The sequence below is a fragment of the Thioalkalivibrio sp. ALMg9 genome (assembly GCF_000380625.1).
GTDB lineage: Bacteria > Pseudomonadota > Gammaproteobacteria > Ectothiorhodospirales > Ectothiorhodospiraceae > Thioalkalivibrio > Thioalkalivibrio versutus.
In genome coordinates this window covers 393,931-495,000 of sequence record NZ_AQYC01000008.1, presented here as the reverse complement: position 1 = coordinate 495,000, position 101,070 = coordinate 393,931, and the positions used below count along the sequence as shown (strand labels likewise).

93 protein-coding genes, 1 tRNA gene and 2 pseudogenes (2 of these 96 cut by a window edge) are annotated in these 101,070 nt (G+C 66.4%); 41 read left to right on the top strand and 55 right to left on the bottom strand.

Going from position 1 to position 101,070, the window contains the following annotated elements:
* A protein-coding gene (gene tyrS / locus F792_RS0107630; protein ID WP_018169066.1) for a tyrosine--tRNA ligase crosses the window boundary here: on the bottom strand, positions 1-594 show its beginning. 612 nt of this gene lie to the left of the window's left edge; only the first 594 of its 1,206 coding nucleotides appear in the window; the start codon lies at positions 592-594; its stop codon lies beyond the left edge, outside the window.
* Positions 595-735: 141 nt separating this feature from the next.
* Between tyrS and F792_RS0107625 the strand changes: the two genes are divergently transcribed.
* Positions 736-1,872, top strand: a complete 1,137-nt coding sequence (locus F792_RS0107625) for an anhydro-N-acetylmuramic acid kinase (protein ID WP_018169065.1) — start codon at positions 736-738, stop codon at positions 1,870-1,872.
* 77 nt (positions 1,873-1,949) lie between these two features.
* On the opposite strand, the gene erpA is transcribed toward F792_RS0107625, so the two are convergent.
* From erpA to argC, 4 genes are all read right to left on the bottom strand, one after another.
* Positions 1,950-2,324, bottom strand: a complete 375-nt coding sequence (gene erpA / locus F792_RS0107620; protein ID WP_018145294.1) for an iron-sulfur cluster insertion protein ErpA — start codon at positions 2,322-2,324, stop codon at positions 1,950-1,952.
* A gap of 57 nt (positions 2,325-2,381) precedes the next feature.
* Positions 2,382-2,816 carry a polymer-forming cytoskeletal protein gene (locus tag F792_RS0107615; protein ID WP_018145293.1) on the bottom strand — a complete coding sequence of 145 codons (435 nt, stop codon included), beginning with the start codon at positions 2,814-2,816 and terminating at the stop codon, positions 2,382-2,384.
* A complete protein-coding gene (locus tag F792_RS0107610; protein ID WP_018169064.1) occupies positions 2,813-3,475 on the bottom strand; it encodes a DUF6776 family protein in 663 nt (220 codons plus the stop codon). Before F792_RS0107610 ends, F792_RS0107615 begins: the two co-directional genes overlap by 4 nt.
* Positions 3,476-3,599: 124 nt before the next feature.
* Entirely contained in the window at positions 3,600-4,655 is a 1,056-nt protein-coding gene (gene argC / locus F792_RS0107605) for an N-acetyl-gamma-glutamyl-phosphate reductase (protein WP_018169063.1), read from the bottom strand.
* Positions 4,656-4,751: 96 nt separating this feature from the next.
* Here argC and F792_RS0107600 point away from each other — a divergent pair, with 96 nt between their 5' ends.
* The gene (locus F792_RS0107600) at positions 4,752-5,267 is read left to right on the top strand and encodes a peroxiredoxin (protein WP_018169062.1); all 516 of its coding nucleotides are present in this window, start codon (positions 4,752-4,754) and stop codon (positions 5,265-5,267) included.
* A gap of 46 nt (positions 5,268-5,313) precedes the next feature.
* Positions 5,314-5,826, top strand: a complete 513-nt coding sequence (locus F792_RS0107595) for a CopD family protein (protein ID WP_018169061.1) — start codon at positions 5,314-5,316, stop codon at positions 5,824-5,826.
* A 37-nt stretch (positions 5,827-5,863) separates the two neighbouring features.
* Here F792_RS0107595 and ptsP read toward each other — a convergent pair whose 3' ends face one another.
* Together ptsP and F792_RS0107585 are read right to left on the bottom strand one after the other, a co-directional pair.
* Entirely contained in the window at positions 5,864-8,131 is a 2,268-nt protein-coding gene (gene ptsP, locus F792_RS0107590) for a phosphoenolpyruvate--protein phosphotransferase (RefSeq protein ID WP_018145288.1), read from the bottom strand.
* 20 nt (positions 8,132-8,151) lie between these two features.
* A complete protein-coding gene (locus F792_RS0107585) occupies positions 8,152-8,712 on the bottom strand; it encodes an RNA pyrophosphohydrolase (RefSeq protein ID WP_018169060.1) in 561 nt (186 codons plus the stop codon).
* Positions 8,713-8,876: 164 nt separating this feature from the next.
* Here F792_RS0107585 and F792_RS0107580 point away from each other — a divergent pair, with 164 nt between their 5' ends.
* On the top strand, positions 8,877-9,542 hold the full coding sequence (locus tag F792_RS0107580) for an HAD family phosphatase (protein ID WP_018169059.1): 666 nt from the start codon (positions 8,877-8,879) through the stop codon (positions 9,540-9,542).
* Between the two features lie 295 nt (positions 9,543-9,837).
* Here F792_RS0107580 and F792_RS0107575 read toward each other — a convergent pair whose 3' ends face one another.
* Positions 9,838-10,284 carry a hypothetical protein gene (locus tag F792_RS0107575; RefSeq protein ID WP_018169058.1) on the bottom strand — a complete coding sequence of 149 codons (447 nt, stop codon included), beginning with the start codon at positions 10,282-10,284 and terminating at the stop codon, positions 9,838-9,840.
* Positions 10,285-10,367: 83 nt separating this feature from the next.
* Between F792_RS0107575 and thiD the strand changes: the two genes are divergently transcribed.
* The 5 genes and pseudogenes from thiD to F792_RS14995 all read left to right on the top strand — a co-directional run bounded on the left by thiD (position 10,368) and on the right by F792_RS14995 (position 14,660).
* Positions 10,368-11,156 carry a bifunctional hydroxymethylpyrimidine kinase/phosphomethylpyrimidine kinase gene (gene thiD, locus F792_RS0107570; RefSeq protein ID WP_018169057.1) on the top strand — a complete coding sequence of 263 codons (789 nt, stop codon included), beginning with the start codon at positions 10,368-10,370 and terminating at the stop codon, positions 11,154-11,156.
* Complete coding sequence (thiE, locus tag F792_RS0107565) at positions 11,146-11,790, top strand: thiamine phosphate synthase (protein WP_018169056.1); 645 nt, start codon at positions 11,146-11,148, stop codon at positions 11,788-11,790. The genes thiD and thiE overlap by 11 nt, the downstream gene beginning before the upstream one ends.
* Before the next feature lie 87 nt (positions 11,791-11,877).
* Positions 11,878-13,155 carry a glutamate-1-semialdehyde 2,1-aminomutase gene (gene hemL / locus F792_RS0107560; protein WP_018169055.1) on the top strand — a complete coding sequence of 426 codons (1,278 nt, stop codon included), beginning with the start codon at positions 11,878-11,880 and terminating at the stop codon, positions 13,153-13,155.
* A gap of 85 nt (positions 13,156-13,240) precedes the next feature.
* On the top strand, positions 13,241-14,059 hold the full coding sequence (locus F792_RS0107555; protein WP_018169054.1) for a sulfite exporter TauE/SafE family protein: 819 nt from the start codon (positions 13,241-13,243) through the stop codon (positions 14,057-14,059).
* 395 nt (positions 14,060-14,454) lie between these two features.
* Positions 14,455-14,660 (top strand): annotated as a pseudogene (locus F792_RS14995) (hypothetical protein).
* 240 nt (positions 14,661-14,900) lie between these two features.
* On the opposite strand, the gene F792_RS0107550 reads toward F792_RS14995, so the two are convergent.
* The 13 genes from F792_RS0107550 to aceE all read right to left on the bottom strand — a co-directional run bounded on the left by F792_RS0107550 (position 14,901) and on the right by aceE (position 30,567).
* Complete coding sequence (locus tag F792_RS0107550) at positions 14,901-15,842, bottom strand: AEC family transporter (RefSeq protein ID WP_018169053.1); 942 nt, start codon at positions 15,840-15,842, stop codon at positions 14,901-14,903.
* Positions 15,843-16,026: 184 nt separating this feature from the next.
* Positions 16,027-16,413, bottom strand: a complete 387-nt coding sequence (trxA, locus tag F792_RS0107545; RefSeq protein WP_018169052.1) for a thioredoxin — start codon at positions 16,411-16,413, stop codon at positions 16,027-16,029.
* Positions 16,414-16,469: 56 nt separating this feature from the next.
* Entirely contained in the window at positions 16,470-17,072 is a 603-nt protein-coding gene (locus F792_RS0107540; RefSeq protein ID WP_018169051.1) for an LON peptidase substrate-binding domain-containing protein, read from the bottom strand.
* Positions 17,069-17,704, bottom strand: a complete 636-nt coding sequence (locus F792_RS0107535) for a flavin prenyltransferase UbiX (protein WP_018169050.1) — start codon at positions 17,702-17,704, stop codon at positions 17,069-17,071. The genes F792_RS0107540 and F792_RS0107535 overlap by 4 nt, the downstream gene beginning before the upstream one ends.
* Positions 17,701-19,098 carry a UDP-N-acetylmuramate:L-alanyl-gamma-D-glutamyl-meso-diaminopimelate ligase gene (gene mpl, locus F792_RS0107530; protein WP_018169049.1) on the bottom strand — a complete coding sequence of 466 codons (1,398 nt, stop codon included), beginning with the start codon at positions 19,096-19,098 and terminating at the stop codon, positions 17,701-17,703. Before mpl ends, F792_RS0107535 begins: the two co-directional genes overlap by 4 nt.
* A complete protein-coding gene (locus F792_RS0107525) occupies positions 19,095-19,619 on the bottom strand; it encodes a hypothetical protein (RefSeq protein WP_018169048.1) in 525 nt (174 codons plus the stop codon). Before F792_RS0107525 ends, mpl begins: the two co-directional genes overlap by 4 nt.
* Positions 19,616-20,404, bottom strand: a complete 789-nt coding sequence (locus F792_RS0107520; RefSeq protein WP_038084487.1) for a VacJ family lipoprotein — start codon at positions 20,402-20,404, stop codon at positions 19,616-19,618. The genes F792_RS0107525 and F792_RS0107520 overlap by 4 nt, the downstream gene beginning before the upstream one ends.
* Positions 20,405-20,446: 42 nt before the next feature.
* Complete coding sequence (locus F792_RS0107515) at positions 20,447-22,402, bottom strand: diguanylate cyclase domain-containing protein (RefSeq protein ID WP_018169046.1); 1,956 nt, start codon at positions 22,400-22,402, stop codon at positions 20,447-20,449.
* 70 nt (positions 22,403-22,472) lie between these two features.
* Complete coding sequence (locus tag F792_RS0107510) at positions 22,473-23,696, bottom strand: argininosuccinate synthase (protein WP_018169045.1); 1,224 nt, start codon at positions 23,694-23,696, stop codon at positions 22,473-22,475.
* A 57-nt stretch (positions 23,697-23,753) separates the two neighbouring features.
* Positions 23,754-24,734 carry an OmpA family protein gene (locus F792_RS0107505; RefSeq protein WP_018169044.1) on the bottom strand — a complete coding sequence of 327 codons (981 nt, stop codon included), beginning with the start codon at positions 24,732-24,734 and terminating at the stop codon, positions 23,754-23,756.
* A 6-nt stretch (positions 24,735-24,740) separates the two neighbouring features.
* The gene (lpdA, locus tag F792_RS0107500; RefSeq protein ID WP_018169043.1) at positions 24,741-26,528 is read right to left on the bottom strand and encodes a dihydrolipoyl dehydrogenase; all 1,788 of its coding nucleotides are present in this window, start codon (positions 26,526-26,528) and stop codon (positions 24,741-24,743) included.
* A gap of 24 nt (positions 26,529-26,552) precedes the next feature.
* Positions 26,553-27,992: a dihydrolipoyllysine-residue acetyltransferase gene (gene aceF, locus F792_RS0107495; RefSeq protein WP_081620125.1), complete on the bottom strand. Its 1,440-nt coding sequence runs from the start codon at positions 27,990-27,992 to the stop codon at positions 26,553-26,555.
* Positions 27,904-30,567: a pyruvate dehydrogenase (acetyl-transferring), homodimeric type gene (aceE, locus tag F792_RS0107490; RefSeq protein ID WP_018169041.1), complete on the bottom strand. Its 2,664-nt coding sequence runs from the start codon at positions 30,565-30,567 to the stop codon at positions 27,904-27,906. Before aceE ends, aceF begins: the two co-directional genes overlap by 89 nt.
* Before the next feature lie 297 nt (positions 30,568-30,864).
* Between aceE and rnt the strand changes: the two genes are divergently transcribed.
* Entirely contained in the window at positions 30,865-31,551 is a 687-nt protein-coding gene (gene rnt / locus F792_RS0107485; protein WP_018145268.1) for a ribonuclease T, read from the top strand.
* A gap of 91 nt (positions 31,552-31,642) precedes the next feature.
* On the opposite strand, the gene grxD is transcribed toward rnt, so the two are convergent.
* The 9 genes from grxD to F792_RS0107440 all read right to left on the bottom strand — a co-directional run bounded on the left by grxD (position 31,643) and on the right by F792_RS0107440 (position 39,215).
* Complete coding sequence (gene grxD / locus F792_RS0107480) at positions 31,643-31,972, bottom strand: Grx4 family monothiol glutaredoxin (protein WP_018145267.1); 330 nt, start codon at positions 31,970-31,972, stop codon at positions 31,643-31,645.
* 83 nt (positions 31,973-32,055) lie between these two features.
* Positions 32,056-33,150, bottom strand: coding sequence for a redox-regulated ATPase YchF (gene ychF / locus F792_RS0107475; protein ID WP_018169040.1), 1,095 nt, complete (start codon positions 33,148-33,150; stop codon positions 32,056-32,058).
* On the bottom strand, positions 33,147-33,776 hold the full coding sequence (pth, locus tag F792_RS0107470; RefSeq protein ID WP_018169039.1) for an aminoacyl-tRNA hydrolase: 630 nt from the start codon (positions 33,774-33,776) through the stop codon (positions 33,147-33,149). Before pth ends, ychF begins: the two co-directional genes overlap by 4 nt.
* 24 nt (positions 33,777-33,800) lie before the next feature.
* A complete protein-coding gene (locus F792_RS0107465) occupies positions 33,801-34,502 on the bottom strand; it encodes a 50S ribosomal protein L25/general stress protein Ctc (RefSeq protein ID WP_018169038.1) in 702 nt (233 codons plus the stop codon).
* 144 nt (positions 34,503-34,646) lie between these two features.
* A complete protein-coding gene (locus F792_RS0107460) occupies positions 34,647-35,585 on the bottom strand; it encodes a ribose-phosphate diphosphokinase (protein WP_196799408.1) in 939 nt (312 codons plus the stop codon).
* Between the two features lie 145 nt (positions 35,586-35,730).
* Positions 35,731-35,805: transfer RNA gene (locus tag F792_RS0107455), tRNA-Gln, on the bottom strand.
* Positions 35,806-35,926: 121 nt separating this feature from the next.
* Positions 35,927-36,781 carry a 4-(cytidine 5'-diphospho)-2-C-methyl-D-erythritol kinase gene (ispE, locus tag F792_RS0107450; RefSeq protein WP_051080703.1) on the bottom strand — a complete coding sequence of 285 codons (855 nt, stop codon included), beginning with the start codon at positions 36,779-36,781 and terminating at the stop codon, positions 35,927-35,929.
* Positions 36,782-36,807: 26 nt separating this feature from the next.
* Positions 36,808-37,473, bottom strand: a complete 666-nt coding sequence (lolB, locus tag F792_RS0107445; protein WP_018169036.1) for a lipoprotein insertase outer membrane protein LolB — start codon at positions 37,471-37,473, stop codon at positions 36,808-36,810.
* The gene (locus F792_RS0107440; RefSeq protein ID WP_018169035.1) at positions 37,470-39,215 is read right to left on the bottom strand and encodes a tetratricopeptide repeat protein; all 1,746 of its coding nucleotides are present in this window, start codon (positions 39,213-39,215) and stop codon (positions 37,470-37,472) included. The genes lolB and F792_RS0107440 overlap by 4 nt, the downstream gene beginning before the upstream one ends.
* Before the next feature lie 170 nt (positions 39,216-39,385).
* Here F792_RS0107440 and hemA point away from each other — a divergent pair, with 170 nt between their 5' ends.
* From hemA to prmC, 3 genes are read left to right on the top strand one after another with little or no spacing between them, the layout of a single operon-like run.
* The gene (hemA, locus tag F792_RS0107435) at positions 39,386-40,684 is read left to right on the top strand and encodes a glutamyl-tRNA reductase (RefSeq protein ID WP_018169034.1); all 1,299 of its coding nucleotides are present in this window, start codon (positions 39,386-39,388) and stop codon (positions 40,682-40,684) included.
* Positions 40,681-41,766 carry a peptide chain release factor 1 gene (gene prfA / locus F792_RS0107430; RefSeq protein WP_018169033.1) on the top strand — a complete coding sequence of 362 codons (1,086 nt, stop codon included), beginning with the start codon at positions 40,681-40,683 and terminating at the stop codon, positions 41,764-41,766. The genes hemA and prfA overlap by 4 nt, the downstream gene beginning before the upstream one ends.
* Positions 41,766-42,620, top strand: a complete 855-nt coding sequence (prmC, locus tag F792_RS0107425) for a peptide chain release factor N(5)-glutamine methyltransferase (RefSeq protein WP_018169032.1) — start codon at positions 41,766-41,768, stop codon at positions 42,618-42,620. The genes prfA and prmC overlap by 1 nt, the downstream gene beginning before the upstream one ends.
* An 87-nt stretch (positions 42,621-42,707) precedes the next feature.
* On the opposite strand, the gene F792_RS0107420 is transcribed toward prmC, so the two are convergent.
* A complete protein-coding gene (locus tag F792_RS0107420; RefSeq protein ID WP_018169031.1) occupies positions 42,708-43,058 on the bottom strand; it encodes a hypothetical protein in 351 nt (116 codons plus the stop codon).
* 169 nt (positions 43,059-43,227) lie between these two features.
* Here F792_RS0107420 and F792_RS0107415 point away from each other — a divergent pair, with 169 nt between their 5' ends.
* Positions 43,228-43,983 carry a molybdopterin-synthase adenylyltransferase MoeB gene (locus F792_RS0107415; protein ID WP_018169030.1) on the top strand — a complete coding sequence of 252 codons (756 nt, stop codon included), beginning with the start codon at positions 43,228-43,230 and terminating at the stop codon, positions 43,981-43,983.
* 20 nt (positions 43,984-44,003) lie between these two features.
* On the opposite strand, the gene F792_RS0107410 is transcribed toward F792_RS0107415, so the two are convergent.
* The 5 genes from F792_RS0107410 to gatC form a co-directional block, all read right to left on the bottom strand.
* Positions 44,004-44,420 carry a hypothetical protein gene (locus tag F792_RS0107410; RefSeq protein WP_018145252.1) on the bottom strand — a complete coding sequence of 139 codons (417 nt, stop codon included), beginning with the start codon at positions 44,418-44,420 and terminating at the stop codon, positions 44,004-44,006.
* Positions 44,421-44,585: 165 nt separating this feature from the next.
* Positions 44,586-45,482, bottom strand: coding sequence for an Hsp33 family molecular chaperone HslO (gene hslO / locus F792_RS0107405; RefSeq protein WP_018145251.1), 897 nt, complete (start codon positions 45,480-45,482; stop codon positions 44,586-44,588).
* A gap of 30 nt (positions 45,483-45,512) precedes the next feature.
* Positions 45,513-46,946, bottom strand: coding sequence for an Asp-tRNA(Asn)/Glu-tRNA(Gln) amidotransferase subunit GatB (gene gatB / locus F792_RS0107400; RefSeq protein ID WP_018169029.1), 1,434 nt, complete (start codon positions 46,944-46,946; stop codon positions 45,513-45,515).
* A gap of 11 nt (positions 46,947-46,957) precedes the next feature.
* Positions 46,958-48,412, bottom strand: coding sequence for an Asp-tRNA(Asn)/Glu-tRNA(Gln) amidotransferase subunit GatA (gatA, locus tag F792_RS0107395; protein ID WP_018169028.1), 1,455 nt, complete (start codon positions 48,410-48,412; stop codon positions 46,958-46,960).
* Between the two features lie 62 nt (positions 48,413-48,474).
* A complete protein-coding gene (gatC, locus tag F792_RS0107390; protein ID WP_018169027.1) occupies positions 48,475-48,762 on the bottom strand; it encodes an Asp-tRNA(Asn)/Glu-tRNA(Gln) amidotransferase subunit GatC in 288 nt (95 codons plus the stop codon).
* A gap of 141 nt (positions 48,763-48,903) precedes the next feature.
* On the opposite strand from gatC, the gene F792_RS0107385 reads away from it, so the two are divergent.
* From F792_RS0107385 to rnd, 5 genes are all read left to right on the top strand, one after another.
* Positions 48,904-49,950: a rod shape-determining protein gene (locus tag F792_RS0107385; RefSeq protein WP_018142132.1), complete on the top strand. Its 1,047-nt coding sequence runs from the start codon at positions 48,904-48,906 to the stop codon at positions 49,948-49,950.
* A 111-nt stretch (positions 49,951-50,061) separates the two neighbouring features.
* A complete protein-coding gene (gene mreC / locus F792_RS0107380; protein WP_018169026.1) occupies positions 50,062-51,009 on the top strand; it encodes a rod shape-determining protein MreC in 948 nt (315 codons plus the stop codon).
* Complete coding sequence (gene mreD, locus F792_RS0107375; RefSeq protein WP_018169025.1) at positions 51,006-51,497, top strand: rod shape-determining protein MreD; 492 nt, start codon at positions 51,006-51,008, stop codon at positions 51,495-51,497. The genes mreC and mreD overlap by 4 nt, the downstream gene beginning before the upstream one ends.
* Positions 51,498-51,578: 81 nt before the next feature.
* Positions 51,579-51,881, top strand: coding sequence for a DUF1244 domain-containing protein (locus F792_RS0107370; protein ID WP_018169024.1), 303 nt, complete (start codon positions 51,579-51,581; stop codon positions 51,879-51,881).
* Positions 51,874-53,022: a ribonuclease D gene (gene rnd / locus F792_RS0107365; protein ID WP_018169023.1), complete on the top strand. Its 1,149-nt coding sequence runs from the start codon at positions 51,874-51,876 to the stop codon at positions 53,020-53,022. Before F792_RS0107370 ends, rnd begins: the two co-directional genes overlap by 8 nt.
* Before the next feature lie 31 nt (positions 53,023-53,053).
* Here rnd and F792_RS0107360 read toward each other — a convergent pair whose 3' ends face one another.
* On the bottom strand, positions 53,054-53,494 hold the full coding sequence (locus tag F792_RS0107360) for a hypothetical protein (protein WP_018145243.1): 441 nt from the start codon (positions 53,492-53,494) through the stop codon (positions 53,054-53,056).
* A 35-nt stretch (positions 53,495-53,529) separates the two neighbouring features.
* Between F792_RS0107360 and F792_RS14570 the strand changes: the two genes are divergently transcribed.
* The gene (locus F792_RS14570) at positions 53,530-54,132 is read left to right on the top strand and encodes a SprT-like domain-containing protein (protein WP_081620124.1); all 603 of its coding nucleotides are present in this window, start codon (positions 53,530-53,532) and stop codon (positions 54,130-54,132) included.
* A gap of 220 nt (positions 54,133-54,352) precedes the next feature.
* On the opposite strand, the gene F792_RS0107350 is transcribed toward F792_RS14570, so the two are convergent.
* Genes F792_RS0107350 through F792_RS0107340 form a run of 3 tightly spaced genes read right to left on the bottom strand, consistent with a single transcriptional unit; the run spans position 54,353 to position 56,810 of the window.
* Complete coding sequence (locus tag F792_RS0107350; RefSeq protein ID WP_018169021.1) at positions 54,353-55,621, bottom strand: 3-deoxy-D-manno-octulosonic acid transferase; 1,269 nt, start codon at positions 55,619-55,621, stop codon at positions 54,353-54,355.
* 47 nt (positions 55,622-55,668) lie between these two features.
* Positions 55,669-56,214 carry a D-glycero-beta-D-manno-heptose 1,7-bisphosphate 7-phosphatase gene (locus F792_RS0107345; protein WP_018169020.1) on the bottom strand — a complete coding sequence of 182 codons (546 nt, stop codon included), beginning with the start codon at positions 56,212-56,214 and terminating at the stop codon, positions 55,669-55,671.
* Positions 56,211-56,810, bottom strand: coding sequence for an SIS domain-containing protein (locus F792_RS0107340; protein ID WP_018169019.1), 600 nt, complete (start codon positions 56,808-56,810; stop codon positions 56,211-56,213). The genes F792_RS0107345 and F792_RS0107340 overlap by 4 nt, the downstream gene beginning before the upstream one ends.
* Positions 56,811-57,073: 263 nt before the next feature.
* Here F792_RS0107340 and waaF point away from each other — a divergent pair, with 263 nt between their 5' ends.
* From waaF to F792_RS14895, 7 genes and pseudogenes are all read left to right on the top strand, one after another.
* Complete coding sequence (gene waaF, locus F792_RS0107335; RefSeq protein WP_018169018.1) at positions 57,074-58,114, top strand: lipopolysaccharide heptosyltransferase II; 1,041 nt, start codon at positions 57,074-57,076, stop codon at positions 58,112-58,114.
* Complete coding sequence (locus tag F792_RS0107330; protein WP_018169017.1) at positions 58,114-59,253, top strand: glycosyltransferase family 4 protein; 1,140 nt, start codon at positions 58,114-58,116, stop codon at positions 59,251-59,253. Before waaF ends, F792_RS0107330 begins: the two co-directional genes overlap by 1 nt.
* Entirely contained in the window at positions 59,250-60,113 is an 864-nt protein-coding gene (gene rfaP, locus F792_RS0107325; RefSeq protein ID WP_026305924.1) for a lipopolysaccharide core heptose(I) kinase RfaP, read from the top strand. The genes F792_RS0107330 and rfaP overlap by 4 nt, the downstream gene beginning before the upstream one ends.
* Entirely contained in the window at positions 60,110-60,955 is an 846-nt protein-coding gene (locus tag F792_RS14145) for a lipopolysaccharide kinase InaA family protein (RefSeq protein ID WP_026305923.1), read from the top strand. Before rfaP ends, F792_RS14145 begins: the two co-directional genes overlap by 4 nt.
* The gene (locus F792_RS15090; RefSeq protein WP_081620123.1) at positions 60,952-61,758 is read left to right on the top strand and encodes a lipopolysaccharide kinase InaA family protein; all 807 of its coding nucleotides are present in this window, start codon (positions 60,952-60,954) and stop codon (positions 61,756-61,758) included. The genes F792_RS14145 and F792_RS15090 overlap by 4 nt, the downstream gene beginning before the upstream one ends.
* A gap of 86 nt (positions 61,759-61,844) precedes the next feature.
* A pseudogene (locus F792_RS14140) lies at positions 61,845-62,953 on the top strand (IS3 family transposase).
* 733 nt (positions 62,954-63,686) lie between these two features.
* Positions 63,687-64,232, top strand: coding sequence for a glycosyltransferase family 9 protein (locus F792_RS14895; protein ID WP_018169011.1), 546 nt, complete (start codon positions 63,687-63,689; stop codon positions 64,230-64,232).
* A 7-nt stretch (positions 64,233-64,239) separates the two neighbouring features.
* Here the strand turns inward: F792_RS14895 and F792_RS0107300 are convergent, their stop codons facing one another.
* Complete coding sequence (locus tag F792_RS0107300) at positions 64,240-64,638, bottom strand: DUF6165 family protein (RefSeq protein ID WP_018169010.1); 399 nt, start codon at positions 64,636-64,638, stop codon at positions 64,240-64,242.
* Between the two features lie 754 nt (positions 64,639-65,392).
* Between F792_RS0107300 and F792_RS0107295 the strand changes: the two genes are divergently transcribed.
* On the top strand, positions 65,393-66,559 hold the full coding sequence (locus F792_RS0107295; RefSeq protein ID WP_018169009.1) for a glycosyltransferase: 1,167 nt from the start codon (positions 65,393-65,395) through the stop codon (positions 66,557-66,559).
* Here the strand turns inward: F792_RS0107295 and F792_RS0107290 are convergent.
* Positions 66,556-67,542, bottom strand: a complete 987-nt coding sequence (locus tag F792_RS0107290; RefSeq protein WP_196799403.1) for an O-antigen ligase — start codon at positions 67,540-67,542, stop codon at positions 66,556-66,558. The genes F792_RS0107295 and F792_RS0107290 overlap by 4 nt on opposite strands.
* 524 nt (positions 67,543-68,066) lie before the next feature.
* Positions 68,067-69,032 (bottom strand): IS5 family transposase, encoded by a 966-nt coding sequence (locus tag F792_RS0107285; protein WP_018169007.1) that lies wholly within the window; start codon positions 69,030-69,032, stop codon positions 68,067-68,069.
* A gap of 491 nt (positions 69,033-69,523) precedes the next feature.
* Here F792_RS0107285 and msbA point away from each other — a divergent pair, with 491 nt between their 5' ends.
* From msbA to F792_RS0107270, 3 genes are all read left to right on the top strand, one after another.
* Positions 69,524-71,302, top strand: coding sequence for a lipid A export permease/ATP-binding protein MsbA (gene msbA / locus F792_RS0107280; RefSeq protein ID WP_018169006.1), 1,779 nt, complete (start codon positions 69,524-69,526; stop codon positions 71,300-71,302).
* Positions 71,303-71,501: 199 nt separating this feature from the next.
* Positions 71,502-72,476 carry a lysophospholipid acyltransferase family protein gene (locus tag F792_RS0107275; RefSeq protein ID WP_018169005.1) on the top strand — a complete coding sequence of 325 codons (975 nt, stop codon included), beginning with the start codon at positions 71,502-71,504 and terminating at the stop codon, positions 72,474-72,476.
* 7 nt (positions 72,477-72,483) lie between these two features.
* On the top strand, positions 72,484-73,602 hold the full coding sequence (locus F792_RS0107270) for a glycosyltransferase family 9 protein (RefSeq protein WP_018169004.1): 1,119 nt from the start codon (positions 72,484-72,486) through the stop codon (positions 73,600-73,602).
* On the opposite strand, the gene F792_RS0107265 is transcribed toward F792_RS0107270, so the two are convergent.
* The 7 genes from F792_RS0107265 to glnE form a co-directional block, all read right to left on the bottom strand.
* Entirely contained in the window at positions 73,572-74,315 is a 744-nt protein-coding gene (locus F792_RS0107265) for a 3-deoxy-D-manno-octulosonic acid kinase (RefSeq protein ID WP_018169003.1), read from the bottom strand. The genes F792_RS0107270 and F792_RS0107265 overlap by 31 nt on opposite strands.
* A gap of 2 nt (positions 74,316-74,317) precedes the next feature.
* Entirely contained in the window at positions 74,318-75,238 is a 921-nt protein-coding gene (locus tag F792_RS0107260; protein WP_018169002.1) for a Kdo hydroxylase family protein, read from the bottom strand.
* A 15-nt stretch (positions 75,239-75,253) separates the two neighbouring features.
* Positions 75,254-76,207 carry an ADP-glyceromanno-heptose 6-epimerase gene (gene rfaD / locus F792_RS0107255; RefSeq protein ID WP_018169001.1) on the bottom strand — a complete coding sequence of 318 codons (954 nt, stop codon included), beginning with the start codon at positions 76,205-76,207 and terminating at the stop codon, positions 75,254-75,256.
* A gap of 88 nt (positions 76,208-76,295) precedes the next feature.
* Entirely contained in the window at positions 76,296-77,729 is a 1,434-nt protein-coding gene (hldE, locus tag F792_RS0107250) for a bifunctional D-glycero-beta-D-manno-heptose-7-phosphate kinase/D-glycero-beta-D-manno-heptose 1-phosphate adenylyltransferase HldE (RefSeq protein WP_026182083.1), read from the bottom strand.
* Between the two features lie 72 nt (positions 77,730-77,801).
* On the bottom strand, positions 77,802-78,026 hold the full coding sequence (locus tag F792_RS0107245) for a zinc-finger domain-containing protein (protein WP_018169000.1): 225 nt from the start codon (positions 78,024-78,026) through the stop codon (positions 77,802-77,804).
* 39 nt (positions 78,027-78,065) lie between these two features.
* Positions 78,066-78,986, bottom strand: coding sequence for a branched-chain amino acid transaminase (locus F792_RS0107240; protein ID WP_018168999.1), 921 nt, complete (start codon positions 78,984-78,986; stop codon positions 78,066-78,068).
* Between the two features lie 12 nt (positions 78,987-78,998).
* Entirely contained in the window at positions 78,999-81,926 is a 2,928-nt protein-coding gene (glnE, locus tag F792_RS0107235) for a bifunctional [glutamate--ammonia ligase]-adenylyl-L-tyrosine phosphorylase/[glutamate--ammonia-ligase] adenylyltransferase (protein WP_018168998.1), read from the bottom strand.
* 148 nt (positions 81,927-82,074) lie between these two features.
* Here glnE and F792_RS0107230 point away from each other — a divergent pair, with 148 nt between their 5' ends.
* The 5 genes from F792_RS0107230 (at position 82,075) to F792_RS0107210 (ending at position 92,244) form a co-directional block, all read left to right on the top strand.
* Complete coding sequence (locus F792_RS0107230; protein WP_018168997.1) at positions 82,075-83,112, top strand: Fe(3+) ABC transporter substrate-binding protein; 1,038 nt, start codon at positions 82,075-82,077, stop codon at positions 83,110-83,112.
* A gap of 203 nt (positions 83,113-83,315) precedes the next feature.
* Positions 83,316-85,091: an iron ABC transporter permease gene (locus tag F792_RS0107225; protein WP_018168996.1), complete on the top strand. Its 1,776-nt coding sequence runs from the start codon at positions 83,316-83,318 to the stop codon at positions 85,089-85,091.
* Positions 85,088-86,197, top strand: a complete 1,110-nt coding sequence (locus tag F792_RS0107220; RefSeq protein ID WP_018145216.1) for an ABC transporter ATP-binding protein — start codon at positions 85,088-85,090, stop codon at positions 86,195-86,197. Before F792_RS0107225 ends, F792_RS0107220 begins: the two co-directional genes overlap by 4 nt.
* Before the next feature lie 75 nt (positions 86,198-86,272).
* Entirely contained in the window at positions 86,273-88,096 is a 1,824-nt protein-coding gene (locus tag F792_RS0107215) for an autotransporter assembly complex family protein (RefSeq protein ID WP_018168995.1), read from the top strand.
* An 8-nt stretch (positions 88,097-88,104) separates the two neighbouring features.
* Positions 88,105-92,244: a translocation/assembly module TamB domain-containing protein gene (locus F792_RS0107210; protein WP_018168994.1), complete on the top strand. Its 4,140-nt coding sequence runs from the start codon at positions 88,105-88,107 to the stop codon at positions 92,242-92,244.
* 343 nt (positions 92,245-92,587) lie between these two features.
* Here the strand turns inward: F792_RS0107210 and F792_RS0107205 are convergent, their stop codons facing one another.
* The 5 genes from F792_RS0107205 to F792_RS0107185 all read right to left on the bottom strand — a co-directional run bounded on the left by F792_RS0107205 (position 92,588) and on the right by F792_RS0107185 (position 97,031).
* On the bottom strand, positions 92,588-93,097 hold the full coding sequence (locus F792_RS0107205) for a thioredoxin fold domain-containing protein (RefSeq protein ID WP_018168993.1): 510 nt from the start codon (positions 93,095-93,097) through the stop codon (positions 92,588-92,590).
* Between the two features lie 201 nt (positions 93,098-93,298).
* Positions 93,299-93,940, bottom strand: coding sequence for an OmpA family protein (locus F792_RS0107200; protein WP_018168992.1), 642 nt, complete (start codon positions 93,938-93,940; stop codon positions 93,299-93,301).
* A 449-nt stretch (positions 93,941-94,389) separates the two neighbouring features.
* Positions 94,390-96,054: a chaperonin GroEL gene (groL, locus tag F792_RS0107195; RefSeq protein WP_018175630.1), complete on the bottom strand. Its 1,665-nt coding sequence runs from the start codon at positions 96,052-96,054 to the stop codon at positions 94,390-94,392.
* 51 nt (positions 96,055-96,105) lie between these two features.
* Positions 96,106-96,396 (bottom strand): co-chaperone GroES, encoded by a 291-nt coding sequence (gene groES, locus F792_RS0107190; protein ID WP_018145210.1) that lies wholly within the window; start codon positions 96,394-96,396, stop codon positions 96,106-96,108.
* 152 nt (positions 96,397-96,548) lie between these two features.
* Positions 96,549-97,031 (bottom strand): FxsA family protein, encoded by a 483-nt coding sequence (locus tag F792_RS0107185; RefSeq protein WP_018168990.1) that lies wholly within the window; start codon positions 97,029-97,031, stop codon positions 96,549-96,551.
* A 207-nt stretch (positions 97,032-97,238) separates the two neighbouring features.
* Here F792_RS0107185 and F792_RS0107180 point away from each other — a divergent pair, with 207 nt between their 5' ends.
* The 5 genes in view from F792_RS0107180 to dsbD are tightly spaced (at most 38 nt apart) and all read left to right on the top strand, a layout consistent with a single transcriptional unit that may run on beyond the window.
* On the top strand, positions 97,239-97,778 hold the full coding sequence (locus F792_RS0107180) for a thioredoxin family protein (protein WP_018145208.1): 540 nt from the start codon (positions 97,239-97,241) through the stop codon (positions 97,776-97,778).
* A gap of 36 nt (positions 97,779-97,814) precedes the next feature.
* Positions 97,815-99,191 (top strand): TolC family protein, encoded by a 1,377-nt coding sequence (locus tag F792_RS0107175; protein ID WP_018168989.1) that lies wholly within the window; start codon positions 97,815-97,817, stop codon positions 99,189-99,191.
* Between the two features lie 38 nt (positions 99,192-99,229).
* Positions 99,230-100,027 carry an efflux RND transporter periplasmic adaptor subunit gene (locus F792_RS0107170; protein WP_018168988.1) on the top strand — a complete coding sequence of 266 codons (798 nt, stop codon included), beginning with the start codon at positions 99,230-99,232 and terminating at the stop codon, positions 100,025-100,027.
* Between the two features lie 3 nt (positions 100,028-100,030).
* A complete protein-coding gene (gene cutA / locus F792_RS0107165) occupies positions 100,031-100,372 on the top strand; it encodes a divalent-cation tolerance protein CutA (protein WP_018168987.1) in 342 nt (113 codons plus the stop codon).
* Positions 100,360-101,070 carry the beginning of a protein-disulfide reductase DsbD gene (dsbD, locus tag F792_RS0107160; protein ID WP_018168986.1) on the top strand. The gene runs 1,608 nt beyond the window's last position, so only the first 711 of its 2,319 coding nucleotides appear in the window; it begins with the start codon at positions 100,360-100,362; the stop codon falls past the right edge of the window. Before cutA ends, dsbD begins: the two co-directional genes overlap by 13 nt.

Sequence of the window (101,070 nt, the reverse complement as noted above, 5' to 3'; positions counted from 1 at the left end):
GCGGCCCACCAGGAGGTTGAACTTCTGGTCGGTGCCGCCCAGTTCGATATCGGCCTTCAGCGCCACCGAGTCGTAGCCCTGGATGAGTGGATAGAGGAATTCGTGGATCGCGATCGGCTGATGCTGGGTGTAACGCTTGTGAAAGTCGTCGCGCTCGAGCATGCGCGCCACGGTCTGGCGCGAGGCGAGCTGGACCATGCCTGCGGCCCCTAGCGGCTCCATCCAGGTGGAATTGAAGACGACCTCGGTCCGCTCAGGGTCAAGAATGCGGAATACCTGCTCGCGGTAGGTTGCGGCGTTGCGCTCGATATCCTCGGCGGACAGCGGCGGACGCGTGGCGTTCTTGCCCGAGGGATCCCCAATACGGCCGGTGAAATCGCCAATCAGGAACAGGATGTGGTGCCCCAGGTCCTGGAGCTGGCGCAGCTTGTTGATCAGCACCGTGTGCCCCAGATGCAGGTCCGGGGCGGTGGGATCGAATCCCGCCTTCACCCGGAGGGGGCGGCCACTCTTGAGGCGCTCGACAAGATCGTCCTCGAGCAGGATTTCATCGGTGCCGCGACGAATAACGGCCAGCTGGTCTTCGAGTTCCATGACGCCCCTTGGTCGAGATCAGAGACCGGCCGGGCTGGCCGGTCGCGCGCAAGGATACCGCGACCCCCGAACGGACGCGAAATGCCGCGGTGGTCCAGAATGGACGCCGACCCATGTAATGCGCGCGCGAGGATCACCACTATGACGGAACGCTTTATCGGGCTGATGTCCGGCACCAGCCGGGACGGCGTGGACGCCGTGCTGACAGAGATCCGCGAGACCGGGCCGGTACGCGTGGTGGATCACTGCCAGCTGGGGTACCCCGACGACCTCGCCCAGGAGCTGGCGACGGCGGCCACCACTGAAACCCTGCGCTACCGGCACCTGGGCGCGCTGGATGCGCGGCTCGGCATGCTGTTCGCCCGTACCGTGCAAGCCCTGCTGGACCAGACCGGTCTGGCGCCGACCGCGATCCGGGCGATCGGCAGTCACGGCCAGACCGTACACCACGCCCCCGACGCCGATCCGCCCTTCACCTGGCAGATCGGCGATCCCTTCCGCATCGCAGAGGCCACCGGCATCGACACCGTGGCGCAGTTCCGGCCGCGCGATATTGCTGCCGGCGGCGAGGGGGCACCACTGGCCTGCGGATTTCACGCTACGCAGTTCGGATCCACGGACGAGACCCGCGCGGTCCTCAATCTAGGCGGCATCGCCAACATCACCTGGCTGCAGCCGGGTCAGCCCGTGATCGGCTTCGACTGTGGCCCGGCGAATACGCTGATGGACGACTGGAATCGGCGTCACCATCAGACGCCGTTCGATCATGACGGCGCATGGGCCCGCAGCGGCACGCCCGACCCCGAACTGCTGACCCGGCTGCTCCAGGATTCGTTCTTCCAGCGCCCTCCGCCAAAAAGCACCGGGCCCGAATACTTTTCGCCGGCCTGGCTGCGTGCCGGGGCTGGCGACCGCCTGGACCGAGCCCGGCCCGAGGACATTCAGGCCACCCTGGCAGAACTGACCGTGGAGGGCGTGCGGCACGCGCTGGAGCATCTGCACATGCAGCCGCCCGCCCGCTTGCTGGTGTGCGGCGGCGGCGCGAACAACCGCCACCTGATGAAGCGCCTCGCCAAGGCCCTGCCCGCGACCCTGGTGGAGACCACCGAACGCCATGGGGTCCCCCCACAGCAGGTGGAGGGTGCCGCCTTTGCCTGGCTGGCCGCGCGAACCCTGGCCGGCGAACCCGGCAACCTGCCGGAAGTAACCGGCGCGCGCGGCCCACGCGTACTCGGCTGCATCATCCCCGGCGGTCCCCGGACACCCGGGGGCCATTAACCCCGACCCTGAACAAAAAAGGGCCCGATCCGGAATCCCCGGATCGGGCCCTTTCTTAACCGCTTGTCAGCTTCTCTCTAGACCGAGAAGCTGGAACCGCAGCCGCAGGTCGTGGTGGCATTCGGATTGCGGATCACGAACTGCGCGCCCTCAAGACCTTCGCTGTAGTCGATCTCGGCACCCGCCAGATACTGGAAGCTCATCGGGTCGATCAGCAGGGTCACCCCACCATTCTCCACGAGGGTATCGCCATCGCCGACGGTCTCGTCGAAGGTGAAGCCGTACTGAAAGCCGGAACAACCGCCCCCGCTGACGAATACGCGCAGCTTGAGGTTGTCGTTGTTCTCTTCCTCGATCAGCCCCTTCACCTTGGTGGCCGCGGCATCGGTAAAGATCAACGGGCTGGGCATTTCGATGTCCAGTTCCGCTTCGGACGTCATGGGCTCGGACATTCGGGGCCTCCTGTAATAATCATTTTCATTCACGCTACGGAAGACTGAGCCCCGGAGTCAAGAATGCTCATCTTCCGTGGGATTGGTCAGGGCCTGGGTCTCGCCCGTCCCCTCCAGCTCGCCCTCGAGGGGATGCTCCACCCGCTTGAGCAAGCCGTCGATCTGCGCGCCCTCTGCCATTTGCAGCACGGTGTAGTAGAGGTTACCGGCCAGACGGGCCGTCTCGCCAAGCTCCACGTGCTCTCCCACATGGACATCGCCACGCACCTCGCCGTTCATCAGCAGGTGCGGAACCGCGACATGGCCCTCGACCACGCCCCCACCCGCGACTACCAGAACGGCCGACGAATCGGTCGCGGCCCGGATATCCCCGATCACGCGGCCTTCGATATGCAGCCCGCCTCCAAACTCGATATCACCGTGGACCACTGTATGGCGCCCCACCAGGGTATCCACTTTCCGCGCGCGGCGGCCTCGTTTGCGTCCCATCATTGCGTACTCTCCAGCAGGCGATCCCAGTCGGCCCATTCCGAAACCGGTTCAAGATCCTCGTCGTTCGCGGCGCTCGCCCTCAGCGTCAACCCTACCGGCTCGAAGCCCTCCGGAAGATGGATCCGGGCGCGCTGATTGCGCAACAACCGAAACCCCTCGACCAGGCGATCGTTCTCCAGCCCCAGCGCATCGGTCTCCAGGGTGGACAGCGCCTCTTCCCCCGTCGCATAGCCTTCGACCTCCAGCGCCCAGCGCAAATCCACCGAACGACTCAACCCCGGGCGGTAGAGCTGGAACACGACATCAAACACGCCCGACTGCCCCGTGCGCTGCAACTGCAGCGACCGGATGCCCAGGGCATCTGCACCCGCGCCCTCCGCAAGCCGCCGATAAAACGCCAGCTCCTCGCGCAACTCCAGCAACTCGGCCTCCTGGCGCTCGATATCGCCGGAGAAGGCCGCAAGCTCCGCGGTCTTCATTTCCAGCTGCTGCTCGGCGTGGCGGCGCGCCTCCTCGGCAGCCTGGCGCGCGGCGAGCGCCTGCTCCAGGTCATCCCGCAGGCCCTCGATACCGCGTTGCGCATCGACCGTGTCCCGTATGTCCTCGCGCCAGTTCTCCACCAGCCAGGCTCCGCCCGCCACCAACAACAGGATCAGCATCAGCAGCCCCGCGCGCCACCACCCGCCGCGGCGTCCCGACCCGCTGCGCCGCCGCGCGGGAATGCGCGGAATCCGGGGCAGACGTGGACGCGGGACACCCGTAGTCATGTGGCAGGCCAGGACATCAGGGGAAAACCGACAGCCCGTCCAGACCGGCTGTCTCGGCCTGGCCGAACATCAGATTCATGTTCTGCACGGCCTGCCCGGCCGCGCCCTTCACCAGGTTGTCGATCACCGACAGCACCATCAGCCGTCCGGAGTGCGGCGGTTGCGCCAGCGCAATGCGACAAAGATTGGTACCGCGCACGCTGGCCGTTTGCGGATGAGCCCCCGGCGGCATCACATCCACGAACGGCTCGTCGCGATAGCGCTGCTCGAAACAGGCCTGCCAGTCCGCGTCCGCCACCTGCGGGCGCAGATAGAGCGTCGCGTGAATCCCGCGCGTCATCGGCACCAGATGCGGCTGGAAGATCAGTCCTACCGACCGCCCGGCCACGCCACTGAGCGTCTGGTGGATCTCCGGCCAATGCCGATGCCCGCCACTGGCATAGGCACGAAAGTCCTCCTGCACCTCGGCGAAAAGCCCACCGATTTGCGCCTTGCGCCCGGCCCCGCTGACACCGCTCTTGGCATCCGCGATCACGTCCGCGGGATCGACCAGACCGGCCTCCAGCAGAGGCAGCACCGCCAGCGACACCGCCGTGGGATAGCAACCCGGCACCGCGATCAGTCGCGCATCACGGATCTGCGCCCGGTTCAGTTCGGGCAGGCCGTACACGGCCTCGTCCAGATACTGCGGCGCACCATGCGCCTGTCCGTACCACCGCGCCCAGAGCTCGGGATCGCGGATGCGGAAATCCGCCGACAGGTCGATGATGCGCGTGCCCCGCTCAAGCAGCGGCGCGGCCAGGCCGTGGGCCACCCCGTGCGGGGTGGCGAAAAAGACCACGTCGCACTCGCCCAGGGTCGCCTCGTCCGGGGCCTGGAAGACGGCATCCACCGCGCCGCGCAGGCTGGGGAACAAATCCGCCACGGGCGTGCCCGCCTCGCCGCGCGAGGTCACCACCTGAAGATCGGCCGCGGGATGCCGCGCCAGCAGGCGCAGGAGTTCCACGCCGGTGTAGCCGGTGGCCCCGACAACCCCGATGCGGATGGGTTTGCTGTTGGTTGCATTCGTCATGCTGCGGCATGATACCGCCTTGGCCGGAACCACGGAACGCACGCGGTTTCGGCCAGTCCACAAATGCAGGCTATTCGATCAACGGATCACACCCCTATGAGCAAAGTCAGGATCGACCGCAAGGCCATCTTCGGAGGCATCTTCATCATCGCGCTGGTCGCCGTCGCCGCGACCATCTGGTTGACCGACGACGGCATGCGCCCGGCACCCGCCTTCGCGGCCACCACCCTGGATGGCGAGAAGGTGGCGCTGAAGGACTACGAAGGCCGCCCGGTGATGATCTCTTTCTGGGCCACCAGCTGCCCGGAGTGCGTCCGCGAGATCCCGAAACTGGCCCACCTGCACGAGACCTACGCGGACAAGGGCTTCGAGTTGCTGGCGGTTGCCCTGTCCTACGACCCGATCAACCGCGTGGAGGCCATGCGCGAGGATCGCGAGATGCCCTACAAGATCATCCACGACAGCGACGATGCCTTCTCCCAGGCCTATGGCGGGGTACGCCTGACGCCGACTACCTTCCTGATCTCGCCAAACGGCCGCATCGTCTACCAGAAGCTGGGCGACCCGGACTTCGAACAGATCGAACGCCACCTGGAACGCTGGCTCTCCTGAGCCGCCCCGCGCAGCGACACCGCACCCGCTTCCGAGAAGGACCTCCATGCAAGCCTATAACTGGTTCCTCAGCCTGCACGTGATCTTCATGGTCACCTGGTTCGCCGGGCTGTTCTATCTGCCGCGCCTGTTCGTCTATCACGCGATGACCGAGGACGCCCTCGGTCACGAGCGCTTCAAGGTGATGGAGCGCAAACTGTTCTACGGGATCATGACCCCCGGCGCGCTAATCACCATCCTTTTCGGCGTGATCATGCTGGTGGATCGCTCGTTCTATCTGGCCGAGCCGTGGATGCACTTCAAGCTGACGCTGATTGCCGTCCTGGTCGCCTATCACGTCTGGTGCGGCAAGATCGTGCACGACTTCCGCGATGACCTGAACCGGCGTGATCACACCTGGTATCGCTGGTTCAACGAGGTGCCGGTCCCGATCCTGGTGGGCGTGGTCGTGCTGGTGGTCAACCGCTCCATCGTGGATGCGCTCATCGCCATCGGCGTGGTGCTCGGGATCTTCCTCCTGAGTGCGCTGATCGCGCTGTGGCGGGCACGCCGCACCTGAGCTGCGCCCCCCTGCCGGCCACGGGTGAGCGCCGCGGTCAGGTCTTGCCGGCGCGCACCAGCCCGCCCAGGCCGGCCTGGACCAGGGCATTGTTCAGCAGCGACCGGATCTGATCGGCGTTCTCCAGCAGCCGGCACTGCGCCAGCAACGCCTCGGCGCGGTCGGTGGAGAAACTGCGGATCACCCACTTCACCCGCGGGATCGAGGACACGCTGACGCTCAGGCTGTCGATCCCCATCCCCAGCAACAGGATCACCGCGGCCGGGTCGGCTGCCATTTCCCCGCAGACACTGACCGGCTTGCCCGCCCGGTGCGAGCCGTCGGTAATCGTCTCCAGCGCGTGGATGCAGGCCGGGTGCAGGGTGTCGTAGAGATGCGCCACGCGGGCGTTGTTGCGGTCCACCGCCAGCAGGTACTGGACCAGGTCGTTGGTGCCCACGGACAGGAAGTCCACCCGCCGGGCAAGCATCTCCGACATGTACACCGCCGCCGGCACCTCGACCATCACCCCGATGCGCGGCATCGGGATGCGGAAACCCTCGTCCAGCAGTTCCTCGCGCGCCCGGTTGAGCAGGGTCATCGCCCCTTTCAGCTCGTCCAGCGCCGAGATCATCGGGAACAGGATCTGCAGGTTGTCGTGGGAGCGACTCGCCTTGAGCATCGCCCGCAACTGGGTCAGGAAGATCTCCGGGTGGTCCAGCGAGATACGGATCCCGCGCCAGCCGAGGAACGGGTTGTCCTCCTTCACCGGGAAATATGGCAGGGCCTTGTCGCCGCCGATATCCAGGGTGCGCAGGGTCACCGGCATCGGATCGAAAGATGCCAGCACCTGCTCGTAGAGCTGGACCTGCTCCTCCTCGCCGGGGAAGCGGTCGCGGATCATGAACGGCACCTCGGTGCGGTACAGCCCGACCCCCTCGGCCCCGGACTCCAGCGACGGCTTAATGTCCGCCAGCAACCCCGAGTTCGCGAGCACCGGCACCGCGACGCCATCGCGGGTCTCGGCCGGGTCCTTGGCCAGCGCACGCAGGTCCTCCGCCAGCTCGCGCTCCTCGCGCACCAGGCGCTCGAACTCCACGCGCAGCTCGGCGTTGGGGTTCACGAACAGCCGCCCGCGATAACCATCAACCAGGATCTCGCGCCCTTCCAGGCGCCCCACCGGGAGCTCGGACACGCCCATCACCGCAGGGATGTTGAGCGCCCGCGCCAGGATCGCGATGTGCGAAGAACCCGTCCCCTTGGCCGAGACCATGGCCCCCAACCGCTCGATCGGAACCTCCGCAAGATGCGAGGCGGTCAGGTCATCCCCGACCAGGATGCCGCCATCGGGAAACTCGTCCTGGCTGCGATCGGCCGGCAGCAGGTGCGACAGCACGCGGCGACCCAGATCGCGCACATCCGCCGCCCGCTCGCGCAGGTACGGGTCCTCCATGTCCTCGAATACCCGCACGCTCTCACGCACCGTGTCGCGCAAAGCCGCCGGGGCCCACTGCCCATTACGGATGCGCGTCTGGGTCTTGTGCACCAGAGAGTCGGAACCCAGCAGCATCAGGTAGGCATCGAACAGCACCTGCTCGTCCGGCCCCAGGGCCTCGCCCATGCGCTGCTTCAGGTCCTCGATCTCGGTGCGGGTCTCCGCCACCGCCTGCCCGAAATGCTCCAGTTCGTGATCCACCCCGGCGCCTTCGCGATCCGGGATGGAGTCCATGTCCGCCAGGCGGTAGGCCACCACGGCCCGGCCAATGGCCACGCCCGGCGAGCCGGCAATGCCGGTGGCCTCGACGTTCACATGCCCGATCAACGGGGTCTCGGAGGAGATCTCGTCGTTGAACTCGGCATAGGCGATCGCCCCGGCCAGCTGCGCCGCCAGGGTGATCAGGAAGGAGACATGCTCGTCATCGAACTTGCGCGCCTGGTGCTGCTGCACGACCAGTACGCCCAGCAGGCTGCGCTGGTGGATGATCGGGACCCCCAGAAACGCGAGGAAGTGTTCCTCGCCGGTCTCCGGGAAATAACGAAAACGCGGGTGGTCCTGAGCGCTGTCAAGGTTGACCGGCTCGGCCCGCGAGGCGACCAGACCCACCAGACCCTCCGACGGGTCCATCTCGACCTGCCCGATGGACTCCTCGCGCAGACCCTCCGAGGCCATCAGCACCAGGCGCCCCGACTGCGGCGACTTCAGGTAGATCGAACAGACATCGATCTCCAGCGCGGCCTTCACCCGCGTAACGATGATATGCAGCGCTTCGAAGAAATCCGCGGCACCGTTCACTTCCTGCACCACGCGGCGCAGGACCTCGAGCATCGAGGGCTGCTTCGGGACCGTCAACGCGAGGACACCGGCGAACGGGGCTGGGGCTGGGCCGGGCCACGGCGGCCGGAACGCCGCGCGCGCGCCTGCTCGAGTTCCGGGAACATCAGCGGCACCAGCTCGCACAGCGCACGGCGATAGACCTGGCGCTTGAAGTGCACGACCTCGCGTGCCGGACGCCAGTAGTCGATCCAGCGCCAATCATCGAATTCCGGGGTTTCCATCGCATCCAGCACCACGTCGCTCTCGTCTCCGACCATGCGCAGCAGGAACCAGCGCTGTTTCTGGCCGATGCAGACCGGGCGTTGATGGCGCCGGACCATGCGCTCCGGCAGGCGGTAACGCAGCCAATGGCGGGTACTGCCCAGCACCTCGACGTGCCGGGGGAACAGGCCCGTCTCCTCGTGCAGCTCGCGAAACATCGCCTCCTCGGGCGTTTCTTCCGCATGCACGCCCCCCTGGGGAAACTGCCAGGCCGCCTGCCCGACCCGCTTGCCCCAGAACAGCTGCTGTTCCGCGTTGCACAGGATGATGCCTACGTTTGCGCGATACCCGTCACAATCAATCACTTGCATCAGCCAGACGCTTCTCTATTACTGGCATTGTTCCACAGCCGGTGCCCCGGCGGCAAAGCCCCTACCATGCCTCCGGTGCCGGTCCCAAAAGGGGCCTGTGGCTGCAGCCGACGACGCCCGCCGGTACACTCGCGTCCGATCCAAGCCAACCCGAGAGCACCCTCATGGCCCTGGCCCTGTTCGACCTCGACAACACCCTGCTCGCCGGCGACAGCGATCACGCCTGGAACGAGTTCCTGGCAGAGGTGGGCGCCGTCCACCCGACCTGTCACGCCGAGACCAATGACCGCTTCTACCAGGAGTATGTGGCGGGCACCCTCGACATCCACGAATTCTGCCGCTTCGCCTTCAGCCCGCTGGCCGAACACCCGCGCGCGCTGCTCGAGGCCTGGAGGGAGCGCTTCATCGACACGCTGATCCGGCCAATGATCGCCCCCGGCGCCCCGCCCCTGCTGGCCCGACACCGCGAGGCCGGTGACGAGCTGGTCATCATCACCGCGACCAACCAGTTCGTCACCCAGCCGATTGCCGACCTGCTGGGCGTGGACCACCTGATCGCGACCCTGGCGGAGGAAGGCGAGGACCGAGAATTTACCGGCGACCTGACCGGTGTTCCCTGCTTCCAGGAAGGCAAGATCGAACGCCTGCGCCAGTACCTCGCGGATCATCCGGATCCCGAGGACAGCATCGCGCAGGCCAGTTTCTACAGCGACTCGCGCAACGACATCCCGCTACTGGAACGTGTGGGGCACCCCGTCGCAGTGGACCCGGACCCGACCCTTGCCGCGCACGCTCACAACCAAGGCTGGCCAGTCATCTCGTTGCGCTAGGGAGCCGCTGATCCATTTGCACGTCCGCGTTGGCGCCCCATTTTTCCCGAGACAAGGCGCGGTGCGCAGTGCCGTAGCCACTCTACGGTCAAGCGGCGCAACGCTGGATCGGGGAAAATGGGGCGCCAACCCCTTGAGGGCTCGGCCGCCTTTGCCTTCTGGATTCGGCCCCGCTGGCGGCGTTGCGGCTCGCTCATGTAGCTCGGCTACACTTCGCTCACCGCGCCTTGTCAGCGAGTAAACTCGACTCGAGCGCGGACGTGCGAATGGATTAGCGTCTCCCTGGGCGACGGCGTCAGCTGAAGACGCTGGCGATCTCGGCGAGGCGCTGCCCCGCAGGGGTATCCGCCTTGCCGGCCGCCGCGACCGCATCGCGATAGCCGGCAACCAATTCCGGCACCACGGCCACCACCTGCTTGCGCCGCAGGCGCGCGGCACCGGTCACCGGCCAGGTCGCCCGGAAGTCGCAGTTGTCCAGCGCATCGCAGACCCACAGGCTCCATTCGTGGCGGGTCACATCGATCTCGTGCTGACGGATGACCAGCCGATAGACATGCTCGGCCTGCATGTCCGCCATGCCGACGGCGGGCCCCACGTATTCCACCTGCAACTCGCCGGCGAGCCGGTTCAACTCCTGCTCCAGCGCGGCCAGGGCCTGATCGACCTCTGCGTTCAGCGTGCCACCCGCTTCGGCGGCGGCGACCAGGGGACGGAGGGACTCGACTTCGAACTCGCTGCTCATGCTGCGTACACTCCCGGGATGCGGAACAAGAACGCCCCGGGGGTGCCGGGGCGCGCGCAACCTTAGCACGGGAGCCCCCATTCATGAATCATCCCCCGATCGCGCTGACCATTGCCGGCTCCGACCCCGGTGGCGGCGCCGGCCTGCAGGCCGATCTGACCACCTTTACCCGCCTCGGCGTACACGGGGGTACGGCCGTGACCGCGATCACCGTGCAGGACACCCGCAACGTGTTGGACTTCAGCGTGCTGTCTGCGGAACAGCTGCGCGCCCAGATCGAGGTCACCCTGGCCGATCTTGCCGTCGCCGCAATCAAGATCGGCATGCTGGGCTCAGTGGAAAACGTAAAAATGGTCGCGGCGCTGCTGGCCGAGCACCCGCACATCCCGGTGGTGCTGGACCCGGTGATGGTCGCCGGCGGCGGCGGGGCGCTCGCGACCGAAGCCGTGGTGGACGCGACCCGCGAGGCCCTGCTGCCACGCGCCACCCTGATCACGCCCAACGGACCGGAGGCCGCGCGCCTGGCCCGAACCGACGATGCCACCCAGTGGGGCCAACGGCTGCGCGAACGGGGCGCGCGCAACGTGCTGGTCACCGGCGGCCACGAAGGCGGCGATCAGGACCCCATCATCAACCGCCTGTACCGCGAGGACGGGCACATGCGCGCCTTCGAACTGCCACGCCATCCGGCCGGCTTCCACGGCTCCGGCTGCACCCTGGCTGCGGCGATCGCCGCCTTCCTGGCGCGCGGCCGTGACCTGGAGCCGGCGGTGATCGAGGCCCAGGCCTTCATGAACGACGCCGTCGCACGGGGCTACGCCCCCGGCCACGGCCAGCACGTCCCCAACCGGCTGTGCCCACATGGCGACTGAGCATACCCCCCGCCTGCGCGGGCTCTATTTCATCACCCCGGCGGTCCCGGAGGACGCGAACCCACGCGCCACACACCTCGCCAATGCCAAGGCTGCGCTGCGTGGCGGTGCGCGCCTGATCCAGTTCCGCGACAAGACCCTCGCAGGCGCCGCACGCGAGGCAATCGCCCGCGAACTGGTCGCCCTTGCGCATGCGCACGGCGCGCTGTGCATCATCAACGACGACACCGAGCTGGCCGCGGGCGTCGAGGCCGATGGCGTGCACCTCGGGCGTGACGACCCGGACCCGGTCGCGGCCCGCGCGCGGCTCGGCCCCGGCGCGGTGGTCGGCGTCTCCTGCTACAACGAGCTCGAACGAGCCCGCTCGGCACAGGTGGCCGGCGCGAGCTACGTGGCCTTCGGCTCCGTGTTCCCCTCCCCGACCAAGCCCGACGCGGCACGCGCGGATCTCGAGCTGCTGCGCGAGGCGCGCACCACACTGGTGCTGCCGATCTGTGCGATCGGCGGGATCACGGCGGCGAACGCCCCCGAGGTCGTCGCGGCCGGGGCAGACCTGCTCGCCGTGATCCAGGGCATCAGCGCCGCGCCCGACCCCGAGGCCGCCGCGCGTCAGATAAGCGGACTGTTCGGCTGATCCCTTTGCACCCGCCCGCAGCCGTCGCTATGGTTGCCGGGCTTCCCGAATTCATCGACCCGAATCCAACAATCACAGGACACCGTCATGCAGGAAACCGAGCGTCTGTTCGAGGCCGCCAAGCAGCACATCCCCGGCGGCGTGAATTCCCCCGTGCGCGCCTTCAAGGGCGTCGGCGGGACCCCGATCTTCATGGACCGCGCCAACGGCGCCTACATGTGGGACGCCGACGGCCAGCGCTATATCGACTACATCGGTTCCTGGGGCCCGATGGTGGCCGGCCACGCCCACCCCGAGGTGATCGAGGCGGTGCGCGAGGCCTGCAACAACGGCCTGTCCTTCGGCTGCCCCACGCGGCTGGAGAACGACATGGCCGCCAAGGTCTGCGAGCTGGTGCCGTCGATGGATATGGTGCGCATGACCAACTCGGGCTCCGAGGCGACCATGAGTGCGATCCGCCTGGCGCGTGGCTATACCGGCCGCGACCGCATCGTGAAGTTCGAGGGCAACTACCATGGCCACGGCGACTCGCTGCTGGTGAAGGCCGGCTCCGGGGCCCTGACCCTCGGCCAGCCGAGTTCCCCGGGCGTGCCCAAGGAACTGGCCGCGCTGACCAGCACCCTGACCTACAACGACCCGGACGGCGTGCGCGCGTTCTTTGCCGAGAAGGGTGACGAGGTCGCCTGCATCATCGTCGAGCCCATCGCGGGCAACATGAACTGCATCCCGCCCGAGCCCGGGTTCCTGGAGACCCTGCGCGAGGTCTGCGACCAGCACGGCGCGGTACTGATCTTCGACGAGGTGATGACCGGCTTCCGCGTGTCGAAGAACTGCGCCCAGGGCTACCTGGGCGTGACCCCGGACCTGACCACGCTGGGCAAGATCATCGGCGGCGGCATGCCGGTGGGGGCCTTCGGCGGCAAGCACGCCATCATGGAACACCTCTCCCCGCTGGGCCCGGTCTACCAGGCCGGCACCCTGTCCGGGAATCCGATCGCGATGACCGCCGGGCTGAAGACCCTGGAGATCCTGTCGCGCCCGGGCTTCCACGACGAGCTGGAGCAGCGTACGAAGAAGGTCGTCGCGGGCTTCGAGGACGCCGCGCGCGAGGCCGGCGTGGCCGTGACCACCAACCAGGTGCCGGGCATGTTCGGGCTGTTTTTCTCGGAGCAGAAGGTCACCGACTTCGCCGGCGCCACGGCCTGCGATACCGCCGCCTTCGGCCGCTTCTTCCACGCGATGCTGGGCGAGGGGGTCTACCTGGCCCCCAGCGCCTTCGAGGCCGGCTTCATGTCCAACGCCCACTCGGACGCCGACATCGACGCGACCATCGAGGCCGCCCGCAAGTCCTTCAAGGCGCTCTGAGCGCGCCCTCGCCTCTCCTGCGCAGCGGACCGGCGACCCCAGCGGTCCGCCGGTCCGCTGGGCCCTGACTCGCCACTACGCACGAATGACCGAGACACTGATCCAGTCACCGCTGGCGCTGGGGCTGCTGTTTGTGGCGCTCGGCCTGGTCGCGGGCATCCCGGCTGGCATGTTCGGCATCGGCGGCGGGCTGATCCTAGTGCCAGTGTTCGTCGCCGTGTTCAGCCTGCTGGCCTTCGATTCGGCCAGCCTGGTGCAGCTCGCGGTCGGCTCCTCGCTGGGCGCGATCATCCCCACGGCGATCCTGTCGGCGCGCGCCCACCACCGCCGGGGCGGCGTGGACGGCGCGGCGGTACGCCGTCTCCTGCCGGGCATCATCGTCGGCGCACTGATCGGCGCCTGGCTGGCCACGCGCATCGACTCCGACCACCTGGGGCGTATCTTCGGCGCCTTCGAGGTGGCGATCGGCATCTGGATGCTCCTGAACATCCGCCCCCCGGAGGCCTCGGTACCCCGGCGCAGCGTCTGGCTGGGCGGCGGGGCATTGATCGGTGCGATCTCCTCGCTGATCGGCATCGGCGGCGGCACGCTGACCACGCCGTTCCTGGTCAGTCAGGGGCTGGAGCTGCGCCGCGCGATCGGCTCGGCGGCGGCGCTGGGCGTGCCGATCTCCATCGGTGCCAGCCTGGTGTTCGCCCTACCGCAATGGACCGATCCGGCCTATCAGGCGCCGGAATGGGCCCTCGGCTATCTCTACCTGCCGGCCATCCTCGGCGTCGTGATCGGCACGTCCATCAGCGTACGCGGGGGCGTCTGGTTGACCCATCACCTGCCGGTCACCCACCTCCGCCGCGGCTTCGCCGGCATCCTGATCCTCGCCGGCATCCTCATGCTCATCCGCTAGCGCGCTGCCCTAGCCGGAGCCATCATCTGGCTTTTGCGGTGGCTCCGGGCCGCCGCCTGCCTTGTTTTGGCTGGTCCCGGTTCGTCGTTGGGTGTTTACTGTGGCTTCGGTCCGCATACTGCCCGGCGCTGACTCGCCAGCGCGCCGCGAGGTACTTCTTTGCTCGTGCAAAGAAGTACCCAAGAAACACGCCCGACTGCCGCGACCCCGGCCCGCTACGCGGGCCGGGGTTTCCCTCGCTCCGAGGCTTTTCGCGGGCGGCGCTGAACTCGCTACGCCTTCGGCTCCGCTCAGACATCCAGCGCCTTGAATCCCGCGAAAAGCCTCTCCACTCGGCGCGACGACAACGGGGAGGCAGGTCCAAACAACGGCTATCCCAGCATTCCTGCCAGTGGATGATGGCTAGGTCTTCGAGCATCTTCGGCACGCTCGGCCTGCGGCCGTTGCGTGCCGCGCCCGCAAAGCGGGCGCCGGGGCCTTCGGACGGCATTGCCTATTTTTATGTCCGGGGGACGGAACACCTTCTGTCTTGACCTTCGCCTCCCGTATGGAGCCCCTTGCGGAAGGGTGCTCGGGCCGGGAGAAGGCGCTGGATGTCTGAGCGGAGCCGAAGGCGCAGCGAGTTCAGCGCCGCCGGCCCGAGGGCCCTGGAGCAAGGTTCCCGGGCGGAATCCGGGTGCCCTTCTTTGGGTACTTTCTTGGGCAAGCAAGAAAGTACCTCGCGGCGCGCTCGCGAGAGAGCGCCTGGCAGGCGGCCAGACGAAGGCACCGTAAACACCGAACGATGAACCAGGGCCAGCCTAGCGGACATGCGAAAGCCGACCGCACGGAGCCTCAATGGTCAGGCGATGAGTCGGGTGGCGAGAGCGAACCACAGGGGCAGGGTGACCAACGACAGCGCCGTGGTCAGCGTGACCGCGGCCGCGTAGAGGCCGGTGTCCAGGCGGAAGCGATCGCAGAACACCAGTCCCAGGACCATCGCCGGCATCGCCGCCTCCAGCACCGATCCGACACCGGGCACACCCTCGAGGCCGGTCCACAGCACCAGCCCCAACGCGAAGATGGGGGCCAGAATCAGCTGGACCACGGCCACCACCGCCAGAGGCCGGGCATCGCGTCCACGAAAGCGATTGAATACCAGCGCCAGCCCCAGCGAGAACAGCATCAGCGGGGCCACGCTGTCCGCCAGGAAGCCGAGAAAGACGTCCAGCCAGTCGAGCAATGGGACCCCGGCGAGATTCAGCGCCACACCCACCACCGCCGCCCAGATCGACGGCACCGCCGCCAGCCCGCGCAGCGGGCTCCCGCCCCCGTACAGGCGTACCGCCTCGGGATCGCCGTAGCGCCGCGCCAGCAGCACGCCCAGCGTCAGTAGCAGCGGGAGGCAGGCAAACAGGTCGTACTGGATCGCCACCGCGCGGCCAGGCTCGCCGAACAGGCTGTCGAGCACCGGGAGACCGAGATAGGTGGCATTGGGCCAGGCAGCCGCCAGCAGCATCGCGCCGATCGCCGCACGCTCCGCCATGCAGACGCGACAGGCCAGCAACGTGACCCCGACCATCGCCAGAACCGTGAGGCCCGCCACCAGGGCGATACGCAGGGAGTCGAGGCCCAGCGGGGCCACCCACAGCACCTGCAGGACCAGCGCCGGAAGCAACAGGTAGTAGACCAGGGTCGTAAGGACCCGGCGCGTCGTATCCGCATCCAGACCACCCGGCTGCAGGGCGCGCCAGACCACGCCCGCGACGATCAGCGCCCCCATCTGGGTCATCACGCTCAACATGGCAGGCGTCCGGCCTCGGGGTGCTGGGACATGGTGACGGCATCCTTTCGCGCATGGCGCAGGGGTTTGCGGTCATTCTACGATCCTGGCACGCGCCCCACACAAAAAAACCCGGCGGGGCGACGCCCCCGGCCGGGTTCGATCTCGCGGGTTTGGCCCGCGGGAAACCGTTGTCAGAGGCGGCTTACGCGCCCCCGGCCTGCTCCTGTTCCTGCTGCTGGCGCTCGACGTCGGCACGCACCTGCTCCATGTCCAGCTCGCGCACCTTGCCCAGCACCTCGTCCAGCTGACCGGCGGACAGCACGCCCGGCTGGGAGAACACGATGATCTGCTCGCGGAAGATCATCAGGGTCGGGATGGAACGGATCTGGAAGGCGCCGGCGATGGCCTGCTCTTCGTCGGTATTCACCTTGGCGAAGACCACGTCGGGGTGCTTGCCGGAGGCCTCCTCGAAGGTCGGGGCAAACTGCTGGCACGGGCCGCACCAGGGGGCCCAGAAGTCCATGATGACGATGTCATTCCCGGTAATGGTGGATTCGAAGGTGTCCTGCGTGAGTTCCTGAACGGCCATGATGGCGGGCTCCGGTTAAAAATGTCCCCGAACCTTACCAGCCTCCGCGGCCGCTTTCAGGATTTCGATGCTGCGAGCATGGCCGCTCGCAGGCGTTCCAGACGCTCGATCGGGTCGTCCGCCTCCAGCAATTGCTGCTTGATATCGAGGTCGATCGGGAGCAGTTCGGTCAGCCGCGCGGCAACCCAGGTCGAGTCGTCGAAGCGCCGTTCCAGGTGCGACCAGGGCGTGCCCAGCTGGTCCAGCAAGCGCTCCAGCAGATCGGCCAGCGAGGCATAATCCACCGGCAGACTCACCTCGGGATACTCCGGCAAGGGCTCCACATCACCCAGCCACAGACCGTCATCGGCGTGCCGGGCATTGTGGATGACCCGCCGGCCCTCGCCCTTGACCAGGATCCCCAGCAACCCGTCGGGACGCTGGTCCCAGTCCACAATGATCGCCTCGGTGCCGACACTGTAGAAGCCCGCGGAGGGATCCGTCTCGGACGGGAGTTCACCGGATTCGCGTTCCGGTTCGGTCGCCACGATGACGAAGCGACCATCGCTGCGCAGGCCGCGCCGCACCATGTCCAGATAGCGGGTCTCGAAGATCCGCAGCGGCAGCAACCCCTCGGGGAACAACACCGTGTTCAGCGGAAACAGCGGCAGCGTGGTCATGCATCCTCTCCCGGCTCCGGGGCCGCGCCCCAGCGCGGCACCAGGGCGTGCTCGACGTCGAGGTGATCCAGCACCCGCGCCACCATGAAGTCGATCAGGTCATCGATGGACTGCGGACGGTGATAGAAGGCCGGATTGGCCGGCATCACCACCGCACCCATGCGCGCCAGACGCAGCATGTTCTCCAGGTGGATCTCGGAGAACGGCGTCTCGCGCACCACCAGCAGGAGCTTGCGCCGCTCCTTGAGCACCACGTCGGCGGCGCGCTCGATCAGTCCGCGCGAGGCCCCGGTGGCGATGGCCGACACGGTGGCGGTGGTGCAGGGGCAGACCACCATGGCCTCCGGCACGGCCGAGCCACTGGCGACCGGGGCGGTCCATTGCTCGGGCCCGTAACAGTGGATCTGATCGGGGGCCGCCTGATAGCGGTCGGCAAAGTAGCGCGCAATCTCCACCGGGCGGCCGGGCAAATTCAGGTCCGTTTCCAGCCCGAGGACGACCTGGGCCGGCTTCGACAGCATCAGGTGCACCTGGACGCCGGACTCGACCAGGCACTGCAACAGGCGCAAACCATACGGCGCACCGGAGGCGCCGGTCAGGGCCAGAGAGATGCTGCGCGGGCGTTCGGTCATGCGGGCGTCCCCTGCAGGGCGTCAATCAGGCGCAGGTGCAACCCGTCGAAGCCTCCGTTGCTCATGATCACCAGCGTATCGCCGGATCGAACGGTGGCAAGAATCCCCTGCAGCAGGGATTCGATATCGCGCGCCACGGACAGGTGCTCGCCGAGTTGCTGTTGCAGGCCCTCGGTGGACCAGTCGATCTCCGGGGCATGGTACAGGTGCACTGCGTCGGCCTGTGCAAGCGCCGTACCCAGGGCCTCGGCGTGCACTCCCATGCGCATCGTGTTGGAACGCGGCTCGAGGATCGCCACCAGACGCCCACCCGGCGCCACCTGTCCGCGCAGCCCTTCGAGGGTCAAGCGGATCGCCGTGGGGTGGTGGGCGAAGTCGTCGATCACCCGGATGCCGTCGATCTCGGCGCGCAGCTCCTGGCGCCGACGAACGCCGCGAAACGCAGGCATGGCGGCCAAGCCCGTAGCCAGCGGAACGCCTGCATGCCGAGCGGCGGCCAGGGCCGCCAGGGCATTCGCCAGGTTGTGACGCCCGGTCAGCGACCATTCCACCCGCCCCTGTGCCACGCCATCGGCCAGCACTTCGAAGACCGAGGCCTGGGGGTTCAGGGCGCGCGCCGCCAGGGCGGGGGGCGCAGTTCCAGTGTCGCCTTCAGGGTCGGTCGCGAGGCGCTCCACCGGCGTCCAGCAACCCATCTCCAGCACCCTCTCCAGTGCGGCATCATCGGCCGGCATCAGGATGCGTCCCTGCCCCGGCACCGTACGCACCAGGTGATGGAACTGGCGCTCGATCGCGGACAGGTCGGGGTAGATGTCGGCGTGGTCGAATTCGAGGTTATTCAGGACCAGGGTGCGCGGGCGGTAATGGACGAACTTGGCGCGCTTGTCGAAGAACGCGCTGTCGTATTCGTCGGCCTCGATCACGAAAAACGGGGCATTCCCCAGGCGCGCACTGACCCCGAAATTGCCGGGGACCCCGCCGATCAGAAAGCCGGGGCTCATCCCCGCGTATTCAAGAATCCAGGCGAGCATGCTGGCGGTCGTGGTCTTGCCGTGGGTACCGGCCACCGCCAGCACCCAGCGATCACGAAGGATGTGTTCGGCCAGCCACTGCGGGCCCGAGGTGTAGTCCAGCCCGCGATCCAGCAGGGCCTCGACGACGGGCATGCCGCGGCGCATTACATTACCGACCACGACGGGCCCCGCGTCGGGCAGCGTGTCGGGGTCGTAGCCCTCGTGGTAGGCAATCCCGGCCTGTTCCAGCTGGTCGCTCATGGGCGGGTACAGCTTCTGGTCGGAACCCGTGACCGCATACCCCTGGGCGCGCGCCAACTGGGCCAGCCCGCCCATGAAGGTCCCGCCAATCCCGAGGACGTGGAGCTGCCCGCCGGTCACTGGAACAACCCGATCGCGGTCTGGGTGGCCACGCTGGAGACCACGATATAGCCAAGTGCGATCAGCATTCCCACCAGACGCGAACCCAACCCCAGCGCCTGCTGCAGGATGTGACCAAAAACGAGCAGCAACCAGGCCAGGAGCACCAGCATCCCGAACACGACCCCGGTGGCGACCTCCTCCGGCTCGCGCGCCGGATCGGGTCCGCCCGCCAGCACCATCAGAAACGCCATCAACAAGCCCAGGACCGCGCCGGTCCCCGCCATCGCGGTGAAGGTCTGGCGCCAGCGATCCGATACGCCCTGCATGCTCAGCAGGATGGCGACAAAGGCATACAGGACCACCAGGTCCATCACGTTCAGTGCCAGCGCCTGGCCGAAGCCGTACAACGGGATCCCGATCACCATGCCGGCGATCAGGGCGATGCCGACCCAGAAGATCAGCGTGCCGTTATCCGCCGGCAAGTCCTGCGGCCCGGCGCGCAGGCGCAGGATGTTCAGCATCGCGGCAAGGCCGTTCAACGTTCGCTCTCCTCGGCCTCCATGGCCTCCAGCGCCTCGAGCTCATCCAGTTCGTCCAGCATGGCATCGGCCTCGCCATCCGGCGTGCCGCCCCGCACCAGGAAGTCCCGGCGCTGCAGGTAACCCTGGCGCATCGCGATGTAGGGGTCGTCGGACAGTTGCGCCAGCATGCGTTCGGTCGGGATCAAGCCGGCGCGCATGTCGACCACGTCCAGTGCGATCAGGCCGATCCACCACCCGGTGTGATCGTCGCGCAGGTTGGTGTGATAGAGCGGGCTGGTGTAGCCATCCACCAGCCGCGCCGGGGCATCCCGTGCCGTGCTCGGTCCGAGGAAGGGCAGCTGGAGGTAGGGGCCTCGCGCCACGCCCCAGGCGCCCAGTGTCTGGCCGAAGTCCTCGTTGTTCTTGTCCAGCCCCATGGGCGAGGCGACGTCGATCAGCCCGAACAGTCCGAAGGTCGAATTGAACATGATTCGCCCGGTATCCGAGGCGGCGTTTTCCAGGTTGCCCTGCAACAGGTTGTTGAACAGGACCGTGAAGTCATTGAGGTTGGAAAAGAAGTTGCCCACCCCGGTCTGCACCGGTTGCGGCAGGCGCTGGTACTGCACTGCGGCCGGGCGCAGCAGCGACTCGTCGAAGTCCTGATTGATCTCGAACACCGCCCGGTTGTAGGACTCCCAGGGATCATCGGGGTGGCGGTCCTCGCTGGGCACCGTCGCGCAACCGGCCAGGCCAAGGAACATCAGGGCCAGCAGGCCCGGGCGCAAACAGGAGACAACAGACATGTGATTCCTTAACTTTTCGATCCGGCGCCGAGCCGGTTACGCTCAGGCCCCGGTGATCGGGTAGATGTCCGCCTTGCGGGCAACCCCGACCTGACCACGGCCCTGATCCTTGGCTTGATAACAGGCGCGATCCGCGGCGACAAAGGCCTCGTCCACCCCCGGCACGTCCGGTCCCAGCTCGACCACGCCCACCGAGGCGCCAATGGTGACTTCCCGGGCCTCCACCTGCAACGGCCGGTCGGCGAGGGCCGAGCAGATCCGCTGACCAAGGATACGCCCATACTCCGCGTTCGTATCGCGCGCGATCACGGCGAATTCGTCACCCCCAATCCGCGCCACGGCATCGTGACCACGGGTAAGCTGGCGCAGCACATGAGCGACCTGGCGCAGCAGTTCGTCGCCGACCCGATGGCCATGGTGGTCGTTCACGTCCTTGAAGTAGTCGAGGTCCACCAGCAGCAGGCTGGCCACCGCACGGTTGTCGCGGGCGGCATGCATGGCAATCTCCAGCTCGCGCTCGAAGGCGCGCCGGTTCAACAAGCCGGTGAGGCCATCGTGGCTCGCCTCGTGCACCAGCCGATCCACCAGCCTGCGTTCCTCGGAGACATCCGTCAGCACCAGCAGGGTCCGCACGGAACTGCCGGCTACCGGGTCAAGCGCGGTACGGGCGATACGCACGATCAGTTCGTGACCGTCACGCCGGACCAGACGGGCATCCGAACGCTCGCCGAGGGCCTGGTTCAGCGCTTCGCCCCGGGCATCCGCCGGCAGCAGGGGGTGGCCGGTACCCAGTTCGCGCAAGTCGAGCAATTGATCCAGGGAACAACCCAGAACCTGGTCCCGGGTCAGCCCCGCCAGCTCGCGGGCCGCGGGGTTGACATAGGAGATCCCGCCACGCGCATCCAGGGTGATCACCGCATCCGGGATCGCGTCCATGCTGCGCTCGAGGTTGCGCCCGGAGCGGCGCACCCGGGTGTGGACCCGCGAGACATACAGCAGCGCCAGCAGCGCGACCACTGCCAGCGCCGAGACCAGCCACAGGATGTTGCCACGCAGCCAGACCAGGATATCGAAGGGCTGCGGCGCATACAGGCCAACCCCCAGTTCGTACATCAGCCCGTGCACGTCCTCGTAGGACCGGGGTGCCGCCCAGCCGCCGATGCCGGCCGCCTGACTTGCCGGATGTTCCTCATCCAGCAACAGGGTCGCCAGCAGGATGGCATGCGCCAGCCCGGTATCCAGGTCACCACGCATCGCCAGCGGCCACTCGGGGTACAAACGGGTACTGGCGCGGTAAGTGAACGAAGGGAAGGCGCGCTCGCCGACCACCCGGACCTGCTCCACCCGTGGATCGCCACGTGCCTCCAGGTCCTCCAGGATGCCGGTCCGGAAGGTCGCGGCATCGACCTCCCCCTGCAGCACCCAGTCGAGGCCGCGGCCGACCGGGAAGCCGGTAAATACCACCGACGCCAGATCACTCTCGACGTCCAGCCCGGCCGCCTGCAATTCGCGCCAGGTCATCCACCAGCCCCCAAAGGCATCAGGATGCACCGCGGACAAGCGCTGCCCCCGCAGGTCGTCCAGCTCCACCAGGTCATCCCGATCGGCGCGGGCGATCACGACGGCCCCGAAACGGTCCTCGTCACGGCCCACCTGACGCGGCTGCATGGTCGCGATGCGCGATATCCCGTGCTGCTGCTCCAACATCACGTAGGAACCGCTGTTGGTCAGGATCAGATCGAAGCGCTTGTCTGCTACGGCCGCCTGCAACCCGTCGTTGTCCACCGGCTCCAGCACGAAACGGGCCCCGTCGATCTGCTCTGACAGGTACTCGACGAATGGCGTCCAGCGTTGGCGTGCCACATCGTCGCCGCGGTGGGCGAGCACCCCGAGGAACAGCCGCTGCTCGTCCACCGCCGCCGTTTCCTCCGCGAACAAGGGCGCCGAGGGATACAGCAACAGACAACAGAGCAGGAGCACCGCCAGGCCACCAGACATCCACGCGATTCCCGGGCGCCGGAGCGGGGCAACCCTCAATGAGGAGCGCTGGCGGCCCGCCCCGCTCATGTCATGTCGGCTTGCGGTTGCGGCTGGCGGCGATACGCAGGCGCAGCGCGTTCAGGCGGATGAAGCCCTCGGCGTCCTTCTGGTCGTAGGCGCCGGCGTCATCCTCGAAAGTGGCGATGGCATCATCAAACAGGGTGTCCTCGGAGCGACGACCCGCGACGATCACGTTGCCCTTGTACAGGCGCAGGCGCACCTCGCCGTTGACCACGCCCTGGGTGTCGTCGATCGCGGCCTGCAGCATGCGCCGCTCCGGGCTCCACCAGTAGCCGTTGTAGATGATGCTGGCGTAGCGCGGCATCAGCTCGTCCTTCAGATGCGCGGCCTCGCGGTCCAGGGTGATGGATTCCAGCGCCCGGCGGGCACGCAAGAGGATCGTGCCACCCGGGGTCTCGTAGCAGCCGCGGGACTTCATGCCGACATAGCGGTTTTCGACAATATCCAGCCGGCCAACACCGTGGGCCCCGCCACGCTCATTGAGCTTCGCGAGCAGTTCGGCCGCGCTCAGGCGCTCGCCGTTGATCGAGACCGGATCACCCTTCTCGAAGCCGATGGTCAGGGTCTCGGATTCGTCCGGCGCGGCCTCCGGGGAGACCGACCAGCGCCACATGTCCTCCTCGGCCTCGGTCCACGGGTCCTCCAGCGGGCCACCTTCGTAGGAGATGTGCAGCAGGTTGGCGTCCATCGAATACGGCGACTTGGTGCCCTGCTTCTTGTAGTCCACCGGGATGTTGTGCTGCTCGGCGTAGGCCATCAGGCGCTCGCGCGAGTTCAGGTCCCACTCGCGCCAGGGGGCGATCACCTTGATGCCCGGCTTCAGCGCATAGGCGCCCAGCTCGAAACGCACCTGGTCGTTGCCCTTGCCGGTGGCGCCGTGGGCGATGGCATCGGCCCCGGTCTCCTCGGCGATCTCGACCAGGCGCCGTGCAATCAAGGGACGCGCGATGGAGGTACCCAGCAGGTACTCGCCCTCGTAGATCGTGTTGGCGCGGAACATCGGGAACACGTAATCGCGCACGAAGGTTTCACGCAGATCCTCGATGTAGATCTGCTTCACACCCAGGGCCTCGGCCTTGGCGCGGGCCGGCTCGACCTCCTCACCCTGACCCAGATCGGCGGTGAAGGTAATGACCTCGCAGCCGTACTGATCTTCCAACCATTTGAGGATGACCGAGGTATCCAGACCGCCGGAGTATGCAAGGACGACGCGCTTGATCGAGGAGCTCATAAGAATTTCTATCCTTTTCCTAAGGTAAAGATATAGTCGTTTTGACGGCTAGCGTCACTACCACGCCGGGGTCTCGGAGGGCGCAGCCGGGGCCGAATCGGGGCGCGGATTGTGGCCCTCAGGCTCTTCCGTGCCGGCGCCCGGCAGCACCTCAACCGATGCGCCGCCCGCGCCCGAATCGCCCGTATCCAGCCACCAAATATCACTGCGCCGCGAGGCCTGGCGCGCGCCATCGGCGGCCGGATCCACGCCAGGGGCCTCGATCTCGACCCGTGCAGCCGAGAGACCGGCCTCCGCCAGGGCATCGCGCACCACCTCAGCTCGGTTGCGGCTGAGTGGGCGGTTGATCTCCAGCGGGCCGGCAGCATCCGTCCAGCCGACCACCCGAATGCGGGGCGTTTCCGAATCGGCCAAGATGCGGGCTGCTTGTTCCAAGACCTCACGCGCCTCGGCATCCAGACGATGGCTACCCGTTTCGAAATAGACACTCCAGCGGTCCAGGGCCCCCGCTTCCGGGGTCGCGGCAGGCGTGTCCTGCTCCCCGTAACAGGCGCGGAAATCCCGCGCCCGCAGGGCAAAGCGGATACCCCGGAAGTGCACCGAGTCGTCGCCATCGGGAAAATCGATGCGCGCGTCATGGCCGGCCAGAAGACGGGCCTTCAGGGGCTGCGCCAACGCCTGGGGAACCCGGAACAGGCGGGCGTCGCGGGGCTGCAACCGCACATCCAGCGGCGATTGCGTCGCCGGGCGCAGCCATTCCGGCGCGCCGGTGCGCAGCCGCGGCGCGACGCCCGCCGGCATCGCGTAGGGGGCCTGCCAGAAGACTGCGGTCAACAGGCCCGGCCGGGCCTCGAAACGCAGCGTACCGCCGTGACGCACGGTCTGCTGGATGCGACAGGCGGCATCTTCCTCGGTCAGCTGCCAGTCACTACGCTCCAGCGGTTCGCTGTAGGGCGCAGCACCCGCCGTGGCCATACCCACCCCCAGCAGCACCAATCCCGGGAGTGCGCAACGCAGCCACTGGCGCAAGCGGGCCATGACCCGCTAGCGCTTTTTCGGCGGCAGAATATCGGTGATCGAGCCGTGCGCGGCCTCGGCGGCGAAGGCCACCGTCTCGCTGAGCGTCGGGTGCGGGTGCACGGTCAGACCGATGTCTTCCATCTCGGCGCCCATCTCCAGCGCCAGCATCGCCTCGCCGATCAGGTCGCCGGCGGACGGGCCGACGATACCGGCTCCGATCACGCGGCCATCCGCGTCGAACAGCAGTTTAGTCAGGCCGTCCTCGGCACCCAGCGCGATCGCGCGCCCGGAGGCGGCCCAGGGGAACACGCCCTTGGTGTATTCGATACCGTCGGCCTTCGCCTGCTCCTCGGTCACGCCCATCCAGGCGACCTCGGGGTGGGTATAGGCAACGGACGGGATCGCGCGTGCATCGAAGTGGACCTTGTGCCCGGCGATCACCTCGGCGGCAACCTTGCCCTCGTGAGTGGCCTTGTGCGCCAGCATCGGCTGGCCGACCACGTCGCCGATGGCGAAGATGTGCTCGACGTTGGTGCGCTGCTGGCTGTCGACCTCGATAAAGCCGCGCTCGCTCACCTGCACGCCGGCCGCCTCGGCCTTGATCTTCGCCCCGTTCGGGCTGCGGCCCACGGCGACCAGCACACGATCGAAGGTGTCTTCTTCCGGCAGGCCCTTGGCCTCGCCCTCGAACTGGCAGACGATCCCGGCCTTGGTGGCCTTGGCCTCGGACACCTTGCTCTTCAGGAAGATATTCTCGAAGCGCTTCTTCGCGCGCTTCTCGAACGGGCGCACGATGTCGCGATCCGCGCCCGGCATCAGGGTGTCCGAAAGCTCCACCACCGTGACCTTGGAGCCCAGAGACTCGTACACGCAGGCCATCTCCAGACCGATGATGCCACCACCGACCACCAGCATGCGCTCGGGGATCTCGGCCAGGTCCAGCGCGTCGGTGGAATCCATCACCCGCTCGTCGTCCCAAGGGAAGCCGGGCAGCTTGATCGCCTGCGAACCGACCGCGATGATCGCGTGCTCGAAGCCGATCACCTCGCGGCCGTCATTGCCCTCCACTGCGATGCTGTTGGCGCCGGTGAATTCGCCGACGCCCTGGACCACGCGCACCTTGCGCTGTTTGCACAGCTGCTTGAGCCCGCCGGTCAGCTTCTTGACCGTGCCGCCCTTGTAGCCGCGCAGGCCCTCCAGATCGATCTCCGGTTCGCCGAACTTGATACCCAGCGCGGCGAAACGCTCGGCCTCGTGCAGCACCTCGCCGGCATGCAGCAGCGCCTTGGACGGGATGCAGCCGACGTTCAGGCACACGCCGCCGATCTCCGGGTAGCGCTCGACCATCACCACGTCCAGGCCCAGATCCGCGGCGCGGAAGGCGGCGGTATAACCACCGGGGCCGGAACCCAGCACCAGCACCTGGCACTGGCTGTCGGTGTTCGGGTCGGCGGCCGCCTTGGGGGCCGCCGCCTTTTTCGGCTCACTCGCGGCACCGGACTCCGCCTTCGCGGATTCGGCTTTGACATCACCGCCGGAAGCGCCCTGCTCCTCGGTGCCCGCAGCGTCGCCACTGGCCTCGAGATCCAGGAGCTTGCTGCCCTTGGACACCTTGTCCCCGACCTTCACGTGCAGCTTCTTCACCGTGCCGGCCTCGGGGGCGGGCACGTCGATGGTCGCCTTGTCGGACTCCAGGGTGATCAGCGGGTCTTCCGGGGCGATCTCGCTGCCCGGCTGCACCAGGACCTCGATAATCTCGACGTCCTTGAAATCCCCGATGTCCGGGACCTCGATGGTCTTGGTCTGGCTCATCCAATCGCTCCGGTTCGAATTCGGTTACAGCAGCATGCGGCGCATGTCGGACAACAGCCCGCTCAGCGTGGTAGCGAAGCGCGCGCCCAGTGCGCCGTCGATCACCCGGTGATCGTACGACAGCGCCAGCGGCAGGATCAGGCGCGGCTCGAACTCCTTGCCGTTCCAGACCGGCTTCATGCTGGAGCGCGACACGCCCAGGATCGCGACCTCGGGGGCATTCACGATCGGGGTGAACTGGGTGCCGCCGATCCCGCCGAGGCTGGAGATGGTCAGGCAGCCGCCCTGCATGTCCGCCGGCTTCAGCTTCTTGTCGCGGGCACGCTGGGACAGGTCCATCAGCTCGGAGGCGATGTCGACCAGGCTCTTGCGGTCCACGTCGCGCACCACCGGGACGACCAGGCCGTCCGGGGTGTCCACCGCGATGCCGAGGTTGTAGTACTGCTTGATGTTCAGGTTCTCGCCGGTCGCGTCCAGCGAGGCGTTGAAACGCGGGTACTGCTTGAGCGCGGAGACCACCGCCTTCATCAGGAACGGCAGGAAGGTGACCTTCACGCCCTTCTTTTCGTACTCGGCCTTCAGCGACTTGCGGAAGTCCTCGAGCTCGGTGATGTCGGCCTCGTCGAACTGGGTCACGTGCGGGACGGTGACCCAGTTGCGGTGCAGGTTCTTGCCGGTGAGCTTGTTGATCTTCGACAGCGCCTGGGTCTCGACCGGGCCGAACTCGGAGAAGTCGATCTCCGGCATCGGCTCGACCCCCAGCCCGCCACCGGCGCCCTGGCTCAAGGCGCGCTTGACGAAGCCCTGCACGTCCTCGCGCAGGATGCGCCCCTTGCGCCCGGAGCCGTCGACCTTGCTCAGGTCGACGCCCAGCTCGCGCGCGAACTTGCGCACCACCGGCGAGGCATGCGCCTTGCGGAAGGCCGACTCGTCACGGATGTGCTCGGTGGGCGACGGGCGCGGGTCGGCCCGGTCGGCGGCCTTCGGCGCCTCGGAGGGCTGCGGCTTTTCGGCCTCGGGGGCCGATTCGGCTTTGGCATCCGAAGAGGATGCTTCCTGCTTCGGCGGCTCGTCTTTCGCGGACTTGTCCTCGGCGGCACCCTCGTCGGAGGGTTCCAGTTCCAGGATCGGATCGCCCTCGTTGACGCGGTCGCCGGCCTTTACCTTGACTGCTTTCACGGTCCCGCCCTGCGGGGCCGGGATCTCGATGGAGGCCTTGTCCGATTCCAGCGTGATCAGCGGATCCTCGGGAGAAACGGTGTCCCCGGGGCTCACGATCACCTCGATGATCTCGACGTCCTTGAAGTCACCGATGTCCGGTACGTGCACGGTAGTCGTGTTGCTCATGTCTGCTCCTGCCTCGGTACCGGCGGCCTCAGGCCTGCAAGGGGTTGGGCCGTTCGACGTCGATCTTGTACTTCTTGATCGCGTCGGAGACGGTCTTGGCCTCGACGGTCCCGGCATCGGCCAGGGCCTTCAGGGCCGTGACCGCGATGTGGTAACGATCGACCTCGAAGTGCCGACGCAGCGCCGCGCGGGTGTCCGAGCGGCCGAAGCCGTCGGTGCCCAGCACGCGGTAGTCGGCCGGCACGAAGGCGCGGATCTGGTCGGCGTAGGCCTGGACGTAGTCGGTCGCGGCGATGACTGGGTCGTCCGAACCACCCAGGCACTCCTCCACCCAGGACTTGCGCGGCTTGGCCTCCGGGTTCAGGCGCGCATGACGGTCGGCATCGCGGCCGTCGCGGGCCAGTTCGTTGAAGCTGGTCGCGCTCCACACCTCGGCGGCCACGCCGAAGTCGTTGTCCAGCAGTTCGGCAGCGGCGATGGCCTCGCGCAGGATGGTGCCGGAGCCCAGCAGACGCACCTTCTTTTTCTTGCGCCCGCCCGCCTGGAAGCGATACAGCCCGCGGCGGATACCTTCTTCGGCGCCCTTCGGCATGGCCGGCTGCGGGTAGTTCTCGTTCATCACGGTGATGTAGTAGAAGACGCTTTGCTGCTCCGCGTACATGCGGCGCATGCCGTCCTGGACGATCACCGCCAGTTCATAGGCGAAGGTCGGGTCGTAGGCGATGCAGTTGGGGACGTTGGCGGCCATCATCTGGCTGTGGCCGTCGTCGTGCTGCAGGCCCTCCCCGGCCAGGGTGGTGCGCCCGGCGGTGGCACCCATCAGGAAGCCGCGGGCGCGCATGTCCCCGGCCGCCCAGATCAGGTCGCCGACGCGCTGGAAGCCGAACATCGAGTAGAAGATGTAGAACGGCACCATTGCCACGCCATGCGTGGAGTAGGAGGTCGCCGCCGCGATCCAGGAGGACATGGAACCGGCCTCGTTGATCCCTTCTTCCAGGATCTGGCCCTTCTTGTCCTCCTTGTAATACATCACCTGGTCCTTGTCCTGCGGCTCGTAGAGCTGACCGACCGAGGAGTAGATCCCCAGCTGACGGAACAACCCTTCCATGCCGAAGGTGCGGGCCTCGTCGGGCACGATCGGAACCACGTTCTTGCCGATCTTCTTGTCGCGGGCAAGCAGGGTCAGCAGCCGCACGAAGGCCATGGTGGTCGACATCTCGCGCTCGCCGGAAGCCTCCAGCAGGCCGTTAAACGCATCCAGCCCGGGCACTTCGAGCGGCGTGGCCAGCGGCCGGCGCACGGGCAGATGCCCGCCCAAGTCGTTGCGCCGCGCGTTCATGTACTTCATCTCTTCGGAGTCCGGATCCGGCTTGATGTACTCGGCCTTCTCCACCTGCTCGTCGGACAGCGGGATATTGAAGCGGTCGCGGAACTGCTTCATGTCGTCCGAATCCATCTTCTTCTGGCTGTGGGTGCGGTTCTGGGCCTCGCCCGCCGCGCCCATGCCATAGCCCTTCACGGTGTGCGCGAGGATCACCGTCGGCTGCCCCGTGTGCTCGGTTGCCGCCTTGTAAGCCGCATAGACCTTGACCGGGTCGTGCCCCCCGCGATTCAGACGCCAGATGTCCTCGTCGGACATGTTGGCCACCATGCGCTGGAGTTCGGGATACTTGCCAAAGAAGTGCTCGCGCACGTAGGCGCCGTCGCGCGACTTGTAATTCTGATAGTCGCCATCGACCGCCTCCATCATGCGTTTTTGCAGCAGGCCGTCGGTGTCCTTGGCCAGCAGCGGATCCCAGTAGCGGCCCCACAGGACCTTGACCACATTCCAGCCGGCGCCGCGGAAGATCGCCTCCAGCTCCTGGACGATCTTGCCGTTGCCACGCACCGGGCCGTCCAGGCGCTGCAGGTTGCAGTTCACCACCCAGGTCAGGTTGTCCAGCTTCTCGCGCGAGGCCAGGGTGATCGCCCCCAGGGTCTCCGGCTCGTCCACCTCGCCGTCCCCGACGAAGCTCCACACACGGCGGTTCTTGGTCTGCGCCAGGCCGCGGTCCTGCAGGTAGCGCATGAAGCGCGCCTGGTAGATGCTCATGATCGGACCCAGGCCCATGGACACGGTCGGGAACTGCCAGAAGTCCGGCATCAGCCAGGGGTGCGGATACGAGGACAGGCCCTTGCCGTCCACCTCGCGGCGGAAGTGGTCCAGCTGCTCCTCGCTCAAGCGCCCTTCCATGAACGCGCGGGCGTAGATACCCGGCGAGGAATGGCCCTGGGCAAACAGCAGGTCACCACCGTGGTCATGCGCAGGGGCATGCCAGAAGTGGTTGAAACCGACGTCGTACAGGGTCGCGGCCGAGGCAAAGGTCGCGATATGCCCGCCCAGTTCGGCGGAGGCGCGGTTGGCCTTGACCACCATGGCCATCGCGTTCCAGCGGATATAGGAACGGATGCGATGCTCCACCGCGCCATCGCCCGGATATTCCGGTTCGAGGTGGGTGGGGATCGTGTTCACATAGGCAGTGTTGGCGGAGTACGGGAGGTAGGCCCCGCTGCGGCGCGCCTTGTCGACCAGTCGCTCGAGGAGGGCATGGGCCCGCTCCGGGCCATCCGTCTCCAGCACGGAGGCCAGGGCGTCGATCCACTCCTGGGTCTCCTGCGGGTCGATATCGTGTTCGGTCGCGTTCGGGTCCATGCGCTCTACCCCTGAAAACGGGTTGGGAATCGGGTTGCCACTACGGGGCCGGGCCACCGGGCAGGCGGGCATTTGCTACCATGCGCCGGTGTTGGGCGGGCATAAAAGGCGCAAGTATCCCGACTGTCCCGCCAACAGGTCAAGCGAAAGCCCGCTATGGCGCCGATCGTCGGGGAAATCTGCGGGAACGTGCGCAAAGTGCGCGCAACCCGCCTAAAACAGCCGGAACGCGGGACAATCCCCGCCCGGCGCCGCCGACATCCCGAACCACCGCCGCACCCGAAACCGAGTACCTCAATGCCCGAAACTCTGCAGCTGGACCCCAATCACCGCCCGATGGCGAACCGCTTCCGCGGCTTCCTGCCGGTGGTCGTCGACGTGGAGACCGGCGGCTTCGACTGCCACCGACATGCCTTGCTGCAGATCGCTGCGGTGTTCCTGCGCCGCGACGCGAACGACCACCTGGTGCGCGACCGCACGGTCAGCGTGCATGTGCGGCCGTTCGAGGGTTCGGAAATGGACCCGAAGTCGCTGGAGGTCAACGGCATCGACCCCTACCACCCGCTGCGCGCGGCCTACCCCGAGGATCAGGCGATGGGCAAGGTGTTCAGCGAGGTGCGCCGGGAGGTGAAGGTCAATCACTGCAAGCGCGCGGTGCTGGTGGGGCATAACGCCCACTTCGACCTGGGCTTCGTGCACGCGACGGCCGAGCGCTGCGGCATCAAGCGCAACCCGTTCCACCCGTTCAGCAGCCTGGACACGGTATCCCTGGCGGCACTGGCCTTTGGCCAGACCGTGCTGGCGCGCGCGGCGGACGCCGCAGGACTGGGCTGGGACACCGAGTCGGCGCACAGCGCGGCCTTCGATGCGGAAAAGACGGCGGACATCTTCTGCCAGATCACCAACCGCTGGCAGGACGGGATCGGGGTGCCGCAAAACGCCCTGCGCCTGCCCGACCCGGAAGAGCTCCCGCCCGGGAGTTGAACGCAAAAAACCCGCCGCCCGAGCCGCCACAAGGGCGCCCGGGTGACGGGTCATATGCCGGACGACCGTATGGCCGCCGGGCCAGTTCAGCCTAGCTGGCCGCGCGCTTGGCGTGGGCCTCGTCGACCATCTTCTTCAGCTCGCCGCTCTCGAACATCTCGAGGGTGATGTCGCAGCCCCCGACCAGTTCGCCGTCGATATAGACCTGCGGAAAAGTTGGCCAGTCGGCGAAGCGCGGCAGATTCTGCATGACTTCCTGATCCGCGATCACGTTCACGTAGCCAAATTCCTGGTCGCAGCGCTTGAGCGCCTCCACCGCACGGCTGGAGAACCCACACATGGGGAACTGCGGGGTGCCCTTCATGAAGATCACCACCGGATTGTCTTCCACCTGCTGGCGGATGCGATCCATTACGTCCATTACTGTACTCCCGAAATTTGGTGCCAAAACAGGGCGCAGCCGCGCATCGCGGCACGCCCCAAACTTATTTCCTAGTATAACGCTCAGACATTGAAGCGGAAATGTACCACGTCGCCTTCTCTCAGCACGTATTCCTTGCCTTCGAGGCGCCATTTCCCCGCGTCCTTCGCGCCCTGCTCGCCGTTGTATCCGACGAAGTCGTCGTACCCCACTACCTCGGCACGGATGAAACCGCGCTCGAAATCCGTGTGGATCGCCCCCGCCCCCTGCGGCGCAGTGGAGCCCTGGCGAACGGTCCAGGCACGCACCTCCTTCTCGCCCGCGGTGAAGAAGGTCTGCAGGTTCAACAGGCGGTAGGCCGTCCGGATCACCCGGTCCAGCCCCGGCTCCTCGAGACCCAGGTCGGCCAGGAACTCGGTACGCTCCTCGGGATCCAGCACCGCGATCTCGGCCTCGATGGCGGCGCAGACACTGACCACCTCGGCGCCCTCCTCGGCCGCCTTCGCCTGCACGGCCTCGACCATAGCATTGCCAGCGGACAGCGAGGCCTCGTCAACATTGGCAATGTACATCGCCGGCTTGAGGGTCAGAAGGTGCAGGTCGTACAGGGCCCGCCGCTCGTCTTCGTCCAGACCCTGCGCCCGTGCCGGAATGCCCTGATCAAGGCCCGCCGACACCTTCTCGGCCGCCTGCAACTGGGCGATGGCGGTCTTGTCCTGCGACTTGGCCGCACGTGCCAGACGGGAAAGCGCCTTGTTCACCGTCTCGAGGTCCGCCAGCATCAGCTCGGTGCTGATGGTCTCGATATCCGCCAGCGGATCGACCTTGCCGGCGACATGTACGATGTCGTCATCCTCGAAACAACGCACCACCTGGGCGATCGCATCCGTCTCGCGGATATGCGCCAGGAACTGGTTGCCCAGCCCCTCGCCTTGGGCGGCGCCCGCGACCAGGCCGGCGATGTCCACGAATTCGACCGTGGTCGGCAGCGTGCGCTGGGGCCTCACGATCTCGGCGAGCCGCGTCAGCCGCGGATCCGGGACCTCCACCACGCCCACGTTCGGATCGATGGTGCAGAAGGGGTAGTTCTCCGCCGCGATGTCCGCGCGCGTGAGGGCATTGAACAGGGTGGACTTGCCGACATTCGGCAGGCCCACGATCCCGCATTTCAGACTCATCGGGCTTCCTCGGAGTTCTTGGAGCCGGCCGGCTTCGACCCGCCCCCATGCAGATTGCGCACGGCCTCGTCCCAGCGCCCGGCCACCAGGGCCGGGATCTGGTCCAGGGCCGTATCGATGGCCTCCTCGATGGCCCGGGCATCATCCCGCCCAGGGCGATCGAGCACGAACGGCACCACGTCGTCGCGATGCCCCGGGTGGCCGATCCCGACCCGCAGCCGGGCGTAGTCCGGCCCGCCCATGTGGCGGTGCAGATCGCGCAGCCCGTTGTGTCCACCATGGCCGCCGCCCAACTTCAGTCGCACTACGCCAGGATCGAGATCCAGCTCGTCATGCACGACCAGGATGGCCGCGGGCGGGATGCGGTAGAAATCCGCGCACTTGCGTACCGGCAGGCCACTCTTGTTCATGAAGCTCATGGGCTTGAGCAGCCAGCAGTCGCCGTCCGGCAGGGTCAGACGTGCCGCTTCACCATCGAAGCGACTCTCGGGGCGGAACTCCGTGCCATGGCGGCGGGCCAGGGTGTCCACAAACCAGAAACCCGCGTTATGCCGGGTTTCGGCATAACGCGGGCCCGGATTCCCCAGCCCGACCACGAGACGGATCGGTTCGGGTTGGATCGCCATCAGTCAGGCGGCAAGCCGCAAGGCTTACTCCTTGTCCCCGGACTCCGACTCGTCGCCGGAAGCGGCCTCGTCGCCACCCTCGGCTTCTGCGCCACCTTCGGCTTCCGCGGCTTCGCCTTCGAGCTCTTCCTCTTCCGCCTTCGCGGAACGCGGCAGCAGCACGCTGACCACGGCGTAGTCGTATTCCTCGCCGTGCATCAGGGCCACGCTCTGCACGCCCTCCGGCAGCTTCAGCTCGGAGATGTGCACGGTGTCACCGACATCCAGCTCGATCACGTCGAGATCAATGGACTCGGGCAGGTCGCCCGGCAGACACTCGACCTCGAGCTCGTTGATCATGCGGCTGACCATGCCACCGCCCAGCTTCACGCCCTTGCACTCTTCCTCGTTGTGGAAGTGCAGCGGCACGCTGACGCGGATCGGCTGATTGGCGCTCACGCGCATCAGGTCGACGTGGTAGATGGTCGGCTTGAACGGATGGCGCTGCACATCTCGCAGGATCGCCTTCTCGGTCTTGCCGCCCAGCTTCACGCTCAGGATGTGCGAATAGAACGCATCTTCCTTGAGGTTGTGGACCATCGCATTGTGATCCAGCGTGATGGCCACGGCGTCCTTGTCCGCTCCGTACAGGATGGCGGGCAGCTTGCCAGCGCGACGCAGGCGGCGGCTCGCACTCGAACCCTGTTCGTCACGCTTCTCGGCTTCAATGGTAAAGCTCATGCTCATTGCTACGGTCTCCAAAATGAAAGGCGCTTCACCCGAAGCGCCTTGAACACACCCCGCCCGCGACCAGGCGGGGCGCTGAATGGGAGGCAAGCCTCCCGAAATCGGTTATCGCCGGTCCAGTCCACAGCTCCAGCCCACACGGGCCTAGTCCATGAACAACGAGCTGACGGACTCCTCGAGGTTGATGCGGCGGATGGTCTCCGCAAGCATCTCCGCGACCGACAGCTGACGAATCTTTTCGCAGGCCTGCGCATTGGGCTGCAGGGCCAGGGTGTCGGTCACCACCAGCTCGTCAAGCGCCGAACCGTTTATATTATCAATTGCCGCGCCGGAAAGCACGGGGTGCGTGGCATAGGCCATCACCGAGTGCGCCCCGTGTGCCTTCAGGGCCTTCGCGGCCTGGCACAGCGTACCGGCGGTATCCACCAGGTCGTCAATGATGATGCAGGACTTGCCGCGCACATCCCCGATGATGTGCATCACCTCGGACTCGTTGGCACGCGGGCGGCGCTTGTCGATGATCGCCAGATCGGCGTCATCCAGCCGCTTGGCGATGGCGCGGGCACGCACCACCCCGCCGACATCCGGCGACACCACGGTCAGATCGCCCGAGACATGGCGCCAGACGTCGCCCAGCAGCACCGGCGAGGCATAGATGTTGTCCACCGGGACGTTGAAGAAACCCTGAACCTGGTCGGCATGCACGTCGATGGTCAGCACGCGATCCGCGCCCACCGCCTCGATCATGTTGGCGACCACCTTGGCCGAGATCGGCACCCGCGCCGAGCGCACACGACGGTCCTGGCGCGCATAACCGAAATACGGGATCACCGTGGTGATGCGTCCGGCCGAGGCGCGGCGCAGCGCATCCACCATGATCACCAGCTCCATGATGTTTTCGTTGGTCGGCTGCCCCGTCGGCTGGATCAGGAAGACGTCGCGGCCGCGCACGTTCTCCAGCAACTCGACCTGCACCTCGCCATCGCTGAAACGCCCCACGATGGCCTTGCCCATCGGCAGCCCCAGGTGCTCCGCAACGGCCTGGGCGAGACGCGGGTTGGCATTGCCCGCGAAGATCATCATGCGATTCTTGTCGACCACGGTTCGTCCCGGTCTGGATGGAGTGGAGCGAGCGCGCTAGAACGCCCGAGCTCCAAATTATAGACCCCGGATCGGGACCGGGGTCTTGGTGGTTTTGCTTCGCGCCCTTCTGGCGCGAAGCGGTTGTTGGCTGGGCCGGCAGGATTCGAACCTGCGCATGGCGGGATCAAAACCCGCTGCCTTACCGCTTGGCTACGGCCCAATATCTCGCTGGACTCTAAATTGTACTGCCTGGCCGGCACCGTGCCCGGCCCATCCCGCGGATCGGCGTTGCCGATCCGGGCCGGCAGGATGATGGCGCTGCGCGCCACCCTTGCGTGGACTTATTCTTTTTCGCTGTTACCGCCGCACGGCGGTAACCAGGCCTGCAAGGGTGACACGTTCTGCAACGTCGTCACCCAACTTTTCCACGGGGCGGGCTGCGCGGACTGCGCTGCCCGGGCCGCCCCCTCATCGGGAAACATCCCGAACACACAGCCGCCACTCCCGCTCAAATACGCCCGGGGGCTTTGATCCGCCAGCCAGGCCAGCGCGCGATCGACCTCCGGATAGCGCGCCCGAACGACCGGTTCGAACACGTTCACGAACCGCTCGGCATCGATCGCGGACGAAATTGTCTCGGTGGCGCAGTCGCGTGTCAATTCCGCACACCCGAACATGGCCCCCGTGGCAACCGAAACGCCCGGATCAATCAGCAGAATCCAGCCGGTATCCGGGGCCACGGGCGCAAGTCGTTCGCCCACCCCTTCGGCCCACGCCGCATGCCCGGCGACGAACACCGGCACATCGGCGCCCAGCTCCAGCCCGATCGCCGCCAGTTGCTCGACTGGACACCCCAGATCGAACAGGTAGTTCAGGGCCACCAGCGTGGTGGCGGCATCGGAGCTGCCGCCACCCAGGCCGCCGCCCACCGGGATCCGCTTGTCGAGGTGGATGCGCACGCCGAAGGACTTGTCCGCCACCTCGGCCAGGCGCCGGGCCGCCCGCAGGCAGAGGTTGTCCTGCCCATCGATGGCCTCGCCGGCCATCTCGAAGCGCCCCTCGGGCAGGGGATCGAAGCGCAGGCGGTCTTCCAGCCCGAGGAACTGGAACACCGTCTGCAGCTCATGATAACCATCCGGCCGGCGGCCAGTGATGTGCAGGAAACGGTTGATCTTGGCCGGGGCCGGAAACGGCATCCCGAACCCCCCGCCCGTCGCCGCACTCACCACGTCTCGTCCGGCCCTAGCTGCCAACGGCCGATGCGCGCGCGCAACTCGACCTCCTCGCGTTCGAGGACCATGGCAACCGGCATCGAAACGCCGTCAACCTCCTCGAACTCGGTGTATTCGATGGCCCAGCCGGACTGCAGGATCTCCAGGGGGCGGCCGTCCGCATCGATATCCAGCTGGTAGGAGGCCTCCGGGTGCAGCAGGCCGCGCACCCAGTAGATCATCCCGCTGACCGGGATGGATTCGCCCAGCACCCGGGCCACCAGGGTATCCGGGTCCTGCGCCTGGAAGCGCTCACCGGACCGCGTGACCAGCAGCGCGCGCCCGTTATCCGAGAGCGTCAGACGCCCGCCGCCGCGCCCCATCGGGCCGGACAGGTCCAGCACATGCTGGCCTTCCTGCACCCGCCAGTTGAGCTGGGCCGACCAGTATTCCTCCCCGGAGGCCAGCCCCAGACGTGCCACCAGCCGCCAGCTGTCCAGTGCCGCCAGCTGCTCGGTGCGCTCCTCGAAGGCCGCCTCGGCCGCTGGCGAGGTGTCCGCCTCGGGCAGAGGGGCAGCACAGCCCGCGAGCAACAGCCCCCAGCCACCCACCAGCCCGGCCAGCCACCCCGCGCCCCGGATCCGTCGCGACTGTCGCGTCGTCCCGCGCCCGTTCATTCGATCAGATCGTTGCGCACGCGCTGCAGGCGCTCATGCCCGGGCTCGCGTTCCAGCGCGGCCTCGAGGACCTCCCGGGCTTCTTCACGCTCGCCACGCTCCCACAACACCACCGCCAGGTTGCTGGCGATCTCGCCGTCGTCCGACAGCGAGTAGGCACGCCGCAGCTGGGTCTCGGCCTCTTCGAGACGGCCCAGGCGGTACAGGACCCAGCCATAGCTGTCGATGATCGCGGCGTCATCCGGCTCGCGCTCATAGGCGCGCAGGATCAATTCGTAGGCCTCGTCATAGCGATCGGTTCGGTCCGCCAGGGTGTAACCCAGGGCGTTCAGCGCGGCGATATTCTCCGGATCGGACTCGAGGATCGCGCGGAAATCGGCCTCGGCCGCCGTAATGTCGTCCTCGCGCTCGTGGACCAGCCCGCGCAGGTACAGCAGCTGCGTACTGCCCGGAAACTGCACCAGGCCACGGTTCAACCGGCTGCGGGCCTCGGCATACTCGCCCAGCTCGCGCAGGGCGTTCGCCTCGGCCAAATAGGCGCGCCGGGCCAGATCCTCATCCACGCCCTGCTGCATGGGGTCGAAAAGGTCACGAGCGGCCTCGGCCCCGTCGTGTTTGAGCGTCAAGCGCGCGCTGCGCAGGCGGGCATCCTCGGCATGGTCGCCGGCCTCCACGCGGGCGTAGGCGCCCAGGGCGGCCTCCGGCTCGTCGGCCATCTCGTGCAAGCGCCCCAGGTAGTACGCGACGTCGTCCTCGCGCTCACCCATGGCATCCAGGCGTTCGAGGTAATCCCGCGCGGGGCCCAGTTGCTCCGCCTCCAGGTTCATCAGGGCAAGCGCCAACAGGAGCTGGGCATCCTCCGGCGCCATCTCCACCAGGCGGTCCATCTCCTCGCGGGCGAAGACGTCATCCTCCATCTCGGTCAGGACCCGCGCGTATCCCAGACGGGCCTCGCGACTGTCCGGGTGCGCCTCCACGGTCGCGCGCAGGGTCTCGACCGCCGCATCGTCATGCCCGGCCTCGCTCTGGGCCCGTGCATGCAGCAAACGCAGCTGGACCGATTCCGGGAAGCGCTCGGCGGCTCGCTCGGTCACCGCAAGCACCTCCTCACCTGGCTCGCCAAAGCGCAGCGCGGCCTCGGCCTGCACGCGATGCACGCCCACGTCGTCGCGGCGGCGCTCGGCCAGCAGGTGCATGGTCTCCATAGCCGCCTGCTGGTCCTGAGCCTGACCAATCACACCACCCAGGGTCGCGTAGGGGTCGCCGCCCTGCACCACGACGCGATTCATCAGCGAATCCAGCTGTTCGGCCGCCGGCCCGGCATCACCGGCGTTGATCCGCAGGACCGTCGAGACCTGGCTGGCATCGGTGCTCTCGGGGGCCAGACGCAGCCAACGGTCGGCCGAACGCTGTGCGTGTTCCGGCTCGCGCGCGAACAAGGCGATCCGGGTGGCACGCTCGGCGATGGCCGGATCGTCGCTCAGCAACGCCGCGGCTCCGTAATAGCGCGCCGCCTCGGCATGCTCGCCGGAGCGCACCGCGATCTCGGCGGCCAGGACGCTGAACATCAGCACAGCCTCCGGATCCTGGGTCTGCATCAAGGGCAGCACCTCGGGGCGATCCGACTCCGGCGGTTCGGAGGCGTCCAGCGGGGTATGCGCACAACCCACCAGGGAGAACACGGCGGTGAGCGCGAGCAGGCTTCGAATCATGTTGTGTCCAATCGGGATCATTGCGGCCATATCGGATGGGACGGGGCAGCGGCCCCCAGGGTTCCACAGCTCGGGTTCCACACAACGGGTATACGGAGACGTCCGGCCGGCGCGCGCCACCTCCTGCTAACCGTACAGCACAGTACACTATCGGGAAATTCGGCCACGCGCCCGCGTTTTCCGGCACAATACGCGCCAGCATGCTGTTCACTCTCGGGATCAATCACAAGACGGCTCCGGTCGCCATTCGCGAACGGCTCTCCGTCAACGAGCACGAACTCGGCGAGGCCCTGCACTCGCTGCGTTCCGGCGTGCTATTGCCGGAAACCGCGATCCTGTCCACCTGCAACCGCACCGAGGTGTACTTCCGCGAGGACGATCAGCAAAGCGAGCAGCGCGTCATCGACTGGATCGGCGGCTACCACGGCATCGACCGCGACGAACTGAAACCCTACCTCTACCTGCACCACGATGGCTCGGCCGTGCGTCACACTCTGCGCGTGGCCAGCGGGCTGGATTCCATGGTCCTCGGCGAGCCGCAGATCCTGGGGCAGATGAAGACCGCCTACCAGCACGCCCACAACGCCGGTACGCTCGGGCGCTCGCTGGAGCGTCTGTTCCAGCATGCCTTCGCCACCGCCAAGGACGTGCGCACCCAGACCGCCATCGGCCAGAGCGCGGTCTCGGTCGCCTTCGCTGCGGTGTCACTGGCACGCCAGATCTTCGGCGACCTGAAGCCGCTGACCGCCCTGGTGATCGGCGCCGGCGAGACCATCGAACTGGCCCTGCAGCATCTCTCCGGGGGCGGCATCGGCAACGTCATCGTCGCCAACCGCACGGTGGAGCGCGCCCGCGCGGTGGCCGGACGCTTCGATGCCGAGGCCATCAGCCTCGACCAGCTCCCCGATCGCATGGCCGATGCCGACATCGTCATCTCCTCCACCGCCGCGCCCTTGCCGATCCTGGGCAAGGGCGCGGTGGAACGCGCGCTGCGCAAGCGCCGGCACAAACCGATGTTCATGGTGGACATCGCCGTGCCGCGCGACATCGAGCCCGAGGTCGGCCAGCTCGAGGACGTCTACCTCTACACCGTGGACGACCTGCAGGAGGTCATCGACGAGAACATGGCCTCGCGCCAGGCCGCTGCCGAACAGGCCGAAGAGATCATCACCCAGCGCGCCGGCGAGTTCATGCGCTGGCTGCGTGCCCGCGACTCGGTGGACAGCATCCGCCAGCTGCGCCAGCGCGCCGACAGCGTGAAGGCCGAGGCGCTGGCCAAGGCCGAAGCCATGCTGCGCGCCGGCAAGTCGCCCGAGGAGGCCATGCAGCTGCTGGCGCACAACCTGACCAACAAGCTGATGCATGCCCCCTGCAAGTCGCTGAACACCGCCGCGCACGAGGGCGACGCCCGCCTGCTGGAGGCCGCGCACCGGCTGTTCCAGCTGCCCGCCCCGGAAGACGACCCCGGCGACGATTCCGACTCCGGCACCCGTTCGTGAAGGCCTCGTTCCGCACCAAGCTCGAGGGCCTGACTGAACGCCATGCCGAGATCGCGCAGCTGCTGGCCACCCCCGACGCCGCCGAGGACCCGGACCAGCTGCGCCGCCTGTCACAGGAATACAGCCAGCTGGAACCGGTGGCCGAGGCCTGGAAGGCCTGGCACGACAACCACGCGGCGCTGGAAGAGGCGCGCGCGATGCTCGAGGACGACGACGCCGATCTGCGCGCCATGGCCGAGGCCGAGATCGAATCCCTGACCGAACAGACCGAGGCGCTGGAGGCGGAGCTTTACCGCCACCTGATCCCGAGCGACCCGCACGACAACGCCAACGTGTTCCTGGAGATCCGCGCCGGGACCGGCGGTGACGAGGCCGCAATCTTCGCCGGCGACCTGCTACGCATGTACACCCGCTACGCCGAAAACCAGCGCTGGAAGCTGGAGATCCTCAGCGCCAGCGAGGGCGAGCATGGCGGCTACCGCGAGGTCATCGCGCGCCTGGCAGGGCAAGGCGCCTACTCGCGGCTCAAGTTCGAATCCGGCGCTCATCGCGTGCAGCGCGTCCCCGAGACCGAATCCCAGGGCCGCATCCACACCTCCGCCGCAACGGTCGCCATCCTGCCGGAACTGGAGGAGGTCGAGATGCCGGAGATCAACCCGGCCGACCTGCGGGTGGACACCTTCCGCGCCTCCGGCGCCGGTGGCCAGCACATCAACAAGACCGACTCCGCCGTGCGCCTGACCCACCTGCCCACCGGCATCGTGGTCGAGTGCCAGGAAGAACGCTCGCAACACAAGAACCGGGCCAAGGCGCTCACCTACCTGGCGGCGCGCATCTTCGAGACCGAGCGCGAGGCCCAGGCGACCGCGCAGAGCGCCGAACGCAAGGGTCTGGTCGGCAGCGGCGACCGCTCCGAGCGCATCCGCACCTACAACTTCCCGCAGGGCCGGGTGACCGACCACCGCATCAACCTAACCCTGTACAAGCTGGAACAGGTGATGGCCGGTGACCTCGACCCGGTCATCGACCCGCTGATCCACGAATACCAGGCCGAGCAGCTCGCCACCCTCGCGGAGGCGTAATGGAGACCCCACCCACGCTGGATACCCTGTTGCAGGGCCTGCGTACCCGCCTTCAACAGGCGGGCGTCGAGAGCCCGGGGCTGGAGGCGCGCATGCTCCTGAGTGCCACCACCGGCCTCGACACCGCGCAGCTGATCGCGCGCGGTAGCGACCCCGCCAGTACCGCACAGGCCGCCCACGCCGAAGCACTTTGCCAGCGCCGCTGCGCCGGCGAGCCCATGGCGCACATCCTGGGGCGCCGCGCCTTCTGGACGCTGGAGCTGGGCGTCTCCCCCGCCTGCCTGATCCCACGCCCCGAGACCGAGCTGCTGGTGGAACAGGCGCTGGCCGTGATCGACGAGCTGGACACCGACGCACCCCGCGTACTCGATCTGGGCACCGGCCCCGGCACCATCATCCTGGCGCTGAAGAGCGAACGCCCGGACATCCAGGCCTTTGCCAGCGACCGCAGCGAGGGCGCCCTGCAGCAGGCGCAGACCAATGCGCACGCGCTGGGGCTCCCGGTTCAGCTCTGGCAGGGCGACTGGCTCGACGCACTGACCCCGCAGCTGCACTTCGACGTCATCACCTGCAACCCGCCCTACATCGACCCGGACGACCCGCACCTGACGCGCGGCGACCTGCGCTTCGAGCCACGCACCGCCCTGGCTGCGGCGGAACACGGCCTCGCCGACCTGCACCGGGTGATCGACAACGCCCGCCCCCACCTGAAGCCCGGCGGCTGGCTGCTCCTGGAACACGGCTTCGACCAGGGCGAACGCGTTCGACAACGGCTGCAGCAGGCAGGCTATCGGGACGTCCACACCCAGAAGGATCCCGCCGGCCACGAACGGACCAGCCTGGGGAGACACTGAACGACGTCAACGTGACGAGCATGCCCCGACCACAAAAAAGGCCCCGACCAGATGGCCGGGGCCCAGCGTGTGACAGTCGCTCTCGGGTCAGAACGGCAGACGCAGGTGCAGGTTGACCGAACCGGCGGGGGAAGACCGGTGGCGGTAGCGGCTCGAACGATGGTCGTAGTAGTGATAGTGATGATGCTCGCGACCACGTGAATGCTTTTGATGGCCACGCCCACGACTCTTCGCACGCTTCGCCTGCTTGTGCCCCCGCGCGCCGGGATGGCCACGGTAGTCCTTGTGCCCGCTCGAATGGCCGTGACGCACGTGCTGCAGGGCACCCGCATCGAAGGTCGAGGCACCCGCCGCCGCGACCGGATGGGCCGCATGCGTCGGGGCGGACAGGGCGAATGCCAGCAGCGCGGCCGGCGCCAGAATGGCGAGTCGTTTCATGATGGATCCCTCCTTCCATCCAGGCCGCCTTGAGAGAGCATCGACGGCCCGGGGTTGTGGCAGGATTGCCAGGATCAAGCGTATGCAGCGTTCCTGAATGGTTCCTAACTGAGCCCGTCCACGAGCGTGACGCCGGTTACAATTTCGGCCTTACCCCGGAGATTGCCCCATGGATGACGACCAACTCCTGCGCTACAGCCGCCAGATCATGCTCCCCGGCGTGGGCATCGAAGGGCAGGAATCCCTGCAGCAGGCGCATGCAGTGATCATGGGGCTCGGCGGGCTGGGCTCACCGGTGGCGGCCTACCTGGCCGCAGCCGGGGTGGGCCGGCTGACGCTCGTCGACCCGGATCATGTGGAGGTGACCAACCTGCAGCGCCAGATCCTGCATACCGATGCGGACATCGGCCGCGACAAGGTGGCCTCGGCCGCCGATCGCGTGGCGGCCATGAACCCCCGCTGTCAGGTAGAGACGCGCGCCGAGCGCCTGGATGACGCGGCGATGACCCGGCTGTTCGCCAGCGCCAACGTCGTACTGGACGGGACGGACAACTTCGCCGCGCGCGGGGCCATCAGCCGCGCCGCACTGGCGGCCGGCACACCGCTGGTCTCCGGCGCGGTAATCCGCTTCGAGGGACAACTGACCACCTTCGACTACCGCGATCCGGAGGCGGCCTGCTACCACTGCCTGTACGGCGAGGGGGGCGGCGACGAGGACACCTGCGCCGCCAACGGCGTGCTGGCCAGCCTGCCCGGTGTGGTCGGCAGCCTGCAGGCGACCGAGGCCCTGAAGCTGCTCATGGGTCTGCCGATCCTGAGCGGCCGGCTGCTGATCCTCGACGGGCTCGCCATGCAGTTCCGCGAGATCCGGCTGCGCCGCGACCCCGCCTGCCCGGCGTGCAGCCACGGCCACGCCCCGGCCTGAAGCGAACGGATACGCGCGAATCAGGCGCAGGAGCGGGGATGAAAGGGCAGGACCTTGCCGGGTGATGACGGTGGAGCGACCTCGGAAATCGCCGCGTTCAGCTCCGCCTCCATCGCAGACAGCGTGCGGTTCATCACCATGCTGGCCATCGCATGGAACAGCAACAGCTCGCAGGCCACCGGGCGATGCAGGCTGCGCCGACCACGGGAATGGAAGGCCGTCCAGGCAACCACGGGCATATCGTTCAGCACCCGGTCCACGACGATCCAGGCATCGCGCTGGAGGATCAGGTCCAGTTGTTTGAGCCCCGACGGGGACAGGCGGATCTCCGGTCCCAGCCGAGCCAGGGCGCGACGCACCTGGTTGAAATAGCGCGCCTCCACCAGCCAGCCGGGGCGGACATCCAGGGTCGGGATTTCGGTGTGCCGGGAATACATCGCGCCCTCGTCTGCAGACTGCTGCAAGGTCAGTCTGTTCTATAGCAAGGCCGGGGGACGATGGGGACCACGGGTCCCTGCGGCAGAGTTGCCGAAGGTCACGACAGGCTAACGAGGGGAGTCCGGGAAAGGCTTCGGGATCGGGGGCACCCCGGAAAGCCCTGTCTACTGGCGGGTGTCCGGGATCGGCGGCTGGGCAACCTCGGGCGCACAAAGGGCCTCGGCGTCGACCGGATCGAAGTGGTAATGCGCGTTGCAGAACTCGCAGGTGACCTCCACCGCGCCCTGCTCCTCGATGATGCTGCGAATCTCGTCACGCCCCAGACTGCGCAGGGTTTCGGCGATGCGCTCGCGCGAGCAGGGGCAGTGGAAAGTCACCGGCGTGCCGTCGAACAGGCGCACCCGCTCTTCGGCGAACAGCCGGCCCAGCAGGGCACCAGCGTCCAGCTTCAGCAACTCGTCGGCGGTGGTGGTCTCGGCCAGGATCGTGGCGCGGTTCCACTCCTCCGAATCGCGCGTCACCGCATTGCCACCCTCGGCCGGCAGCGCCTGCAACAGAAGACCGGCGGCGGACTGCGCCCCGCTCGCCAGCCACAACCGGGTCGGCAGCTGTTCCGAGCGCTCGAAGTAGACGTTCATCGCCTCCGCCAGCGAGTCGCCCTCCAGCTCCACGACGCCCTGATAGCGCTCGCTGCCGTCGCCCGGGTCCAGCGTCAGCATCAGCCGTGCGTCCTCGCCGGCGCATTCGGCCAGTGTCGCGCCCTCCGGCGGGGTCTCGCGAAAGCGCGCCAGGCCACGCAGCCGCCCCTGGCCATCGGCCTGGGCGACGATCATGTGCACCGGCCCGGGGCCGGTGATCTGCAGGATCAGCGAGCCGTCGAACTTGAGCGTGGCGGCGGTCAGGGCAACGGCTGCATAGGCCTGGCCCAGCAAGTCGCGCACCACGGGCGGGTACTCGTGCAACTCCAGCAGGGCCTGCCAGGAGGCGTCCAGGTGCACCCACTCGCCGCGTACCCCGGCCTCCTCCAGCATGAAGCGGTGGAGGGTGTCGGTCTCACGCATGGTGGCAGGACTCCGAAATACGCAACTGCATCAACCGTCCAGCTTGGCCTTGAGGCGCTCGTTGACCTGGGCCGGATTGGCCTTGCCCTGGGTCGCCTTCATGACCTGGCCGACAAAGAAACCGAACAGCTTGTCCTTGCCGCCGCGATACTGCTCGAGCTGCTGCGGGTTGTTGGCCATCACCTCGTCGATGATGGTGTCGATCGCGCTGGTATCGGTGATCTGCTTGAGCCCCTTGGCCTCGATCACGGCGTCGGCGTCGCCTTCGCCGTTCCACATCGCCTCGAAGACTTCCTTGGCGATCTTGCCGGAGATGGTCTCGTCCTGGATGCGCGCGAGCAGGCCGGCCAGACCCTCGGCATTGACCGGGGCATCCGCCAGCTCGACCTCGGAGCGGTTCATCGCGGCGGAGAACTCGCCCATCACCCAGTTGGCGGCCAGCTTGGGCGCGCCGCAACCGGCAGCCACGACCTCGTAGAAATCGCCCATGTCGCGCGCAGCGGTCAGTACGCCGGCGTCGTAGTCGGACAGGCCGTACTGTTCGACGAAGCGCGCCCGCTTGGCGTCCGGCAGCTCGGGCAGTTTCTCGCGCACGGAGTCGATGAACGCGGTGTCCACGACCAGCGGCAGCAGGTCCGGATCAGGGAAGTAGCGGTAGTCGTTTGCCTCTTCCTTGCTGCGCATGGAGCGCGTCTCATCGCGATCCGGGTCGTACAGGCGAGTCTCCTGCACCACCGAACCGCCGCCTTCGATCAGGTCGATCTGACGCTCGACCTCGAAGTTGATGGCGCGCTCGACGAAGCGGAAGGAGTTCAGGTTCTTCAGCTCCGCGCGGGTGCCGAACTCGGTCTGGCCCTTGGGCCGCACCGAGACGTTGGCGTCACAGCGAAAGCTGCCTTCCTGCATGTTGCCGTCGCAGATATCCAGATAACGCACCAGCGAATGCATCTTCTTCATGTAGGCAACGGCCTCCTTCGCGGAGCGCAGCTCCGGTTCGGAGACGATCTCGATCAGCGGGGTGCCGGCGCGGTTAAGGTCGATACCGGTCATCGCCTCGAAGCCCTCATGCAGGCTCTTGCCGGCGTCCTCCTCGAGGTGCGCGCGGGTCACGCCAACGCGCTTGATGGTGCCGTCTTCCAGTTCGATATCCAGATGCCCCAGGCCCACGATTGGAAGTTCGAACTGCGAAATCTGGTAACCCTTGGGGAGGTCCGGATAGAAGTAGTTCTTGCGCGCGAACACCGAGCGCGGGGTGATCTCGGCATTGATCGCCAGCCCCAGCATCACGGCCCGCTCCACCGCGCCCTGGTTCAGCACCGGCAGTACGCCGGGCATGCCCAGATCCACCGGGCAGGCCTGGCGGTTGGGCTCGGCGCCGTAGGCGGTGGGCGCCCCGGAGAAGATCTTGGAGACGGTATTGAGCTGGGCGTGAATCTCCAGCCCGATGACGGTTTCCCATTCCATGTGCAGGGCCCTCAGGCGAAGGCCGCCGGCACGCGGGCGTGCCAGTCGGTCTCTTGCTGATACTGGTGAGCAACGCCCAGCAGGCGCGCCTCGTCAAAGTAGTTGCCGATCAATTGCAGCCCGACCGGCAGGCCGTCGATCTCGCCGGCCGGCAGCGACATCGCCGGCAGCCCCGCGAGGTTCGCGGCGATGGTGTAGATGTCCGACAGGTACATGCTGACCGGGTCGGCCTTGGCACCCAGCGCGAACGGCAGCTCCGGGGTGGTCGGCGCCAGCAGCACGTCCACGTCCTCGAAGGCGCGACGGAAGTCGTCGGCAATGATGCGCCGGACCTTCTGCGCCTTCAGGTAGTAGGCGTCGTAGTACCCGGCGGACAGCACGTAGGTGCCGACCATGATGCGGCGCTTCACCTCGTCGCCAAAGCCCTCCCCGCGCGAGCGGGTGTAGAGGTCCATCAGGTCCTCGGGATTCTCGCAGCGGTAGCCGTAGCGAACGCCGTCGAAGCGCGCGAGGTTGGAGGAGCACTCGGCCGGGGCGACCACGTAATAGGCCGGCACCGACAGGTGGCTGTTCGGCAGGCTGACCTCGCGTACCTCGGCGCCGCGGCCCTTGAGCACCTCGATGGCGGCGTCGATCACGCCGCGCACGCGCTCGTCCAGACCGGCCTCGCCGAAGAATTCCGTCGGCAGGCCGATTCGCAGGCCCTTCAGGTCCTGCTCCAGTCCGGCGGTGAAATCCTCTTCCGGGCGCTCGACGCTGGTGGAGTCGCGCTCGTCGAAGCCGGCCATGGCGTTCAGCATCCGCCCGCAGTCCTCGGCGGTCGCGGCCATCGGCCCACCCTGGTCGAGGCTGGAGGCGAAGGCGATCATGCCGTAGCGCGACACGCGCCCGTAGGTCGGCTTGAGACCGGTGATGCCGCAGAAGGCTGCCGGCTGGCGGATCGAACCGCCGGTGTCGGTGCCCGTGGCACCCGGCACCAGGCGCGCCCCCACCGCGGCGGCGGAGCCGCCGGAGGAACCACCCGGGACGCGTTCGGTATCCCAGGGGTTGCGAACGGGACCATAGAAACTCGTCTCGTTGGACGAGCCCATCGCGAACTCGTCCATGTTGGTCTTGCCCAGCATCACCGCGCCGGCGGCATTCATGCGCTCGACGACGGTGGCGTTGTAGGGCGAGACGAACGGATCCAGCATGCGCGAGCCGCAGGAGGTGCGCACGCCCTCGGTGCAGAAGATGTCCTTCTGCGCGACCGGCACGCCCAGCAGCGGGGTCTTTTCACCTTTCGCCAGGCGCGCATCGGCCGCATCGGCCTGCGCCAGCGCCTGCTCGGCGGTCACGGTAATGAAGCTGTTCAACTGCGGATCGAGACGCTCGATCCGGTCCAGATACAGCTGGGTCAATTCGCGCGAGCTGATCTCGCGGGCCTGGAGCTTGCGCACCCAGCCGGACAGGGTTTCCTGGGCCATGGTTTCGGGGACTCTTGCTGGCTAGAAGCGTGACGGGTTCAACAGAACGGCGACCGCGCGGATCATTCGATGACGCGCGGAACCAGGTACAGGCCACCCTCGACAGCCGGGGCGATGGCCTGGAAGACCTCGCGCCGATCCGGCTCGGTCACCGCATCCGGGCGCAGGCGCTGCTCGGCGTCCAGCGGGTGGGCCATCGGCTCGACACCCTCGATGGCCGCACCATCCAGTTGTTCGACAAAGTCAAAGATGTCGCTCAGCCCACCCGCGAAATCCCGGGCCTGGTCATCGTTCATGGCCAGACGGGAGAGATGGGCGATGCGCCGGACTTCGGAGGTATCGACGGACATGGCAGGGTGGGTCCTGTAGCGTTCGGATTCATTGGGCGAAACGGAGCGCAAACTTACCACAAAGCCGTTGTTGCCCAAACCCCGGGCGCTTGCTAGAGTCGACGGCTTTCCCGCCCGCCCACTCAAGCAGGTTTCTTCTTCATGTTCAAACGCCTTCTGGGGTTGTTCTCCAACGACATCTCCATCGATCTCGGCACCGCCAACACCCTCATCTATATGCGCGGCCAGGGCATTGTCCTGAACGAACCTTCCGTGGTCGCGATTCGCCAGGATCGCGGCCCGGGCGGCCCGCGCTCCATCGAGGCGGTGGGGATCGAGGCCAAGAAGATGCTCGGCCGCACGCCGGAGCACGTGGTGACGGTGCGTCCGATGAAGGATGGCGTCATCGCCGACTTCACCACGACCGAGAAGATGCTGCAGTACTTCATCAAGAAGGTGCACGAGCGGCGGATCTTCCGCCCCAGCCCGCGCGTATTGGTCTGCGTGCCCTGCGGCGCCACCCAGGTGGAACGCCGCGCGATCCGCGAATCCGCCTTCGGCGCCGGGGCACGCAAGGTCTACCTGTTGCAGGAACCCGTGGCCGCAGCCATCGGCGCCGGCATCCCGCTGGACGAGGCGGTCGGCTCCATGGTGCTGGATATCGGCGGCGGGACCTCCGAAGTCGCGGTGCTGTCGATGAACGGCATTGTCTATTCCGAATCCGTACGCATCGGCGGCGACACCTTCGACGAGGCGATCATGGCCTATGTACGCCGCAACTACGGCGTACTGATCGGCGAGGCCACCGCCGAACGCATCAAGCACACCGTCGGCTCGGCCTATCCGGGCAAGGAGCTGCTCGAGATCGAGGTCAAGGGCCGCAACCTGGCCGAGGGCGTGCCGCGCTCGTTCACCCTGAACTCGAACGAGATCCTGGAAGCCTTGCAGGATCCGCTGTACGGCATCGTCTCTGCCGTACGCACCGCCCTGGAGCAGACCCCGCCGGAACTCGGCGCGGACGTCGCCGAGCGCGGCATTGTGCTGACCGGCGGCTCCGCCCTGCTGCAGCAGCTGGACCGGTTGATCATGGAAGAGACCGGCATCCCGGTGGTCATCGCCGACGACCCGCTGACCTGCGTCGCCCGCGGCGGCGGCCGGGTGCTGGAGATGCTCGACGAGAAACGGGTCGACTTCCTCGCAATGGAATAGGGCCGGACCACCCCGCCCGCGTCGCCACGGCGCGGGTCTGGTTCGGGTTACACTCCGGGCCGCAACAGGTCGGCAAAGCCGCACGGGACGGGGTTCCGCAGCGGCTTTGCCTTGTCGACGCGATCCGGAACCGGAGGTCACGCCATCAGCAAGCCGCTGTTCAGACTGGGTGTCTCGCCCACTCTGCGCCTGCTCGCGGTGATCCTGCTGGGCCTGGCGCTGATGGCGCTGGATCACCGCGTCAACGAACTGCAGTTTGTCCGCGGCGCCCTGGCCACCGTCACCTACCCGCTGCAGGTCGCGGTGGACGCACCGGTCCGCGCGGTCAGCCGGGTGTTCGAGTCGTTCACCAGCCGCGAAGACCTGATCACCGAGAACCGCATCCTGCGCAGCGAGAATGCCGAGCTGCGCGCGCGTCAGCTGCGCTTCGAGGCCCTGCAGCTGGAGAACGACCGCCTGCGCGCCCTGCTGAATACCGCCGAGCAGGCCGAAGAACGGGTCGAGATCGCCAAGCTGCTGGCCGTGGATCTCGACCCCTTTCGCCAGCAGATCGTGCTCAACAAGGGGCGCAATGACGATGTCTATGCCGGCCAGCCGGTCATCAATGCCGACGGCGTGATCGGTCAGGTTCTGTCGACCCGTCTGACCAGCTCGATCGCTCTGCTGATCTCCGACCCCAGCCACGCGCTGCCGGTACTGAGCGCGCGCACCGGGCTGCGCGGTCTGGTGGTCGGCACCGGCAACCCGCAACGCCTGGAGATGCGCCACGTTCCGCTGCAGGAGGATGTGGAGCCCGGCGACCTGCTGCTGACCTCCGGGCTGGGCGGCCGTTTCCCGGCCGACTACCCTGTGGCCCGGGTCACCTCGGTCGAGCGGCCGCAGGGCCAACCATTCCTGAGCATCGAGGCCGAACCGCTGGCAGCCCTGGACCGCTCCCGCGAGGTCCTGTTGCTGTGGACCGACGGCGCCGTTTCAGCGATCGCCCCGCTCAATCTGGACAACGACCTGGAGGCGGCTCCGAACGCGCTCGAATCAGAACCGGCCGAAGGGACACCGTGACCCGTGCCATCGGCATCCCCTGGCCGGTGGCGCTGACCCTGCTGGCAGCTCTGGCCCTCGCCATCGTGCCGGTCCCGGATATCCTGCGCCCGGCGCGCCCGGAGTGGCTGGCGCTCATCCTGATCTACTGGGCCATGGCCTTCCCGTCGCGCATCGGCATCCTGACCGCCTTCGTCGCCGGCCTGTTGCTGGACACCCTGCAGGGCCAGCTGCTGGGACAGAACGCCATCGCCCTGGCAGTGGTCATCTACATCGTGCTGCAGATCCACCCGCGCCTGCGGGTCTATCCGGTCTGGCAACAGATGATGGTGGTCGCCATCCTGATGGCCCTGTTCAAGCTTCTGGCCCTGTGGCCACAGGGCATCACCGGGTTTCCGCCGGGCAGCCTCTGGTACTGGGCGCCGGTCCTCACCAGCGCCCTGGTCTGGCCCCTGATCTTCTCCCTGCTGCGCGACCTGCGTCGGCGCTGGCTGCTGCACCTCACCTGAGGAAAACGCCGACCCCATCCCGGTCGAAGCAAACCGGGACTGTCACGCATACTGTGTCCGAACCGAAACAAGGAGCCTTGCATGGACCCGAACAAGCAAACCGAGATCGAAGCCGCCGTGTTGCGCCGCCTGCTGCAGCACCTGGACGAACGCAAGGACGTGCAGAACATTGACCTGATGAACCTGGCCGGCTTCTGCCGCAACTGCCTGTCCAAGTGGTACGTGGCCGCCGCCGAAGAACGCGGCGAGTCCATCGACTACGAGGGTGCCCGCGAGATCGTCTACGGCATGCCCTACAGCGAGTGGAAAGAGCGCTACCAGAAGGAGGCGACGCCGGAGCAGAAGGCCGCCTTCGAGGCCAGCCAGAAATCGCCCCATGCATGATCACGGCCTGATCGAGACCCCGGAGGCCCTGCAGGGCTTCCTCGACACCATCGCCGGGACCGACTGGATCGCGCTGGATACGGAGTTCATGCGCGAGAAGACCTACTACCCGCGCCTGTGCCTGATCCAGCTGGCAACTCTGGACCAGATCGCCTGCGTCGACCCGCTGCAACTCGACATCAAGCTGCTGGAACCCCTGCTGTTCGATGCCGGCGTAACCAAGGTCTTCCACTCGGCCTCGCAGGATCTCGAGGTGCTCTATCGCGAACTCGGACGCGTGCCCACCCCGGTGTTCGACACCCAGATCGCTGCCAGCATGCTCGGCCACGGCGAGCAGATCGGCTACGCCAACCTGGTCAAGGCGATCCTCGATCGCGACCTCGACAAGAGCCAGACCCGCACCGACTGGGCACGCCGCCCCCTGAGCAAGGAACAGATCCTTTACGCCGCCGATGACGTACGCTTCCTGGCCACCGTGTTCATGCGCCTACTGCACGAACTGGAAAGCCATGACCGCATGCACTGGCTGCGCCCGGAGATGGAGGCCCTGAGCGACCCGGCCCTGTACGAACCAAACCCCGAGGCGGCCTGGCAGCGGGTCTCCGGGGCCAAGCGGCTCAAGCCGCGCGAACGCGGCGTGCTCAAGGCCGTGGCCGCCTGGCGCGAACGCGCGGCGCAGGCAAGCGACCGCCCGCGCCGCTGGATCCTGGCCGACGACATCCTGATCGATATCGCCCGGCGCACGCCGGAGGACGCCGCCGCCCTGCACCAATTGCGCGGCTTCCCCGACGGCATGAAACCGCCACGTCAGGAAGAGCTGCTGGAGGCGATCCGCGAAGGCCAGGCCCTGCCCCGCGAGGAATGGCCACAACTGCCGGACAAGGCGAAGCTGACCGAGGCGGAAGAGGTCCTGGCGGACATCGGCATGGCCCTGCTGCGCGAGTGCGCGCGACGCAACCAGATCACCGCCGGCGCGATTGCGCAGCGCAAGGATGTCATCGAACTCCTGAAGGGCGACGGCACGAGCGGCCGCCTGGGCAGCGGCTGGCGTCACGAGATCGCCGGAAAGACCATCGCTCGCTGGTTTGCGGGCGATGGTGAACTGACACGTACGGAGGAAGGGCTGCAGATCCGCCCGTGATCGTCGCCCGGGCGGATCTGCAGCGGTAGCGTCAGGCGGCCTTGTAGATCCCGCGGCGCGGCGAGGTCAGGCGACCCTGGCGCTTCAGGTAGGCCAGGGTCTGGCTGATGTTCTTGGTATCCAGGCCGGCCTTCTCGGCCTGTGCCTTGATCTCCTTGATGCCCATCTCCGGCTGGGTGGCGACGATATCGCAAAGCTTCTGGCTGATGGACTCGCCACCGGCCCGGCGCCCGCGACGTCCGCCGCCCGCGGTACGGCCCACGCGCCCGCCCAGTTCACGGATCTGGCGCTCGAGCTCGCCGAGTTCCTTGCGATGCCGCGCCACCATCTCCTTGCGCTTTTCCATCAGCTTCTCGCGCTTCTCGCGGCGTTCGGCTTCCTTGCCCTCGGCTTCTTCCTTTTCCCGCTGGCGCGCGAGGGCGTACAGTTCTTCGGCCGACAGATCGGAGGCCTTCTTGTTATCCATGCTCATACAGAACTCCCGGGGTTTCGAGTAGAGTTGAAAAGATGAAATCCGCAGCAGAAAAAACCAAAGTCCAGTCTGGGACCTGCCGAGACGGACAATATGATAACTCACGCGGAGGATTACAAGATCCCGCGGGGACCTTACCCGATGAAAAGAAGAAACGAATTCTGGAAAAGGCCCGCGAACTTTATAACCAATCGGGATCGAAGGGAGAAGTCCCCGAGGTGTGCTTCAACCTGAAAGGGCGCGCAGCGGGCCAATGGCGAATGACGGGAGGACAAGAGCAGCTGCGCTTCAACCCACAGGCCTTTGTTCTTGACTGGGACGCCCACTTCCCCGCCACCGTGGCACACGAAATCGCCCACTCGCTCGTGTATCGCGATCATGGGCCGCGCGGCGCGCGCCCCCACGGTCCCGAGTGGCAGGCCCGCATGCGGGCGTTCGGTTGCGAACCCCGGGTCACACATGACACGCCCCTGCCCGGGCGCAAAATGAAAACCCACGACTACGCCTGCGACTGCCGACACCACCTGCTCAGCGCCCGACGGCACCACCTGATTCAACGCAAGCATTACCGCTATCAGTGCCGGCAGTGCGGGGCAACGCTCAGGCCCGGAAACAACACCAGGGGAGCGGCTGATTAGTCTGCCGGTTTACGCACGGATCCACTCTGCTCGCGGCCTCGGCCTCGTGAATACTCCGCAATCGAGCGAGACACGCAAACCGGCGCCCCGAACAATCGGTTCATCGAACTCTCGACAAACCGGCCCGGACAAACAAGGCATCGGTCACACGAGGAATGTGTTGAGAATGCAGCTGCCACACCGCAGCCGCCCGTGTTCGAAATAGCTAGGGAAACGCTGATTAATTCGCACGTCCGCGTTCCAGACAGTGCTCGATCGCGCTGACCGCCTCCCCCACAGCTCCACGCCCCGAGTCCACAACTCCACGGCCCGCCTCCCCCATCGCTCGGCGTGCATCCGGCGACTTCAGCAGACGCACCAGCTCGCAGGCCACCCCATGGGCATCCTGCGCCCGGTGCAAGGCCCCGACCGCCTCCATCCGCGCCACAACGGATTCGAAGTGTTCGGTACTCGGGCCGGTCACTACCGGGAGACCCAACGCCGCCGGTTCCAGCACGTTCTGACCACCAAGCGGGACCAGGCTGCCCCCCACAAATGCGGCGTCCCCGGCCCCGAGGTAGAGACCCACCTCGCCGATGGAATCGCCGATCAGCACATCCACCGGCCCGGTCGGCCCGTCGCTTCGCCGCCCGGTCCGAAAACCTGCGGCGCGCGCAGCCTCGAATGCAGGCTCGAACCGCTCCCGATGGCGGGGCACCCACACCAGCACCGCGTCCGGAAACTCGGCGCGCAACAGTCGGTGAATCGACAGCACCGCCGCGTCCTCGCCCTCTCGGGTACTCACCGCAACCCAGACCGGCGCCGCCCCAGCGAACTCCTGCCGGAAGGCCGCGCCCTGTTCATGGCCGGGTGGCAGTTCCCTGTCGAATTTGAGATTGCCTCCGACCCGGAGGCGCTCAGCCGGAGCCCCGAGATCAAGAAATGCCCGCGCGGCACTCTCGTCCTGGACGAGCAGGACCCCCAGCCGCGCCAGCGTCTCGGCCACCAGCGGCTGCAACCGGCGATAGCGCCTAGAGGAGCGCGGCGACATTCGCGCGCTGGCCAGGAGCAGGGGCACACCCGCGCGCTCGCAGCCACGATAGAGATTGGGCCATAACTCGGTTTCGAACATCACCGCCACGGCCGGGCGGGCGCGATGAAGAAAGCGCCGGACCGCCCCCGGGAGATCCAGCGGCAGGAAGCGGTGGCTCACGGCATCCCCCAGAGCCGCCGTCACCCGCATCGCACCCTCGGGCGTAGTGGTCGTGACCAGCAGGTGACGTCCCGGGTGTTTCTCCTGCAGCGCTCGCGCCAGGGGCAGGGCCGCCTCCACCTCACCCACCGAGGCCGCATGCAGCCAGATCGCGCCGGGCGGCACGGGCTCACCCAACCCAATCCATTCGCACCAGCGGTCTGCCGGCACACCGCTGGCCCGCGCCCGCCGGACCAGCCGCGTTAGCAACACGGGAACGGCCAGGCGCAACAGGGTGGTGTACAGCGCGTGGCGCATCGCGAACTACTCCGGGCGCTCAGGGAGACATGGATCCACATGCACGCTCAGTCGAGCCACGCAATCGCCTCGGGCAGGGTGCGGATGCGTGCCACGCCTGGCTCATCGGGCAGAGATTCCGTGCCCTCCGGATCGAACAACAGTCGCGTCCCGACCCCGGCCCGCCGCGCGGCCTCGAGATCGGATGGGCGATCACCAATCAGCACCGAACCGGCCAGGTCGAGCCCCAGATCGTCTCGCGCACGCAGCAACATCCCCGGGGCCGGCTTGCGATCAGTGCAATCCTTCCGGTACTCGGGAAGCGCATCGCGCGGATGATGGGGGCAGTGATAGACGGCGTCGATCCGCCCTTCGTTTTCGGCAAACCGGCCCCGCATCCATTCGCTGAGGTGTCGGAACGCAGGCTCGTCGTAATAGCCGCGCCCAATACCGGACTGGTTGGTCACCACCACCACGGCCCACTGGCGGGCGCGGGCCGCTGCAACCAGCTCGAAAATCCCCGGGACGAAATCGACCTGCTCGGGGCGGTGCACGTAGCCATGATCGACATTGACCACCCCGTCGCGATCGAGAAACAGCGCGCGTACCGTCACTCCGAACCCGTATCGCCCTGAGCCGCCACCAGCGCGTCCTCCACCACGCCACACAGCAGGTGACCGATCAGCCCGTGCACCTCCTGCACCCGGGCCGTTGCCGGATCCGGCACACGCAACACATGGTCCGCCGAATGGCTATCCGCCAGGCCCTTTTCACCAGTCAGGGCTACGGTCGTCAGACCGCGCTCGGTCGCCATATCGAAGGCGCGCAGCACGTTGGGCGAGCGCCCGGAGGTGGTCAGCCCGACGAACACGTCCCCCGGCTGCCCCAGCGCCTCGACTTGGCGCGAGAAGACGTGCTCATAACCGAAGTCATTCGCGATCGCGGTCAGCACCGAAGTATCCGTGGTCAGCGCGATCGCCGCCGCGCCCGGCCGCACCGCCCGATAACGACAAACAATCTCCGCCGCGATGTGCTGCGCATCCGCCGCACTACCCCCATTCCCGGCCAGCAGTATCTTGCCCCCGGCCTGAACACAGCGCAGCCACACCTGCCCCACATTCTCGACCTCGGCGACAAACGCCCGGTCCTCCGCCAGCCGCCCGAACAGCTGACTGGCCGCCGCGAGTTCGTCGATGATTCCTTCCTGCACTTGCGCTCTCCGCCAGGGAAACACTGATTGATAAAACGCCAGCACGCCATGCGCGGGCCGAAGGCCTGCAAAGTACACCGCGCATCCTCGAGGCGACAAGCAAACCGCTCGATCGCGAGCGGCCGGGCCCATGTACAATGAAGACTTCAGGACCGCCCCGGATTATCGCCTCACAAGCTTATGCCTCGCAGCCTTCTCCCACGTTCCGGATGGCATCCGCCGGATACGCGTCCGACCACCCCCCGACCGTACAGGACACCGTCGTGATCAAGCGACTCGACGCATCCCCGGCCGTCCTCGTGATCGGCCCGGCCTGGGTCGGCGACATGGTGATGGCGCAGAGTCTGTTCGTGACGCTCAGGCAACGTGAGCCCACCCCCGCCGTGGACGTGGTTGCGCCTGCCTGGAGCCTGCCAATCCTGGAACGCATGCCCGAGGTGCGCCGCGCCATCCCACTGCCCGTGGGCCACGGCGAACTGGCGCTGGGCCGGCGTTGGCGCCTCGGACGCTCGCTGCGCGAGGCGGGCTATCAACAGGCCATCGTACTGCCGCGCTCGGCCAAGGCGGCCCTGCCGCCGCTTGCCGCCGGGATCCCACGGCGAACGGGCTACCGCGGCGAATACCGCTACGGCCTGCTCAACGACATCCGGCCACTCGATCGACAGCGTCTGTACCGGACGGTCGACCGCTTCGTCGCTCTGGGGCTCGCCCCCGGTGCGCCACAACCACCCCCGATTTCGGAACCCGCACTGGCGATTTCCGAGCCTGAGCGGGACAAGGCACGAGCCGCTCTCGGCCTGAACAACCAGGACGCGCCGGTATTGGCCCTGTGCCCAGGCGCGGAGTACGGCCCGTCCAAGCGCTGGCCCGCCGAGTACTACGCAGAAGTTGCTCGCGCGCGCCAGGCGGCCGGCTGGCAGGTATGGCTGTTCGGCTCGCAAAAGGATGGTCCGGTCACTCGGGCGATCTCCCAAGCCGCCCCCGGGTGTGTAGACCTGGCTGGACGCACGCAGCTGGGGCAGGCCATTGACCTGCTGGCGTGCGCGGACCTGGTCATCAGCAACGACTCGGGACTCATGCACATTGCGGCCGCAACCGGGCGCCCGGTGGTGGCTCTCTACGGGTCTTCCGATCCCGGCTACACGCCGCCGCTGACCTCGCGGCGGCGCATCCTGCACCTGGGGCTGGAATGCAGCCCCTGCTTCCAGCGCGAGTGCCCGCTGGGGCACCTGAACTGCCTGCGGCAGATGTCACCCGCGCAGGTCCTTGAGGCCGGCGCTGCCCTGCAGACGGAGGGGCGTTGATGCAGCTGGCATTCGTGTTGTTCAAGTATTTTCCGCATGGTGGACTGCAGCGCAACTTCCGGCGGATCACCGAGCTGGCGCTGGAACGTGGCCACCGGATCGACGTGTTCACCCTCGCGTGGGAAGGCTGGGCGCCGCAGCACCCGAACCTGAAGCTGCATGTACTGCGCGTACCCGGCTGGCGCAATCACACGCGCTACCGCCAGTTCGCCCGCCGCGTTCAGGCCAAGGTCCAGACCCGGCAGCCCGATCGCGTCGTCGGGTTCAACAAGCTGCCCGGGCTGGATGTCTACTACAACGCCGACCCCTGCTTTATCGAACGGGCGCAGGCCCGGAGCCGGCTTTATCGCCTGTCCGGGCGTTACAGGGTGCATGCGGAACTCGAACGCGCGGTCTTTCGTGCCGATGCGCACAACCGCATCCTGCTCCTGTCCGAGGCCGAAAAGCCTCTTTTCCAGCGCTGGTACGGAACCCCTGATGACCGCTTTCATCCGATGCCGCCCTACGTATCGGCCGACCGCTTCGCCGATGCAGACTCCCCGCGCCGAGGGCGCGCGCTGCGCCGGGAACTGGGCCTCGCAGGCGACACACGAATGCTCCTCATGGTCGGCTCCGACTTCCGGCGCAAGGGCGTCGACCGCAGCATCCGCGCGCTGGCTGCACTGCCAGACGAGCTCCGCGTGAAGACGTACCTGTATGTTCTGGGGAAGGGTCGCGTCGCCCCACTGATGCGGCTGTCGCGAAGACTCGGAGTCAACGACCAGGTGCACTTCATGCAGGGGCGCGACGATGTGGCCAACTTCCTGTTCGCCGCCGACCTGCTGCTGCACCCCGCCTACCAGGAGAACACCGGCACCGCCATCGTGGAGGCCATCGCCGCCGGCCTGCCCGCGCTGGTCACGGCCAATTGCGGGTACGCCTTCCATGTGGAGCGCGCCGGCTGTGGCGAGGTGATCCCATCCCCGTTCGAACAGGCGGCCATGGACTCGGCCCTCGCGCGCATGCTGCGGGCAGCCAACCCCGAACACTGGCGCGCCGCTGCGCGGGACTACGCCATGCGCACCGAACTGGGCACCCGGGCCGAACACGCCCTGCGCGTGATCGAAGGGCCGCGCCATGGCGAGGAGGCCACCGGATGACCCCCCGCCCACGACACGAACTTCTGATGGACACGGACTTTCAGCAGGCGTTGGAGGCCCGCCTCGGGCCCGGCGATCCGTTCGAACAGGTCATGAACCTGGATGGCGAGATCGTGCGCCACGTGGACGGGCGCCGCACCTTCCGGTTTGAACTGGGCGCGCAGCGTTACTTCGCCAAGGTCCACACCGGTATGCCCTGGCGACGCATCCTGCGCAAACTGAGCCAGTTCCGCATCCCGGTACTGGGGGCCGAGCCCGAATGGCGCGCGATCCATCGCCTGCAGGAACTCGACATCCCGACCACCCCGCCGGTGGCGTTCGGCCTGCGCCGCGGCCTGAATCCGGCGCGCGAGCGCTCGTTTGTGATCACCCGCGACCTCGGCCACACCCGAACCCTGGAACAGGAATGTCTGCGCTGGCCCGAACAGCCGCCGGCCTTCGCCTTCCGCCTGCGACTGATCCGCGAGGTCGCACGCATTGCCCGCCTCCTGCACGAAAACGGCATGAACCACCGTGACTTCTACCTCTGCCACTTCCGACTGAATCTGAACAGGAACGAGGCCGCGACCATGGAGGGAGAGGTCCCACCCCAACTGCACCTGATGGACCTGCACCGTGTTCAGCAACATAGGCGACCACCCGAGCGCGCCCGAATCAAGGATCTAGGCGGACTGTATTTTTCGGCGCTAGATATTGGCCTGGGGCGCCGCGACCTGCTGCGCTTCATCCGCGAGTACCGCCAAGCCTCCATCCGCGTCACCCTGACCGGCGATACCCGCCTGTGGCAACGTGTCACCCAACGCGCCCGCTGGCAGTACCAACGCGAACACGGCCACTCCCCCGAGGGGCTAACGCGATGATCCGCCATCGTGTTCTGCAGTGGCTCGGCTGGGCGCCCCGCCTGTTCGGGCCAACGAAATGCGCGCAGGATCTCGCACCCGTGGCCCGGGAGATCCTTCGAGATCAAAGCCCACCCGGCTGGAACCTATTGAGCAGCTCGGCTCACACACGAGTTGCGCGCGGCTGTTGGAACGCGCAGTCAGTTTTCCTCAAGGCATTTCTCCCCAGGCACGCCTTTGAGCCAGTGAAAGCAATCGGGCGGGGTAGCCGTGGAGCGCGCGCAGTTGATCGCTCCATTCAGATGAAGCAGGCCGGCTTCCAAACCCCGCGAGTAGCCGGATGGGGATGCAGCGGCTGGCGCGGAGAATTCGTCGTAACCTATGCCTTGCCTTATCCTTCGACCGAAGAACTCTTCATTGGATCGAGAGACAGGGGCCAAGCGCTTCGGGATCATCGCGATCTCCTGAAGGCCTTCGGCAAAGAAATTGGGCGCCTTCACCAAGCAGGCTGGATTCACGGCGACTTGCGCCTGGGCAACGTTCTTTGTGACCGGAATGCACTCGCCGAAACTTCCATTTTCTGGTTCCTGGACAATGAGGGAAACCGGAAAAGCACCTCTCGTATCGAGCGCCTAAAGAACTTGATCCAATTGAGCATGACGCGGCGGGACCAACAAAGCCGCACCGATCAACTACGCATCCTCCAAGGCTATACAAACCAACTCGGGCTTCAATACACCGAATACCGAAAACTGGCGAAGAGGATCGAGCAAGGCCGCACGCGAAGGTGGAAGCGGCGCGAGGCCAAGGGTGGCCCCAAAGATAGATTTATGCCACTAGACGATGGTGAGGGCAACGCATGAACAACCGCACAAGGTTTCGCCATGCCCGTCCCCCGGAATGGCCCAATGAGGCTTCGATTGACCTAGACTCATGGCCTCCTGCGCCTAACCAGTTACAGCTCATTAAAGGCGACAAAGCTACTGTCAGCGGGTTTGTACGCTTATCCGGAACCCCTCCCATGTATTTCAAACGTTTCCGGCCCACCCTGCCCTGCGGTTTGCTAGCCAGGCGCGCGCTGGGGCAAGATCAGGCATTGCACAACTGGACGCTCGCCCGGCGCCTGAGAATGCGGGGAATCCATGTGGCCAGACCCTACGCAGTGATCTGGGGACCCAGTGAGTCGTGGTACCTGTGCGAGGCCTTTCAGGGCTCGACAACACTTCAAGAGACTGCACGGCTTTACGCAGAACGCAAGAAAGAACTCACGAGGCTCACTCAAGAAGCGATTGAACAGTTAGCCCAACTGCATGCTATGGGCGTAAGTCACGGAGATTTCAAATGGGGCAACCTGCTGGTCGTTCGCAGCGGGATCGTTGTTACAGACCTAGACAGCACCCGACAACACCGATCGACCTCCACGCGCTTGGCCGCCGAGGACCTTGGGCGGTTTCTAGTCTGCGGACTGGAAGCAGGACTAGGACAGTCTTGGGCTCACTTGTGCGTGCGGCGCTACGCTGACCTCCGCCAACAACCCGCAGAAATCATCGAAACACCCCTTCGATCCAGCATAATGCGAATCAGCCGCGCTCACCAACATAGGTATCGCCGCGCGGCGGTGTCCCTCGCTCCATGGAGGGTTGACCACCGCGAGGAGTCAACGTAGAGCGAACCCCTCCTGTCGCCTTCCCGTAAATTCGGTCCATTGAAAACTGGAGGTCTCCGGGCACACTAGAGCCAAATGAGGCCGAGATGCGCAAGAGTCGGTTTACGGAAAGCCAGATTGCTCAGACGCTGAAGCAGGTCGAAGGCGGCCGGAAGGTGAAGGACGTCTGTCGGGAGATCGGGGTCTCTGAAGCGACCTACTACCAGTGGAAGTCGAAATACGGCGGCATGGAGGCAGCCGACGTCCGACGGCTGAAGGAGCTGGAGGACGAGAACAACCGGCTCAAGCGGATGTACGCCGAGCTGGCCCTGGAGAACACGGCCCTGAAGGACGTAATCACAAAAAAGCTCTGAGCCCGGACGAGAAGCGCCGCGTGGTCACTGCGTTGACGCAGGACCACGGGCTGAGTCAGCGCCGGGCCTGTCAGGCGGCCGGGGTTGCGCGGTCGGTGGTGCGGTATCGCAAGCAACCGGACCGGGACGATGCGGTGATCGTGCTACTGCAGGAGTTGGTGGAGCGCTATCCGGAGCGGGGCTTTGGCAAGCTGTTCAAGCTGATCCGGCGTCGGGGCATGCCCTGGAACCACAAGCGGGTCTGGCGCGTGTACTGCGCCCTGAAGCTGAACCTGCGGCGCAAGGGCAAGCGCCGTTTGCCACCACGGGAGCCACGGCCCCTGGCGTCGACCGAGGCCCCCAACGCGTGCTGGTCAGCGGACTTCATGTCGGATGCGCTATGGGACGGACGGCGCTTCCGCACCTTCAACGTCGTGGATGACTTCAACCGGGAAGCGCTGGCCGTGGAGATCGATCCGAACCTGCCCGCACTCCGTGTGATCCGGGTGCTGGAGCGTATTGCTGCCTGGCGGGGCTATCCGCAGCAACTCCGCCTGGACAATGCCCCCGAGTTCGTCTCGGCCGCGATCGCTGACTGAGCCGAGCAGCGGGGCGTGGAACTGAGCTTCATCCAGCCGGGTAAACCGATACAGAACGGGTTCATCGAACGGTTCAACGGCAGCTACCGCCGCGGCGTGCTGGACCTCTACGTCTTCCGAACGCTGACTGAAGTCCGGGAACACACCGAGCAGTGGCTGCAGGACTACAACGAAACCATCCCTCACGAGTCGATGGGGGACCTCACGCCGGTCGAATACCGTCAGCTACACCACCCGGAAACCTCTAGTTATGCGTGGACCTAATCCGGGGAAGTCGACACTCCCACACCTATCGCAACATGCTAAAGAGACGCTGATTGGTTCATGTTTCTAGAAGCAAGTCCCGGAAACTACTGACGCCCCTCAATACGAAAAAGACTTTGTGCGATTCCTCCCGTGGCAGGGTGGCGATTCTGGACCACCTTATGGCTGAGCCCTCATACTCACGTCCATGCCACCGAAAATCGAACGCCTCGCGCTGGTCATGGCGGATCCGCACCTTGGAAACTTCCTGGTTTCCTCCGGGGTCATCAACCCGCTTATCCGAGCACTCAAACCGAGTGAGACGCTCATCGTTGTGCACCAAGCCCATCAGCGACTGCTCGCAAGGATGCCCGGACTAGCACACATCCCCACGCTATGCGTAGACGGCAGAAAGCGCGGCCTCCGTAAGATTCCCGTTGGCTTAAAGGCAGCCCTTAGCCTCCGCAAATTCCGCCCCGACACGACAGTCTCCTTCGGCGGCAATCGGATTGCGTCCCTGGCAGCGGGTCTGTCCGGCGCGCCACGTCGCGTTGGGCTCCCGAGTGACGGGTACCCCCGATGGTTCAATGTGCATGCCAACCACCCGCCCGGAAACAACCATCATCGTCAGGCCATCTACGCAGCAATTGCGGATTGTGCCGGCACAGGTCGCATCTCGCCGGAAGCCCCACAGTTGGTACCGCATCCTGACAGGGATTTGCCAGCATGGGCATCCGCCCGCCGGCAGCTAAACTTGGACGGCCTTACCCTGGCCTGCCTGCACGTGGGCGCAGGTAAGGAGTACAAGCTCTGGCCCTGCGACCGCTTCGCGGCACTGGCTGACTGGCTGTACGATCAGGGCCTGCAACCGGTCCTGATCGGAACCGCAGCCGACAAAGCCCGCGCAGAAACGGTTCGCAGTCTGGCGCGAAAGCCTCTGCCTTCGCTGATCTCCAACCTGAGCCGGGACGCCGAGTTGGCCTTGCTGGCGGAATGCCGTCTTTTTGTCGGCAATGACAGCGGCCCCATGCACTTGGCTGCCGCCCTAGGTGCACCGGTCATCGGACTATTCGGACCAACCGACCCGGTGCGCTGGGGTCCGCTTGGAGATCAATGCCGCGCCCTTCGAGGAGACGCACCGCTAGAGCACCCAATCGAGCGAAAGCAGGTCGGGGGGCGTCAAGCGGCCGGCAGCGAACGAAGCCTGGAAAGCCTGCAACTCGAGACCGTTCAGCAGGCGGTGGGTGAACTCCTACATTGGCCGAACCCCGCCCAGGCACCGTCCCCCGCCAGCCATTGAAATCCCGTCAACTGTAGGACTGGTAGGATTTCTCCTCCATCAGCATCGAGCCCAGCCGCTCATTGATATCCCGCTTGATCGCTGCCCGCTTGTCGTTGGTGAAATACACCGCGCGGGCAAGCTCGATGAAACGGTCACCGAACGCCTTGTCGGCCTCGCATTCCCGGATATCGTCCTCGATACACCACAAGGCCTCGTTGACCTCCTTGAGGCGTTCGCGGGCATCCGAAATATCGGGCGCATCCTCGTCTGCCATCGCCCCCGACCATGTAGCGGTCAGGGCTTCCAGCTCATGACGAACATTGGAACGTTTCTTCTCGTCGGTTATCTTCGCCAGCTTGATCTCGAGAATGGTAATCTTGTCGATCAACTCGCCCGGCGAGATCGGGACACTGATGGTCTTCATGGTTGCGGTTTGTCTCCGAGTACAAGCAGAGGCCCAAGGCGTCACCCTGGAGCCAGGCCGACGCCGCAGGATAACACCTTAACATCGGTTCGCGTGCGGAGGCTGAGCTTGGCGATGATGGTGCATCCGATTGAGGCTTTCGGCTCAGTGTGTTCGCCCAATCTACAAGCAAGCTCACCACGATGCGCTTCGAGAGCGCTCGAGGAGCCTCAGCAGAAAATGGTCAACGTTCCGCGAACTCGGTCCTTGGCCGTACCCACTCCAAAATGCCGCCAAGTACGGTTTCCGATTCCAGTGCGTACCTCTTGCTCGGCCTTACTTGACCGCTACATACCTCAAGATTCGGAACCCAATGGGGGATGGACTCCTCTCCTGCTACGCCGCCCACAACCTAAAGGAGCACCGGACTACCGCCAATACAATACGTCACCTGCGAGCCGACCCTCAGTTCCACTAAAAAAACGAGGACTCGAAACCCACTCCACGGCTTCCCTTCACAAATGAAACCTGCTTTATTGACCGCCCCGAACCCGGCGCCATCGCCTTGGATAACCCCCTCGACGAGAGCCGCCAACACCGTAGTAGACAGACATGGGAACGAGAAGCCTGCGAAGAAGCGAATCCGCCCTGCCTGGTGCCCCTCCGATCCGAATTCCAACAATGGATCCCGTTGCAAAGTGGGTCCTGTTGCTTGCCTTCCCGACATCGACAGTGTCCGGACTGCGACCACCCTACAACATTGCGGCTTGCACACATGACTGACTCAGCGGCGAACGCTGCGAAGCAGCCCCCTCCACTTGCCGGGCGGCACATCACTTACGTTGTGGAAAACGGCGACCAAGTCGCCGAGGATGTCCGGCAGCAGATGCGGGCCGTACGCCGTCTGGGAGCGTTTGTAACCGCCTGCTGCCTGTGCGGCGCGGGACAAGCCTTGACGCCCAACCAGGACTACGACCACTTGTCGTTATTGGGGATGGAGGTACGCCAACTGTCTGGGAGCCGAATTCACGCAATTCGGCGCTTCCGGAACCACCTTCGGCAAGACACCAGCGACACCCTGATCTGTGACCAGTACAAGTCCATCACGACAGCCGTTCTCGCAACGGCCATACCGGGGACAGGACGCCGCCGCATCATCGCCCTGATTCGCGGGTTCCACGCAGCGCGCTCGCGCACCCGCCGTCGCTTCTATCGGCTTTTTTCTCGGAGAATCGACGCATTCATCACCCTGACCAATGCTCACAAGCATCACATCCACACGATGATGCCGTGGTTTCCCCTTGCCCGGTTCCACGTTATTCCAGTCTACCTTGACGCGGAGGCCCTGCGCGCGCAGATGGTGCCGGCCGCAGACGCCCGGGACGCGCTCGGGATCGGTGCAGGCCCGTTCACCTTCGGGACCGTCACTCGTTTCGATGCCTGTAAACGCCTGACCGACCTGGTCGCAGCGTCCGCCATTCTCCGCGACCAGGGGTACGACTTCCGCGTCGTCATCGTCGGCGACGGCCGCGAACGTGAAGCCCTCGAAGTCCAGATCGCTCGGGCGCAGCTGGCTGACCACGTCCTCCTCACCGGAGTCGTCCCTGCCGCGGCACGCTATTTCAAGGCATTTGATACCTTCGTCTTCCCGTCCGAAGGCGACAGCTTCGGCCGCGTCCTGCTGGAGGCACGAGCCGCCGAACTGCCGATCATTGCGGCCGATTGTGGCGGCCCCCCGGAGGTCATCGGAAGCCACGGCATGATCGCACGCCATCGCGACCCGATGGACCTGGCTTCCAAAATGGCCGCGATGCTTGAAACGCCGCTGCCGAAACGCAAGGACGCCGCCAGAGAAGGCGCGCGCTGGTCCCGCGCCACATACACTGTCGAAGCGCTCACGGCCGAACTGCATCAGGTGCTTGAAAAACGAGGTCCGGATTAATCCCCGTCCCGTCGGCCGACCGTCGCGTCGGTATTCAGGCACCGCTTCGCGAGCGACCGGATTTCGTCTTTTCCAGACTCTCGCAAGCGGAGCTCCCGCCCAATGATCACCCCTACTGGCAGCCACAAGCCCAACCAGTAATGAGGGTTCATGCGCACCACCAGTCCATGCCCATCGAAACTTAGCAAGGCCAAACCTGCAATCAGCCAGCCGACCACCAGAGTAACGCCTGGCATCCGCCCCCGCATCAAGCGTGCATTGATGAGAACGCTCGAAACGAAAGCAAGAAAAAGCACCAATCCGACCGCACCCCCTGCAAGCACGATGCTCAACCAAAGATTATGCGGACTGTGAAACTCGCCGAACCCCGGGACCGTTATCTCGATGGGGTTACCTACCCCCTCCCCGAAAATGGGTGCTTGAAGGAAACGATCCAATACCGCCATCCATATCTCCAACCGCCCGGAACCCCCTCTTTCCAGAAAGCTGCGATCAAGCACGCCACCGAAGTTTATGTAAATTAAAAAAAGCGCCGAGAAGCCCAGCGCCAGAACCAAGGCCAACCAAGACCGCCACATCAATAGAATCGTGAAAACTCCGATCGCCAAATACAAAAGGGCTGCGCGGCTCTGCGCCTGAAACAGGAACCATGAACAAACAACCAAGGTGAGTAGTGAAAGGGAAACAATCCACCAAGATCTTCCCTTCACCATAAAGTAGAACGCCCCCACCCCCATAAAAGCGAAGGGTACGGCCGCACTGTTCGGATTTTCTCTGTAGGAAAGAACGTTATATATCCGCCTGGAAACGAAGGCACCCCCTTCATGCAACTGATAAAGCGAAAACAGCGCGGCAAAAACAGCGACCGGCGCCATTAGAATAAAAAGATACCGGACCCATTGGGGTCTCTTATAAGTGATCCAGGAAATAATCACCACGAAGCTCAAAATGGCCAGAATATGCCGAAGCCGGTCGTAAATCATCTCCCATTCCACAGCCCCCGACCAAGCCACGGAGGACGCGATATAGGACATCAGAACAACCAGCAGCCACCATGATCGGGACCGGAACACCAATGCCCAGTCCACCCCCCGCATGGAAATCAGAAAGGGGAGGAGTACAAAGACATAGTAATAGTCACTATGAAACCTAGAACTGGAAAACACCAGAAAACCGGTAAGAAAACCGACCATCGCGAGGACGAGATAGGGCGAGGTCCGGATTGCCGATTGAACGCGGCCCGCTAGGCGATGGAAAGAAAGGGAAACTCTGGTCAAAATTTTACCTTGGTAACCATACCTTGTTGGTGCTGGGCCATCAGCCTAACCAATCCGGATTTGCACACCAGCTGTGAACCCCTAAGAAAACACTGATCAATGGCCCCGCATCCGGCTCCATGTCCCGCCGAAGCGTTTTGGGAAGGACACTGGGGCCACGGGGGCCTGTTTTGTCCCTGTAACCGCCGTTTTTGGCTGTTACAGGGGCGATTTCCGGTCCCACGGACACACTACCCCTGCGGCAGGAGCCCCCATCGTCGCGCGCGGTACAGGTTCGCCAGGGCGAACAGGCTGTGCAGCTGCGCGGTGTTTTTCTTGAGACCCTGGTAGCGCACCTTGCGATACCCGAGCAGGTTCTTCGCCACATGGAACGGATGCTCCACGATCGAACGCAACTGGGCCTTGTGCCGTTTAGCGGCGCGCACGTGATCGCGTTCCGGGCCTTCTGGCATCGCGCGTACCGAGCCGCGCTTTCGCGCGATGTGCGTCTCCGGGCGAGGCTCTTCCAGCCGCTTCTCCGCGCCGATGTAGCCGGCATCGCCATGCAGGCTCTCTTCCTCGCCGTGGAGCAGCTCCGGCATTTGCGAGACGTCCGAGACATTCGCGGCCGTCCCCTTCACCGTATGAACCAGCCCGGTGACGACATCAGCCCCGATATGCGCCTTCATCCCGAAGTACCACTGGTTGCCCTTCTTCGTCTGATGCATCTCCGGATCGAGGGCCTTCTTCTCGTTCTTGGTCGAGGGCGAGGCCGCGATCAGGGTGGCATCCACCACCGTGCCCTCGCGCAGCAGCAGGCCCCGCTGCTGCAAATGCGCATTGATCCGGTCGAAGATCACCGGGGTGAGGTTGTGCCGCTCCAACAGACGCCGGAACTGCGGCAGGGTCGTGGCATCCGGCGCGTCTTCGCGGCTCAGGTCGATCCCGACAAAGCGCCGGATCGCCTGACTGTCGTAGACCGCATCCTCGACCCCTTCGTCCGACAGGTTAAAGCACTGCTGCGCCACGTACATCCGCAGCATCCGTTCCAGGCCAATCGGCGGACGGCCCCGCTTCCCCTTCGGGTAGTGCGGCTCGATCGCCTCCACCAGCGCCGCCCAGGGCGTGATCGCATCGACCTCCCCCAGAAACCGGTCGCGCCGCGTCTGCTTGCGCTTGGCGGAATACTCGAGATCGGAAAAGCTGCGCTGGGACATCGGCCATCACCTCGGGCAGAAAACCTAGCGTCATTATCCCAAACCCGGTCGCCGGACGGGAGCGGCGGCTGATTAAATCAGCGGCTCCCTAAGGCCGGGCGGTTGGCAGCCAGCCTTGCGGGTGCGGTTCGAACTTCACTCTGCTCATGTCCCTGGCCCAGCTGCTGGTGCCCCGTGGATAAAGCACGCGCCCCGTATTCGCAGGACAGGTCACCGGAGTGGGCGATACGCACCTAGCCCGAAGCAGCTAAGGCCGCGTTTGACAGCGGTGTGGCTGGACATAACGGACTCCGGTCAAGATGAGCGCTGGCGCACGCAGCAAGTCAGCGCCGAATGCTACCACGCGGCCATACCGGCGTCCTCACGGAGGACGAGGGGCTCGGCTCTGATATCATCCCGCTCTCGCCCCCTGCGCCCACCCCACGCGAATTCGGCCGGACTGAACAGCGCACACGCGGCGGGAAGCACCGAACCTGGCAAGGACCCTCCCTATGGGCGAACGCTCGAGCGATCAGAATCCGGAACACCCGTCGGCCAGTGAATCCTGGGACCTATACAAGCGGATCTTTGCGTTCGTCAAACCGTACTGGCGCCTGGGGGTGCTGGCGATTGTGGCGATGATCCTGGCGGCGGCGGGGCAGGCGGCCTTTGCATGGATTATCCAGCCCCTGGTGGACGGCACATTCATCGAGCAGGATCCGGCTGCCAGGGTCTGGGTACCGGCGGCGCTGATCGGGATTTTCCTGTTCTATGGCGTCACCATGTTCGCGTCCGATTACAGCGTGGCCTGGATTGGACGGAAGGTGGTCAAGGACGTCCGGCAGGCGGTGTTCGAGCAGTATCTGCGGCTTCCGTCGGCATTCTTCGACCGGCACTCCCCTGGCACCCTTCTGGCGAAGCTCACCTACAACGTCACGCAGATCAACGCCGCGGCATCCAAGGCCATCATCGTTTTGATCCGCGACTCCTTCACGGTGATCTTCTTGCTGGCCTATATGACCTATCTCAGCGGATGGCTGGTGCTGATTGTGTTCAGCATCGCGCCGCTGGTGGGGCTGGTGGTGGTTGGCGCCAACAAAAAATTCCGCAAGGTGAGCCGACGCATGCAGAAGTCGGTCGGCGACTATGCCCAAATCGCGGAAGATGGCATTCGCGGGCAGGCGGAAGTGAAGATCTTCGGTGCGACCGACTACGAGGCTCACCGCTTCGAGCGGACCAACGAGCGCTACCACCGCCAACTGATGCGGCACAAGGCCGTACAGGCGATCAGCCAGCCACTATCGCAGCTGGGTGCCATCATTGCGCTGGCGGTCATTGTCTATCTGGCCACGATGGACCTGGTACTCGAAACCATCACACCCGGCGGAATGGTCTCGTTCATCGTGGCCATGCTTCTGGTGCTGCCGCCACTCAAACGCATTGTCGGCGTGAACGCCGAAATCCAGAAGGCCCTAGCCGCTGGCGAGAGCGTATTCGAGATCCTGGACGCGCCCCCCGAGCCCGATCACGGCCAGCGCACCTTGGAACATACCGAGGGAAGGATTGAGTTCGACCAAATCTGGCTGCGCTACCCACAACAAAGTGAATGGGTGCTGAAAGGTGTCAGCCTGAGCATCGCTCCCGGCGAAACCGTGGCGCTGGTCGGCCGCTCCGGCAGCGGCAAGACCTCCCTGGCGCGACTGCTTCCCCGCTTCTATGAACCCGAACAGGGCGAAATCCGCCTGGATGGCCACCCGATCCGCGAGTACCGGCTGCGGGATCTGCGCTCGCAGATGGCACTGGTTAGCCAGAACGTAGTGCTGTTCAACGACACCCTGGCCAACAACATTGCGTACGGCCTGCCGGAGAAACCAACCAACGACCAACTGCGCGAAGCCGCCCGCGCCGCCAACGCCCTGGAGTTCATCGAACAGCTGCCCGAGGGCTTCGACACGGTCGTGGGCGAGAACGGCATCATGCTGTCCGGCGGGCAACGCCAGCGCGTGGCCATCGCCCGAGCCTTGCTGAAGGATGCCCCGATCCTGATCCTGGACGAGGCCACCTCCGCGCTGGACTCGGAGTCCGAACAGAAAATCCAGGATGCGCTGGAAACGCTCATGCACAACCGCACCACGCTGGTCATCGCTCACCGGCTTTCCACCATCGAGGACGCCGACCGGATCGTGGTACTGGACGCCGGTAGGATCGTCGAGTCCGGAACCCATGCCGAGCTACTCGAAAAGAACGGCGCCTATGCCGCGCTACAAAAGGTCCAGTTCGCGGAAGACTAGGACTGGCAGCCCCCGATTGAGGGGTTCTTTCTGGCGGCCTGTCGGGTTTGGGCGATCGTCGCCAAGCGTCGTGGGCGAGCGGACCCATCTCTTCGGTCTCTCGAGCTGCATAGGGGAAACAATCACAACCGGGCCTCGCACCCGGGCAGTTCAAGCGAGCCTGATATAATCGCGCGTTTGGAAGCCGCGACCCCCACCCATGTCAAAGCCGCAAAGCACGCATCTGGCGCACCCGTCCAACTGGGGCCACAGCCTCGGCGTCGGCTTGCTGTGGCTTCTGGGGCACCTGCCCCCAAGTCTGGTCCTGCGCTTGGGCGAAGCACTGGGTCCCGTGACCTATGCCCTCGCTCGCCAGCGTCGCCTGATCATTCGGCGCAACCTCGACCTGTGCTTTCCCGAAGCATCCCCGGCCGAACGGGAGGCGATGGTACGGGCAAACTTCCGGCATACAGGTCGTGGGTTTGCCGAACTGGCCCTGGCCTGGTTCGGCGACCAGCGTGTCGATCGCATCCCCCTGCAGATCCGGGGGCTGGAGCATCTGCAAGCCGCCCAGGCCGACGGGGCGCCGGTGATCCTGCTGTCGGGGCATTTCACATCGATCGAGATGGCCGGACGCTTGCTGAGCCGCCGGATCGACATGGCGGTGATCTACAAGCCCATGGATCGCCGCCCCCTGGCGGATGCCACCATGCGCAAGGGACGCGCCAGTATCGGGCCGGTGCTGTCCAAGGACGACGTTCGCGGGATTGTGCGCACCCTCCGCCGAGGCATCCCGGTCTGGTATGCCGGCGACCAGAACTACCGCAGCCGGCAGAACGTGTTTGCGCCATTCTTCGGCATTCCGGCCGCCACGGTGACGGGGCTCCCGCGGCTCGCGCGCATGAGCAAGGCGCGGGTAGTGCCACTGTTCTACCACGCGCTGCCGGACCGGAAAGGCTACGAGATCGTCCTCAAGCCCACCCTGGAGAACTATCCGACCGGGGATGACCAGGCCGATGCCGAGCGCATGAACCGCATCGTCGAAGAGGCCGTTCGCGAACACCCGGACCAGTATTTCTGGGCCCATCGCCGGTTCAAGAGTCAGCCCGATCCCGACGTGGACATGTATCCTGGCGTCAAGGATCACCGCCGCGAAAGACGCCAGCGGCGACAGTCCCATCGGGACGGGAGTTGACCCGGAAATGCCTCCGCAACTCCCCCTGAGCGATCCGCCGGCGTCGCTGTGCATCCTGCGCTTTTCCGCGCTGGGCGACGTCACCCACATGACTCCGGTCGTTCGCACGCTTCAGCGCGAGTGGCCGCAGACCCGTCTGACCTGGGTCGTCGGCAAGGCCGAACGCGCCTTGGTCGGCGACATCCCGGGTGTGGAGTTCGTGGTCTTCGACAAGGGCGCAGGATGGGCCGGCTACCGCGCGCTGTGGCAACAAATGAAAGGCCGGCGCTTCGATGTGCTGTTGCACAATCAGTTCGCTCTGCGCGCCAACATCGCGAGCCGCGGCATCCGCGCCGACCTGCGCCTGGGCTATGACCGCGCCCGTTCGCGCGACCTGCATGGGCTGTTCATCAACGCGCGCATCCCCCCGCACCCCGGGCAGCACGTGATTGACATCTATTTCAGCTTCATCGAGGCCCTGGGGCTCGCCCGGCGCCACATGGTCTGGGACATCCCCGTGCCGGATGACGCGGCTGAACGGGCTCGCGAGCTTATCCCGGACGATGTCCCCACCCTGGTGATCAGCCCGTGCTCCAGTCACAGCCTGCGCAACTGGACTGCCGAGGGCTGCGCAAAGGTCGCCGACCACGCAGCGCGGGCCCACGGCTTGAAGGTCTTGATCACTGGAGGACCGTCCCGAAGCGAACAAGAGATGGGCGAGGCGGTGCTGGCACAAAGCCAGGAACAGCACGAAAACCTGACCGGGAGAACATCGATCAAGGAAATGCTGGCCATCCTGGGACGCGCCACGGCCGTGGTCAGCCCCGATTCGGGCCCCGCCCACATGGCCAACGCCATGGGCACGCCGGTAATTGGGCTGTATGCCTGCACCAACCCCGCCCGGGCCCGCCCTTACTACAGCGGCCAGTGGTGCGTGGATCGCTATGACGAGGCAGCACGCCGCGAACTGGGCAAACCGGCTAGCGAGATCCGTTGGGGGACCAAGATCGAACGCCCCGGCGTGATGGAACTGATTCGCCCGGAGGACGTGATCGAACGATTGGACGCCTTGATGACTGCCGGTGCCCCGCGCGCCCTGCCGCCGGAGATCACCGATCAACCGTCCGAGGGCGCCCCTGCCTCGTAACCGGCGCGCAACTGCGCAAAGCAGGCGTCGGTGTAGACCCAGCGTTCGCGAATTCGCAGGCGCTTTTCCAGGTCGCGCCGAAGTCGCTGCAGGTTGGCTTCCCGCCAGTCACCATCCGTGCCTGCACGATACCGGCCGCGATCCCAGTCGATGATCGAAACCGTACCCTCGGGGGCCACCAGGATATTGCGACTGTTGAGATCCGGATGCCAGTGCCCGGCATTGTGGAAACGCCGGATGCAGGCCCCGACTGCATGCCACGTCGCATCGGGGACCCCGGCCTCGCCGAGGTTCTCGTCGAGCGAACGCGCGCCCGGAACTCGAACCGTGATCAGGTCCGCAGCGTACAGCGGCCCGAGCCGCACCGCCCGCCCGGCCACCGGCCGCGGTACGGGCAAACCCTCGTCGAACAAGCGCGCGGTATAGAACCATTCGCGCCACGGTCGCGTATCGTCAAGGCCCTGCCACAGGTAACGATCACCGAGAGCTCGGGCGATTGTGCCTCCGCGCATGTAGTGACGCAGAACCCACTCCTCGCCATTTTCGAGCGGGCTGCGGAAGAACACGACGCTGCCGCGCCCGCCTCCACGACCGGTCACCAGACCGCGGCTTTCCAGTCCGGACAAGTCGAACCACCAGGGCTCGGGGGATGCGGGCAACGCGGCATCAAAAAGCACGCGGACCCGCCCGCGACGCCATTGGCGCCCCTCCACGCTCAGGCGGCCCGGCCGGCAGCCTCCAGCACTCCCCACGGAGAGCGCTCGGGCAGATGGCAGGCCTCGGGACGCACATAGAACGTCGCCACTAGCGCGTGCTGGCCAGAGAGCGCGGCATGGCTGACCTGGTCGGTCAGCACACACCAGCTGTGGTAGGGCTCGAACGCCAGCTCGGTCCCGCGGCCGGGGGCATTCTGGAAATCGTCGCTGTCCTTCATCCAGTTGTGCATGCGCCGCATCGCGCGGTCATAGGGCGAGGTGTCGCCGACCACCTCGAGCTGCGGAAGGTTCAGGGCGGACAACGCCCGAAGACTGCCGGTCCAGGCGCGCTCCGCCAGCCCCTGACGCAGGCGCGGCGGCGGGGCGATGCCGGCGGCGCCGCCGAACTGGCGGTAGAGTTCGCCGAATTCCTCGGCCACCCGCCAGATGCGCGCCTCCTCCGGGTTGATGTTGGTGAAGAAGCGCAGCGGCCGCCAGCCGTGGGTGGCCCCGGCCGGAAAGGCGTCCACATGCAGCAGCTCGTTATTGGAGTGTCGCTTGATCACCCGGCCCTTCTCCTGCACTGGGCGGAAGTTGATCTTGCGCGGGCTCCAGCCGCTGGTGAACCCCGGCAGCAAGTGCCCTAGAAAACCCTCCACCCGCTCGCCATACTCGCGCAGGATGCGACGCACGCGCTCGCCGGCATCGCCCTCGTTTTTCAGGCCGCTGATAAAGTCGCCATGCGGGTGATAGCTGATGTTCTTCAGGCTGAGCAGCCGGCCGACCTCGTCTCGCAGAAACGCCAGGTCCTGTTCGTTCGGAAGTGGCAGCCGCCCCGGCTCGAATAGCAGCACCTGGCCCTCTTCCAGCGAGCGTTCCAGGCGATCACCGGGGCTTTCGTACTCGTCCGCGCGAACGCGATGCAGGGGCTGGTCAGTCATGGTCCTTCTCCGGGGTCAGTCGGCCTGGTCGGCCGCGACCGCATCGAGGTAGGCGCGCACACCGTCCTCGATATCGTGAAACTCCAGGTCGCAGCCGGCCGCACGCAGCTGCGACAGATCCGCCTGGGTATAGCTCTGGTAGCGGCCCTTCAGGTGATCCGGGAACGGGATGTATTCGATCTCGCCGCGGCCGAACCAGTCGATCGTCGCACGCGCCATGTCGTTGAAGGTCCGCGCGCGCCCGGTCCCACAATTGTAGATTCCATTCACTTCGGGATGTTCCAGCAGCCACAGCTTCAGGTTCACGCAGTCGCGGACATCGACGAAGTCGCGGCGCTGTTCGCCATCGGCATAGCCATCACAGCCCTCGAACAGGCGGACCGTATTGCCCTCGCGCAACTGGTTGCTGAAGTGATGGATCACGCTCGCCATCCCCCCCTTGTAGCCCTCGCGCGGACCATAGACGTTGAAGTAGCGAAGGCCCACGACCTGGGCCGTCAGTGAGTCCATGTGCCGGCGCAGGTACTGGTCGAACGCGAGCTTGGAGTAGCCGTAGGCATTCAGCGGGCGCTCGTGAGCGGGTTCCTCGCGGAAGGTGTCGTTGCCGCCGTACACCGCGGCCGAGGAGGCATAGATAAACGGAATGCGACGATCCTGGCACCAGTGGAACAGCTCGCGGGTGTAGGCAAAGTTGTTGCGCATGATGTAGCGCCCGTCCCACTCCGTGGTGGCCGAGCAGGCGCCCATGTGGAACACCGCCTCCACCGGCCCCAGGTGGGCATCGGCCTCGATCAGGTCGCGAAAGTCTTCCTTGTCGTGATAGTCCGCGATGATGCAGTCGGTCAGGTTCAGCGACTTCTGGCCGTGGGTCAGGTTGTCGACCACGACAATGTCGGTGCGACCACGACGGTTGAGTTCCTTGACCAGATTGCTGCCGATAAATCCGGCACCGCCGGTAACGATGATCACGGGGACGACTCCTGAAAAAGCTGGGGATGCGCCGCATTGTACGCGGCGCACGAAAGGCGGGGAAAGCGACGTGCAGGGCAGCGGTCCGTCAGGAGTCCGCGGGCTTGCGCATGCGCTCGATCATCGACGAGGTCGAGCAACCATCAAGGAAGTCGAGGATGTCCACGCGTCCGCCGTGCGCAACCACCGCATCGTGCCCGGCGATGTCCTGCGGACGGTAGTCGCCACCCTTGACCAGTCGGTCCGGAAGGATCTCCCCGACCAGACGCGCCGGCGTATCCTCGGAAAACGGGACGACCCAGTCCACCGACGCAAGGCCAGCAAGCACGGCCATACGCTGCTCAACCGGGTTCACCGGTCGCCCTTCACCCTTCAGCCGGCGCACGGACTCGTCATCGTTCACCGCCACGATCAGGCGGTCGCCCAGACTGCGTGCACGCTCGAGATAGGCGACATGGCCGGCATGCAGAAGATCGAAGCAGCCATTGGTCATCACGATGCGCTCGCCATGCATCCGGGCATCCGCCACTGCGCGAAGCAACTCGTCCTCGGTCAACACGCCGCGCCCCGTCTGTTCCTGGTCCTGCAAAGCTCGACGCAACTCCGCAACGCTGACGGTCGCGGTACCCAGCTTGGCCACCACAATACCGGCCGCGATATTGGCCAGGGCCATTGCCTGGGGGAGTTCCAGGCCGGTTGCGAGCCCGGCCGCCAGAGTCGCAATTACGGTATCGCCGGCGCCGGTCACGTCGAACACCTCACGCGCCCGAGCTCCCAGATGCACCGGAACTGCGCCCGGACGAATCAGACTCATGCCATCCTCGCCGCGCGTCACCAGCAGCCCGTCAATGCCGCAGTCGCGAGCCAGCGCCTCGCCACGCGCGACCAGCTCGGCTTCGTCGGCGCAACGACCAACCACGGCCTCGAACTCGGTCAGATTCGGAGTAATCAGTGTCGCACCGCGATAGAGAGAAAAATCGCGCCCCTTGGGGTCCACCAGCACGGGCACCCCGGCGGCGCGCGCAGCCTCGATCAAGGGTTGGGGGTCGCGCAGCGCACCCTTGGCGTAGTCCGACAGGACCACTGCGCCGGAGCCCGCCAGCAACGGTTCGACCTGCGGCAGCAGGTCGGCGGCACGGATACCCGGGAAGCCGTCCTCGAAGTCGAGGCGGATCAGTTGCTGATGGCGGCTGATGACGCGCAGCTTGGTGATAGTGGCCGCGCCCGGCTGGCGGCGGAAATGGCAGGCCACGCCCGCGCCCTCGAGCAGCCCGGCGAGTTCGGAGGCCGCCTCGTCCTCGCCAGTAACACCGACCAGATCGGCATGGCCACCGAGGGCGGCGAGATTCAGGGCAACGTTGCCGGCGCCACCCGGGCGCTGCTCGATGTCGCGCACGTGGACGACCGGGACCGGCGCCTCCGGGGAGATGCGGTCCGTACCGCCGTGCCAGTAGCGGTCTAGCATCAGATCGCCGATCACCAGCACACGGGCCTGATCAAATGAGGGAAGGGAAAGCTTCATCGGGGGTGAGCGCTGGCCCGAACAGGACTAGCCGGAATGTGCCCGCGACCGGTCAGCGTGTCATACACGCGACTAGTCGTCGTCTTTCAGGGTGAACTGGGTGCCGCAGTAGGGGCACAGGTAGCGGCCGTCGGGGGTCTCGTCGATCGGGAGAAAGACGCGCGGGTGCGAGGACCACAGCGCCATCGTCGGCGTGGGGCAGTGCAGCGGCAGGTCCTTGCGCGTGACGGTGATTTCGGTCTGCGCGTTCGCGGTCGGGTACTGATCCTGGTGGTGGGCGGTATCGGGGTTCACCATGGTTTTTCTCGCATCCGGTTGACGGAAAATTTGGGCGTCTCAGACGAAGGTCAGCCAGCCCTCGTGGCGGCTGTCCCGGCCCTGTACCACATCGAAGTAGCGCGACTGCAGGCGCTCGGTGATGGGTCCGCGGGTGCCGGAGCCGATCGGGCGGTCGTCGACCTCGCGGATCGGGGTCACCTCGGCGGCGGTACCGGTAAAGAAGGCCTCGTCGGCGATGTACACCTCGTCGCGGGTGATGCGCTTCTCGATGACGTCCAGGCCCTCCTCGTGCGCCAGCTCGATGACCGTGCGGCGGGTGATGCCGTCCAGCGCGGAGGTCAGGTCCGGGGTGAACAACACGCCGTCGCGCACGATAAAGATGTTCTCGCCGCTGCCCTCGGCCACGTAGCCCTCGGTATCCAGCAGCATGGCCTCGTCGTAGCCGCAGCGGGTGGCCTCCTGCAGGGCCATCATGGAGTTCATGTAGTTGCCGTTGGCCTTGGCCTTGCACATGGTCACGTTGACGTGATGCCGGCTGAAAGAGGAGGTGCGAATGCGAATCCCCTTTTCGATGCCCTCGTCGCCCAGATAGCTGCCCCAGTGCCAGGCCGCAACCATCGCATGCACCAGGAGATTGTCGGCGCGCAGGCCCATGCCTTCGGAGCCGAGGAAGCACATCGGGCGCAGGTAGGCGCTTTCCAGCCCGTTGTCGCGCACGGACGCGATCTGGGCATCGTTCAGCACCTCGGCGGTATAGGGGATGGTCATGCCGAGAATCTTGGCCGAGTTGAACAGCCGCCGGGTGTGGTCCTGCAGGCGGAAGATCGCGGGGCCGCGCTCGGTCTTGTACGCGCGCACGCCCTCGAACACCCCCATGCCGTAGTGCAGCGTGTGGGTGAGCACGTGGGTCTTCGCCTCGCGCCAGGGCACCATCTGCCCGTCCAGCCAGATCACCCCGTCGCGGTCGGCCATCGACATTGTCTTGTTCCTCTATGTGGTCTCGTTCGCGGCCGATTCCGGCTCGCCGAACAGGTCATTCCAGGCATCGATCACGCCATCGCGCACGGCGCAGAGCTCGTCGTCGGGCTTCTCGACCCGGGCGTCCAGGCCCGCCAGCGTCAGGCGGTGGATGCGGTTGCGCAGATCGCGGTAGGCATCCGCCAGCGCCTCGCTCAATGCCGCGTCGATCACGCCCTCGCGCCCCAGTGCATCCAGCGTGCGGATCTTGTCCGGCCAGTCACACACGGCGGGATGATCGTGAGCAGATACCAAAACCCAGTATTGAACCATGAATTCGATATCAGTGATACCGCCCCGGTCGCGCTTGAGATGGAAGCCGTGGCCCCGCTTCGAGGCGTGCTCGGCCAGCATGCGGTTGCGCATCTCGACCACCTCGGCGCGCAGTGCATCGGTATCCCTTTCACGAGTCAGCACCTCGCGACGCAGGGCATCGAACTGCTCGCCCAGTTCGGTATCCCCGGTCACGAAGCGCGCACGCACCAGCGCCTGATGCTCCCAGGTCCAGGCCGACTCGTCCTGGTAACGCCGGAACGCCTGCAAGCCGCTGACCAGCAGACCCGCGGTACCACTGGGGCGCAACCGGGTATCCACCTCGTACAGGCGGCCCGCCGGGGTGAAGGCCCCCAGCAGGTGCACCACCCGCTGGGCGACGCGGGCGAAGAATTCGGTGTTGTCGATCACCTTGGGCCCCGCGGTCTGCGCCTCGTCGCCCTCGCTGTCGTGCAGGAACACCACGTCCAAGTCCGAACCATAGCCCAGCTCGAAGCCACCCAGCTTGCCGTACCCGATCACCGCAAAGCGCGCGACGCGGCGCGCATCCGTGGCCCCGCACTTCGGCTCGCCGTGGCGCTCCACCATCTTGTCCCAGGCCAGCTGCAGCACCCGCTCCAGAAGCACCTCGGCCAGCCAGGTCAGATGGTCGGAGATCTTCATCAGCGGCAGAAAGCCCATGATGTCAGCGGCCGCCACGCGTAGCGTCTGCACCTGCTTGAACTGGCGCAGCCGGTCCAGCATCTGCTCGTGGTCCTGCCCGGGGAACTGCGCCAGCTCGGCCTCCAGCTCCTCGCGCAGCCCGTCACGATCGGGCGGCGCGTACAGCGCGCGCGGGTCCAGTAGCTCGTCCAGCAGCACCGGGTGGCGGGTCAACTGCTCGTTGATCCACGGGCTGGCGGCCACCAGCTTGACCAGCTGCGACAGCGCCAGGGGGTTCTCGACCAGCAGCGACAGGTACACCGAGCGCCGGGCAATCGTGCGCACCATCTGCAGCGCTCGCGGCAATACCGCATCCGGCGTATCCATCTCCGCGATCGCCCCGATCAGCAACGGCATCAGGCGGTCCAGGCGCTGGCGCCCGGTCACGCTCATCGCGCGCACGCCCGGACTCTCGCGCAGATCGGCAATCCCGCGCAGAGCCTCGTCCGCATCCTGAAAGTCCATCGCCTCCAGCACCGCCCGGGCATCCGCCTCCGGCAGCGAGCCCTGCCACAAACGATTGAGCTGCTGCTCGCGCCCGGTCTCGGGCGAGGCCTCCATGGCCTCCCCGTCCGCGCGCTGCGGGGCACTGAATACCTGCTCGAAGTGAGCATGCACCCGCCGCTGCTCGCGCAACAGCGCCATCTCGAAGGCCGCCTCGTCGTCGAACCCCAGCGACAGTGCCAGTCGATGCCGGTCCTGGCCATTGGAGGGCAGACGGTGGGTCTGCTGGTCATTCAGCATCTGCAGACGGTTCTCTACCCGGCGCAGGAAGCGATAGGAACGCTCCAGCTGTTCGACGGCATAGCCGGGCAGCAGGTCGCGCTCCTGCAATGCCGTCATCACGCCCAGCAGGTCACGCCGCTGCAGCCCCTGGTCGCGCCCCCCGCGGATCAACTGGAACGACTGCGCGATGAACTCAATCTCGCGGATCCCGCCCTCGCCGTGCTTCACGTCCTCGAATCGACCGCGCCGCGCCGACTCGTCGTTGATCATCTGCTTCAGCTCGCGCAGGTTGGCCAGCGTGCCGTAGTCCAGATAGCGCCGGTAGATGAACGGGCGCAGCCGGCGCATCAGGCGCGCGCCGGCGTCCGGGTCGCCCGCCAGCGGACTCGCCTTGATCAGGGCGTAGCGCTCCCACTCGCGGCCGTGGGCCTGGTAGTAGTCCTCCATCGCGTCGAAGTGCATCACCAGCGGTCCGGAATCCCCGAACGGGCGCAGGCGCATGTCCACGCGATAGCAAAAGCCGTCCGCAGTCACGTCCGACAGCGCTGCAATCAGCTGGCGCCCCAGGCGCTGGAAGAATTCCTGATTCTCGATCACGCGCTTGCCATCGGTCTCCCCCGCCTCCTCGAAGGCGAAGATCAGATCGATATCGGAGGAGAAGTTGAGCTCGCTGCCACCCAGCTTGCCGAGCCCCAGAACCACCATGGACTGGGCCTCGCCCGCGGGGCTGCGCGGCTGGCCGTAACGCTCCTGCAAATGGCGGTCCAGCCATTGCAGGCCACCCTCGATAAGGGAGCGGGCCAGACGGCTCAGGTCGTGCATGACCTCGTCGAGGTCGGCGTGCCCGGCCAGGTCGCGCCAGGCGATGCGGATCATCTCGCGATGCCGCGTTTCGCGCAGCGCGTGACGCAGCCCGGCATCGTCGGTCACGGCCCCCAGGCGCGCCTGCAGCGTGCGCTCGAAGTCCGCATCGTCACAAGCCGGTATTTGGCCGTGTGGATCCAGCGCCTCGAGCAAGTACTCTGGATGCTGACGCACTGTCTGCACCAGGTAGTGGCTGAAGGCGAACGGGGCCGGCGTCGACGCCAGGAGGGTATCCGGCCAGGCGAGCTTTTCGTCCAGCTCGGCCAGCAGATCGCGGACCTCCTGCTCCAGCGGCGGCGACAGGCGAGCGGGGGATTCGGGCAGGGGCTTGTCCATGTGCCAAGCGTATCAGCGTTGCGACCCGGGGAGGCCAGCCCATGCCACGTACCGGTCGCGGGGTATTGACTTGGATGAGAACACAAATAACAATCGTTCTCGTCTACACGGCTATCCGCCGCATGAATCCACACGAGGATCGCTCGCCATGAACTTTCGCCCGTTTGCCTGGCTGATCGCCACGGCCGCCGCCATCGCCGTCAGCATGCCCCTGGTCGGCTGCAGCCCCGCCGACCAGGACGAGGTCAACCTCTATTCGGCGCGCCAGGAAAACCTGATCAAGCCGCTGCTGGACGACTTCACTGATCAGACCGGCATCCCGGTCAATCTGGTGACCGGCGGGGCGGACAGCCTGCTGCAGCGCCTGCGCCACGAGGGCCGCAACTCACCCGCCGATCTCTTCATCACCGTGGACGCGGCGCGTCTGCACCAGGCCAGCGAGGCCGGCGTGCTGCAGGCGGTCGAATCGGACGTGCTGCGCGAGAATATCCCGGAGCGCTACCGCGACCCGGACGGACAGTGGTTCGGCCTCTCGTCGCGCGCGCGCCCCATCCTCTACCACAAGGACCGCGTGGACCCGGCGGAACTCTCCACCTACGAGGCCCTGACCGATGCGCAATGGGAGGGCCGGATCTGCATCCGTTCCTCCAGCAACGTGTACAACCAGTCGCTGGTGGCAGCGATGATCGCCACCGAGGGCGCCGAGGCCGCCCAGGACTGGGCCGCCGGGATCGTGGCCAACATGGCACGCCAGCCGCAGGGCGGTGACCGCGATCAGATCCGCGCCGTGGCCGACGGGGTCTGCGACGTCGCGATTGCCAACACCTACTACCTGGGCCTGATGCTGGACGGCGAGGGCCGTGATCGCGAAGTCGCCGAGCAGATCGGGGTGTTCTGGCCCAACCAGGACGGCCGCGGCACCCACGTGAATATCAGTGGCGCCGGCGTCACCGCGCATGCCCCGAACCGGGACAACGCGATTCGCCTGCTGGAATTCCTGTCCTCCACCGAGGCGCAGGAGTGGTACGCCGAGGTCAACCAGGAATACCCGATCCGCGACGACGTACCGGCCAGCGACATCCTCCAGAGTTTCGGCGAATTCCAGTCCGACGACATCGAGCTCTACCGTCTGGGCAACCACAACGCCGAGGCCGTACGCATCATGGACCGCGTCCGCTGGCGCTGATGCTCGTCCACGACACCCCACTCACTCTCGCCCCCGGTCCTCCGGGGGCGTTCTGTTGGGCACCACAGAACGCGCGGAGGGCACAGGGCCGGGCATAAGGCGCGGTGTAGCGACCGGGGTCGCGGCACATGGCCTCGACAATCCGCCAGTCACAAGGCGGCCATAGTGGTATTCGAAACAAGAACCTTTATTATTCGCAATCCATGACCGCCCAGACCACCAACCCGCCCGCGACGCCTGCGAATCCTGCGAATCCTGCGGTTCGCCAGCGCCTGCCGTTCAGCCCGTGGTCGGCGGTCGCCATCGTCGTAGCGCTGACACTCGCCCTGCCGATCCTGGTCATCTTCGGGCACGTGTTCATCCCCGCCGGCGAGGTCTGGACCCACCTGCGCGAGACAGTCCTCGCGGACTATGTCGTCAACTCCCTGGCCCTGCTGATTGGCGTCGGGATCGGGGTGCTGGTGATCGGGGTGCCGGTTGCCTGGCTGGTCAGCGTGTGCGAGTTCCCCGGCCGTTCGATCTTCCAGTGGGCACTGATGCTGCCGCTGGCCATGCCGGCCTACATCATTGCCTACACCTACACCGGCATGCTGGATTTCAGTGGTCCGGTACAAAGCCTGATCCGTGAGCTCACGGGACTGGGATACGGCGAGTACTACTTCCCCGAGATCCGCTCGCTGGGCGGCGCCATGGCCATGCTGACGCTGGTGCTCTACCCCTATGTCTACCTACTCAGCCGCGCCGCCTTCCTCGAGCAGTCGGTCTGCGTGCTGGAGGTCTCCCGCACTCTGGGCGCCGGCCCCTTCGGTGGCTTTCGCCGGGTCGCCCTGCCGCTCGCGCGCCCGGCCATCATCGCCGGGTTGACCCTTGCGCTGATGGAAGTGCTGGCCGATTACGGCACGGTCGCCTACTTCGGCGTGAGCACCTTCACCACCGGCATCTTCCGCACCTGGTACGCCCTGGGCGACCCGGCCGCAGCGGCCCAGCTCGCGGCCGTGCTGCTGACCTTCGTATTCGTACTGATCGTGCTGGAACGCTGGTCGCGGGCCAAGGCGCGCTTCCATCACACCAGCCGCCGCTACTCGACCCTGCCGCGTTACCAGCTACGCGGCTGGAAGGCCACCGCGGCCTTCCTCGGCTGCCTGTTTCCGGTCCTGCTGGGCTTCCTGCTGCCGGCCCTCCAGCTCGGACTGTGGACCGTGCAGACCACCGAACAATGGATGAACCCGGCCTTCGGGCGGCTGGTCTTCAACAGCTTCTGGCTGGCCATCGCCGCGGCCGTGATCGCGGTCGCCCTGGCCCTGGTCCTTGCCTATGCGCGGCGCATGGAGGGCGGGCGCTTCACCGCGGCTGCCGTGCGCGTCGCCGGGATGGGCTACGCGGTACCCGGCATCGTGATCGCGATCGGCGTGATGATCCCGTTCGCCGCCTTCGACAACGCCCTGGACGGCTTCATGCGCGACACCTTCGGGGTATCCACCGGCCTGTTGCTGTCGGGCACGCTGTTCGCCCTGCTGTTCGCCTATGCCGTGCGCTTCCTCGCCGTCTCGCTGCAGACGGTCGAGGCCGGGCTGGGCAAGATCCAGCCGAGCATGGACGATGCCGCCCGCTCGCTGGGGATGCGCCCGCTGCAAACCCTGACCCGGGTACACCTGCCGATCATGCGCGGCACCCTGCTGACGGCATTGCTGCTGGTTTTCGTCGATGTCCTGAAGGAGCTTCCGGCGACGCTCATCCTGCGCCCGTTCGACTTCAACACCCTCGCGGTGCGCGCCTTCGAGCTGGCCAGTGACGAGCGCCTGGCCGAATCCTCCAGCGCCGCCCTGGCCATCGTGCTCGTCGGGCTGGTTCCCGTTATCCTGCTGTCCGTGACCATCGGCCGCTCGCGCCCCGGCCAGCAGGGCCCGACCCGCGCGGCGGACGAAGAATCGCCGCAAAAACCCCTCGCCATGCCCGCAGGCACGACGAATACGCCATGACCCAGCCCATCGAAACCACACTGCAGGTGCCCCATACCCCGCTGATCGCCCTGGATCGAGTGGATATCGGCTATGACGGTACCGCCGTGGTCCATCAGGTATCCCTGGCCCTGCCCAAGGGCCAGATCGGCTGCCTGCTGGGCCCCTCCGGCTGCGGCAAGACCACATTGTTGCGGGCGATCGCCGGCTTCGAGCCCCTGATGGCGGGGAGCATCCAGCTGGACGGGCGAAGCGTCAGCGATGCCCGCAGCACGATCCCGCCGGAGAAGCGCGGGGTCGGCATGGTGTTCCAGGATTTCGCCCTGTTTCCGCACCTGAGCGTGGCCGACAACATTGGCTTCGGCATCCGCGACTGGAGCCGCAAGGATCGTGACGAGCGCATCCGCTCGCTCCTCAAGCTGGTGGGGTTGCCGGGCTATGGCGAGTCCTACCCGCACGCCCTGTCCGGTGGTCAGCAGCAACGCATCGCCCTGGCCCGGGCCCTGGCCCCGCGGCCCAAGCTGCTGTTGCTGGATGAGCCATTTTCCAGCATGGACGTGGAGCTACGCAGCGAACTGGCCCGCGAGGTCCGGCGCATCCTGCGCGCGGAGAACACCACCGCCATCCTCGTGACCCACGACCAGAACGAGGCCTTCGCCTTCGCCGATCGCATCGCGGTGATCCACCAGGGCCGCGTGGCCCAGTGGGACACTGCCTACAACCTCTACCATCGCCCGGCGGATCGTTTCGTCGCAGACTTCGTCGGCGAGGGTACGCTGATCCCCGGCATGGTCTGCGCCGAACACGTGGTCGATACCGCCTTTGGCCAGATCGAGGGCACGCTGTCGGAACAGCTGCCGCCCGGCACCGCCGTGGACGTCCTCGTGCGTCCGGACGACATCGCGATCGACAACGAAGCGGGCACCATCCGCACCGAGATCCTCGACAAGGCCTTCCGCGGGGCGGACTTCCTCTACACCCTGCGCCTGCCGGACGGCCTCAGCGTGCTGTGCATGGCGCCCAGCCACGACAATTTCGTCATCGGCGAGCACGTGCGCCTGCGCCTCGACTTCACCCACCTGGTAGTGTTCTCGCGCGGCAGCGGGGTCGACTGCCCGGCCTCCTGACCCTGGCGCGCTCCGCAGCCCGCCAGGGTCGTTGGTGCAGGCCCAGCGGGAACTCGCGTGATTTCGCGCGTTCCGATGTCGACACGCTCCCCTTTCCGCAACCGCTATCATCGTTTCATGACCCACGCCCGCGCCCCTGTTGTCCGCCGCCCGGCCCGCACCGGGCTGGGCGTGGTTGCGATGCTGCTCGTCGCACTGGCGGGCATCCCGGGGGCGGCCGGTGCGCAGGATGGCTCCACCCCCGGCTTGCAGATCGAGGGGGGTACCGACGCTCAGCGCAGCAATATCCGCAACAGCATCAACCTGGCGCGCCACCCCTGCGACTTGCCCGGGTTTCGCGAGGGCCGCGTGTTGCGCGACACCGAGGCGCGCGCCACCGATGCCCTGCGGGCGATCGGCTTCTACGACCCCGAGCTGGTTCTCGACTTCGAACGCCACGAGGCCTGCTGGGACATCCGCATCACCCTGGACCCCGGCCCGCCGACCACGGTGGAGCAGGTGGACCTGCAGATCACCGGCGAAGGAGCCGGCGATCTCGGCTTCGAGGCCGTGCTCAGCCAGACCGAGATCCGCGAGGGCGACACCCTGCGCCATGATCGCTACGAGGCCCTGCGCAACCGCATGACGCGGATCGCGTCGGATCGCGGCTATTTCGACGCCGATCTCCACACCCGACGCCTGGAGGTGGACCGCGACACCCGCAGCGCGACCATCCGCCTGCACATGGATACCGGGGATCGCTACCGCGTGGGGCGGGTCCACATCGACCAGGACATCCTCTCCGAGGACTTCGTCCAGCGCATGGTGCCGTTCGCGGCGGGTGACCCGTACAGCTCGGCGCAGATCATCGCGCTGCAGCGCAATCTGAACGACAGCGGCTACTTTGGCGGCGTCCGTGTACGCCCGCAACGCGACGCGGCAGAGGGACTGCAGGTCCCGATCCTGGTCGAACTGGAGCCGCGCAAACGCCATAGCTACGAGGCCGGCATCGGCTACTCCACCGATATCGGCCCGCGTATCCGGCTGCGCTACGAACATCGCTACGCCAACCGGATCGGCCATCGCTACCAGGCCGAGATCGAGGCGTCGCCGGTGCGTTCCGGGATCGGCTACAACTACGAGATCCCGCTGCGCGACCCGCTGCGCGAACGCCTGAACCTGTTCACCACCTATCGCACGGAAGACACCGACACCCAGCAGTCCGATCGCTTCCAGGTCGGCGCCAACCGGGTCCTGCAGCGCCGCAGCGGCTGGCAGACCACCGAGGGGCTGCGCTACGAGTACGAGGACTACACCGCCGGCGAGGATGACAGCGGGCGCAGCAACCTGCTGATCCCGTCCTACCGGATCAGCCGCATGGAAGCGGACGAACCGATGACCCCGCGCCGCGGCTACCGCTTCGAGACCACCGTTCAGGGCGCGCGCGAAGAGATCCTGTCCAGCATCTCGTTCGCCCAGGTCCTGGCCAGCGGCAAGGTGGTCCGCGGCCTCGGCACCGGCCGGGTGCTGGCCCGCGTGGATGCCGGCTTCACCGACGTGGACTCGGTCAGCGACCTCCCCAGCTCTCTGCGCTTCTATGCCGGGGGCGATGCCAGCATCCGTGGCTACGGCTACCAGCGGGTCGGGCCACGCAACGACAGCGGCGACGTGATTGGTGGACGCCACAAGGTAGTGGGCAGCCTCGAGTACGACTACCCGGTCGTCGGCAACTGGAGCGCCGCGGCCTTCGTCGACGCCGGCAACGTCGTCAACGAGTGGGACGAGTTCGACCCCGTCTACGGCGTCGGGGTCGGTGTGCGCTGGCGCTCCCCGGTCGGCCCGCTCCGAGTGGACCTGGCCCACGGACCGGACTCGGACGATGACTTTCGCATCCACTTCTCCATGGGTCCGGACCTTTGAAACCCCTGTTGCGCGGCACACTGTGGGGGCTCTCCACGGTCCTTACCCTGGTGATCATCCTGCTGGGCACCCTCGGGGCCCTGCTCGCGACCGAATCGGGGACCCGCTGGCTGGTCGAACAGGGCGAGCGCCTGGCCCCCGTCGAATTGCGCATCGACCGGGTCGAGGGGACCTTGTTCACCGAGCTGCACCTGCACGGATTGCACCTCGCGCTGCCCGACGGCCCGGTGATCGACCTGCCCACCGGGCGCGTCGGGATCAGCGCCCGCAGCCTGCTCCGCGGCGAGCTGAACATCCGGATACTGGCCGTCACCAGGCTGCGCGTGGACCTGCCACCACCCGACCCGGATGCGCCACCCGCGGACGAACCCTTCGCCCTGCCCGATTCCTTCCGGCTGCCGCTGGCGGTGCGCCTGGGCCAGCTCCAGGTGGAGGACATGGAGATCCTGCTGGCGGGCGAACCCCTGGCCTCGGTCACCCGACTGACGGCCGATGCGCGGGCCAGCGGCTCGCGCATCGAGCTACACGCGCTGGAGCTGGACATGCCGGAGATCCGGGCCCGGCTGGCCGGATCGCTCGAAGCCAATGATGACTACCCCGTGCACCTGCGGGGTCAGTGGCAAGCGCCCCTGCCCGTGGCCCTGGCCGAGGGCCTGGGCACGGACGAGGCGCGTGGCGAACTGGAGATCACCGGGGCCTTGCGCGAACGCGTGCAGCTCGAACATGACCTGCGCGCCGGGATCGAGCTGAACCTGCAGGCCAGCACCCACGAACTGTTCACCACCCCGGCGCTGGAACTGGCGGCGCAGTGGCAACCCTTCACCTACCACCTCGATCCGGAACAGGACATCGCCCTGGAGGGCGGCCGCCTCGACCTGCAGGGGACTCCGGAGGACTGGGCGCTGAATCTGCAGACCGCGGCCACCCTGACACCCTGGCCACGGCTTGTGCTGAACACCCGGGCGCACGGGGACCTCGAATCGCTGGAGATCGAAGCCCTGGATATCGAGTCCGAGGCCGGGCGGGTCACGCTCGCCGGGCCCATTCGCTTTGTCGACACCCTGGACTGGGACCTCACCCTGGAGGCCGAGGACCTGACCACGTCCGGAATGGGTTTGGAGTTCGATGCCGCGGTCGAACGCCTGAAGGGACGGTTGCAGGGCACCCTGCCGCTGGGAACCGACACCCCGCCTCTGGCGGCCCTGGACGCGAGCGTCAGCCTTGACGAGCTGACCGGGCACTACGAGGGGGAACCCATCACCGGCAGCCTGAACGCCTGGCTGGTCGACGGTCAGGCGCGGATCGAGGACACGCACCTGACGATCCGCGATACCGCGCAGCTGGACCTGAACGCTTCGGCCACGGGCCTCGCGGGCGACCTGAGCGACCCCGATCACCGCCTCGTCTTCGACCTCGGACTGGATCTGGAGGCCCCGGATCTGGCGCGCCTGCACTCGGAGCTGGACGGGCAGATCGAGCAACTGCGACTCGTGCTGGACGGCAACTACGCCCCCGCCAGCGGCGCCCTGAGCGCGCAGCTTGGCCTGGACCCAGTGCGCGCCCGACTGCGCGGGATCGACATCACGGGCGATGCACTGATCGCGCTGACCGAGACGGGTGGCGAGATCGAGCGGCTGCAATTCGCCACCGACACAGGTGCCCGGTTCGCCCTGAATGGGGATCTCGACTGGTCCGAGGGCCTGCGCTGGGACCTCGCACTGGAAGGCGACGGGCTGGATCCGTCGCTGGTGGTCGCCGAGGCCCCCGGCCAGATCGCCCTCGCCCTGCTCAGCCAGGGGCACCTCGACGCCGACGGCACCCCCCGCGTGCAGGCCCAACTCCAACGGCTGGAGGGTACGCTGCGCGACCAGTCCGTATCCGGTCAGGGCCAACTGCAGCTGGAGGGGGAGCATCTACGAGTGGACCAGCTGGACCTGGCGCTGGGCCGGAACACCCTGACCGCCCACGGCGAATGGACCGAGGCCCTGGACTTCGAGCTGCGCCTGGATGCCCCGGAGCTGGATCGGGTCTGGCCCGACCTCGCCGGCCGACTGGAGCTCGATGCACACATCACCGGAGAACCCGATCGGCCGCGCGTGGCGGCACGCGGAACCGGTGCGGGGTTGCGACTCGCGGATATCACCCTGGAGCAACTGGAGCTGGGGGCCGACGCCGGCCTCGAGGTCGCCGCCCCGGCCGAGATCGACCTGCGCCTGACCGGCCTCGGGCTGGCCGACGGCACACGCGTGGAGACCCTGCGCCTGGGGGCCTCCGGTCGCATCGACGGGCATCGCGTCACACTGGCGGCCGATGCCGGGGATCTGGGCTCGCTGGATCTGGCGCTGCAAGGCGAACTGAACCCCGACACCCTGCACTGGCGCGGCCAGATCGCACGGCTGGATCTGGACCAACCCGCGGGGGGCCCCTGGCAACTGACCGAACCGGTCGCACTGGAAGGCGGGCCGGAAGATGCACGGCTGGAGCGCCTGTGCCTGGCACGCGACGACGGACGGCTGTGCGTCGAGGGGGACTGGGGTACGTCGACAGGGGCCGAGTTCGGCGCCGAGGCCCGGGCGGTGGACCTGGCCTGGCTGGAACCCTTCCTGCCGCCGGAACTCGCTATCGCGGGCCAGCTGAATGCTGACGCCAGCGGCCGTATGGAAGCCGATGGCACCGTGACGGCCGACCTGACCGTGACCCCGACCGATGGCCACCTGGTCGTGCGCGACGAGGACGGAGACCTGGAGGAGGTGCCCTACCGCGATGTGCGGCTGACCGCCCGGGTGCGCGATCGCGACGTGGACGCCTCCCTGCGGCTCGACTTCCTGGAAGGCGGGACGGCGCGCAGCGATATCCAGCTGCGCCCGGACGGCGACGACCTGCGTATTGACGGCGACTTCGAGGCGCACCTCGATAACCTGTCGTGGCTCGCGGCTCTGAGCCCCGAGATCCAGCGCCTGCGTGGCTCGCTCAACGCCCGCCTGGACTTCGGCGGACGACTGGACGCGCCACTGGTGGAGGGCGAAGTGGCGTTCCGCGACGGCGGGGTCCTGATCCCCGAGGCCGGCATCGATATCGTCATTCCCGAGATCACGGGCTGGGTGGTCTCGGCCGAACAGCTGACCCTGACCGGCCGCCTGGAGTCCGGGGACGGCGGCATCGACCTCAACGGTCACGTGGACCTCGCCGACGCCGGGCCCCGTGCCGAGCTGAGCCTGACCGGCGAGGACTTCCTGGTCGTCAACCGCGTAGACGCGGAGGCCCGCATCACGCCGGACCTGCAACTGGTCTTTACCCCCGACGACGGCATTCGTGTGCGCGGCGAGGTCTTCCTGCCCTGGGCGCGCATCCGTCCGCCGGATCTGCCGCCCGGAGCGATCCGCGTCTCCGGCGACGAGATCATCCTCGGGGAGGAGATCACGGAGGCCCAGGGGCTCAAGACCGACATCCGCATTCGGATCCGCCTGGGGGATGACGTGCGCTTCGACGGCTTCGGCCTGACCGCACGCTTCGCCGGCGAGGTGGATGTCGAGGAGGTCACCGGGCAACCGACCCAACTGTTCGGCGAGATCACGATCCCCGAAGGCGAGTACAGCGATTACGGCCAGGACCTGCGGGTGGAACGCGGCAGCCTGGTCTTCCAGGGGCCGGCGGAGAACCCGGAACTGGACCTGCGCGCGGTACGCACCGTGCGCGAATACAACGTGACCGTCGGGCTGGAGATCCGCGGCACGCCGGACAACCTGAGCTCGCGGGTGATCTCGGACCCGCCGATGGACGAGACCGAGGCGATGTCCTACCTGCTGACTGGACGCCCCCTATCCGGCGCCTCGCAATCCGATGGCAACATGATCGCTGCTGCCGCAGCCGCCTACGGGCTGGAACAAGGGGCCGTGATTACCGAACGCATCGGCCGCGAACTGGGCCTGGACGAGGTGGAGCTGGACACCGAGGGCGGGCTGGACGAAAGCGCGCTGACACTGGGCCTGTACCTCTCGCCGCGCCTGCTGCTGCGCTACTCCATCGGGCTGTTCGACAACACATCGAAGGTCCTGCTGCGCTACGAACTGACCCGCAACCTGAGCGTCGAGACCGCCTCCGGGACGACGGAACAGTCGGTAGACCTGATCTATCGATTCGAGCGCTAGGAGGACGCTGCGGACTAAGGATCAAAGGCCTTTTTCACCACGAAGCACACGAAGGTACGAAGAAAAGATCCATGCCGGTTTAACCACAGAGGACACGGAGTTCACGGAGGTGCTCAAACCTGCTCTCGGTGGTGATCGGCGCTCGAATGATCTCACCTTGAAGATCTTCTCAATGCCGGTGCTGGCCCGTCATCGCGAGGCGCGAAGCGCCGTGGCGATCTCCGTGGAATGCAACCCAGCGGACTTTCGGGGTGGCCTCGCTGAGCCCAGAACGACAAACCTGTCATTCCATACCCACACCACTTCTGGCGCGATCGCGAAGTGCGCGTTGACCAGAGTCTCCCTAGCTTGAGGTATCGCGAGCGCCGTTGCGCGCGGCGTCGATGCGCACGCGGATCTGGCTGCGGTAGAGCTGTTCGTTGGGGATGCCCACCAGGGGACGCCCGACCGGCTGGCCCTCGGCATCGAACGCCATGATCGTCGGCACCACCCGCACGCCGTAGGCACGACCCAGCTCACTGCCCAGCTTGGTCGTGCCGTCGAAATCGCGCACCTCTTCGCGATCCAGCATGACCTTGCGGATATTCACACCCTGGAGGGCCGGGTCCGCGGTCATCGGGCCGAGATAGCGCTGTTCGGCACGATCACAGTACGGGCAGCTACTCGACGCGAACATGATCACGGTCGCCTTGCCATCGCCCTGGGTGTTCAGCGCCTGGAGGTCCGTGGCGCGTTCGACGCCGCCCGCCGCGACCGCAGTAGCCAGCAGCATGCCGACCAACAAGGCACCGGAGCGCAGCAGCATCGAGGCGAACGGGGAGCGGGGAAGGTTCGTATTGAGGGTCATGGTCATCATGGATCCTTGGGTGTTTGGAACCAGTCTAGGGCTGCCACATTAACGCAGGCTGAAGAGCCAGCAATCGCGCCCCCGCCTCCGGCCGGCCCGAAGGTCCGCCGAATGGCGCCCGCGAGTTGCCCACAAAAAAGGCCCCGCCGGAGCGGGGCCTGATTCCAACGCGCCGGCGAACCGGCGGTCAGGGTCTTGCCGGCGACCTTAGTCGGCGCGCTTGCGCACGTCGGAGGTCACTTCCACGCGGCGGTTGGCTTCGCGGCCTTCCTGGGTGGAGTTGTCGGCGGTCGGGCGGTCTTCACCGTAGCCGACGGTGCGGATGTCGCTTTCACGCACGCCTTCGCTGGCCAGGAAGTCGGTGACTGCCTGGGCACGACGCTCGGACAGGCCCTGGTTGTAGTCGGCCGGGCCGATGGTGCAGGTGTGGCCTTCGACCAGCACCGAGCTGTACTCGGCGTCGTCGGAGGTCAGGCTGCGGGCCAGATCACGCAGGGCGGAACGACCTTCGGAACGCAGATCAGCGCTGTCGAAGTCGAACAGGGCCTGGGCGCTCAGCGTGGTGGTGGTGAATTCCGGTTCCGGCTCCGGCGCCGGGGCAGCCGCCGGCTCGGGCTCGGGGGCCTCGGCAACTTCTTCGATGTAGCCCGCGCAATGCGGGAACTTCACGTTTTCTTCCGTCCAGGAACGCGTACGCACGCATTCGCCGGAGCGATCGACCACAACCTTGCCGCTACGGTCGGTCACGTTGGCGGCCGGCGGTTCCTGCGCCACAACCTGCCCGGCGGCGCCGAGCACCAGCGAGGCCACGGAAGCGGCCAGAAGATTCTTAACGAGCTTATGATTCATTGCAAAGCCTCCTTGTAAAAACAATAGACGTCGGACCCGGGTTGAACCGCGCGACCACCATGGTACGCGCCGCGACCGCAATCCAAAGCAGCGAGCTCCTTGCGCCAAGCCCCCTACAGTACCCTGATAGTGGCACACAAGTTCGGGTTTTGCACGCATCGGAACGCAAATTATGTGTCGACATCACAACATCGTCACATTCCGTAAATTTCCGAATATCCAGTGACTTTCGACTGCCCTGTTTCGATATTGCAACAGACAGAACCCGAATCGCACAGACATATTCCGGCAAGCTGTACTCCGGAAGACACACAACCCTGCTAAGGGTTCCTGAAACCGCGGATTTGGCACCCGAACCCGGACCCCAGGAAACGGTACCGGTCAGACAAAAAGACCCCGCCGAAGCGGGGTCCCAAGGTACATCAGCGATGCACGGGTAAAGCGGCGAATTACATCATGCCGCCCATGCCACCCATGCCGCCCATGCCACCCATACCGCCCATGTCGTCGCCACCGGCGCCGCCACCGTCATCCTTCTTCGGGATGTCGGCAATCATGGCCTCGGTGGTGATCAGCAGGGCAGCGACCGATGCGGCGTTCTGCAGCGCGGAACGGGTCACCTTGGTCGGGTCCAGGATGCCCATGTCGATCATGTCGCCGAACTCGCCGCTTGCTGCGTTGTAGCCGTAGTTGCCCTTGCCTTCCAGGACCTGGTTGAGGACCACGGACGGCTCGTCGCCGGAGTTGTAGACGATCTGGCGCAGCGGCTCTTCCATCGCACGACGGCAGATGTTGATACCGGCGGTCTGCTCATCGTTGTCACCCTTGAGCTTGGTGATCGCGGCGCAGGCACGCAGCAGGGCCACGCCACCGCCGGGAACCACGCCTTCTTCCACCGCCGCACGCGTGGCGTGCAGGGCGTCTTCGACGCGGGCCTTCTTCTCCTTCATCTCGATCTCGGTGGCAGCACCGACCTTGATCACGGCCACACCGCCGGCCAGCTTGGCCACGCGTTCCTGCAGCTTTTCCTTGTCGTAGTCGGAGCTCGCTTCCTCGATCTGCGCACGGATCTGGTCGACGCGGCCCTTGATGTCCTTGTTGGACCCCATGCCGTCGATGATCGTGGTGTTCTCCTTGGTCACCTGCACCTTCTTGGCGCGGCCCAGGTCTTCCACCGTGGTCTTCTCCAGCGACAGGCCGACTTCTTCCGAGATCACCTGGCCACCGGTCAGCACGGCGATATCCTGCAGCATGGCCTTGCGGCGATCACCGAAGCCCGGGGCCTTCACGGCGGCGACCTTGACGATGCCGCGCATGGAGTTGACGACCAGGGTCGCCAGGGCTTCGCCTTCGATGTCCTCGGCGATGATCAGCAGCGGCTTGTTGGCCTTGGCCACGCCTTCCAGGATCGGCAGCAGATCACGGATGTTCGCGATTTTCTTGTCGAACAGCAGGATGTAGGCATCCTCCAGCTCGGCACTCATGTTCTGCTGGTTGTTGATGAAGTAAGGCGACAGGTAGCCGCGATCGAACTGCATGCCTTCGACGACATCCAGCTCGTTTTCCAGCGAGGAACCTTCCTCGACGGTGATCACGCCTTCCTTGCCGACCTTGTCCATCGCATCGGCAATGATCTCGCCGATCGCGGTGTCGGAGTTCGCGGAGATCGAGCCCACCTGGGCGATCGCCTTGTGCTCGGTGCACGGCTTGGAGAGCTTCTTCAGCTCTTCGGTGGCGGCCTTCACGGCCTTGTCGATGCCGCGCTTGAGGTCCATCGGGTTCATGCCGGCGGTGACCGCCTTCATGCCCTCGCGGACGATGGACTGGGCCAGCACGGTCGCGGTGGTGGTGCCGTCACCGGCGGTGTCGGAGGTCTGCGAGGAGACTTCCTTAACCAGCTGGGCGCCCATGTTCTCGAACTTGTCTTCCAGCTCGATTTCCTTGGCCACGGACACGCCGTCCTTGGTCACGGTCGGGGCACCAAAGGCCTTGTCCAGGACCACGTTGCGGCCCTTCGGACCGAGGGTGACCTTCACGGCGTTGGCCAGGGTGTTCACGCCCTTGGCCATGCGGGTACGGGCGTCGGTACCAAAGCGTACTTCTTTAGAGCTCATGATTCGTTCTACTCCTGAAAATTCGTGTTAGACGGTCGCGGTTCGGGGCGTTCAGCCCTCGATGACGGCCATGATGTCGTCTTCGCGCATCACGAGGACTTCGTTGCCATCGACCTTGACCTCGGTGCCGGAGTACTTGCCGAACAGGACCGTGTCACCAGCCTTCACGTCCAGGGGACGGGCTTCGCCGTTGTCCAGGATCTTGCCGTTGCCTACTGCAACCACTTCGCCACGGATCGGCTTCTCGGCCGCGGAATCCGGGATCACGATGCCGCCGGGGGTGGTGCGTTCTTCTTCCATACGCTTCACGATGACTCGATCGTGCAAAGGACGCAGGTTCATGGCGCGAACTCCTTAATAAAATGTCTCAAACAGGAAAATTGGTTTGTCGGGCAGGCACCCTGTTAGCACCCACCCCTGACGAGTGCTAATAATAGGGGCACACAAGGGCGAGTCAAGAGCGCGCGTTACGAAAGCGGGGCCAGAAACGTGAATCAGCGACGGTCGTCGTGGTCCAGCCGATCGTTCGGCGCCTCGGGGCGATCGTCGTGGTGGCGGAATTCGCCCTCGATGGTACCGCCGCCCGGCGGCCCACCAGGGCCGCCGGTGCGCGTGCGGACCATGCCGCGGCGCAGGATGCCGGCCGCCGCCCAGCGCCGCAGCGGCGGAATCAACAGCACGAAGCCGGCGGCATCGGTAAAGAACCCCGGCAGCAACAGCAACACGGCGGCCGACATCAGCAGCCAGCCCTCGACCAGCCCGCGCGCCGGAACCTCCCCCCGCGCCAGGCTTTGTTGCAGCCGCCGCCAATGGTAGAAGCCCTGCAATCGGAACAACATCAGCCCGGCCGCCGCCGTGACGATCACCAGCACCACCGTCATCAGGGCGCCCACGGCATCGCCCACCCAGGCGAAGCCGAAGATCTCGAGCAGCACCAGACCGAGAAAGACAAACAGGGGAAAGAGGGGGTTGCGCATCGAAGGGGTTCCGCAGATCAGGCCTGTTTATTGGAACATGCGCCCCGGGTGGTGTCGATTGGAACCCCGCTGATGCGCGGATACTCCGATATCCAGGCACTCGCGGGTAGCTCGCCCCTTTGTCCTTGCACGACAAAGGGAATTAAGCCAGTCTCCTGCACGTCATTGGTGCATACGGCTATCTACATATTCGGAGAGTGACGGCTCATGTTGCGTAATCCAATCCTGATGCTGGCCCTGCTGGCCTTCCTTGTCCCGGCTCTGGCAACCGCCGCGGTCGAAGACCCGCGCGATCCGACACACCACTTCTTCGACCCGACCTTCGGCGAGTTCCCCGAAGAGCTGGAAGACGCGCGCGCGGCCGGCAAGAAAGGCATCCTGATCTTTTTCGAGATGGCCGACTGCCCGTTCTGCCACCGCATGAAGAACCAGGTGCTGAACCAGCCCGAGGTCCAGGAATACTTCAGCGAGCACTTCCGGGTGTTCAGCGTCGATGTCGAGGGCGCCATCGAGATCGTCACCTTCGAGGGCGAGACCAAGACCCAGATGGACTGGGCCACCCGCGACTACCGGGTACGCGCCACGCCGGTGTTCCAGTTCTTCAACCTGGAGGGCGAACCCATCGCCCGCTTCACCGGGGCCACCCGCGACTCCCGCGAATTCCTGCAACTGGGCGAGTTTGTCGCCGAGGGGCATTACAAGGACCAGAACTTCACGCGCTTCAAGCGCGAGCAAGACGGCCGCTAAACCCCTCTTCTTGCCACTCCCGAGGATCGACGCCTGATGTCGCCGATGCACCCCCGCTCGTCCTGCACCGGACGCCGGCGGCCCCTGGCTCGCCTGCTACTGGCCATTCTGCTCCTGTGGCCCCTGGCCGGGCCGGCGACTGCGCAGGAAGCCGGCGGCGCGACCGGCCTCGGCCCGCTGCCCAACCCAATGCGGGTGGGTGACGCCCTGGAGCGGGTCGACGCCCTGCACCCCCGGGTGCGTCAGGCGCGCGCCGACCGCGAACAGGCCCGCGCCGCCCTGGAGGCGACTCGGGCCGAGCGCGATGTGCGCGTGGACGCGCGGCTCGAGGCCCGCTGGATCGAGCCCAACGACCTGGTCGAAGACCGCACCCGCAACGACTCCCGCGCCGCCATCGTCGCGCGCAAGCTGCTGAGCGACTTCGGCCAGTCCCATGCGCGCGAGTCCGCCAGCGAGCAGCGCCTGGAGGCGGCCCGCCAGCAGGAAGCGCTGACCCATGCCCGTCACCGCATCCACGTCCTCGAGCGCTACTTCGACGTGCTGCTGGCGGATCTCGCCTTCGCCCGCGACACCGAGGCCATGGCCGCCGCCTACGTATCCAAGGAACGGGCCGAGGAGCGCAACCAGCGCGGCCAGGTCTCGGACATCGACGTCTTCCGCCTGGAATCCGAATACCAGACCCTGCGGGTGCAACGTACCCGCGCCCTGCAGGACCAGGCCCGCACCCGGGCCGCGCTGGCCGAGGCCCTGAACCGCCCGGACCGGCGCGTGCGTACCGTACTCGCCCCCATGCTGCCCCTGGATCTGCCCGAACTGCCCGAACTGGATGCGCTGCTCGCCGAACTCGACAACACCAGTCCGCGCCTGATGGCCGAGCGCCGCCACGTCGAGGCCGCCAGCCGCGAGGTGGCGGCCTCGCGCGCGCAGCGGCGCCCGCGCCTGTACGCCGAGGCCGAATCCGGCTGGTGGCACCGCGACCTCGGTGGCGGCGATCGCAACCCGTTCGCCGCCGGCCTGGTCCTGGAAATCCCGCTGTACGAGGGCCGCCGCCACGACAGCCGGGTGGGCCAGGCCGTCGCCGCCCGCCATCGAGCCGAGGCCGAACTGGGCGAGGCCCGCATCGAGGCGCGCAACCGCCTGCGCGAGCTGTACGACGAGATCCGCGCACTACGAACCCAGCGCGACGAGGCCGCCTGGCGCATGGACTACCGCGAGCTGTACATCGACCGCGCGCGCTACCTGTACGACATCGAGGACCAGGCCGACCTGGGCGACTCGATGGTCCAGCAAAGCGCCGCGGCGCACTTCAATGCAAGCACCGAATTCCAACTGGCCCTGGCCTACGAGCGCCTGGCCCTGCTGAGCGGGCGCGACGAGCTGAGCCCGTTCCGCGCCACGGACGAAAACCCTTGAGCCGCCCACCCACCGGCGACCGGACGGGAGACCTGACCATGCCCCACGTATTCCATGTCCCATCCCTGCTGACCACCGGCAGCCTGCTGGCCCTGCTCGCCCTGGCACCCATGCCTCTACTGGCCGAGGAAGGCTTCGCGGCCCAACTCGACTGGGGTGAGCGCCACCGCATTACTGCCCCGATCGCAGGCCGCATCGAGGCAATCGAGGCCCGCGCCGGCGACCGGGTCGAGGCCGACGACGTCCTGTTCCGGCTGGATACCCGGCGCGGCGATGCCGACCTGCGCGCCGCCCGTGCGACCATGGAACGCCTGCAGATGGAGCTGGACGAAGCCGAGCGCGAGCGCGACAAGGCCGAGGATCTCTACGACCAGACCCTGATCGCCGCCCGCGAACTGGAGTTGGCACGTATCGATTACGCGACCGTCGCGGCCCGCCTGGCCGAGGCCCGCGCCCAGCGCGACCGCATCCGCGCCGATCTCGAGGACGCGACCATCCGCGCCCCGGCCAGCGGGCGCCTGGTGCGCCTCGACGCCAACACGGGGCAGTACGTCAATCCGGCGTTGCTGCCGCCGGTCCTGGCGATCCTTGGCACCATCGACCCGATGCGCGCCGTGGCCACCGTCCCGGCCGCCACCGCCGCCGACCTGGAACCCGGGGAGACCGTTACGGTCGTAGTCGGCGACCAGCGTCTTTCCGGCACCATTGTGACCATCGGCTGGGAGCCGACCGGCGAAGAGCCCGAGCGGGGTTACCGCGTCGAGGTCGAATTCTCACCGATGGACGACACCCCACTGCGCCCGGGTCAGCCTGCACGGATCGAACGGGACTCCTGATACATGAGCAATGAGCAATCGCCATCCAGCGCCCACGCCTGGCTGGTCATTACCACACTCGACGACCCGGACACGGCTGAGACCCTGGCCGGCGCCCTGGTGAAACAGGGTCTGGCCGCGTGCGTGCATATCCTCCCGCCCGGACGCTCGATCTACATGTGGAAAGGGAATATCGAAATCGACTCCGAAGTCACTCTACTGATCAAGACCGCGCCTGCGCGCCTGAACGAACTCCAGACGCAGCTGGCTGACCAACACCCCTACGACACACCCGAGATCATCGCCCTGCCGATTGAACGCGGGCTGCCCGATTACCTGGACTGGATAACGCAATGCACCTCATGAATCCGCGCACCTGGCTGGCAACCCTGCTGGTCGCACTCCTGCTGGCTCCGGGACTGACGCACGCCCTCTTCGAGGACGACCTACTGGACCCGGATGACGCCTTCGCCCTGAGCGCTGAGGCGATCGACGCCGACACGGTACGGCTGACCTGGGACATCGCGGACGAGTACTACATGTACCGCGAGCAGTTCGACTTCACCCCGGAAAGCGACGGGCTGGAACTGGGCGAGGCCGAGATCCCGGATGGCGAGGTCAGCGAGGACGAATTCTTCGGGCGCGTCGAGACCTATCGCGGCCAGGTGCAGGTGGAGCTGCCGATCAAGGCGGCCGACAGCACCAGCATCGAGCTGACGGCGCGCTCGCAGGGCTGCGCGGACCTGGGCGTGTGCTACCCGCCGCACTTCCAGACCGTATCCATCGAGCTGCCCGGCCTGCCAAGCGGCAATGGCGAGACCCGCGCGGACGAAGATGCCGGGGAAGAACGCAGCGCGCTGGGTGACCTGGGCAGCCTGTCCGGCGACCTCGGCGCCGCCGATGACCTGCTGGAACCGGAGAAGGCCTTTGCCGCCTCGCTGGAGGCGATCAGCCAGAACGCGGCGATCCTGCGCTTCGACATTGCCGAGGGATACTATCTCTACCGTGAGCAGCTGGATGTGCGCATCGCCGAGGGCGATGGCATCGAGCTGGGGCCGGTCAAC

What these genes read in the sequence shown, in the direction of transcription:
- hemL (WP_018169055.1), top strand. Translation starts at nt 11,878, where the DNA reads ATGCAGGAAACCGAGCGTCTGTTCGAGGCCGCCAAGCAGCACATCCCC.
- lpdA (WP_018169043.1), bottom strand. Translation starts at nt 26,528, where the DNA reads ATGAGCCAGACCAAGACCATCGAGGTCCCGGACATCGGGGATTTCAAG.
- hemA (WP_018169034.1), top strand. Translation starts at nt 39,386, where the DNA reads ATGCTGTTCACTCTCGGGATCAATCACAAGACGGCTCCGGTCGCCATT.
- aceF (WP_081620125.1), bottom strand. Translation starts at nt 27,992, where the DNA reads ATGCCGGGACCGTCGAGGCCAAGACCGTCTCCGACGCGATCAAGAAGT.
- erpA (WP_018145294.1), bottom strand. Translation starts at nt 2,324, where the DNA reads ATGTCCGAGCCCATGACGTCCGAAGCGGAACTGGACATCGAAATGCCC.
- groES (WP_018145210.1), bottom strand. Translation starts at nt 96,396, where the DNA reads ATGAACCTGCGTCCTTTGCACGATCGAGTCATCGTGAAGCGTATGGAA.
- F792_RS0107170 (WP_018168988.1), top strand. Translation starts at nt 99,230, where the DNA reads ATGCCCCACGTATTCCATGTCCCATCCCTGCTGACCACCGGCAGCCTG.
- F792_RS0107175 (WP_018168989.1), top strand. Translation starts at nt 97,815, where the DNA reads ATGTCGCCGATGCACCCCCGCTCGTCCTGCACCGGACGCCGGCGGCCC.
- F792_RS0107300 (WP_018169010.1), bottom strand. Translation starts at nt 64,638, where the DNA reads ATGAAGACCATCAGTGTCCCGATCTCGCCGGGCGAGTTGATCGACAAG.
- msbA (WP_018169006.1), top strand. Translation starts at nt 69,524, where the DNA reads ATGGGCGAACGCTCGAGCGATCAGAATCCGGAACACCCGTCGGCCAGT.
- groL (WP_018175630.1), bottom strand. Translation starts at nt 96,054, where the DNA reads ATGAGCTCTAAAGAAGTACGCTTTGGTACCGACGCCCGTACCCGCATG.
- F792_RS0107230 (WP_018168997.1), top strand. Translation starts at nt 82,075, where the DNA reads ATGAACTTTCGCCCGTTTGCCTGGCTGATCGCCACGGCCGCCGCCATC.
- aceE (WP_018169041.1), bottom strand. Translation starts at nt 30,567, where the DNA reads ATGGACCCGAACGCGACCGAACACGATATCGACCCGCAGGAGACCCAG.
- trxA (WP_018169052.1), bottom strand. Translation starts at nt 16,413, where the DNA reads ATGGCCGTTCAGGAACTCACGCAGGACACCTTCGAATCCACCATTACC.
- gatB (WP_018169029.1), bottom strand. Translation starts at nt 46,946, where the DNA reads ATGGAATGGGAAACCGTCATCGGGCTGGAGATTCACGCCCAGCTCAAT.
- F792_RS0107330 (WP_018169017.1), top strand. Translation starts at nt 58,114, where the DNA reads ATGCAGCTGGCATTCGTGTTGTTCAAGTATTTTCCGCATGGTGGACTG.
- F792_RS0107260 (WP_018169002.1), bottom strand. Translation starts at nt 75,238, where the DNA reads ATGACTGACCAGCCCCTGCATCGCGTTCGCGCGGACGAGTACGAAAGC.
- F792_RS0107520 (WP_038084487.1), bottom strand. Translation starts at nt 20,404, where the DNA reads ATGTCTGTTGTCTCCTGTTTGCGCCCGGGCCTGCTGGCCCTGATGTTC.
- F792_RS0107625 (WP_018169065.1), top strand. Translation starts at nt 736, where the DNA reads ATGACGGAACGCTTTATCGGGCTGATGTCCGGCACCAGCCGGGACGGC.
- F792_RS0107205 (WP_018168993.1), bottom strand. Translation starts at nt 93,097, where the DNA reads ATGACCATGACCCTCAATACGAACCTTCCCCGCTCCCCGTTCGCCTCG.
- F792_RS0107290 (WP_196799403.1), bottom strand. Translation starts at nt 67,542, where the DNA reads ATGATTTACGACCGGCTTCGGCATATTCTGGCCATTTTGAGCTTCGTG.
- F792_RS0107580 (WP_018169059.1), top strand. Translation starts at nt 8,877, where the DNA reads ATGGCCCTGGCCCTGTTCGACCTCGACAACACCCTGCTCGCCGGCGAC.
- F792_RS0107285 (WP_018169007.1), bottom strand. Translation starts at nt 69,032, where the DNA reads ATGTCCCAGCGCAGCTTTTCCGATCTCGAGTATTCCGCCAAGCGCAAG.
- F792_RS0107295 (WP_018169009.1), top strand. Translation starts at nt 65,393, where the DNA reads ATGACTGACTCAGCGGCGAACGCTGCGAAGCAGCCCCCTCCACTTGCC.
- hslO (WP_018145251.1), bottom strand. Translation starts at nt 45,482, where the DNA reads ATGCGTGAGACCGACACCCTCCACCGCTTCATGCTGGAGGAGGCCGGG.
- F792_RS15090 (WP_081620123.1), top strand. Translation starts at nt 60,952, where the DNA reads ATGAACAACCGCACAAGGTTTCGCCATGCCCGTCCCCCGGAATGGCCC.
- F792_RS0107610 (WP_018169064.1), bottom strand. Translation starts at nt 3,475, where the DNA reads ATGCTGATCCTGTTGTTGGTGGCGGGCGGAGCCTGGCTGGTGGAGAAC.
- F792_RS0107465 (WP_018169038.1), bottom strand. Translation starts at nt 34,502, where the DNA reads ATGAGCATGAGCTTTACCATTGAAGCCGAGAAGCGTGACGAACAGGGT.
- rnt (WP_018145268.1), top strand. Translation starts at nt 30,865, where the DNA reads ATGCCCGAAACTCTGCAGCTGGACCCCAATCACCGCCCGATGGCGAAC.
- F792_RS0107245 (WP_018169000.1), bottom strand. Translation starts at nt 78,026, where the DNA reads ATGGTGAACCCCGATACCGCCCACCACCAGGATCAGTACCCGACCGCG.
- F792_RS0107505 (WP_018169044.1), bottom strand. Translation starts at nt 24,734, where the DNA reads ATGGCCCGCTTGCGCCAGTGGCTGCGTTGCGCACTCCCGGGATTGGTG.
- F792_RS0107515 (WP_018169046.1), bottom strand. Translation starts at nt 22,402, where the DNA reads ATGTCTGGTGGCCTGGCGGTGCTCCTGCTCTGTTGTCTGTTGCTGTAT.
- F792_RS0107420 (WP_018169031.1), bottom strand. Translation starts at nt 43,058, where the DNA reads ATGAAACGACTCGCCATTCTGGCGCCGGCCGCGCTGCTGGCATTCGCC.
- F792_RS0107220 (WP_018145216.1), top strand. Translation starts at nt 85,088, where the DNA reads ATGACCCAGCCCATCGAAACCACACTGCAGGTGCCCCATACCCCGCTG.
- F792_RS0107460 (WP_196799408.1), bottom strand. Translation starts at nt 35,585, where the DNA reads ATGATGATCTTCGCGGGCAATGCCAACCCGCGTCTCGCCCAGGCCGTT.
- F792_RS0107550 (WP_018169053.1), bottom strand. Translation starts at nt 15,842, where the DNA reads ATGTTGAGCGTGATGACCCAGATGGGGGCGCTGATCGTCGCGGGCGTG.
- pth (WP_018169039.1), bottom strand. Translation starts at nt 33,776, where the DNA reads ATGGCGATCCAACCCGAACCGATCCGTCTCGTGGTCGGGCTGGGGAAT.
- hldE (WP_026182083.1), bottom strand. Translation starts at nt 77,729, where the DNA reads ATGAAGCTTTCCCTTCCCTCATTTGATCAGGCCCGTGTGCTGGTGATC.
- cutA (WP_018168987.1), top strand. Translation starts at nt 100,031, where the DNA reads ATGAGCAATGAGCAATCGCCATCCAGCGCCCACGCCTGGCTGGTCATT.
- F792_RS0107555 (WP_018169054.1), top strand. Translation starts at nt 13,241, where the DNA reads ATGACCGAGACACTGATCCAGTCACCGCTGGCGCTGGGGCTGCTGTTT.
- lolB (WP_018169036.1), bottom strand. Translation starts at nt 37,473, where the DNA reads ATGAACGGGCGCGGGACGACGCGACAGTCGCGACGGATCCGGGGCGCG.
- F792_RS0107510 (WP_018169045.1), bottom strand. Translation starts at nt 23,696, where the DNA reads ATGAGCTCCTCGATCAAGCGCGTCGTCCTTGCATACTCCGGCGGTCTG.
- F792_RS0107185 (WP_018168990.1), bottom strand. Translation starts at nt 97,031, where the DNA reads ATGCGCAACCCCCTCTTTCCCCTGTTTGTCTTTCTCGGTCTGGTGCTG.
- thiD (WP_018169057.1), top strand. Translation starts at nt 10,368, where the DNA reads ATGAATCATCCCCCGATCGCGCTGACCATTGCCGGCTCCGACCCCGGT.
- glnE (WP_018168998.1), bottom strand. Translation starts at nt 81,926, where the DNA reads ATGGACAAGCCCCTGCCCGAATCCCCCGCTCGCCTGTCGCCGCCGCTG.
- ptsP (WP_018145288.1), bottom strand. Translation starts at nt 8,131, where the DNA reads ATGCTCGAGGTCCTGCGCCGCGTGGTGCAGGAAGTGAACGGTGCCGCG.
- F792_RS0107415 (WP_018169030.1), top strand. Translation starts at nt 43,228, where the DNA reads ATGGATGACGACCAACTCCTGCGCTACAGCCGCCAGATCATGCTCCCC.
- F792_RS0107350 (WP_018169021.1), bottom strand. Translation starts at nt 55,621, where the DNA reads ATGCGCCACGCGCTGTACACCACCCTGTTGCGCCTGGCCGTTCCCGTG.
- ychF (WP_018169040.1), bottom strand. Translation starts at nt 33,150, where the DNA reads ATGAGTCTGAAATGCGGGATCGTGGGCCTGCCGAATGTCGGCAAGTCC.
- F792_RS0107275 (WP_018169005.1), top strand. Translation starts at nt 71,502, where the DNA reads ATGTCAAAGCCGCAAAGCACGCATCTGGCGCACCCGTCCAACTGGGGC.
- F792_RS0107595 (WP_018169061.1), top strand. Translation starts at nt 5,314, where the DNA reads ATGCAAGCCTATAACTGGTTCCTCAGCCTGCACGTGATCTTCATGGTC.
- gatA (WP_018169028.1), bottom strand. Translation starts at nt 48,412, where the DNA reads ATGGCCCAGGAAACCCTGTCCGGCTGGGTGCGCAAGCTCCAGGCCCGC.
- F792_RS14570 (WP_081620124.1), top strand. Translation starts at nt 53,530, where the DNA reads ATGAAATCCGCAGCAGAAAAAACCAAAGTCCAGTCTGGGACCTGCCGA.
- F792_RS0107200 (WP_018168992.1), bottom strand. Translation starts at nt 93,940, where the DNA reads ATGAATCATAAGCTCGTTAAGAATCTTCTGGCCGCTTCCGTGGCCTCG.
- rfaP (WP_026305924.1), top strand. Translation starts at nt 59,250, where the DNA reads ATGACCCCCCGCCCACGACACGAACTTCTGATGGACACGGACTTTCAG.
- F792_RS0107540 (WP_018169051.1), bottom strand. Translation starts at nt 17,072, where the DNA reads ATGACCACGCTGCCGCTGTTTCCGCTGAACACGGTGTTGTTCCCCGAG.
- grxD (WP_018145267.1), bottom strand. Translation starts at nt 31,972, where the DNA reads ATGGACGTAATGGATCGCATCCGCCAGCAGGTGGAAGACAATCCGGTG.
- prmC (WP_018169032.1), top strand. Translation starts at nt 41,766, where the DNA reads ATGGAGACCCCACCCACGCTGGATACCCTGTTGCAGGGCCTGCGTACC.
- ispE (WP_051080703.1), bottom strand. Translation starts at nt 36,781, where the DNA reads ATGCCGTTTCCGGCCCCGGCCAAGATCAACCGTTTCCTGCACATCACT.
- F792_RS14145 (WP_026305923.1), top strand. Translation starts at nt 60,110, where the DNA reads ATGATCCGCCATCGTGTTCTGCAGTGGCTCGGCTGGGCGCCCCGCCTG.
- F792_RS0107600 (WP_018169062.1), top strand. Translation starts at nt 4,752, where the DNA reads ATGAGCAAAGTCAGGATCGACCGCAAGGCCATCTTCGGAGGCATCTTC.
- F792_RS0107410 (WP_018145252.1), bottom strand. Translation starts at nt 44,420, where the DNA reads ATGTATTCCCGGCACACCGAAATCCCGACCCTGGATGTCCGCCCCGGC.
- F792_RS0107575 (WP_018169058.1), bottom strand. Translation starts at nt 10,284, where the DNA reads ATGAGCAGCGAGTTCGAAGTCGAGTCCCTCCGTCCCCTGGTCGCCGCC.
- F792_RS0107225 (WP_018168996.1), top strand. Translation starts at nt 83,316, where the DNA reads ATGACCGCCCAGACCACCAACCCGCCCGCGACGCCTGCGAATCCTGCG.
- F792_RS0107240 (WP_018168999.1), bottom strand. Translation starts at nt 78,986, where the DNA reads ATGTCGATGGCCGACCGCGACGGGGTGATCTGGCTGGACGGGCAGATG.
- argC (WP_018169063.1), bottom strand. Translation starts at nt 4,655, where the DNA reads ATGACGAATGCAACCAACAGCAAACCCATCCGCATCGGGGTTGTCGGG.
- gatC (WP_018169027.1), bottom strand. Translation starts at nt 48,762, where the DNA reads ATGTCCGTCGATACCTCCGAAGTCCGGCGCATCGCCCATCTCTCCCGT.
- F792_RS0107360 (WP_018145243.1), bottom strand. Translation starts at nt 53,494, where the DNA reads ATGAGCATGGATAACAAGAAGGCCTCCGATCTGTCGGCCGAAGAACTG.
- F792_RS0107535 (WP_018169050.1), bottom strand. Translation starts at nt 17,704, where the DNA reads ATGACCGAACGCCCGCGCAGCATCTCTCTGGCCCTGACCGGCGCCTCC.
- F792_RS0107215 (WP_018168995.1), top strand. Translation starts at nt 86,273, where the DNA reads ATGTCGACACGCTCCCCTTTCCGCAACCGCTATCATCGTTTCATGACC.
- F792_RS0107440 (WP_018169035.1), bottom strand. Translation starts at nt 39,215, where the DNA reads ATGGCCGCAATGATCCCGATTGGACACAACATGATTCGAAGCCTGCTC.
- F792_RS0107270 (WP_018169004.1), top strand. Translation starts at nt 72,484, where the DNA reads ATGCCTCCGCAACTCCCCCTGAGCGATCCGCCGGCGTCGCTGTGCATC.
- F792_RS0107385 (WP_018142132.1), top strand. Translation starts at nt 48,904, where the DNA reads ATGTTCAAACGCCTTCTGGGGTTGTTCTCCAACGACATCTCCATCGAT.
- F792_RS0107370 (WP_018169024.1), top strand. Translation starts at nt 51,579, where the DNA reads ATGGACCCGAACAAGCAAACCGAGATCGAAGCCGCCGTGTTGCGCCGC.
- rnd (WP_018169023.1), top strand. Translation starts at nt 51,874, where the DNA reads ATGCATGATCACGGCCTGATCGAGACCCCGGAGGCCCTGCAGGGCTTC.
- thiE (WP_018169056.1), top strand. Translation starts at nt 11,146, where the DNA reads ATGGCGACTGAGCATACCCCCCGCCTGCGCGGGCTCTATTTCATCACC.
- F792_RS0107585 (WP_018169060.1), bottom strand. Translation starts at nt 8,712, where the DNA reads ATGCAAGTGATTGATTGTGACGGGTATCGCGCAAACGTAGGCATCATC.
- F792_RS0107180 (WP_018145208.1), top strand. Translation starts at nt 97,239, where the DNA reads ATGTTGCGTAATCCAATCCTGATGCTGGCCCTGCTGGCCTTCCTTGTC.
- F792_RS0107615 (WP_018145293.1), bottom strand. Translation starts at nt 2,816, where the DNA reads ATGATGGGACGCAAACGAGGCCGCCGCGCGCGGAAAGTGGATACCCTG.